The sequence below is a fragment of the Arthrobacter sp. 2RAF22 genome (assembly GCF_052115325.1).
In the GTDB taxonomy this organism is placed as follows: domain Bacteria; phylum Actinomycetota; class Actinomycetes; order Actinomycetales; family Micrococcaceae; genus Arthrobacter.
The window spans coordinates 1-115,058 of sequence record NZ_JBFRGL010000018.1; the positions used below are offsets into that span (position 1 = coordinate 1).

Below are 115,058 nucleotides of genomic sequence, written 5' to 3' on the forward strand. Positions count from 1 at the left end.
CCGTACCAGCGCCTGACCGCAGACCAGACATTCCAGAGATATGCAAGCACCCCAGCCACCCTAAGCTTCCAAAGCTTAGCTACCCCGAAATTCGCCCGCCAACACTGGGAAGCAGGCACAATCCATACACACGTTTTGTCCTATAACCCACCTCTCGACGCGCAAATTTCCCGGCGACACGCCAAATCCCTGTCGACACCGGAATTCCGGTAGCGACAGGGATTTCGCGTGTCGCTGAGCTTTTGCTGTAGCGCTCGGCCTTGGGCTTGGTCATGTCCCTCCCTGGATCGTCTTCGCTCGGATGTCGGATTCTGCTCAATCATTCGAATGGACAAACGCCGGTCCCGCGGAATCACGGGACCGGCAACTTCGGCGAAGGGAATGATCCAGCAGAATCCGACGATGTCGCTGGATCTTTCTGTAACCCTTATTCGCAGGCTATGCCGTCGCCGTCCCTGTCCAGTGCGGGCCGGTAGCCTGGCTGGCCCCGATAGATCGGTGCGGCGCCGGCGGCCCGGGCAGCCGTACAGTTCGCGTAGTAAACGGACGACGGCGCTGGTGGCTGTACCTGCCTGGCCTGGGCTTGATCTTGCTGTGCCTGTGCTGCGGCTGCTTGCGCTGCCTGTGCTGCGGCGGCTTGAGCCGCAGCCGCGTCGGCCGCTGCTTTGTCGGCCGCCGCCTTGTCTGCCGCCGCCTTGTCAGCAGCGGCCTTGTCTGCCGCCGCCTTCGCCGCAGCCGCTGCTGCTGCTGCTGCGCGAGCGTCGGTTACTTTCTTTGACTCTGAGCGTTCCATCCAAACTAAGGTGCCCGCGTCGGATTTTGTGCAGATGTACACCTTGGGCGGGTAGCTCTCGGTTGCGTTCTCCGTTACGCAGGACGCGGATTTCGGCGCGGTCGGTGTGGGCGTGGGAGTTGGGGTGGGCGTCGCCGAGGCGGAAGTTGATGCCGATTGAGTGGCCCCCGCTTGGGAGGTTGTTGGGCTGGCTCCGCCGCAGGCGGCAAGGGAGAGTGCTGCGGCAGTAGACGTGACGATGGCAAAGACCTTGAAGATATTCTTCCGAGATTTCAAGAAGTCGTGCGACGCGTGCTTTATTTCCCCGTTGTTTTCAGGCGCGCGAGTATTCATTTATTGCCCCCATGATTCAGTTTTTGACGCGAATGTCAGCAGATCCTAGCATCTGAAATGCGAGAAAAGAAGAAGTTGTCCACATGGACGAGAAAGCCTCTTGACAGGGTCCCAAGAGGTTGTGGTCCATTCTGCAAATTAGAATTTATATTCGATCTATGAAAACAAGATTCGAATAAATATCCACATGCGCGAGGTTCGATCTAGAGGCGGCCACGAAACCCCCGTAGCGTCGGAAGCAAGAGACCACCACCAGGAGCACCATGGAAAATTCATCGCGAACCCCCACCTCCTTGGACGCCGGGGGAACACTGAGTTTTCTTCGGCGCACACGGAGATGCGGAACAAAACCCCACGTCGGCACACGTAGACGGCTCCCCGCGCACACTGAGTTTTGCCAAAACACCACTTAGATGGCCGTTTCGGACTTTACCGTTTCCCTTGGAACGAGGTTCGTCAGCGCACCCCGGGGGATTCCGTGGGAGTGCTTGGGAGTCCGCCTGCCAACGCCCGGCTTTGGGCAGGAAACAGTTGAATCGTCTGGACCTCGCACCACCTAAGGACCGGAGAGTGCTGGATCAGCGCGTCAGAGAAAGTTGGATCGCGAGTGTTCGATCAGGAAGTTCGGCGAACGCTGGACTACGTTGCTCGCGGAATGATAGTTCGAATTGTCGGCGCGCCTGGCAGCGGCCGCACGAGTGTGGTGCAAAAGGCTATCGCCGATCTGGAAAATACCGGAGCAACGGTTTACTCCGTTTCGGGACTCCGCTCACATCGCGAAATACCCTTTGGTGGAATACATAGCCTGAGCCTGGATATTCGAATAGGCCAATTGGGAGTCCTCGGTGTAGCTGACACCCTGGCGAGCCGGCTCTCCAGGCCAGGGGAGCGCGTGCTTGTGGTCGATGACCTCGACTTCGTCGACACGGAGACTGTAGCGGTTCTGGACGCCGTCCGGCGTCGGACGAAACGGCCCATGATCGTTACCATGAGCGAGTCATCCATCTACTCGATGGCGCAGCCAGCGGTGCTCAGCCCCGGACCGGAAGCCAGGGTTCACCTGAATCCGCTTCGCTACGAGCAAGTGAACGAGCTCCTCACCGGGATTCTGGGAGCCCCGGCGGACACCGACACCACTGCCCGGATCCTGACGAAATCGGCAGGGAACCCGCGGCTTGTGGTTTGCATCGCGGAAACTGCTTCCCTCAGTGGCTTGATTGTCCTCCGCCATGGTCAATGGCGCATGACGGGCGACACCCTGTGGAACGAGCACCTTCATGGCACCGTGGAATCCCTCCTCGAAGGACTCGAAGCCGACGAACTCACGGGCCTTCAAGCCATGGCCATCGCCGGGACCACGCCCCTCGACGTACTGCAACAGGTAGTTCATTCCGATGTTCTCGACAGGCTCGAACAGCGCGGCCTCATTTCCGTTGTGGAGGACCTCCACAACACTGTCTCCGCTTCGATCACGCCACCGGTCCTGGCCGACTACTTCCGTGGTCAAAGAGTGCTCACAAGCAGGCGGGTCCTGAAGAGTCGAATCACCCGAGCCCTCAGCGGTTTGCCACAGGAATCCCACGTTGACCTCAACTCGGCTGATTCGCTGATGAGGGTCCTGGCTGCGCTGCGCCTTGAACGGAGCTCGGACGACGCCGCAACGGCACGCCATTTTCATGAGCAAGTATCCGTCCTGGAGCGCAAGCGATACGAGCTGTGGAATGCCGAAAGGTCAGTATCGAATGCGGTGGCACTTCTGAGGGTCTATTGGGGCTCGCCGATTGACGCATCGAGAATTGAGCGGATCCTTGCCCAGACCGTGACCTCGGAAGGCGAATCGTGCGATCTCCTGTTCCTGGCATTTACCAAAGCGCTTTGGGCGATCCATAAAGGCAAAGGACTGGACTCTGCGGCCGGCGCCCTCAGGAGCTTCGGGGAGGAACGTCCCAAATGGTCCGCCGAAGCCGAAGCGGCAGAACTTTTCCTCGTGGCGTCCTACGACAGAATGCCGGAGAACCTCGACGGGATCTTCGCGCGTCTGCACGATCGTCACCCCGAAAGCGGTGTGATAGCCAGCATCCGGGGCATCCTGGAACTCTACCGATTCAACCCTTCCGCCGCGCTCAAAGCCATCGACACTTCAGGCGGCTTAAGAGGCATTCCGGGAATCGAACCGTTCATCCGTGGAATGGCTTTGTTCAGCTCGGGGCGGATCGATGAGTCGATTGTCTTTGCGCTTGACCAACGCGGAGATGCCCGCCGCAAGCTGGACCAGTTCGGGATGGTTTGCAACACCTATGTGGCTGCCCAGGCCCTGATCTACCGCGGCTATTTCGACGACGCCGAGTACCTCATGGGCAGTGTGTTTGCCATGGGGCGGCCAGGCTTCCTGGTGGCTTCCCTTCACGACGCAATGCTTAGGCTCGCCGGGCTCAGGACGGCGACGTCCGCGATCTTGCCCGCAGCGACCCTTGCCACCCAGGCACGGCGCGAAGCTGAAGACATCGGCCCGCTCCCCGGGACAGCGAGAGGCGTGTACGAGCTCGTCGCCGCGCGACCCCTCATTCCCGCTGTATTCGACGGGAAGGCCGCGAAACTCATTCAACGGCAGCTCGAACGTGGCTATGTCCTCGAGGCGATCTATTCCGCGCTCTTCTTCACGTGCCTTCTCCCGGGCCGGAAAGTTCTCGATCTCCTCCGGCAGACCTTGAAAGAGTATGCACCGGCCGCTTCACATGATCAGCTCTTGGCAATTGCCGCGGCCGTGGTGGAGGATGACCACCAAATGCTCGGCGTGCTGCTCGAGCATTACGAGCCCGACGCCGATTTCTACCAGGTCCGGATGCTGCTCCGCGGCGCCTTCAAGCGGTATGCGTTCGTGGACAACACGATCGGTGCGGCTGCGATGGACCGGGCGTACTCCATGTTCGCGGCACGTTTTCCTTCGCCGGATGAGCCCGTCGCGTTTAGTTCCGGAAGCTACTCGCCCCTGACCGTCCGGGAAATCGAGATAGCAGCCCTGGCAGGTCATCGCTCCAACCCGGAGATCGCCGAGCATCTGGGAATCAGTATCAGGACCGTGGAAAGCCACATCTCCAACGCGCTGCGCAAGACAGGAAGCCCTTCCCGCACGGCCCTCTTTGACCTTGTCCGGGATTCGTCTCCGTTCCGCGAAAAGCGGCTTTCCGAGTGAGCCTGCCAGTGGGCTTCGGTCTACGCGATTGCTCCTTCCTCCTTGAAGACGAAGGAATGCCTAACGGTCAGTTGCTCCGGAATTGTGTGCGAAATGAGGACAACCACTTTGTGCTGTGCCCAGTCGCCGAGCTCGTCGATCAGGGCCTCGATGCCTCGAACGTCCATGCCGTTGAAAGGCTCATCGATGGCGACCACAGGGGTGTCGGCCACAGTGCACATGAGCAGCCAGAGCTTCCGGATATTGCCCGTGGACAGCATGGAGACGGGCTGCTCCACCCAGTCCTTCAGTCCATACTTGGCCAGCCGGGCGAGCCCGGCCTCCGGACCGACCTGACGGCTACGTGCCGCCAGGGCCAGATGGTCGTGAACCGTCATGGAGGGGTAGAGCGCCGGCGTCGTACGGCAGACGCTCCGTACGTGGCGCGCGTCCGGTGAGCTGGCGTCGATACCGCAAAGCCGAACGCTTCCGGCCCAAGGTTGGAGGAAACCGCTGATGAGCTCCAGGAGCGTCGATTTCCCGCTGCCATTGCTGCCGGCCACACGGTAAAGCCCGGGCTCGTTCATGCTGAGACTGAGTCCGTCCAGGACAGGGGTGCCTTGCCGGTAGCCGGCGGTTACAGAATCGATTTCGATCGAAGCCTCAAAAGACGTTGATGCAGGCATACGGCGGCTCCCAGGATCAAGAGGATGGAATAGCCCAACAACAGCACGGTGCTGAACTCGGGGCTGACAACAAGAATGAGCGAGCATGGAGAAATCAGGAGGAGTGTGAAGAGGCCGTCCATCACGTCATTGGACTTGGTCCCGTCAGTGGTGGTTGGCGGACGGGAGAGGGATTCCGCGACGACTCCGGACGCCGCGACGATCAAACCCGCGAGGACAGCACCAGGAGCCGGAAGGTCCAGTGCGAGAAATGCCCCTAGGAAAACAAATCCACCGATGGCCGCCCCCGCTATGACGTAGATTCCGACGAGCCGGACAACGATCGCGGTGGCGGAGAAGCCGTTCTCCCACGCGAAGCGGTAGTGGTACAGCTTCGCCGTGGGCCCGATCCGATAGAGCATCGGTTCCGTGACGCCGAGGCTCAGGAGCACGGCAGCACCAATCAAGGATTTGTGCAGCTCTCCGGAGCCGAGAGCCGACTGCAGGGGGAAGACGCCCCTCGCTCCCAAGAGGATGCCAACGACGGCGATCCAGGCAAGGACGATGGTGGCGATCACCGAGCCCTGTTTGCTGCTCAACAGATCAGTGACAACGAATAGCCCGAAGCTTGTCGCCGGCCGTTGGCTGCCGCCCCGCTCCGTATTGAAAGAAATCCTGCGGTAGCTGAGGCGGCGCCAGGCACGGATGCTGAGCAGGATCAATATCCCGGACGCGGCCGCTGCCAGGGAGTACAACGCCGGAAGGAAGCGCGAGGGGTCCACGGCGAGGCCGCCGAGCCGGGAGAGCTGAGGCAGGAGAAATCCCGTGGCAGCCCCGAGCAACAATCCAAGGATGAGCGCCAAGACGCCATACCGCCAATGGAGGCCCATCCTTCGTGCAGGTGTTGAAGCGAAATGGAGGACGCAGTAGACGCACGCACAGGAGGCGAGAGCCAGGACGGAGGCCGAAGCCGCCACGACGCCAAAGTAGCTCGGCGATTCCTCGAAGAAGACCAGGAGGAATACCGCGGCCGAATACCAAAGGATGCCCGTGCGGCGGAACGCCGGGACCAGACCGTATCTCACCACAACCTGCGGGAGGGGAAGTTCCATCGCCCGGAAGAGCTCCAAATGCGGAGTGCCGGATACTGCCAGCCGTCGGCTTGAAACTACCTCGGTGAGAACTGAGGCGACCGCGGAGTAGAGGATCGCGAGGAATCCCCAGTTGAGCACAGCAGCCGTGTCTTGGCGGAGCGGGCCGTCGCGGAGAACAGACATCGTGGATGCGAACACCATTGTTCCGAGCAGGACCAAGGCGATCGATCCGAAGATCGCGAGGGCCCTGAAACCGTCCAGCGTGAGCGGCAAACGCATCGCATTGACGATTTCGAAAGCCCGGAAGTCGCGCAGGATTCGGTAATCGGACCTCCGGACCGACACAGCAGGGACGCTGGCGTTAGAAGCTTGGCCTGCGACGTCGGCGGGTGGGGTTTTGGTCCTCATCGGCGCCTAGAACTTGCTCCGCGGACTCTTCTTGTGGACTGAGTCCATGAAGGCCACAATGGTGAGGACCGCGAGGCCGAGCGCACAGACCGCGGCGATGGCCGACGTCGTGCCCTGGAACGGGACGACTATTACCGGGCTGAGGGCCGCCGCGTTGGCGAAACCGGCGACGGCGAAAACGGCCGCCTTGAGCGGTAGCCATTTCCCGGCATTGCTGAAGGCCGCAATCAAGGGTGCCGCCACTCCGAAGACGAGAAGCACGGTGACCATCGTGTTCTTCACGGCGAGGGGATCTATGTTCTTGAGGCCATCCGGGGCGGGAGAAGCCCACATCAGGCCGACTGAAATGCAGGAGAATGCAGCGACCAGGAGGCCCACGATTCGTAGAAGCAGGCCGAAGAGCTGAGTAATCATTGAGAATTTCTGTCCGTGGGTGGTGGTTGAGGAAGGTCAGCCGATGGCGACTATTGTTGACAGACCCATGGCCGAAAGCACAACGAGGATCTTCCTGCCTGTGGAAAACTCGCGCCAATGTCGGTAGAAGATCACCAGGGCCAGCACGGCCATCGAGGGGAAATAGGCCCAATATCCGGGGATTTCCCGCGGTTGGATGACACCAAAGGCCACGCTGAAGAGATTCACCGGGATCGTGGCGAGAATGGCGATCACAAAGAAGGCCCCGATCTTGAAGCGGCCCGCGAGCACCGATTTTCCCGGGATCACCCGTTTGTCCAAGAACGCGGCCAGCGAGAAGTACAAAGCGATGATCACGGCGTAGACAAGGAAGAACAAAACGGTGCCCACGGTCATGGAGAGGCTCAGGAGGCGATCGTCCCCGATTTCCGAGCGCACGTCCGCCGGAACGTTCGCGTTGAGATACTTTCTGGTCAGGGGAAGCCGCAGAGCCACCAAAGCCATGAGCAGGATGTAGCCCGCGATCCACAGACCCCGGGACGTCGAGACCCATTCCCTGGCTGAGGACGGCTCGGGACGCAACTTTCCGACCTTTGCGACGCTGATGACGGTTTCGGACTTCCGTCCGTCTTCCGTGCTGGTCATGAATTCCTCCTCAGGTCTTGAGCTGAATCACGATGGCCTCGATGACGGCACCGAGGACTATCAGGGCGATGGCAATGAGCAAAGTGCCGAGGGAACGGGCCATGTCGTCGATGAACGACCTCAGGGTTGGAGGCTCGTTCTTCATCAGCAGCCTCCGAGCCAGGCCCGCGGCGGGCTGGAATCCGGCGGTCGCCGCCATCACCAGGCCGAAGAACTCGAACGGGACGTACCACATCACGTCCGCAACCAGGCCCGCACCGCCGACGGAATGCACCCCGAGGGATACCGTCGCCCCGACATACAGCGCCAGGATTCCGGCTCCGAGAAGCGTGGTCAGCCCGAGGGTCGCGACCCCCGAATAGAGCACCAAGGCCGCGCCGACGTTTCGCCCAAGGATCTGGAGGAAGTCTTTGCTGTAGAGCGGACTCCCACCCATGTCCCTGGCGTCCCGGATCCAGGACAGGTCCACCGACGAGTAGCCGAAGATGGCTATGGCTGCCATGGCGAGGCCCGTGCTTGGGAGCAACCATCCAGGGATGCCCCCAAGCACGCGTGCTGTCTTAGCAAGCATCGATTTAGGCGACTGCTTGCGCCCGGCCGATGCGGAAGAGGATGCCTCGAGCCGTTGCGATCAAGGCACCCGTGATTCCTGCCCCGAAAATTGTGCCGATGACAACGAGAGCCCAGCCTCCGACCTCAATGGCGTGCATGATCTGGGACGCCGCCGCGGCAGAGATCCCAAGGGACCCCGCGATCCATGAAACGGCCAAGCTCGCGCCGAAGATGCCAACCACGGCCAGCGCAGCCGCGGCCGCAGCCTGAAGGCCGGTCCTTTTCGTCATTGTTGATTCCACTACAACCCCATTTCTCGAGTAGAACGGCCAACGGTTTCGCTGGCCTTGAAGAGTGGTGACCCTCCCCAAAGGAAGGCCATCCACGATTCAGATTCTCTCGGTGAAATTGGCGTCTCCGTATAAAAAACGGAAAAATCCGTGTGCAAAAGGCCGTTTCTCAGTGTGAATAAGCCGGATCTCCGTGTGCGCGGTGGCCCGTCTACGTGTAATCCGGGCAAAAACACTGAGAGCCGTTCTCGGCCTGGGAACGCTAAGGAACTTAGACGTGGCCGGTCTGGTCGTGGACCGTCAATGTCCCGGCGAGGTCGAGGTCTGCGCCGGTGCCGTGCGCCCCGGCGTGTGCGAGAAGTGCGGCACCAAGTGCGGCGCTCCAGAATGTCCTGGCTTCGACGTCGACGGGTCGCTTGAGGCTCCAACCCCGGCTGCCGACAAGCTGGGTCACGAAGCGCTCCGATTGGCGGAACAGCAGTTGGAGGTGCTCGTCGACCACGGGGGCGAGCTCGGCCTTGGCGATTCCGGTCGCGAGTGCTCCCGCGACCGAAGGGAGCGAGGGCAGGGCGAGGACCGCACGGGCGATGTTGCGCCGGAAGGTCGCAGCGTCGGGGGCCTGGCGGCCGATCCGCTCGATCCGCCGGGTGTCGTGAAGCAGACCAAGGAATGCGGCGTGCACGAGTAATGAGTCCTTGGAACCGAAGTAGTAGGTGATCTGGTTGGGGAACACTCCTGCCGCGTCTGCGATCTCCGCGACGCTCAGCTGGGCTCCGTGGCGCTCCTTGCCGAGTCGCGCCGTGGTCTCGATGAGTCGCCTCCGGGTCGCGCGTCCGCGCTCGAGCGTCGAGGTCTGCGCCTCGGGTTCGGTTCGCTTCTGAATCACATCTCGATTGTATGTGATACAAAAGTACGGTTAGTTGTATGACATACAAGAGAGGAACTTGAAGGTTATGGGATGGAATGAGGTTGTAGTGACCGGGCTTGGCGCGATCACGCCACTCGGAGGCGACGTCAGATCGACTTGGGAAGCCCTGCTGGCTGGTGAGTCCGGCATCCGAGGAAACGTTCTACCCGGCCATAAGGACGGCGAACTGGCCGGCACCGTGGCCGGGACAATGGCGATCGACCCGGCCACGTACTTGTCGCCGGTGCAAGCCAGACGCCTGGACCGCTCGCAGCAGGCAGCTCTTGTCGCGGCGGCCGAGGCTTGGGCTGACGCCGGCGCCCCTGAGGTCGACCCGGAGCGACTTGCCTCGGCGATCGGCACCGGAATCGGCGGCGTGCAGACCCTGTTGGAGCAAGACGACGTTCTTGAACTGTCGGGTGCCCGCCGTGTCTCGCCACGAACCGTACCCATGCTCATGCCCAACGCCGCTGCCGCGCTGATCAGCATCGCCTACGGTGCGCGCGCCGGAGTATACACGCCGGTCTCCGCCTGCTCATCCGGCGCCGAGGCGATTGCGCTAGGGGCCAGGCTCATCCGTGCCGGCGAAGCAGACGTGGTCATCGCGGGCGGAACGGAGGCGGCGATTACCCCGGTCACAGTCGCCGGTTTCAAGCAGACCCGGGCGCTGTCGCGCCACACCGCGGAGCCAGCCTCAGCGTCTCGACCGTTTGCCGCGGACCGCAGCGGATTTGTCCTGGCAGAAGGAGCCGCGGTCTTGGTGCTAGAGAGTGCGGAACACGCCGCCGCCCGTGGTGCACGGGTCCACGCAGTGCTCGCCGGAGCCGGCATCGCGGCCGACGCCCACCACATCACCGCCCCCGCTCCCGGAGGCAGCGGTCAGATATCGGCAATGCGGAAGGCTCTCGCGCAAGCTGGACTTGCTCCCGAGCAGATCGGGCACATCAATGCCCATGCTACTGGGACGCCGGTGGGAGATGCTGCCGAGTCCCGTGCCATCAGGGAGGTTTTCGGGCACGCGACCGTGACGGCGCCCAAGGCGGCGCTCGGCCATCTCTTCGGGGCTGCAGGGGCGATCGAGGCTCTCATAGCGGTCCTCAGCGTGAAGCACGACGTCATTCCGCCGACCCGCAACCTCACCCCGACCGACGTCGATCCCGACATCAACCTCGACGTCGCCATCCAACGACGGAACGTCCCTCAGCAGGCTGTGCTCAGCAACTCCTTCGGTTTCGGTGGGCAGAACGTCTCCCTCGTCATCACCGATGCACTGCACCCCAAAGCCCCGAATACACGATGAACCACGCGACTACCGTCGCGTGGAGGGTGCCTTGGCCGGCGAACCGACAATGAACGGGCGTGTGTTGAGCGGTTCGACGGGAACGACGGGAGGTTTGGCTTCGGTAAGCGGCTCCGAAGTCTCATCGTAGGAGCCGGTTCCGAGCCCGCGAACCGTCCAGCCTTGCGCCCGCCATGCTCGAGCATCCAGGACGTTCCGCGCGTCCAGGACCATCCGGCGTCGTACGAGCGAGCCGACGGCGGCGGGCGAGAGGGCACGGTATTCGTCCCATTCGGTGAGCAGCAGCACCAACTCGGCGCCTTCGAGAGCGCGCGTGGTGGACGCTTCGAAGCGGAGCTGCGGATAGCGCATCCAGGCATTGTTGATCGCCTTGGGATCCGTCACCGTAACGTGGGCGCCGGCCGCGGCGAGTTGGAGTGCGACGTCGAGGGAGGGCGAGTCACGGATGTCGTCGGTGTCCGGTTTGAACGCCGCGCCCAGCACGGTGACGGTGCGGCCGGACAGGAAGCCCTTGCACATGTCACGGGCGACGTCCACGGCGCGGGCGCGCTGGCCCAGGTTGATGGAATCGACCACACCCATCCACTCGTCGAGGGAAGGCACGGACAGCGCTTGTGCCTGTGCGCGGAACGAGCGGATGTCCTTCGGCAAGCAGCCGCCGCCGAAACCCAGTCCAGCGTGGAGGTACCGGTTGCCGATGCGCGGATCCAGCCCCATCGCCTCACTGAGCTCGGTAACGTCGGCCCCTGAAGCGTCGCAAAGCTCGGCGATGGCGTTGATGAAGCTGAGCTTCGTGGCGAGGTACGCATTGGAGGCGGACTTGATGAGCTCGGCGGTCGCGAAGTTGCAGACCAGCCGCGGGATCCCGGCCGAAATCAGAGGTTCGTAGACGGCGTCGAGCGCAGCCGTGACAGGGGCGCCCGCGGCAGAGTCCTTGCCGCCCGGCACGCCGTATACCAAACGATCCGGGACCAATGAGTCCTTCACTGCCGTACCTTGGCGCAGGAATTCGGGGTTCCAGCCGAGCAGGACATCCGGCCTGCGGGCAAGGATGCCGCGGAGCATGTCCACCGTTCCCACGGGAACGGTGGATTTGCCGACGACGGCGGCGCCCCTCGCCAGGTGCGGAAGCAGGCTCTTCGTGGCTGCGATCACGTAGGAGAGGTCCGCCGTATCGGAGGTCTTGGACTGCGGAGTGCCCACGCAGAGGAAGTGCGTCTGGGCGCCGGCGGCGTCGGCGAAGTCGGTGGAGAACGTGAGCCGCTTGGTAGCGAAGCCGTCGCGGAGAAGTTCGTCGAGGCCGGGTTCGTGGAAAGGTGCGAAACCCTTGTTCAAGTGGGCCACCTTCTGGGCGTCGACGTCGATGCCCACCACGGTGTGGCCCATCGACGCGAGCGTGGCGGCGTGTACTGCGCCAAGATAGCCGCAGCCTACAACGGAGATTTTCATGCTGGGAGTCCTTTGCTGGAAGTCACGGAAATGGTGGCAGGCTTTGCCGCGTGAAGTTCGGCCGCGTGAAGTTCGGCCGCGTGAAGTTCGGACGCCTGAAGTTCGGCTGCTTGAACCGGGTGGCTGGGAGCGGCGGCCGGTTCTACGAGCGCTTCCCCCGCGATTACCGCCTCGTAATGCTCGACGAGTTGGGCACTCAGCACCGGCCAGGTCCGGCCTTGGACCGAAGCGAGTGCCGCCGTTCCGAACGCACGGCGCTTGGCGTCGTCGCCCACCAAGTCCTGCACGTAGGCCCGCAACTGCGCGAGGTCTCCTGGCTCGTAAAGCCAGCCGGTGCGCGAGTTTTCCACGAGATCGAGGGGACCGCCCCGGCCGGTGGCCACGACGGGAACGCCGGAGGCCATGGCCTCCTGGATGGTCTGGCAAAACGTTTCGAACTCTCCGGGATGGACGAAGAGGTCGAAGCCCGCCACGACTTGGGCCAATTCGTCGCCGCCGAGGAACCCGGTGAAGAAGGCATTCGGCAGAGCTGCTTCCAGGGCGGCGCGTTGCGGACCGTCGCCCACAATGACAAGCCTGGTTCCCGGCAGGTCCGCCAGCACGGCGAGGTCCTCCACTTGTTTCTCGATCGCGAGGCGGCCGACGTAGCCGATGATGCGCTCGCCGTGGGGCGCAACGGAGGTGCGCCACGCCGTCGAGCGCTTGGTGGGGGAGAAGCGCGCGGTATCCACACCGCGCCGCCACATTCCCACCCTGAGGATCCCGCGGCCGCGCAACTGGTTGAGCGCGAACGTGGACGGGACCAGTGTCCGGTCTGCACGAAGATGGATGTTGTCCACCCGGTTCCATGCCCAGTTCTCCAGCATGGGGAGCCCATAGCGGGCAGCGTAGCTGGGGACCTCGGTTTGGTAGATGGCAACCGTCGGAATGCCGAGCTGGTGCGCAGCTTGCACAGCCCGCCACCCGAGGACGAAGGGCGATGCGAGGTGGACAACGTCCGGTGCGTAGTCGGCAAGGATTCTCTTGACCCGGCTCACACCGCCCAACGCCACCCGCACATTGGTGTATCCGGCCAAGGGCACGGACGGGAGGCGGTGGACAAAAGCGCCGTTCACGACGTCCGAGACAGCAGTGTCGGACGTCGACGGCGCAATCACCATCACTTCGTCGCCGCGCTCTTGCAGATGCTCGAGCACCCGCAGGATGGAGTGCGTGACCCCGTTCATGAGCGGCAGGAATGATTCGGCAACGATAGCGATCCTCACCCCTCCACGGTGTGCGCGGCGGTTGGCGAAGCGGGGGAATGGGCGTGACCGCAAGGGGAAGGTTTGGTTAACAAATTGACGTTGCTTCCCCGAGTGGAGGATCCGTAGCGACCGAACATGCGCAAATCTAGGTAATTACGCAACTCAAAGACGGGTAGGACTTACTCTTATTCCCCCATGTCGGCCCGCCTTACGGTGACAACGGTAGTGAACCTCGTGGCCATGACTGGGGCTTGTCCCGGGCACCGGGGTATTTCGGCAAGCGGGCGATGACTGGGCGGCGCGCCCTCACATGCTGAACAACGTTGGGTGATTCACCCTGCGCCGCCCGTATGTCCGGCCAGGCCGTTGTCTAGAATCGAGCCAGACCCTATGAAACTCTTCAACCGTACTGACCAGGTTGACCAGCACCGGACGTTTAAAGGGACGATCCCCGGTAAATGGTTTACGTGGTTCTCCACCGTTGTGGTGGTATTTGCTTTCACCGGCGTCACCGCCGGCATCACCGCACCCGCAGCCCAAGCCGCTAATCCAACCGTCGTCACCTTGACCTTTGACGACGCAAATGCCGACCAACTCAACGCCGCGCAGACCATGCAGAGCCTGGGCCTGGTGGGTACTTTCTTCACGCCGTCCGGATTCATCAACAACCCCAATTACCTGACGACAAGCGACATGCAGGGCCTTGTGGCAAACGGCAATGAGATTGCCGGCCATACTGTTACCCACCCGGACCTGACCACCGTGACGTTGGATGAGGCAACACGCCAGATTTGCAACGACAGGGTCAACCTCACAAACCTTGGATTCACGATCACTGACTTCGCGTATCCGTTCGCTGCCGAGAACGCATCCCTCGAAACCGTCGTCAAGAACTGCGGGCTCAATAGCGCCCGCAACCTTGGTGACATCAAGACGCGGTTCAGCTGCGCGGGGTGCCCGCTCGCGGAGACCATCCCTCCTGCCAACCCGTACAACACGGCGGCCCCGGATGAAGTGGACAACACCTGGACCCTGGCGGACCTGCAAAAGTCGGTCACCCAGGCGGAGCCCGCAGGCGGGTGGGTCCAGCTCACCTTCCACCATATTTCAGCTACAAGCACGGATCCGCTGAACATCACCCCGACCCTGTTCAACCAGTTCGCCACGTGGCTCAAGTCCAGGCCCGCAACCACCACGGTCAAGACGGTGGCCCAAGTGATCGGCGGAACCGTCAAGCCGCTTGTCTCGGGACCGCCGGCACCACCGGAGGGCACGGGCAACCTGATCAAGAACCCAAGCCTTGAAACCTTGGTCAGCGGGGCTCCGCAGTGCTGGGCCGCAGCAGGCTATGGCACTAACACGGCAGCTTTTTCCACCGTCAGGCAGGCACACACCGGAAAAGTCGCCGAACAGCTCGTGGTCACCAACTATGTCGACGGCGACGCCAAGCTGCTGCCGACCCTTGACCTAGGAGGGTGCTCGCCTACAGCCACACCCGGGAACTCCTATTCAATCGGTGCCTGGTATAAATCGACCACAAGCACCCAATTCGAGCTCTACTACCGGATCGGCGTAGGCTCCTGGAAGTATTGGACATCAAGCCCCTGGTTCTCAGCGGCCACGACCTTCCAAAAGGCCACCTGGACAACGCCTCCACTGCCCACGGGCGCCAGCGGCATCAGCTTCGGGTTGAACCTGTTCAGCAACGGCACGCTCACCACCGACGACTACGAGATGTTCGACGTCGGCACCCCGCCACCGCCTCCTCCGCCGCCACCAGCCGGCGGCAACCTGGTACAGAACCCCAGCCTTGAAACGGCCGGTACGGGCTCGTTCCCGCAGTGCTGGCAGGCCGGCGGATACGGCACCAACACCGCGACGTTCAGCACGGTTGCTACCGCGCACACCGGTACCAAAGCGGAGAAACTCACCATCACGGGATACTCCAGTGGTGACGCGAAACTGCTTCCAACAATGGACACCAGTACCTGCCCACCTGCGGCCGTCGCCGGACACACCTATTCGGTGCGTGTTTGGTACACCTCTACAGCCGTCACACAGTTCGCCTTGTATTACCGTGACGCCTCAAACAACTGGGTGTACTGGACCTCCGGACCGTGGCTGAATACCGCGACTACCTACACACAGGCAAGCTTCACGACGCCGGCACTACCCGCCGGGGCCACGGCCATCAGTTTCGGGTTGAGCTTGTTCAGCAACGGATCGGTCACCACCGACGATTACGCGATGTACGACAGCGTAGGAGCTCCGCCGCTGGGCTGAGCAATCGATCAGTGACAAAAAGCTGAGGGCGGCTGACTAGCCGCCCTCAGCTTTTTGTCGGGTTCTCTATTGCGCCGGCTGGCGGTCGCGCTATCTGGCAGCCTTCAGGACGTCCGGCAACTCGTCAACGAATACGGTCCCGGGCGGCTCATAGTAGATGACAAGCACCTCGTCACCCACGTTGAAAACACTGCTCTTGTCGAATGGATGCGCGTGGAAGGCGCTCGTACCGCCGTGGAACGGCAGCATCACTTCCCCCACAGTGCCTGGCCCGATACGACCCGTGACCCTGCCGATTTTGCCCGTCAGGCTCCGATCAACCTCTTTGTGCATCGGTGTCCCTATGCATCAGGGGTTTTGGTGGGCCGCTTGGGCGGTTCCTTGCCGTTCTTGAGCGCAGCTGTGATCGATGGCAGGTAGTTGCCCACTTGGGACAGGATCCCACCCACCATGCTGTTGAGGCCCTCGCCGCCGTTGAGGACGGTCAGGTTGCCCACGTGGGCAAAGGGTTCAGCCGCGGCTGCCACGATCGCCGGCATGTTCTCCGCGAGCTGTTGGGAGATGACGGCCTCTTGGTTGGTTCCGAGAGCCTCGGCGCGGGCCTTGATGCCGTCCGCTTCCGCCAAGGATTTGGCCTTGATGGCCGAGGCTGCCGCGTCGCCGCGGGCCCGGGTGGCCGCGGCTTCGGCTTCACCCGTGATCTTCGTGGCTCCCGCGATGGCGGCGGCCGCCGTGGCGTTGGCCTGGGCTTCGACTTCCACCTTGCGGGCGTTCGCTTGAGCCTCGAGTTCCGTCCGCCGTGCCCGCGCCTCGGACGCACTGATGTCGGCGGCCTTTTGGGCTTCCGCCTCGGTGCGTTGGGCGTACGCCTTTGCATCGGCGGGCTTCCGGATGGACGTCTGGAGCTTTTGCTCTTCGCGGTCCGCTTCCAGCTTGGCCACCTCGGTTTCCTGGACCACCACTTGCTGGCGCGCTGTGGCGTCTGCCAACGGACCGGCCTGCGCGGCGTTGGCCCTCGCGGTTTCGGCATTGGCTTGGGCCGCTGATTGCTTGATCGCCGAAATGCTCTGGGCATCCGCGATCTGGGCGGCTGCCTCGGCCTCCTTCTCCGCGGCCTCGCGGTTCCTGGTGGCTTCGGCGATGCGGGCCTCCATTTTGACCTGTGCAATGTGCGGTTTGGCCAGGTTCTGGATGTAGCCCGTGGGGTCCTGGAGGTCCTTGATTTGGAGGGAATCAACTACCAAGCCAAGCTTTTCCATTTCGATGCCGCTTGCGCTGCGGACCAACGAGGCGAGCTTGTCACGCTCGCGGATGATTTCTTCCATGGTCATGCTGCCAATGATCGAGCGCAAATGCCCTTCAAAAACGTTGTAGACCTGGCTTTCCATTTTGGGCTGTTGGCCGAGAAACCTCCTCGCGGCGTTCGCAATAAACGGCGCAGCGTCACCGATTTTGTAGATCACCACGCCCTCCACGATCACCTGGATGCCTTGCGAGGTCACGCAGTTGACCTGGAGCTCTGTTTCATTCAGCGTCAGGGACAACGTCCTCACGGTTTGGAGCCCGGGAACCACTAAGGCGCCCTTTCCCGTGACGATTTTGAAATCCATTCCGTCCCTGGTGTCCAAACTTCCCCGAGTCAGGCCGGAAATGATCAATGCCTCGTTTGGTTCAGCCACCTTCCACATCAATTTGATGAGAAGCCTTATAACGGTAACGGCGACAACTACCCCCAATACGGTGACGAGAATCGGGAGATAAGCAACGAGGTCGAACATGACTGTCCTTTCAACGGCAAGCACCCAAGCGGCTCGTGTAGTCAGTCTGCTTCGGTCTGCTCCAGGAGTCCAGCAATTTGTTTACCTACAATTGACACAACGGATTCTGCTAGGCGTGCGTTCCCGCGAGCGATACTGTCCTCATCTCGCCGGTGCCGTCGGCTGGGACCGCCGGAACGCCGTCGTCCTCTTGGCCGTAGAGCCAGTCGTTGTACTGGAAGTCGCCGTCCTTGCGGCTCTTGAACAGCAGGTTCCGCAAGACGCGTGCGACGCCGGACACGTGCCACGACTCTCCCCAGACGCGCGCCGTGCGTTGGACGCGGGCCGTCCGCGCTGCGCGGGCTGAGTTGAAATCGCTGATGGCGCGATCCCAAGCAGCGGTGTCCACGCCGTCGTCGTTGAACACGGAGCCGACGGTGGAGTCCTGGAGGACCGCGGCGTCTTCAAGCGCCTGGCAGGCTCCCTGGGCCAAGTACTGGAGCATGGGGTGTGCGGCATCGCCCATCAGGACCAGGCGGCCGTGGATCCAGTTCTCGATGGGATCGCGATCGTACATGGGCCAGCGGATGCCTGTCGCAAGGTTCCGCAGCGCAAGCTGTACCGCCGGAATGCAGTCCTTGTAAGCCGCCTCGAGTTCGTCGACGCCGCCATACTGCTCCTCACCGCGCTCGAACGAGGGCGACTTGAAAACAGCCACGGTGTTGAGCAGCTCGCCTTTGCGCAGCGGGTACTGCACGAGGTGGCAGTCCGGACCGAGGTAGACGACGACGTCCTCGAGATCGGCGGCCGGGGTCTCCGGCGTGATGGGCACCGTTCCGCGATACGCGACGTACGACGACGACACCGGCCCGTCCTGCGCGACGGCGGCGCGGAGCGTGGACTTGAGGCCGTCGGCGCCGATCACGACGTCGGCCTCGTAAACATCGCCGCTGGACGTGTGCGCCACGCCGCGGTGGTTCACGGTCTCGACTTTCTCGACGACGACGTCGTTCACGAGGCGCACGCCGGCATCCTGGCAGGCCTCCAACAGGATCCGGTGCAGGTCGCTGCGGTGGATCACCACGTACGGGGCGCCGTAGCGCTCTTCGAACTCGCCACCGAGGGTCTGCCGGGTGAGTTCCTCACCGGTGAGGGCGTCGCGGAACACCAAGTGCTTGGGGCGGACGCCGATCTCGAGCGCCTTCCCGAGGAGGCCCCAACGCTTCAGGACGCGGGAGGCGTTGGGGGCCATCTGCAGTCCCGCCCCGACCTCGCCGAATTCGGGCGCCCGCTCAACCAATGTCACCTCGGCGCCGTTTGCGCGCAGGGCCAGGGCGCCGGCAAGGCCGGCCATCCCTCCGCCGACGACGAGGACTTCGGTGGACGTTTTGCGGTCAGACATTGCTAGCTCCTACAGAGGTGGTGTTTGTGGGTTGGTTTTTGGCGGCCGTGATCTTCGCGGTCTTGATCTTGGTGCCGATGGCGCCGAGCAGGATGGCCGCGACGGCGGCGGCCCCGGCAAATGCCAGGAAGTTCGAGTTGACGCCCAGGCCGGCCGCGAGCAGCAGCCCGCCTACCTGGGGTGCCGCGACCGCGCCGATGCGCCCGACGCCGAGGGCCCAGCCAAGCGCTGTGCCCCGCAAATGCGCCGGGTAATGGCTGGCCACCGCCGCGATGATGAGGCATTGGGTTCCGTGGGTGCCGACCCCCGCCAGCACCAACATGACGTAGACAAGCCCCACAGGCGGACCCGCCACCAGTACGGCCAGCGCGACGGCGGCGACGGCGGCTGCCGCGATCGCCGTCGGGATCGGACCGAATCGGGTTCCCGCCCACGCAGTGGCCACCGAGCCGACGACGGCACCGAGGTTGAGTGCCAGCGCGAAGGTCAGGGCTGACCCGAGGTTGTAGCCGGCCAGTTGCATCAGGTTCGGCAGCCAGGTGCCCAGGCCGTACCAAGCAAAGAGCGTGACGAGGGTGGAGACCGCGAACAGGAGACTCATGCCGAGGTACGGGGCACGGAGTAGGGACTTGAAGCCGCCTGTTTGGTTCGCGTTCTTGGCGGCCGGGAGGGGTTCCTCGAGTGTCGCTGGGAGCGTCTCCGGGAGGAAGCGCATGCCCAGCGGAACCACCACGAGGAGCGCCACGGCGGCCACCAGGAACATGACCGGCCAGCCGAAAGCGGGAATGAGCGGAATGCCGGCCACCGCGGCGATCGAGCCGCCGATCGGCACTCCGGACATCATTAGCGTGGCGATGGTGGACCGCCATTTGGCGGGGACCAGTTCCGCGACCAAGGCATTGGCCGAGGGAACAAGTCCGCCCAGGCCGATGCCCGCCAGCAAGCGCAGACCCCCGAAGACGAACGCGTCCGGGGAGAACGCACACAAGATGGTGAAGAGTGAAAACAGTGCGGCGCAGGCGATGATGGTCCGGCGGCGCCCCCAGCTGTCCGACATCCTCCCGGCGAAGATGGCCCCGATCATCATGCCGAGGAACGCCATCGAGCCGACCGTGCCGGCGGTGGCTTTCGTGAGCCCCCAGCCGGTGTCGGTGATGAGGGCGCTCTGGACGGTGCCGTAGACGATGAGGTCGTAGCCGTCGAAAACCACCAGCAACCAGCAGACCAGGACAGCGGCGGCGGAACGCTTGGAGAACCGGGCGGAGGCCCTGGGGAGGTGGTGAACGCCGTCTTGGGTCCGCTCCGGCGCTGCAGCGGATGGTGTGTGATTCATCCCACCACTGTGTGGCTGTTTGGTTATGCAGCCCAATAGAATTCTGTCTTGCAGAATCTTCCAGCCCGCAAAAAACCGGCCTATTCCATTGAAGCCGTGGACAACGCCCTGCATCTCCTTCAGCTCCTGCGCGACGGCGGCAGCCTGCGCCTCAAGGACGCCGCCGCGGAGCTGGGTGTTGCTCCCTCCACAGCCCACCGGCTGTTGGCCATGCTGGTCTACCGGGGGTTCGCGGTCCAGGACGAGACCCGCCGCTACGTGCCCGGGCCGGCCATGGGGGTTGGACCGGCAGGACTCAGTTGGAGCCGGCTGCTTCGCACGGTGGCGCAGCCGCACATGGAACTCCTGAGTGGGCGGATCAATGAGACCGTCAATCTCATGGTTCGCGTGGGAACCAAGGTGAGGTTCCTGGCCACGGTGGAGGGGACCAATGCCCTACGGGTCGGCGACAGGCAGGGAACCGTCCTGCCCGCGAACAAAGCCTCGGGCGGCAAGGCGCTGTTGGCAGAGCTGGAGCCCGCCATGATCGAGCAATTGTTCCGCAGCCACAACGCGGAGATCGGCGGCGACAACATTCCCGACGCCGAATATCCGGCTTTCCTGCGCGAGCTTGAGACGATCCGGAGCAACGGATTCGCGGCGAATTTCGAAGGCACCGAGGAAGGGATCAGCGCCTTGGGGGTGGCTCTCCACAACGGGCGGGGCGTCGCCGTGGGCGCGCTGAGCGTAGCTACTCCCGTGGCACGGTTCCGCAGGCTCTTCGATGCTGGTCTTGTGGGTATCATGCGGGAAACCCAGCGCCAATTGGAGATCGATATCGCGGCCAATCCGGCCGAGTCCCAGCCTTAACCCACCCAAGCCGTGACCCACCCAAGCCGTGACCCACCCAACTGACTCGCAGTTGATGTCGTTTTGAGGGCCCATAACGACATCTATTGCTAGTCAGTTGGGTCGGCGGGTCCGTCAGGTGGGCCAGAAGATTCTGTCTATCAGAATATGCTGGAGATCACTTGGGGGCTTCCCTAGGGTCTGGAGTACGCCAAAACTGTCCCGTACCCCCGAGGAGGCCTCTGTGTCCATCAGCGCCGATAGCACAACCCACGAATCAGTTGCCGCCGAGAACGCTGTTCCGGAACCGACTCCCGAGGAAGCCGCCCAGCTGGAGCAGCTGTATCAGGATTTCGAGGCCGGGAACCTGATTCCGCTCTGGACCGAGATCGCGGACCTGATGCCGATGGTGCCGTCCCCGAAGGCCGTGCCTTACGTGTGGCGCTGGAACGATTTGTACCCATTGGCGGCCCGTGCCGGGGACCTGGTGCCTGTTGGCCGTGGCGGGGAACGCCGTGCCATCGCCCTGGCAAACCCGGGCCTCGCCGGTACTCCGTATGCCACACCCACCCTGTGGGCTGCCATCCAGTATCTGGGCGCGCACGAAACAGCTCCGGAGCACCGCCACTCGCAGAACGCCTTCCGCTTCGTCGTCGAAGGTGAGGGCGTCTGGACGGTCGTCAACGGGGATCCGGTGGCGATGCGCCGCGGGGACTTCCTGCTGACGCCGGGCTGGAACTTCCATGGCCACCACAACGACACGGACCAGCCGATGGCGTGGATCGACGGATTGGACATCCCGTTCGTGCACTACGCGGACGCCGGGTTCTTCGAATTCGGCACCGAACGTGTCACTGACGAGGCCACCCCGGACGTTTCGCGCTCCGAGCGGCTCTGGGCCCACCCGGGCCTCCGTCCCCTCTCCGGGCTGCAGGACACGGTGAATTCCCCGATCGCGGCCTACCGTTGGGAACACACCGACGCCGCCCTGCGCGAACAATTGCTTCTCGAGGACGAGGGCCACCCGGCCACGGTGTCCCAGGGCCACGCCGCCGTGCGTTACACCAACCCGACCACCGGCGGGGACGTCATGCCCACCATCCGCGCCGAGTTCCACCGCCTGCGGGCCGGCGCTTCCACCGAGGCCGTGCGCGAAGTCGGTTCCAGTGTCTGGCAGGTCTTCGAAGGCCGCGGCACCGTAGTGCTGAACGGGGAGTCCAAGGTCCTGGAAAAGGGCGACCTCTTTGTCGTGCCGTCCTGGCAGGAATGGTCGCTCCACGCCGAGAGTGAGTTCGATCTGTTCCGCTTCAGCGACGCCCCCATTTTCGAACGACTGAATTTCAACCGCACGTACATCGAAGGACGCAACAAATGAGACTCCTCACCCTCCGCATTTCTGACGGGACCGGCACCGGCACCGTGGCCGTCCGCCAGGACGGCGACACCCTGACCGAGATCGACGGGTTCTCCGACGTGGGCGCCCTCCTGCAGGACCCCGCCTGGGCGACTATCGCTGAGGCGGCCAACGGCGCAACTCACGCGTACGACGGCGCCGACCTCGCCGCCGTCGTGCCCTCACCGGGGAAGATCATCTGCGTCGGGCACAACTACCGCAACCACATCAAGGAGATGGGCCGGGAAATCCCCGAGTACCCCACCCTGTTCGCGAAGTACCAGGAATCGCTAATCGGTCCCAACGACGACCTGGCGTTGCCGCAGGAATCGGACACGGTCGACTGGGAGGCCGAGCTCGCCGTCGTGATCGGCAAGAAGGGGCGCCGCATCAGCGAAGCCGACGCGGCCGACCACATAGCCGGGTACTCGGTGCTGAACGACATCAGCATGCGCGACTACCAGTTCCGCACCATCCAATGGCTGCAAGGCAAGACCTGGGAGAAGTCCACCCCGTTCGGGCCCGCCCTGGTCACCAAGGACGAGTTCGAGGCCGGGCCGCTCATGACCTCCGCGGTGGACGGCGAGATCCAGCAGCAGACCCCCACCGGGGACCTCGTGTTCACCCCCGAATTCCTGGTGTCCTACATCTCCACCATCATCACGCTGAACCCGGGCGACGTCATCGCCACCGGCACCCCCGGCGGAGTGGGCCATGCCCAGAACCCGAAGCGGTACCTCCAGGAGGGCCAGCTCCTGGTCACCACCATCGAGGGACTGGGCCAGCTGAACAACCGCGTGGTCAAGGAAGCCTGATGGTCGCCCGCCACGACCTCACCACCGATCCGGGCCTGCAGGAACAGCTCCTGCAGGCCCGGCGGGGGACCGCGTTCTTCGCCCGCAAGCTCAACGAACTCACCGATGCCGGGCTCGACGGCGATTCGCTGCTTCCCGGCTGGACCCGCCGCCACGTTGTAGCACACGTGGGCTACAACGCCCGGGCCATCGCCCGCCTCGTGGAGTGGGCGTCGACCGGCGTGGAGACTCCGATGTATCCCTCAATTGCAGTGCGGGATGAGGAGATCAACTTCGGCGCCACCCTGTCTCCCATCGCGTTGCGGAACCTCTTCGACCACTCCGCAGTGCACCTGAGCGTCGAATGGCGCGACCTGCCCGAAGACGCCTGGCACCACACGGTCCGGACCATCCAGGGCAGGGAAGTCCCGGCGTCGGAAACGGCCTGGATGCGCACCCGCGAAGTCTGGGTGCACGCCGTCGACCTCTACAACGGAGCATCGTTCGGTGACATCCCGGCGTCGGTACTGGAACGGCTGCTGCGCGACATCACCGGTTCGTGGGCCGCCCGGGGCACCGACGCCGGGTTGTTGGTCAGCGTCGCTGGCACGGACCTCACGTTCGGCGATCCGGACGCCGCCGTCGTGGTCGCCGGGCCTCTCGCCGGCGTCGTGCAATGGGCCACCGGACGCGGGGCCGGCGGGGTGACCGCGGGCGCTGGGCCCGTGCCGGCGGCACCAAAGTGGATCTGACGGCGTCGGGCACAAAGAAGGTTGGCACAGCTCCCGGCTTCTTCACCGCAGGAACTGCACCAACCGCTTGTATGACTATTCAGATTTAGCTGTAGATCCTACCCATCGGCGGCTCCTGTAATCCCGGGCTAACTCAATCCGGGCTTTGAATAGGGCTACTTTGCGTCGTCGGCCAGATGCCGTGAAAACATCCAGCCAGCGGCAATCATCAGGATGCCCAAGACCATGAACGTCCAGTTGTCGAGCGTGTTCAGCGACAGGAAGTTGGCCGCCGAATCAACCCCGACACTCAGTCCGTACACACTGAACACGATGTACAAGGCGCCGAAGCTCATCAGGATATTGCGTGCGCTATGGCCGCCCGAGCGGGACATCGCCCAGCTGGTTCCACCGATGAGGAGCTGCACAATGTTGAGCAGCAGCGACACTTGGAACACACCCAGGAGCATTGCGTGCGAATTTGGCCCGAAGAACTGCAATTCCCCGTACCGCATGGTGATTCCCGGAATGAATCCGAGAAGGCCCACCAGCGCCATCAGAATACCTACACCCATGCCGATGTTCTGGATGTCCGTCCGTCCAAAGTGAACACCATGTGCATGTGGGGTTGCGGTAGTCATTTATGCCCTCCATCCACCTATTGCGAACAATCCAATTTTACGTCTGACTTATGCAAAAAGCGCTTGGAGCGGCGGCGTCCGGCCGGCCTGGCGGCGGCGTGCCCGGCGGCCCCAACAGGCACTGCGCGCCCCGGACGCTCGCTCACCTACGGTGGGTTTTCCCCGACGCTCGCTCACGTATGTCGGGTTTCCTGCCAACGCTCGCACACATATACGACGACAGCGGTGCGGCCGGAGTGAGCGCGCGTTGGCCCGGCGTGCCTCATTGGTGAGCGGGCGTTGGCCCGGAAAGCCTCATTGGTGAGCGAGCGTCCGCCCGGAAAGCCTCATTGGTGAGCGAGCGTCCGCCCGGAACGCCTCATAAGTGAGCGGGCGTTGGGGGATTGGCGGGCCGTGCGGGCGCCTGCCGGGGGAGCGGGGCACGCCGTGGCACGATAGAACACGATGAAACTGCGCGCTGATCAGACTGGTAACCATGGCCTGCCCATGCCTTTGTGGCTGCAGGGCGCCCTTGAGTCGGCCCAGGCCGCCATCATCTCCGCGCTCGTGGTGGTCCTGCCGCTGATCGCTGTCTGGGCAACTGACGGATTCCAGAACCACACCGTCGATTTCCTGGCACGCCTGGCTGGCCAAGCCTGGTTGCTGGTCCACGGCGTTCCGCTGCAACTTGCCACTGTGAACATGGGAACCGCGGGTCTACCGGGTTCCGGGATGTTGTCCCTTATCCCGCTCGGACTGACGCTGGTCCCCTTCCTTTTGGCGTGGCGCGCGGGCCGCCGGCTGGCCAGGGCTTCCTACACGGACCAGCTGTGGCAGGCCTTCTTCGGAGCGTTGCTTGTCTACGGGGCGTTCGGCGCGGCCACCGGATTCGTGTGCCGGACGCAGGACGTCGTCATCAACATCTGGTTCGCTGCCTTACTTCCGCTAATCCCGTTCGGTCTCGGCATGGTGGTGGGTGCCCGGCGTGAGTCGGGCTCGTGGAGCAGGCTCATTGGGGTCGACGCCGTCGATTGGCTTGCACGCACAAGCCAACATTCCCGCTGGGCCGGTTCCTACTTCGGCTCCGCCATCAAGGCCGGATTCGTCGCGATCATGGCAGCCCTGACACTCTCGGCGACGCTGCTCGCCGTCGACCTTGTCATCCACTGGACGGACATCATCGCCGTCTACGAAGGCCTGAAAGCCGGCGCCCTCGGCGGTGGCGTCCTGACCATCGCCCAGCTCGGCTACCTCCCCAATCTGGCGGTATTCGCTTTGGCTTGGTCCTCTGGCGCAGGGTTCTCCCTCGGCATCGGCTCACACGTCGGGCCGCTGGGCACCGCCGTCGGGCCGCTGCCCGCGATCCCCGTCTTCGGCGCACTGCCCACCGGGCAGCTCGACTTCGGCGCCGCGGCCCTCGCCCTGCCGGTGATCGCCGGTGTGTTGGCGGGCTGGTGGTTCCTGCGGGCGGGGGAGAACCACTTCGACGAATGGCTCTCCATCAAGATCAAGGCGCGCTGGTTCACGGCTCCTGTTTCCACGCTGATCCTCGGCGCGCTCATCGGGGCCGTCGCAGGGGCTTTGGCCGGAGGCCTCGCCTGGCTGGCGCGCGGTTCCGCCGGGATCGGGCGTCTCACCGAGATCGGCCCGGACCCGCGGTGGACGGCAGTCTGGATCGCCGCGGAGGTGGGGATCGGCGTCGTGATCGGTTATTGGGTGGGGCCCTGGCTCGAGAGGCGGCAGAAGCTCCGCGAAGCGGATCTCGACGATTCCGTGTACGACGGCGACCGCCGCTAAGGTGCCTGCCTCACCTGGCTTGCGCCCCGGCTAGCGCAATCCGGAGGGAAGGGAATTCTGGAAATCCACCTGGCACGAGTTCTGGGCGTGGAGCGTCAGTGCGCCTCGTGCACAGTTCTCCAAGGTGGTGACCTGTTGGAAGAAGACGACTGCGGTGAGCACCAGCAGGCACATGATGGCCGTGACCACGAGCCCGGAAATGGTGCCGAACAGAACGATGCGCGGCTGCTTGAACCGGATCGCCCGCACGAGGACCACCACTCCAAGCACCGCGGCGATGACGGTGAGGATTCCACTGAGCCAGACGTAGCTGATGTTCAGGATATAGACGAACAGGGCGCCAAGCACGGTCAGCAGGAAAGTCCTGAACAGCGTGTGGGTAACGGCAAGCGCTGATTTGGCAGCCTCGCTCTGAGGCTGATGCTGCGGGGTGGGTCCAACGCCGGAATTCATGTTTTCCAGCCTACGCGAGCCAGCCATAAGCTAGTGCAATGCGTATTGTTGTCCTCGTCTCCGGCACCGGTTCCAACCTCCAAGCAGTAATCGACGCCGTGAAGGCGGGCGAGCTGGACATTGAGATCGCAGCCGTGGGAGCCGACCGGCCGGGTACCTACGGCGTGGAACGCTCTGCCGAAGCCGGACTGGACACCTTCGTGGTGGACTTCAAGGACTACGCGGACAGGGCCGATTGGAACGCGGCACTTACCAAAGCCGTTGCCTCGTACGATCCGGACGTGGTGGTCTCGTCCGGGTTCATGCGGATTGTGAGTCCGGAGTTCATCGATGCCTTCGAAGGCAAGTACCTCAACACCCACCCCGCGCTGCTTCCCGCTTTCCCGGGAGCCCATGGAGTCCGCGATGCCATGGCCTATGGTGTKAAAGTGACAGGCTGCACTGTCCACTGGGCCGACGCCGGCGTGGACACCGGGCCCATCATCGCCCAGGAAGCGGTGGACATCGCCCCGGACGACACCGAGGACACCCTGCACGAACGCATCAAGGTGGTGGAGCGTAGGCTCCTGGTCCGGACGCTCGCAGAGCTCGCGGCGGGAAAGCACGCCTAAGTCCAGGGCGCCCGACCCAACTAGCTCGCATTAGATGTCGTTTTGGCGGCTCATAACGACAACAAATGCGAGTCAGTTGGGCACCCCCGTGGGGCATGCTCAGCCGAGCTCGAGCTGCTTGGTCTCCGGCGCAAACAACGCCATCCACAGCACCGCCACAACGATCAGCCCGCCAGCCAAGGCGAAAGACGTGGCCAGGCCAAGCTCGGGCCAGAAATACGAAGCGAACACGAGCGGCCCGATCCCGGCACCAACGCGTGAGAAGGTCGAGGCCCAGCCGAAGCCGGAACCCCGAAGCTCCGTGGGGTAGAGCTCCGAGACGTAGGTGTAGAGCACCGGGATGGCCACCTGGATGACGAAGCCGAACGCCAGGAGCCAGAACACCGCGGCGTCCGGAATGTCCACCACCAATGACACGATCACCAGGGCCAACGCGGACAGCGGCCCGGTGATGGCCAGGATCCACTTGCGGCCCACCCGCTCCACCAGCACTGCCGCGACCGCCACGCCCAGGAGCCCGACGCCGGCCATCCCGGCTGTCGTCACGAAGGCCTTGTACTCCTCGAACCCGGCGCCGATCAGAATCCGCGGCATCCACGTCAAGCTCAAGTAGTAGACCAGAAGGATGCTGAAAAACAGGGCCCAGGCCGCCGTCGTGATCTTCCAGTTGAACTGCCAGATCCGTCGCAGTTGCTGCCATGCGCTGCCGGCGAAGAGGGGCGGCGCATCTTGTGGTGCGGGCAGGCTGTAGGCGCGCGGCTCGGCTCCCGTGGCCAGGACGAGGTTGTCGATGACGTCGGCGGCTTCTTGGCGCCGGCCCCTGCGGATGAGGAAGAGCGGGGATTCGGGCACGCTCCGCCTGACCCAGAACACCAGAAGGGCAGGCAACACCATCAGGAGCATGGTGAGGCGCCAATCGGCAAAGGCCGCAACAAGTCCGGCCGAAATGAAGCCGCACAGGGCGGCCCCTACGGGCCACCAAGCATCCATAGCGGTAAGCACCTTGCCGCGATGCTTCCGCGGGGTGAATTCACCGACGAGTGCGTAATCCACGGGAATGCAGCCGCCCAGCCCGAAGCCGGCCATGAAGCGGAAGATGCAGAACCACACGATGTCCGGCGCGAAAGCTCCCAACACAGTAAAGATGGAGAAGATCAGCAGGGTGGCCGTGAAGGCCCGTTTCCGGCCGATGGTGTCCGCGATGGTACCCCAGGCGAAGGCGCCCAAGGCCATGCCGATTAGGTTTGCGGTCCCGATCCATCCGGCGTCGGCGGGCTGGAGGGACCAATGCTTGGAAAGCAGCGGAATGAGGATGCCGTTGAGGGTGACGTCCCAGGCATCGAACATGAAGCCGAGGCCCCCGATCAGGAAGATCCTGCCCTGGACCTTCCACCGCCACGGCAGCTCCTGGACAACCTGTTCGCCGCTCGGGACGGTCGTGTAAGTATTCATTTCCCCTCCTGGGGAAAACTCTATCCGTGCTTCTCGATCGCCTTTCGCAGGAAGCCGCCGGCCTCGTCCAAAGCGCTCTTGGCCTGCCCCGGATCGATCCCCGTCAGCACTACCAGGATGGCTGCCTTGACCGATCCGCCCACGGAATCCAGCGCGCGAATCGCCGTCTCTGCGTCCACTCCGGTGGCGTGTTGGATGGTCCGTTGGGACCTTGCGAGGAGCTTGTTGTTGGTTGCCCGCAGATCGACCATCAGGTTTCCGTAGGTCTTCCCGAGCTTGACCATCGCGAGCGTGCTGATCATGTTGAGGACGAGTTTCTGCGCCGTGCCGGCCTTCAGCCGCGTTGAACCGGCAACGAACTCGGGACCAACCACGACGTCGATCGCCACGTCCGCCAGTTTGCTGATGGGCGAAGCGTGGTTGCAAGCGATCGAGGCGGTGAAAGCGCCTCGGCTGCGGGCCTCCTCAAGGGCGCCGATCACGTACGGTGTGCGTCCCGAAGCCGAGATTCCGACGACGGCGTCCGCCTCGGTCACGCTGATGTCGTGCAGGTCCCGGGCTCCGGCAGTGGCGTTGTCCTCGGCGTACTCCACTGGCTTCTGGATGGCTTGGGTGCCGCCCGCGATGATCCCGACGACGAGCCCCGGGGGAGTGCCGAACGTGGGCGGGCATTCGCTCGCGTCCAAAACCCCGAGCCGCCCGGCCGTTCCGGCGCCGACGTAGAGCAACCGGCCGCCGCGGGCGAGGCGCTCCGCAACGGCGTCGACCACTGCGGCGATTTCCCCGCTGGCTTGTTCGACGGCGGCCGGGACGCCGCGGTTCTGCTCATTCATGGCCGCGACGAGTTCGGGCGTGCCCATGGTGTCCAACTCACTGAGCGCGGGCAACGCGGCTTCGGTTTGCAGGCCCGCGAGCTCCGAACGGAGTTCCTCGAGCCCGTCGGGGGAGTCCGGGGTACCGGGGGAAGAAGCGTCAGGCTGTTCCGTCACGGTGAATGTACCTTTCCTGGAGGAGCCCGCGGCGGTTCGCTGCGAGGGCGGCCCCGTCCATGCCATCGCCGAGAGCCGCAACCACCTCAATCCCAGCCGAAGCGAGGGCGTTGTGCAAGAGCCCGCCGAAGAACTCCGATTTCACGACGCCGCCAAGGAGCGCCACCTGCTTCGTGTCGCCCGCGGCAAGGGCCACGGTGTTCACGAGAAGCCTGCAGGCTTCGTCCACAATGCCGCGTGCGACGGCGTCCCCCGCCTCCGCTTCTTTCAGCACCGCGGGCGTGAAACGCGCCATCGTCCGTGCCGGGTTGTCGGATTCGGCGAGCCACGCCGGAAGTTGCGCGGGCGAGCCTACAAGCGCGGCAGCCGAGCCGAGCAACGACGTGGCAGGGCCGCCGTCGTGAGCTTGTAGTGCGGCCTGAAGGCCCTGCTGGCCGATCCAGCGGCCGCTTCCGCGATCGCCCAAGAGCGGTCCCCAACCGTCGGCACGGTGGAGGGTTCCGGCGTCGTCGAAGCGGAAGGCAACAGCCCCGGTGCCAACAATCAGCACCGTTCCGGGTGCGCCGTGCAGGGCGCCGAGCTGGGCCGCGGTGGCGTCCGAGAGAACCGCGGCCGGGACCTTGAAGCGCTCGGAAAGGAGGACGGCGAGTTCGTGGGAGTTCGCCGCTGAGGCCTCGACCCCGGCCACAGCGGCGCCGATTCCAAGCAAGGAACCTTCCGGGAATGCTGCCGGAAGCCCCCGCGGCAGCATGGCCGCGGTGTCCGCGAGCAGCTCGAAGGCGAGCCGGGCGCCGTCGTCCATGCCGAGGCCGGGGAAGCCCTGCTGGTCCGCCGAGCCCACCACCTCATCGCCTCGCCTGAGTTCAACCCGGCATCGGCTCTTGCCGACGTCGGCTACCAAAATCACATCCGCGGAATCCATGGCCCAACCATATGTTGCGGACGCGGCCACGTCTCGAAAAACGAAGAGGAGCCACAACACGATAAACTCGTCCATATCCCCAGCAACCGCGGAATCCCGCGATATAAGACGGAGACTTTTGTGAGCTTGACGCAGCTTGACCGTGTTCCCATCCGCCGTGCACTGATCTCGGTTTACGACAAGACGGGGCTGGAGGAGCTCGCGAAGGGCCTGCATGCAGCAGGAGTCGCCATCGTCTCCACCGGTTCCACCGCGAAGAAGATCGCCGCAGCCGGTATTCCGGTCAAGGAAGTCGAAGAAGTCACCGGTTCCCCGGAGATGCTCGACGGCCGGGTCAAGACCCTGCACCCGCGCGTGCACGGCGGTATCCTGGCCGACCGCCGCGTTCCTGCCCACATGGAAACGCTGGCCAAGATGGAGATCGAGCCTTTCGACCTCGTTGTGGTCAACCTCTACCCCTTCGTGGAGACCGTCCGCTCCGGCGCTGCGCAGGACGACGTCGTCGAGCAGATCGACATCGGAGGCCCCGCCATGGTGCGTTCGGCCGCCAAGAACCATGCCGCCGTCGCGATCGTTGTTGACCCGAACTTCTACGGCGCCGTCGTGGAAGCCGCCGCCGCGGGTGGCTTCGACCTGAAGACGCGCCGCCGCCTCGCCGCGAAGGCATTCGCCCACACCGCAACGTACGACACCGCCGTTGCCACCTGGACCGCCAGCCAGTTCCTCGACGAAGACGGTGACGGCGTCATCGATTGGCCCGCCTACGCCGGCCTCGCCCTTGAGCGCTCCGAGGTGCTGCGCTACGGCGAAAACCCGCACCAGCAGGCCGCGCTGTACGTGGACAAGGCGGCCCCCGCCGGCATCGCCCAGGCAGACCAGTTGCACGGCAAGGCCATGAGCTACAACAACTTCGTCGACGCCGACGCCGCCCTCCGCGCCGCGTTCGACTTCTCCGAGCCGGCCGTCGCCATCATCAAGCACGCCAACCCGTGCGGTGTGGCCGTGGGTTCGGACGATGCCGCCGACCCCATCGCCGACGCCCACGCCAAGGCCCACGCTTGCGATCCGGTATCCGCTTTCGGAGGCGTCATCGCGGCCAACAGCATTGTCACGGCCGGTATGGCCAAGACCGTGGCCGGGATCTTCACCGAGGTTGTCATCGCCCCGGGCTTCGAGCCGGAAGCCGTTGACATCCTGTCCAAGAAGAAGAACATCCGCCTTCTGGCGCTGCCGGACGGTTACGGCCGCTACCCGACGGAACTCCGCCAGGTCTCGGGCGGCGTCCTCGTCCAGCAGGCCGACAAGGTGGACGCCGACGGCGACAACCCCGCCAACTGGACCCTCGCCGCAGGCGTTGCCGCCGACGACGCCACGCTGGCCGACCTCGCGTTCGCGTGGACTGCTTGCCGCGCCGCCAAATCCAACGCGATCCTCCTCGCCAACAACGGGGCGGCAGTCGGCATCGGCATGGGCCAAGTCAACCGCCTCGACTCGTGCAAACTGGCCGTTGAGCGCGCCAACACCCTGGGCGTCCAGGTGGAGTCCGACGTCGACGGTGCCGGCGGTGCCTCCAACGCCGTCGCGACTGGCGCACCCGAGCGCGCCCGCGGTGCCGTGGCCGCTTCCGACGCGTTCTTCCCGTTCGCCGATGGCCTCCAGATCCTGATCGACGCTGGTGTCCGCGCCGTCGTCCAGCCTGGCGGTTCGGTGCGCGACGAGGAAGTCATTGCTGCGGCCAACGCCGCCGGCATCACGATGTACTTCACCGGCGCAAGGCACTTCTTCCACTAGGTCCTTTCCCTAGGTCCGGGCGCTCGCACCGGGTCCACTCGCGGCACCAAAAAATGGACATGTCCTCCCGGGAGGACATGTCCATTTTTGGTGGTCGGCGCTGGGCATATTCGCAATATGTCCAACCCTGGGAGCGAACAGGGGGCATGTCCCTGCTGCGCCGGGGAGGTTACGGGGCTGTGGACGCTGTCTGGTACGTGCCTTGGATGACCGTGCCCCAGTACGGGCCGTACATCGTGGTGGAGTTGCTTCCGTAGCCGTAGCTGTTCACCGAGTTCTGGTATCCGCTGGCGCTGCTTCCAAGGAACCATGGGCCACCGGAGGAGCCACCCGTCATGTTGCAGGGGATCCCCTGGGTTTTGAACTGGGGGTTGTTGGGATCGTTTGTGGCAGTGCCTGAGCAGCTCTTGAGCGATTCCCCGGTGAAGGGCGATGCCGCGGGGTAGCCGAACGACTTGTACGCCAGTCCTCGGGCAGCGTTGAACTGGACGCCTGAGGCGCCCACCACGGCTGCGAGCTTTTGGCCATTGAGGGTGTTCATGACGGCAAATCCGGTGTCGTACTGGATGTTTCCACTTGAGGACCACTGGCTGGTTGTGTAGAGCGCCTTGGCCGTCCACTTTCCGTAGGGCGCGGCGCCGTCCTGGTAGGCGGGAACGAACGTGAAGTTGCCCGCGAACGCCCCGGGGCCTTCGTTGAGGCAGTGGCCGGCGGTGGACACGGTGCTCTGGTTGGCGGAGGTGACGGAGTTGCCGGAGCAGACATAGTTCACCCCGCCGAGTGTGAAGAACACTTTTCCGATGTGTGAAACGGGAGACTCACCTGCGTTGGCTTTACGATCCACGGCGGGGGACGGCGCTGCAGTGCTGGTGGCATTCTTGCCTTCGATTGTCAGTGCGCGGCCAAGCCCGGGAAAAACCTGATCGGGAGAAGTTGGTATGTCCGAAAGGCCAACCGCGGCCTGTGTCCGGGTCAGCGCCTTGGTGACCAGAAGGTCACCGGAGACGGCGTTCTTCATCCGTTCAGGAGTCCAATAGTCAGCGGTGTTCGCGTCCGACGCCGAATTGCTGCTCACGGTCGACGCATCGGTGCCATCGCTTATGGACGGGGCCGCGGTGGCCCCGCTGCCGGCGCCCAGCGCGAGTAAGGCGGCGGCAGTGAGGCCGAGCAGGCTTGTGGCCAAGGTCTTGGTTCTCGTCACAGTTGTCCTAGATATCGAGCGGACGGCGGCCGGTTTGTGGAGGCCGCCGACTGACGGAACCGAAACTACCGAAGCCGTGACAAGCATGTAAAGAAATTGTTCAAGTTTTGTGAGATTTTACTTTCGTTTGACAAGATGCGAATTCTGCCTAGTTTCCAACTGGCCGAAAGACCTAGGATGTGGACGCCGTATCGTAGGCATCCCGGATGACGGAGCCCCAATAAGGGCCGTAGATCACAGCCGGGCCACCAGGGTAGCCGTAGCTCGTAATGGAGTTTTGGTAGGAATCCCGGCCCGAGTCGACCATCCAGGGTCCGCCCGATGACCCACCGGTCATATCGCAGGGAATGCCCTGCGCCTTGAACTGTGGATTGATGGGGTCCTTGGTGGCGTCACCCGAACAGCTCTTCAGCGATTGTCCGTCGAACGGCGGGGCGGCAGGGTAGCCAAAGGCTTGGTAGCTCAGTCCCCGGTCCTGGTTGAATTCCACGCCGGACGCGCCAACGACGTCGGCCAAGTGCTTGCCTTTCACCGTGGCGGTAACTGCGAAACCGGTGTCATAGCGGATGTCGCCGGCGGTGCGCCACTGGGGCGTGGTGTAGAGGGCCTTGGCGGGCCAGATGCCGTAAGGAGCATTGCCGTTGAGATAGGCCGGAACGAACACGAAGTTCTGGACAAAGGCTCCGGGACCCTCGTTGACACAGTGGCCCGCGGTCGCCACTGTGCTGTCGTTGTCCGACACGACGACGTTGCCGGAGCAGACGTAAGCGAAGGCGCCCATGGTGAAGAAGACCTTGCCGACGTGGTCAATAGGGTCTTCGTCTTGGTGCAGGCTCGAGCTGCTGCCCTTGGCGCTGGCGATTTTCACTGGCGGGCCGGTTTCGACCGTGCCGCTGGCGGTGGCGCCACCTCGTGCGAGGGCTTTGCGGGCGAGGACATCGCCCGGGATGGCTGCTTGCATCCGTTCGGGAGTCCAGTACCCCGTGGGGTCGGTGTTTGTTGTCGCCAGGCTGACGAGCTGCTGCGTCCCAGGCGCTGCGAAGCTCGAAACCGCAGTAGGCGTTGCGGCTGCCGCCCCTCCAGCGGCACAGAGGGTCAAAACGGCGGAGGTAATGAGGCTCAGGAGACCAGTGATGGGGAGTGATTTCTTTGTCATGATTGTCCTGCCAATCGTTTGGCGGCCACGTGTTGTCGGCCACAGTTTGACCCAATGAACCTACTCCGATTTGGTGCGGAGGTACATAAGGTTCGGCGCGGTATGACGTTGCACAGCGCGCTTGAGGCCGTCCCGGTACGCGCCAATCCGGCCCCCTCAGGTAAGTTAGAGATGTTGAAATCTGCAGACTTTCAGGGAGATGCCCCGCCAATGGCAAAGATTATCTATACCCACACTGACGAAGCGCCGATGCTGGCGACGTACTCGTTCCTGCCGATTGTGGAAGCTTTCGCCTCAACGGCCGGCGTGGAGGTCGAGACCCGCGACATTTCGCTGGCCGGCCGAATCATCGCCGTCTTCGGTGACTACCTGACTGAAGAGCAGCGGATCAGTGACGCACTGGCTGAACTGGGCGAACTGGCAAAGAAGCCCGAAGCGAACATCATCAAGCTTCCCAACATCAGCGCGTCCGTCCCTCAGCTGAAGGCAGCCATTGCCGAACTGCAGGGTCAGGGCTACGCGCTTCCGGACTACCCGGACAACCCCTCCTCCGACGAAGAGACGGACATCCGCTCGCGTTACGACAAGATCAAGGGCTCGGCCGTGAACCCGGTCCTGCGTGAAGGCAACTCGGACCGCCGCGCGCCCCTGTCGGTGAAGAACTACGCCCGCCAGAATCCGCACTCCATGGGTGCCTGGAGCGCCGACTCCAAGACCAACGTTGCGCACATGACGGAGAACGACTTCCGCTCCAACGAGAAGTCCGTGGTCATCCCGGCCGACGACACCATCAAGATCCAGATCGTCCGCGAAGACGGCACCGTCAAGGTCCTCAAGCCGGCCTTCCCCGTCCTCGCCGGTGAAGTAGTGGACGGCACCGTGCTGCGCGCCGCTGCCCTGGACGAGTTCCTGGCTGCCCAGGTGGTCCGCGCCAAGGAAGAAGGCGTGCTGTTCTCGGCACACCTGAAGGCCACCATGATGAAGATCTCCGATCCGATCATCTTCGGCCACGTTGTCAAGGCGTATTTCTCTGAGCTTTTCGACACCTACGGCAAGCAGATCGCTGCTGCCGGCCTGAGCGCCAACAACGGCCTCGCCTCCATCCTGAACGGCCTCGATGAACTCCCGGAAGACGTCCGCGAAGGCATCAAGGCGGCCATCAAGAAGGGCCTGGAAGACGGACCGGCGCTGGCCATGGTCGATTCGGACAAGGGAATCACCAACCTCCACGTTCCCAGTGACATCATTGTTGACGCTTCGATGCCGGCGATGATCCGCAGCTCCGGCCACATGTGGGGACCGGACGGCAAGGAAGCCGACACTCTCGCGGTCATCCCGGACAGCTGCTATGCAGATGTCTACCAGGTGGTCATCGATGACTGCCGTGCCCACGGCGCCTTCGATCCCACCACCATGGGTACGGTTCCGAACGTCGGCCTGATGGCACAAGCGGCTGAGGAATACGGCAGCCACAACAAGACCTTCGAGGTTGAGTACGCCGGAACCATCCAGGTTGTGGATTCTTCCGGAACCGTGTTGATCGAACACCAGGTCTCCCCGGGCGACATCTGGCGCGCCTGCCAGACCAAGGACGTGCCGATCCGCGACTGGGTCAAGCTGGCCGTCACCCGTGCCCGCGCCTCCAAGATGCCGGCTGTCTTCTGGCTCGACGAAACCCGCGCCCACGACGCCCAGCTGATCGCCAAGGTCAAGGAATACCTGAAGGACCACGACACCGAGGGCCTGCAGATCGAGATCATGTCCCCGGAGAAGGCCACCGCGTTCACGCTGGAGCGGATCCGCAAGGGCGAAGACACCATCTCGGTGACCGGCAACGTGTTGCGTGACTACCTCACCGACCTGTTCCCGATCCTCGAGCTTGGCACCAGCGCCAAGATGCTCTCCGTGGTCCCGCTGATCAACGGCGGCGGCCTTTTCGAGACCGGTGCCGGCGGCTCGGCTCCGAAGCACGTCCAGCAGCTCCTGCAGGAAAACCACCTGCGCTGGGACAGCCTGGGCGAATTCCTTGCCCTGGCCGTCAGTTTCGAGCACCTCGCCACCACCACCGGCAACGCCCGGGCACAGGTCCTCGCGGACACGCTCGACCGCGCCACCGGCACGTTCCTGCTCGACAACAAGTCCCCGAAGCGCAGGGTGGGCGAACTCGACAACCGAGGCAGCCACTACTACCTCGCGAAGTACTGGGCACAGGAACTGGCCCAGCAGAGCGACGATACGGAGCTCGCCGCCGCGTTCTCCGCCGTCGCCGAGGCCCTGACGGCCAACGAGGACACCATCATTGCCGAGATGCTCGGAGTCCAGGGTTCGCCTGCCGACATCGGCGGCTACTACCGCCCCGACGCCGCCAAGGCGGAGGCCGTGATGCGACCTTCAGCAAAGCTCAACGAGGTTGTCGCCACCCTGAACTAGGCGCCCCGCCCACCCAACTCGCAGTTGTTGTCGTTTTGAGCGCTCAGAACGACAACAACTGCGAGCTAGTTGCATTTAAGCGCGGCGGAAGCGGCGCGGCGCGTCAATCCCGTCGACAAGATCGGCAAGTACGCGGCCAATAGCCGGGGTGAACTTGAATCCGTGGCCTGAGAACCCCGCGCCGACCACCAGCGGTCCAAAACGGTCGAGCAGGAAATCTTCGTTGGCCGTGCTCGTGTAAGTGCAGCTGATGGGAACCGCCGATTCGGCGTCGACCCCGGGCAGCCACTCACGAGCGTAGCGGCGGAGGGCCTCCAGCTGAACCGGTTCGGGTTCGAATGTGCGGGCATCCGGATCGGTGACAGGCCCTACGCCATGCCACCCCGCCTTGACCCCCTCGCCTGGAGTGAGCATCCCATAGACGGGGCTGTACCAATAGTCGTCACGGGGATCTCCCGGGTCCGGCGCGTGGTTGAAGCTCGGCCAGGACGGGGAATCATCGATGGGCGTGAAATGGGCAGGTTGCTCTTGGGTGACCACCAAACGGGGGAGTGGGACTTGCGTCCCGACAAGCTTGCTGGTCCAGGCGCCCGCCGCGATGACAATCCGGCGCGCCGTGATTTCCAGCGAATCGGTCACGACGACGGCGCGATCCTCGCCGAGCACGCGGATCTCGCGAACAGGGGTCGAATACTCGAAGCGGGCACCGTGTGCCTCGGCCGATGTGCGCAGCGCCTTGAGGGCCTCGGCCGCCCGGACCCGGCCCGATTCCGGCACGAAGAGGACATCGCTTCGGAACACCATGCCCCGCCAACGCTCTGACGCCTCCTTGGCGGAGATGAACTGGCTTGCGATGCCCCGCTCAGCGTGCGCGGTCCGAACTTCCCGGAGCCGGGCAACATTTCCGTGGTTGGCCAGACCCACAAGATCCAACAACTGCGTTTCGGTTTCCTCCGCGAGCCTGTCCCAGAGGTTCCTCGCTTCGCTGACCAAGGCGAGGTAGTCACCCTCTGCGTAGGCCGTGTTGAAGTTGCGCGTCGCACCATGGGAAGCCCCTACATGGTGCCCCTCCTCAAACTGCTCAAGGAGAACCACCGATCGCCCCTTGAGTGCGAGCTGCCAGGCCGCAGCTGATCCCATCGCGCCTCCGCCGACTACAACGACGTCAACATCCATCCCGGCTTCATCCATCCTGTCCTGCGGCCCTCCCACCGAGGTCCGCTGCGGTTTCCATTCTGCCGTGGACGGAGCGGCTGTTTTGAGCTGTGCCCTCCGCATGGAAGATTGGATCGGGTGAAATTCCTCCTTCCTTCGCAGACCTCGTCTTCGCGCGGCATCGCGTTTCTAAGGATCGTGTTCGGCGGCCTTTTGCTGGTGCACGGAGTCCAGAAGCTGCTCGCGGGGCAGCCTGCGTTTGAGGCAACCATCGCCGCGATGGGTGTTCAAAAAGCGGAGCTGATGTCCTGGCTGGTCATCTGGGGTGAAACCGGGCTGGGCGCACTTTTGGTGCTCGGCGCCCTGACGCGGGTGGCTGGCTTCCTGGCGGCCCTCATGTACGCAGGGATCTGGTTTGTCACCGAATCGGGCAAACCGTTGTTGAGCGATAGCCCCGGAATCAACGCCGAACTGCTCATCCTGTATATCGCGTTGGCGTTGGCGTTCGCCTTCATCGGTTCCGGGGCGGTTTCGCTGGACCGGAGACTGTTTGCCGGGAAGCCAGCCCGGAAATCGCGGCGCTAGCTTTCCTAGCGCCGACCCGCCTGGAGACCCGCGCGGGCCATGGCGTCCGCGTAGGAGCGGCCCATTTCGATCAGCCATTCGGTCTGGCGTTCCTTGGAACCGGCGAAGGCGCGCCCGTGCAGCGAACGGGCCTTGTAGACCTTCAGGCCGCGGCGCCAGATCAGCTGGTTGTCAGTCTTGAGGAGCATCTGCGCCAGGCGGTTGGCTTCCGTTCCGTGCGCGACGATCGCCGATGCGCGCGGGACGAGTTTGAGGAACGCGATGAGCGGCTTGAGCCCGGCACTGACCTGCTCGGGGGTCAGTTTTCCGTTCGCCTCGCCCGGAGTAAACCACGGGTGGGTGTTCCACGGCATCATCCATTCCGGGCGCAGGCCGAGCTGGAACTGCAGACCCAATAGCCGGGTGGCGGCGGCGTCGTCTCCGGCCCACACAACGCCCCGCGGGGATGCCTCGCTGGTGTTGGAGAACAGGCTGACAATCCGGCAATCCTCCACCGAGTGCATCGGATCCACGTAGGGGACTTCGAAGCCAGGGCGGAGCTTGCGGAGGAACTCCACATGCTGGTTGACCGGAGCGATGTGCGGGGCGAAGAAAGGGCTGTCCGGAACCGCGGGAGTCACCGATTCTTCCGCGGGAGCCGCTTCGGAGCTTGCGGGTTCGACGACGGCGGGTTCGACGACGGCGGCGACCGGTTCGACGACGGCGGGTTCGACGACGGTGGCGACCGGTTCGGCGGCGGGTTCGACGACGGTGGCGACCGGTTCGGCGGCGGGTTCGACGACGGGAGCGGCCGCAGGGACCACCCTGCGGGTAATGACCGGGCTGGCCTTGGGCACCGAATTTGTGGGCGCCTTCTTCGGCGTGGCCGTCTTTGCGGCAGCAGCCTTCGGAGCGTCCTTCTTGGCCGGAACCTTCTTTTCGGCCTTGGCCGGGGCGTCCAGGTCATCCTCGTCGTCAAACAGACCATCGAAGAGCTTGTCGAGTTCGTCGTAGCCGGTGCCGTAGTCGTCGTCGAGCTCGGGGCCGCGCCCGAAACCTTCCTCGTACCGCGAGTCCAGTTCGGTGCGGTAATCCTCGTCGTGGACCTCGAAATAGTCCGGTTCGGCCAATGCGGTCATGAGAGCAGGGGTCTCCTGGGGTCGGGCAGGGGCCAGTATCGGGCGCGAAGGGGCGCGTCCGTTTCCGGGCCAGTTGATGGGGGCTCTCCGGGGGACCGGTTGAGCCTTTAGATCTTAGCAAGCCATAGATGGTCTGGAGTCCTTCAGCCGTTCATCTGACTCGGTATGTCGCGCGGCTCCGGGGATCAAGGAACCGCGATGCGTCGAACATCACCCGTGGGCGCCGCCGAGGGCGGGCGGAGACACGAGCGGGCGGTGGAATGGACGAAAGAGTCCATTCCACCGCCCTTGTTCGGCGTCAGTCGTCCGGCGTCAGCCCTCAGATGTGGATGACGAATTGTGCAAGTGCCGCGGCCGCTATGAAACTTGCGGAGAACGTGATGGTCGCCACAATGACCGTGCGCCAGTTGAGTGTCTTCAGCGCGTTGATGTCGCGTCCAACGTTCATGCCGAGCAGGGCGATCGAGCCAAGGCCCACGTAGAGCGGGTCAAGGTTGTGGGTGAAGGAGACGATCAAGCCGCTGAAAGGCAGAATCGGAGCTGTTGCCAACGTGGCGAGCGCAAGGACCCATACGCTCGACGGCACGGCGGGAACGTACTTGGCCAGTACGAATGCCAGCGCGGTAAGGAGGCCAAGGATCACCACGCCAATGACGTCGTTGATACTGGTGGACTTGGTGCCCAAGGCGTTGAGGACCACGCCCGCGGCGATGCTTGCACCGAAAGCGATAATCCACGTTGAGGGCTTCGTGCGCACTTCGGGGTCCTGGAGCACGGCTGAAACGTCCACTTTGGATCGGTCCTGTGGCCGGCGCAGCTTCGCGGCAACGGGGTTCCCGTTGCGGTCAAGGCGCTTGCCTTCGTCATCGCGGCGGAAGCGGCGCGACCAGAACTTGTAGAGCCGCAAAGACATCGGCAACGAAAGGAAGGCTCCGGCGTAGAAGCCCACAAGGTTCGTCACCAGGTTCGACAGGGCTGCAAGCGCCATGATCTCCGGTGCTTGCCCGGGATACAGGATGGACAGGGCCGCGACGCCGCCAAGCATCATGGATCCCGAGCCGAGGCCCAGGCCCAACGCGAGTGCAAGCGGGTCGAAGATGCCCATTCCGCCGAGCAAGCCGGCCAGGAGGGAGATGAAGACGGCGCCGAATACACTGCCCAGCAGCCACACGGAGAACACGCCGCGGTAGACCGGGGACTTCACACCGAAACGCTGCAGTGCGTAGGCCAAATAGGATTCCCGGTCAATTGCCCAGGTGGCCCCGATGGCCGTGCGGCCCATGCCCAGCGCGACGCCGACCGGCAGGGCAATGATGACGGTTCCGAAGATGTGGCCGACTTCCTGGAGCAGGATGGCCGGACCGAGGGAAGTCAGTTTGGCGAAGGAGGGTCCCACCTGGGTGCCGAGGGCTCCGAGGAACATGACGATGCTGACGTTGAGCAATACCGAGGCCACGGCACGGCTCTGGCCGGACATGGGGCGCACCTTCTGGACGCCGATGACGGCGCCCATCAGCACGGCCCACAAGACGGGCATGAGTACGATAGCGGCGTTGCCGAGGGGAATCTTGTGTGTTCCGGCCAGGATGGCGACGGCGCAGACGGCTGTGGACAGCAGGATCATCGATCCCCATTGCCGTGCGGTCGGGGTGAAGAGGCGGGCCCGTCCGTGATCGACGTTGACTACGGGCGTATCCACCTCCGGAGTGGTTGTGGATTGGTTCTTCATTGTTGTGCACCCTTCGTGTGCTGCAGTGGCGAGGGACGGATACATCCATGCCATTTGGTATACCAAAGATGGTAAGGTGGATCACATCGCAATGCAAGACATGTCACAAAAGCTGCTCGGATTCCCCAAACCTAGGGCATTCGCGCGATCGTCCGATGCCGGACTCGGTCTGCAGCTTTTTGACCTTGGGATACCAAATTTGGAGGGTTTATGATCACTCAGCTTTCTGCCCGGTACGTCCTTGGCTATGACGGGACCGGGCACGTCATGCACACGGATGGGCACGTGGTGATGAGGGATGACGAGATCATCTACGTGGGTACCGACTACGCCGGTCCCGTTGACGAACGCCGGGACTTTGGACAGAGCCTCATCTCCCCTGGCCTCATCGATCTCGACGCCTTGGCGGACATTGATCACATGATCTTCGACTCCTGGCCCACCGAGGAAATCGCTCCGGGCTTGCAATGGTCCGAAGACTACTTCCATAACCGCCGCCGCGATGTCTTCACCGCGGCGCAGCGCCAGAGCGTACGCAAGTTTGCGCTGGCGCAGCTGGCCTTGCACGGCGTGACCACCTACATGCCGATTGCCTCGGAGATCCACAGCTCCTGGGCGGAAACCTTCGAGGAACTCAAAGGGATGGCACAGTCCAGCATCGAGCTCGGCCTGCGCGGCTTCCTGGGCTCCGCGTACCGTTCGGGGATCAACGTCACTGACCACGACGGCCAGCGCGTGATCCTTTTCGACGAGGAGGAGGGACGCACAGGGTTCGCCGACGCCGCACGGTTCCTCGACTACGCCGACGAGCTAGGACACCCGTTGCTTACCGGTGTCCTGCTGCCATGCCGGATCGAGACACTCTCGGACGAACTGATGCGCCGGACTGCCGAACTGGCCACCGAACGCAACGCGCTGGTCCGCCTCCATTGCCTCCAGGGGACCAATGAAGACGGTTTCCTCGTCAAGCTCACGGGGCGTACAGTCCTTGAGCAGCTTGCGGATTCAGGCCTGCTGGACACGCGGCTCCTCATCCCGCACGGGGTTGTCATCGACGGCACCGACCCGTCCTCCAGCGCAGAAGGCGGGCCGTTGGATGTGCTGGCCCGGCATGACGTCAGCATCATTCACTGCCCCCTGACGTCGTTCCACTACTCAGGCATGCTCAAATCCTTTGACGCCTTCGCAGCCGCCGGGGTCAACATGTGCCTGGGAACGGATTCATTCCCACCGGACCTGATCAAGGGCATCGACGTCGGCACGCACCTGGCCCGCATCGCAGAGGGCCGCCGGGACGCTGGTACGGTCTCGGCGTTCTTCGACGCTGCCACCCTGGGTGGTGCCAGGGCACTGGGTCGCGACGACCTGGGGCGCCTGTGTCCGGGCGCCCAAGCCGACATTATGGTCGCCTCACTGGAGGACTTCCGTGACGGAGTCGTGGAAGATCCATTGCGCACGCTCATCCTCAACGGTTCGGCACGCAATGTCACCGACACGTACGTTGCGGGCCGCCCCGTGGTTGTTGACGGCTCGCTCCCAGGCATCGACCTGGATGGACTGCGCGCTGAGGGTCAGCAGCTCTTTGGACAGATGGTGGACGCCTACGGCGAACGCGACTACCTGCGGCGCGATGCCTCCGAGCTGTTTCCACCGGTCTATGCCCCGGCAGCAGCTCTGACACATGACGCGACGGCGTACGCACCTTAAGGGTTAAGGGTCAGAAGTCCCTATGTTCACGCGTGAGCTCCTCCGCGGGGCTGTTTGCCCTGCGGAGGAGCTGCAAGCGGGCTACATCCGATGCGGTGGAGAAGCCCGAGCCGGTGACTATGCGGGAATTGTTGCCCGGATCTTCCGGCTGCCCACCATCACGATGAGGCCAAGCAACAGCAGCGCTGCCGCGAACAACAACCACAGGCCATTGAAGCCGGTGCTTGCGAGAACAGCCGTTCCGGTCCCAACAGCACCCGCTGCAGTTACAGAGGCCGCATTGGCTTGTGCTGCAGTTCCGGATGCAAGGGCCGCCGGTGTCTCAACCGAAGGAGCGGCTGCAGCCGGATCGACGAAGCCCTGAGATCCGACCGGCCCGTTCACGACGGGCAGGTTCACGACCGGCAGGGTGACGGCGGGCAGGGTGACAACGGGCAGGGTGACAACGGGTTGGCTGATAGAGGGCAATCCCAAACCCACCGATGCGGTGCCGATAGTGTTCGGCAGGCCCAAGGGTGCCGTCAGTCCTGCACTCAAGAGCGATCCGACGCCTCCATTGGTGCCCGTCGACGCGGTGCCGAGTAGGCTCGCCGAGGTGTCACCCAAGGAGGCCAGTCCGTTCACCGACCCAGCGACGCCAGTGCCTCCGCCGGTGCCTCCGCTGGTGCCCGTCGGTGTCGTGCTGAGGACGTTGACCGAGGTGTCGCCCACGGTGACTGGAGCGGTGACAGGCGCGCTGACGCCGGTGCCTCCGCTGGTGCCCGTCGGTGTCGTGCTGAGGACGTTGACCGAGGTGTCACCCACGGTGACAGGAGCGGTGACAGGCGCGCTGACGCCGGTGCCTCCGGTGGTGCCAGTCGGTGTCGTGCTGAGGACGTTGACCGAGGTGTCACCGACGGTGACTGGAGCGGTGACAGGCGCGCTGACGCCAGTGCCTCCGCTGGTGCCGGTCGGCGTCGTGCTGAGGACGTTGACCGAGGTGTCACCCACGGTGACAGGAGCGGTGACAGGCGCGCTGACGCCGGTGCCTCCGCTGGTGCCGGTCGGCGTCGTGCTGAGGACGTTGACCGAGGTGTCACCCACGGTGACTGGAGCGGTGACAGGCGCGCTGACGGGAGCCGTCGCCTGGGTGCCAGAGGCTGTTCCAGGGGCGGAGTTGCTCAGAACTGCCAGTGAGGTGGCTCCGATATTAACAGGGACCGATATCGGAGCCACCACCTGGGTTCCGGACGGGACGGCTGCTCCGCCGGAATTGGTCGCCGGGGCCGGAACCGGGGCGAGTGCAGGGGCGGTGGTCGCGGCGCCCGAAAGGATTGAGAGCGACGTCGACCCGACGTTCACCGGAATGGACACCGGTGCAACGACTTGGGTGCCTGAGGCATTGCCCAGCGCACTTGTAGTGGTGTCTGCCGCGTTCGCGGCAGTTGCGCCGAGGGCTATCAACCCACCGGCAAAGAGGGTGCCAAGCAGCCCCTTGCGAATCATGCTGTGCATTATGTTGTTCTCCTGAACGAGTAGTTCCGAAAGGCGCATTGGAGCGCCTGGATTGGCCATTTGCCGCGGTCCGGAATTGGCTTCCGGGAAAGCGGCGGGGCGCGGAACTAGTCAGGGGATGAACCCGGGTCAAACGACACCGGAGCCGGAACTCTGCCGGCCGCAGCTGTTGACACGATGGTCCCAGCCAAGGGGTAAAACAGCTTGGTGCCTTGGAGCCAAGCGGCAGAAGCACCCGAGGGATTGCTGGAAAGGACCGCAGAGCCGCTTACGGTGTCGCTGCCGCCTGGCGCACCGGGCGGGAATGTCCCGTCGGAGGGCGCTGAAGGTTCGTTTGAACCGCTAGCCCGGACAGTCGACTTCGAAGGCGTTGCCATCAGGCCCGGAAGGCCACTGGAGCCAGCGAGGCTGAGCAACGGGGTCGCGACGTCCTGAGCCGACGTCAAGGGGACACTGCCAGCGGGCCCTGCAACAGCGGATCCCGCTTCAAGGGCTTCGCCGATTCCGGCGGCATCGGGGATGTGGATTGAAGGGACGGTTACGTCCGGGACAGTGACCGGAAGGCTGCCAACCAAGGAACCAACGCCTGACCCGACCCCGTCAACCGCGCGCGCTGCCGGCGATACGAGGCTTGCAGTCGCGGCACTAACTGCGCCATCAGGGAGGACTGTGCTCACCATGGGCGTGTTGGCCAGAAGTTGATCGACGCTCGCAGTCAGCTGCGGAAGCTCGTTGACCACCGCAGGGGGCACCTGTACCGCGGGTAGCCGGACCTCGGGGACTGGAACGGATGCCACGGCCGGGGCCGGCACGGACGCGACACTTGCCGCAACCGCGTCGCTGACAGTTCCGGAAAGCCCCTTTGGCGTATTGTGCACCACGTTGGACACCGTAGAGCTCGCGCCGCCCAGAAGGGTGTGGTTGTTGGTGTTTCCGGAATCAGCGCTGGCTGCCGTGGAAGAGAGGGCGATCCAAACAACGGCCCCCGCGCCGGCAAGCATGACGGAGCGGAGAACATGAAGAACGCGCGACTTACTTTGCTCAGCTTCCATCTCGACACCCCCCAGCGTCAGCTTGGATCGACGATCGCTCCCATCCTAGGCCTCACTAGTTAACTAGTCCAGACGTTGGAGGGCGGATTCGCCCATTCAGTTCAGCGGGCGTCGTTGGCGTATCGGACTCCGAGCTGGGATCGCACCCCGTCGAAGAGGCGCATTGTGTTCAGCGAATCGTCCAAGGGCATCACGGGACTTTCGGTCAGTCCTTGCTGGACACAGCGGGTAACCTCACGCAGTTCGTAGGTGTAGCCGATCCCGACCGCGTCAAAACGTTCGGTCCGGGGTTCATCCCAGCCCGTTCGAATCAGCAGCTCGCGCGGATTGTTAATGGAACCCTGCGTCTGGAGGAAGCCCTTGGAGCCTGCAACGGATGCCGAGCGCGGCCCATGGGCCAGCAACGAGGATGTCAGCTGGGCGATAGCACCGCCGTCGTAACCCAGCGTGAGCGCATTCTGGGAGTCGACGCCGTCGTCCGTCAAAGTGCCGATTGCGCTGACAGACTGCGGGAAACCGAGGGTGCCCAAGGGCCACAGCAGGGCGTACACCGTGAGGTCCAAAAGGGCTCCACCGCCGTCCGCCGGGGCCCAAATGCGGGCGGTGGGATCGTAAGGGGCAGGGAATCCAAGGTCGGCGCTGACCCACTTGATGTCGCCCAGCTCGCCGGACGCGGCAATGGCGAATGCCCTCTGCATGCTGGGCAGGAATCGACTCCACACGGCTTCCATGAGGAACAGTTTCCGTTCCCGGGCCAGAGCGACGAGCTCCGCCGCTTCACGGCCGTTAATGGTCAAAGATTTCTCGCACAGGACGTGCTTCCCGGCGTTGAGGGCATCCCTGACGATCTCGAAGTGTTGGGCATGCGGGGTGGCCACGTAGACGACATCGACGGCGTCATCGGCTAGCAGCCGCTGGTAGCCGGGTACACCGCCGTCGTCGCCATAGGACTTCGTGACCCCCTGCGCGGCGGCAAAGGCATCCGCGGATTCCTGGCGCCGTGAACTCACTGCATGGAGGTTTGCGTCCTCGAGCTGGGCGAGGTCGCCGCTCACGGTCTTGGCGATTCCTCCCGTGGCGATGATGCCCCAGTTCAAGGCCTTGCCAGTGGCCGCGCGGGGATCCTGGTTCGGCTGGCTGAACAACCACGGTTTGGCGATATGCAGACTCATGCGGCCAATCCTCTCATTGCACAAGCCGCGTTTACAGGACGCATTCGGGCCAACGGGCCGGGAACCTTGCGATTCCCGGCCCTCCGTCTGTAGCACTGAAGAGGCGATCAGGCCCCGGCGGCGACCCGCGGACGAACGGCTTCCTCGCTCAGTTTGCCCTGCTGCAACCTGAAGCGGCGCTCGGTCTTCTGAGCCAGGCTCCGGTCGTGCGTCACCACCAGAATGGTGGTGTCATGGTCCCGGCTCAAGGAACTGAGCAGTTCGATGATGTGCTCACCGGTCTGCTCATCCAGGTTGCCGGTGGGCTCGTCGGCCAGGATGAGCTTGGGCTCGTTGGCCAGCGCCCGGGCAATGGCAACGCGCTGCTGCTCGCCGCCCGAGAGCTTGTTGATGCGGCGGGACTGTTTCTCCGGATCCAGCTGCACCTGCTCCAGGAGGGACCTGGCCCGCTCCAAGCGGGCACCCTTCCGCATTCCGGCGAACTCCATGGGCAGCATCACGTTATCCACTGCCGAAAGGTTGGGGATGAGGTTGAACTGCTGGAAAACGAACCCGATGTCCCGGCGCCGGTATTCGGTGAGTTTGCCGGCGGGGAGCCCGGCCAGGCTGACTCCGTCCACGACGACGTCCCCGCTGGTGGGCTTGTCGAGGGCACCGAGCAGGGAGAGCAGGGTGCTCTTGCCGCTTCCGCTCTTTCCCACGATCGAGGCGAGGGTGCCCTTTTCGAGCTCGAAGCTCACGCCGTTGACGGGCTTGATGGTGCGGTCGCCGGACTTGAACTGGCGGACCAGGTCTTTGACTTCAATCATGGCTATTCTCCTCGGAGGACTTCGATGGGGCGGATGCGGGCGGTGAGCAGCGCTGGTACCAAGGCGCCCACGACGGCGACGCCGAAGACCGCGGCAACGCCTGCAGCAATGACGCCGGGGGAGGCGCTCGCCGTGACCGAGGTCAGCAACTGGGAGGCTCCGCCGAAGGGGTTTCCACCTGGACCACCAAACCCTCCGCCGCCGGGACCGCGCTGGCTCGTGGCCGTCGTCGAGCTGTTGGAACTGATCAGCGCCGACGCGATGCCGCCGCTGGCGAAGGAGGCGATGGCAGCGCCAACGACGCTGCCAAGCGCCACGAGGACGAGGGCTTCGAGCACGAACTGCAAGCCGATGGTCCGGTTGCGGGCGCCGATGGCCTTGAGGACTCCGATCTCACGGCGGCGCTCGCGGACCAACATGACCATGATGAGCAGGATGATCAAGCCGGCGGTGCCGAGTGCCGCGATGAAGGCCACGAGTGAAATGTTCTTGACGCTGTCCAGCGAACTGACCGCGGTTTCGAGGTTCCGCTGGCCCTGTGTGACGTCAGCCTTGCCGGAGCCGAGGGCGGCTTGAAGCGCCGTCTTGGCGGCGTCCACATTCGCCATGCTGTTGACGGTGACCACCATGCTGGAGAGCTCGCCCGGAGTCGCCGCGAGGGCCTGGGCCTCGGCGAGTGTCGTGTACACGGCGTTGTTGCCGAAAGTGGTGCCGGCGTCGAAGATGCCTGCCACCGTGAACGTCTTGCCGGCGATGGTGAACGTCGAGCCGGCCTTGAGGTTGTTCTTCGTCGCGAGAGTCGTTCCGACGAGGGCCTTGGTGCTGGCGACGGTGTAGTCGCCCAGGCCTGTGCCGCTTGTGATGTTCAGGGCCTTGCCGGCGGTGTCCACCTCGGCCCCGATACCTGTAGCAGTGATGGGCAGCGAGAACGTGGGCGCCGTTCCGGTGCTACCCGAGCCCGTGCTGCCGCTTGTGTTGTTGCGGTTGCCGAGCGTGCCGGCGTCGATGGCTGCCTGAAGGTTCGTGGTGACGCTCGTGCCACCGCCGGGACCGCCACCGGGTCCGGCTTGCTGCGCCGTGGTGCCGGTGGTCGAGGTGGAGGCCGTCGTCGCGGTCTCCAGCCGCAGCGCCTTGGTGCCCACCACGGAAACGACGTTCGGTACCGCTGCCGCCGTCGCGGTCTGGGCCGCGGTGAGCGGCTCGCCGCCGCCGTCGAATCCCTGCGCGCCGGCCGGATTCACGGTCAGGACCGTGCCCACGGAGGCGTTCAACTCCTGGACCTTGCCGCCAACGGCTTGGTTGGCCACGAGCATGGCAAGCGCCAGCCCGATCGCGACGGCCAGGACTGCCACTACAGCCGCGGTTCTTATCTTGTTGCGGAAGGCATTGCCTACACTCCGGGCGAGGACGCTCACGATTCTCCTTCTGGACCTGGCCCGCCCCAGCGGCGCGCCTGCTCACCTAACAGTGCTCACGGCGGCTGTGCGGCTGTGCTGCTGAAGCTATGCGGGGCCTGTGAAGAGTTGCGCGAYGGCGGATGGAGCCGGACACACCGACGGCGGCCACCCCCTGGAGTGGGGATGGCCGCCGTCGGTGGTGCCTAGAGGAGTGCTACTACTTGGTGATCGGGCCGAGGACCGGATCGTCCACGTAGGCCGTCTTCACGTTGGCGAGGGTCACGATGACCGGAGGCAGCAGGTACGCCGGCACGGTCTTGACGCCGTTGTTGTAGGACTTGGTGTCGTTGATTTCCGGGGTCTTGCCGGACTGGATGTCGTTGACCATGGTGATGGAGTGCTCAACGAGCTTGCGGGTGTCCTTGTTGATGGTGGAGTACTGCTCGCCCGCAAGGATGGACTTGACCGACTCAACCTCGGAGTCCTGGCCGGTCACGACCGGAAGCGGCTTGCCTGCCGCCTTGACCGAGGTCAGGATGGCGCGGGCCAGGGTGTCGTTCGGGGACAGCACGCCGTCCAGCGAAGCGCTCGTGTAGGTACCTGCGAGCAGGGTGTCCATGCGCTTCTGGGCGTTCTCTGCCTTCCAACCCTGGGTGACGGCCTGCTCGAAGGACTTCTGGCCGGAAACCACCTTGAGGGTTCCGTCATCGATCTTCGGCTGCAGGATGCTCATGGCGCCGTCGAAGAAGACCTTCGCGTTGGCGTCATCGGGGGAACCTGCAAACAGCTCGATGTTGTACGGGCCGCTCGGCATCTTGGCCTTGAGTCCGTCCAGCAGGGCCTGGCCCTGCAGCACACCGACCTTGAAGTTGTCGTAGGCCACGTAGTAGTCCACGTTGGAGGTGTTCAGGAGCAGGCGGTCGTAGGCAATGACCGTAGCGCCGGCGTCCTTGGCCTGCTTGAGCTGCGTGCCCAGCTGGGCGCCGTCGATGGCACCGACGATGATGAGCTTGTCGCCCTTGGTGATCATCGCGCTGATCTGGTTCTGCTGCTCCGAAACGCCACCGTTTGCGAACTGCACATCCGGCTTGAAGCCTGCGCTTGTGAGCCCGTCGTTGAAGAGCTTCTCTGCCAGGACCCAGTTCTCACTGGTCTTCTGCGGGAGCGCGACGCCGATCGAGGAACCCTTGGGGAATGCCTCGCTGCCGCTTGACGAGCCACCGGAGCTGCCGCTGTCCGTACGGCCGCAGGCCGTCAGCGCCAGTGCCGCGATCGCAGCTACTGCTGCTGCCTTTCCTGCTTTACCAAACATTCGCATATCTTGGTTCGCTTTCTTTGTTGTGGATGGAACAAGCCGTCTTGAAGCCGATCAGGCTTCCTTGGAGATGACTTCCTTGGTTGAGGTCGTCTCGTCCGGGGCACTTTCGCTGCTCCGGCCGAAGTTCTTCATCATCAATCCGATGATCGATTTCTTGCCCTGCGTCTTGTTGTAGACGTCGAAGGCAACTGCCGCCAGCAGCACGAGGCCCTTGATGATCTGGGTGAGGTCCGCGCCGACGCCGAGCAGTTGGAGGCCGTTGTTGAGGACAGCCATGACCAGGCCACCAACGATGGAGCCGATCACCGTGCCCACGCCGCCGGTGACCGCTGCGCCACCGATGAATACGGCCGCGATCGCATCCAGTTCCCAGCCGACGCCGTCGAACGGACCCGAAGCCGTGGAGCGGCCCACGAAGATCATGCCGGCGAGGCCGGCAAGGATGGACATGTTCATCATGACCATGAAATTGACCTTCTTGGACTGGACTCCGGAGAGTTCGGCCGCGTGGCGGTTGCCGCCGACTGCGTAGATGTGGCGGCCAATGACCGTCTTGGCGGAAATGAAACCGTAGATCAGGACCAGCACGGCCAGAATAAGGCCCGGGATGGGGAACGAGGTGCCTGGGCGGCCAGTCGCGAACAGGTACGTGGCGTAGAGGATGGCTGCATTGACGAGCACGAGCTTGGTGACCATCACCCAGCCTTCTTGCACTTCGGCGCCCAGTGCCTGGGCGGTGCGGCGGGAACGGATCGCACTGACAATCACGAAGGCGACGGCGATAAGGCCCAGCAGGATTGTCAGGTTGTTATACCCCGTCTTCGGCCCTATCTCGGGCAGGTACCCGGAGCCCAGGTACTGGAAGTCTTCCGGGACCGGAACGGTGTTGGACTTGCCCACGAACTGGTTGAAACCGCGGAAGAGCAGCATGCCGGCAAGGGTCACGATGAAGGCCGGGATACCGACGTATGCCGTCCAGAATCCTTGCCAGGCTCCGATCAGGGCGCCGAGCAGGAGCCCGAACAGGACGGCTACGTACCAGGGCAGGTGCCAGTCCCTGATGGCCAGGGCCACCGAGATGCCGACGAAGGCCGCTACCGAACCTACGGAGAGGTCGATGTGGCCGGCGATGATGACCAGGACCATGCCGATGGCCAGGATCAGGATGTAGGAGTTGCCGTTGAAGAGGTTGATGACGTTGCCCGGGGTGAGCGTGCGGCCCGAGGTGAAGATCTGGAAGAAGATGACGAGTGCAACCAGGGCGAAGATCATGCCGAATTGGCGGGTGTTGCCACCGAATAGCTTCTTGAGCGCGTTCATTGTTTTGGGTCCTTGTGTCCGTGTGGTTCTGGAGATGACCGGGGTCAGGCAGCTTTGCGGCTGGATGTCATGAGCTTCATGAGGCTTTCCTGGCTGGCTTCGTCCTTGTTGAGTACGCCAGTGATGGAGCCCTCGAAGATGGTGTAGATACGGTCGGAGAGGCCCAGCAGTTCGGGAAGTTCGGAGGAGATCACAATCACGCCCTTCCCTTGGTTTGCCAGCTGCTGGATGATTCCGTAGATCTCGTACTTGGCCCCGACGTCGATTCCGCGGGTGGGTTCATCCAGGATGAGAAGGTCCGGATCAGTGAACATCCATTTGGCGAGAACAACCTTTTGTTGGTTTCCGCCGGAAAGCTTCGATACGCCTTCCTCCACCGACGGCGTTTTGGTGCGCAGCGACTTCCGGTATTGCTCGGCCACCATGAATTCCTTGTTGGTGTCCACAACGATTCCCCGGCTGATCTTCTTCAAGTTGGCAGACACCGTGGTGGTCTTGATGTCGTCCAGGAGGTTCAGTCCCAGGCTCTTGCGGTCCTCCGTGACGTAGCCGAGACCGGCGTCGATCGCTTGGCGGACGCTGCGCATGGTGATCGGTTTGCCGTCCTTGTACACCTGCCCCGAGATGAACCGGCCGTAGGAGTGGCCGAAGACGGAGCGGGCAAGCTCGGTGCGCCCGGCGCCCATCAGGCCGGCAAAGCCGACGATTTCACCCCGGCGCACATGGAAGCTGGAGTTCTTGCAGACCAGGCGGTCCTGGATCTGGGGATGCCCGACCGTCCAATCCTTGACTTCGAAGAACACCTCGCCGATCTTCGGCGTGTGGTCCGGGAAGCGGGACTCGAGCGTCCGCCCGACCATGCCCTTGATGATCCGGTCCTCGTCGACACCGTCTTCCACGACGTTGAGCGTCTCGATGGACTTGCCATCGCGGATGATGGTGATCTCGTCCGCGATCTGCTCGATCTCGTTGAGCTTGTGGGAAATGATGATGGACGTGATGCCCCGGCCCTTGAGGCCAAGGATCAGGTCCAGCAAGTGCTGGGAGTCCGATTCGTTCAGGGCTGCCGTGGGCTCGTCGAGAATGAGCAGCTTGACGGACTTGTTCAGCGCCTTGGCGATTTCCACCAGTTGCTGCTTGCCGACGCCGATTTCCTTGATAGGGGTATCCGGGTCCTCGCGCAAGCCGACCCGTGCGAGGAGTTCGATTGACCGCTTGCGGGCCTCGGCCCAGTCGATGATGCCGCGACGGACGGGTTCGTTGCCGAGGAAGATGTTTTCCATGATGGACAGCTCGGGGATCAGTGCCAGTTCCTGGTGGATGATCACGATTCCCGCATGTTCGCTGGCCCGGATGTCCTTGAACTGCTGGACTTCCGCCTGGTACACGATGTCGCCGTCGTAGCTGCCGTAGGGGTAAACCCCGGAGAGCACCTTCATCAACGTGGACTTTCCTGCACCGTTTTCGCCGCAGATCGCATGGATTTCGCCCACCTTGACCCGGAGGCTCACGTCCGAGAGCGCCTTCACGCCGGGGAATTCCTTGGTGATGGACCGCATCTCGAGGAGAACCGGATCCTGGTGCGTTATGGGGGTCGACATACCCTCGCGCCTCCAATGTTTGACGTCGTTGTCGGCTCGGGGATGGCGAGCCTATCTGATGAGAAAGTAAACTGGATCACACCGCTTGTCGTCAAGACTTTAACGCAAGACGGCGATAACAGCGTGGTAACGAAATGTTTAGGACTGCTTAATTCCGGCGTGCTGGAACACCAAAGCGGCCGCCCCCAGGGCCTCCGCCCGGGCGCCGAGCGAAGACATCGCGAGGTGCGTTGTCTCGCCGATTACGGGCACTGCATGGCGGACGAGGCCCCGCCGGATCGGGTCCAGGAGGATGTCGCCGAGGCCGGCCAGAGGGCCGCCCACCACGATGACTTCCGGGTTTATGAGATTCGCCACATTGCCGAGCGCGCGCCCCACCGCGAGTCCGGCGTCGTCCACTACGCGAAGGGTCGCCGGATCCCTCGCCAGGGCGTTGCGGACAATGTCCTCGGGTTCGAGATGGAGCCCTGAGCCCTTCCCGAGCAACTCGATCATGGTGGTGGTGGAAGCCATCGTTTCCAGGCAGCCCCGGTTGCCGCAGCGGCAGATCGCGCCGTATTCGTGGATGGTCGCATGGCCGATTTCTCCTGTGATTCCCACTGCCCCGTAGTAGGGCGCACCGTTGATGATGAGGCCCGCTCCGATGCCGGAGCCGATCTTGAGGAACATAAGGTTGCTGATCCCGCTGTGGGGCCCCCAGGTGACCTCGGAGAGGGCGCCCAGATTGGCGTCGTTGTCAACGTATACGGGAAGATCGAGGGCTTCCTCCAGCCGTTCGAGAATCTGGATCCCCACCCATTCGGGCAGGATGGCGCCCTGCGCCACGGTACCGGAACGGCGGTCGATGGGGCCCGCTATGCCGGCCCCCGCGCCAACCACCGCGCTTCGGTCCACGCCGCTCTCGAGCAGGAGCTTGTTGAGGAGTGCGACGGCGGCGCTGATGCCCTGTTCGGCGTGGTGGCCAAGGGGGAGCGTGACCGTTTCCTCGACGATGATGTGATAGCCCAGCGAGGCCAGGACCACCCGCAGGTGGCGCCGGCCAAAATCGATCCCGACGGCCACCGCGCCGTTGCTGTTGAGCCTGACGTTCAGTGCCCGTCGTCCGGAGCTTGTGATCGGTTCGGTGGAGACGAGCCCCGCGTCCTGCATGATCTTGACGATGTTGGACACCGTTGCCGTGGAAAGGCCGGTCTGCCGGGCGAGTTCGGCCTGGGTGGAGGGGCCGCTCAGCAGGCATTCGATGAGCCGCTGCTGGTTCAGGTGGCGCAGCGCTGATTGCGAGCCGGGGTTCTTGCGGTGGCTCTTCGTCGAGCTGGATGTTGCGGGCATGAAATGAAGCGTGCCTCAAATCACAGTTGCAGTCAAGAAGTTAACGCAATGGAGTGAACTTGCATCGTCATCATGAACTATGCCCCGGTTTTGTACGAACCATCCCCGGCGGGCTGCCCACAGGTCCTTTTGTCCCGGGTGGTGAGCCTTCTGCTGGCTAGGCTGGAAGGACGAGTGATCCCGGGCGTGTCTCCCATGAACGCCTGACGGGGATGCAAGGTGCTATTGAGGTGGTAATGATGCTGCTGTCCGTTCTGCAGGCCAACGCTGTTGTCCTGGACATCGACGCCAATCTGAAGACGGTCGATGCGGCGGCACAACGCGCTGCCGCGGCCGGGGCCGCCTTGTTGCTGACCCCCGAGCTCTTCCCGGTGGGGTACGCGCCGCTGCGGCTCCACGCGGAGCTCGATCCTGCAGTGCTTCCGGGCATCCGGGGGCGCCTTGCGGACATCGCCCGCACGCACGGCATCGGACTGGTCTACAGCCTTCCGGCACCAGCTGCCAATGGCGGCTGGCATATCTCCGCAACTCTTCTGGACGCGCACGGAACCGTGCTCCTGGACTACAGCAAAGTGCACCTCTTCGGCGAGGAGGAGCGAAAGGCGTTCTCAGCCGCCCAAGCAGCCCCCGGCGTCGTGGACTTCAACGGGATCAAAACCTCGCTGCTGATTTGCTACGACGTCGAGTTCCCCGAAACGGTCCGCGCCTCGGCCACGCGAGGCGCTGACCTAGTGCTTGTTCCCACCGCCCTGTCGGCCGGATTCGACGCCGTGCCCCAGATCCTGATTCGGGCCCGGGCACTGGAGAGCCAACTCAACGTGGCCTACGCGAACCACAGCGGCCACGAGGACGGCTGCGACTTCCTCGGCGGGAGCGTGGTCGCGGGTCCGGACGGTTCGTTGCTCGCTGCGGCCGGGGATGGCGCCGAATTGCTCTTCGCCGAGATCTCCACTGAAAGCGTCAGGGCGGCACGGGAACAGGTGCCCTACCTGCGCGAACGCCGCCCGGAGCTGTACCGGGAGTGGGAAGGTTCTGCTCCGAAAGGTTGAGGCCGCGAATGCATGGGGTGGATGAGTAGCTCAGCGGTTGACTACGGGCGCGCGTAAGCCAACCGGCCGAGCCCAAGCACGGATTCCGAGAATGAGGCTGCGTCCGTCGCCAAAGAATGGCAGAAGAAAGACTGCATGCAACAGGAACCAGTGCTGCAGGAATGAACCGGGTGCCAGTAGTGCAACCAGCGCCCCCACCAAGCATGATCCACCCGGACCGAGTATCGCCACGATTGCGATCTGCCATCCGTAGAGATGCCCGACGGGAATGACGGAGAAGCGAAGGATGCCGGAAGAAACTACGACGTCGGAAATCCCGTGAAACAGCCTCATGCCCGCAACGTGAGACCACTCATGCACCAGAAATCCGCACAGCAGGCACAGCACATGCACAAGAAGCCACAGGCCAGCCCGGAAAAGTATCGGGTCAGTGGTCATGGCGGCCAGGAAGGTGCACGCCGTGAAGCCGAGAGCCGCGGCGGCAAAAGGCAATCTACATGACCATATGAGTTGCTTGGCTATCAGCCCGGCAGTGACATCCCGGAGGGCGAACTTTCGAACAGTCAATCCTGGTTCGCTTGTAGGAGTCGCTTCTTGTGGAGCTTTAGCCGTTCCAGGACTGATGCAACGGCAACATAAAAGACAAGCGATGCCGCGAAGACAAAAGCGATGGGCGCGCCGTTCGACACCCCGATTTCCAACGCGGTCGCCCCGTCGGGCTTTGCATGGGGCTCGAAGAAGAGCGCGCCGAACAGGCCAGATTTCCTGACTCCTATTTCTGACGCCGAGAACATCGTGGTGATGAAACTTGCGACAACGACGATCATGGTGACAACAAAAGAGACTGTCATCCCGACGATGGATCTAAGCAACCACTTCATGGCGTGCAATCCTTTCCATTCTCCGCATACCCAGGATGCTGTAAAAGACGACGAGCATGTTAAGCGCGGTGAAAATTCCCGCACTGATCATTGGATCAAAGTTAAAGACGTTCAAGCCGAGCGCCACAATCATGACGACTATCACCGTGAGCAGGACCCCCATGATGACAGTGAATGGGTTTCCCTTCTCAGGAGGGAAAGCGATGCCAACTAGGGTTGATATGAGAATGTTGCTCAAACACAATCCAAGCACCGGCAGGCACGCTTCGAAGGTAATTCCTTGCGACAAGGAAATCGTGATGACTGGAATGCCCACAACCATCAGGAGGACGCCTTGCGAGCCGACGAGGCGTAAGTAGTTCGCAACGGTGCGGCCCGGATAAGTGACCATGCGCCGCAGGGGCTCCGAGTTTGAAAATGCATAGACTCCCTGAAATGTTATGAGGGCGAGGACGTAGGGTGGGAACACCAAATGCTCGAGCCAGGCGAAGACTGAATAAATGATGATAAAAGAGATAGCCACCATCGTTTCGAAACTTCGAAACAAGACCAGAATGTAAACGCCGAACTTACGATCTGCCAAGCGTGAAGGCAGAAAGACGAAGAAGCGACGCATCGGGACGTAGTTCCTGGGTGCGATGGCGACGATTGCCGGAATTACTGCCGCCGATATCGCAAGGAGGATTAAAATGGATAACCAGAGCCCAACGGCTTCCTGCAGTTTCGCGTAGAGCAATGCAGGTGTAAAGTAGTCGCGCCCCAATACGTAGCTTTCGGCGATCTGGCTGCTCTGCTCGTTGGTTTGAGGAAACGCCACCGCCAGCCCGAAAGCCAGCACCATCGGGACTATCAGACCGCGAAGTCGGGCGATCCGGAGGGCCTGCAGAGCACGCTCAAGCAGGTAGTAGCCGAGGCTCAGAAGCAAGTAGGTTGAAATAGCGGGGAACCAGATGGATGCCAGAACCCTCGGAATGTAATCAGGACCCTCGATCAACACGGTTGAAATGGAGAAAGCACCGAAAACGAACACGGTCATAAGGAGAACGAGGGATGACTCAAAGAGCGCAAACGCCATCGTCCTTTCCTTATTGGTCACGGGCAGATTGAAGGAGAGCTTCAGAAGCCCATCTGCCTTCATGAACAGCACCCGGATCAGTGTGTACGCAATAAGTACCCAAAATCCGACCGATGCGTTGGCCACTTGAAGAACCGGCTCAAGCAGGCCGGTTCCACCGAGATACTGACGGATGACCACATAGCTCAACACGTTGAATCCCGCGAACGCGAGAACGAGCAGGAATATGGTAGAAAGCCGAGCAGCCGGGCTGGCCAACAGGCCTCGTCCCAAGACGCGCCTCACGATGAAGAGCCAGAACAATCGAGACAGGAGAACTACGCTCTTGAAGCGCATTTAGGATGGCTCCATTGCCTGGATGAATTCGTTGGCAAGGTCAGCTATCGTTCCGTGATCTTCGATAATTTTCCGGACGGGAGCCTGAACCACCAGGGCCCCTTGGATGAGAAGCGCCAGCTCGTCAGCGACGTGCTCCAACATGGTGAAGTCATGACTGCACAGCAGAACCGATCGGCCTTCTGTGGCTAGTTGTCGGATATCTCGCTCGAAGAGGTTGATGGCGTCGATGTCGACGCCATTGAGGGTCTCATCGATGACGGTAAACCTTCGCCGGAGCATGAACGCCGCGATAAGTTGCAGCTTCTTCCTCATGCCGTGTGAGTAGTCCTCGATCAAGTCGCGGTGCCTGTCGCGCATGGAGTACCTGGCGAATTGCGTCCTCAGTGCCGCGTGATCCATGGATTCTCCATAGAGCCCGTGCATGAAACGCACGTATTCCTCCCCCGTGAGGAACTCAGGGAGGTAATCATTGCTCGACAAGTAGATCGAAGACATCTTGGCGCTGCGGCTCTGACTGCTGTCAGGTCCGATGCGGACGCGGCCGCTTTGAAGTTGGAGCAGATCCAGGATGACCTTTATCAGGGTGGACTTCCCGGATCCGTTGGGACCGATGAGGCCCATGATCTGGTCCCCGGCGATCGTGAACGAGACATCATGAAGCACTTGGGTTCTGGAGTTATAGGCGTAGTTGACGTTGGCAACACTGAGAGTCATGAGGCGTGATTCCGATGCTCTGGTCGTGGTGGCACGTTGTCAGTGCCACCACGAAGGCAGGCTTGCGAGCATTGCAAAAGCAAGCACCATCAGGACGGCGAGAACCACCAGAAACCAGCCATCGTAGCGAACAATCATTTCGTCAATCTTGGTTCGTGCCGTTGCCATGGTGCTGCTTGCATTCAAGGCGGTCGTAGTGAGCATTTCGTTCCTCCACTTCGATTTGAGCTACTGGCGGATCCCGTGTAGCCGGCACTCGAATGCTAGGCCGCGAAAACCGCGTCTCAGTGGTCAAACGGCGAAATTAAGTGGTGAAACCCGGCAAAATACGTGCAAAATCGACGTTTCTCCGTGTGCCGGCGGCTCCGTCTACGTGTTTTAAGCAGCACGACACGTAGACGGTGCCGCAGTCAGAAAGTGCCCGGGACTAGGCATCCCCTCCGCCCGCCAAACCGTCCGCGTACTGCAGCGCGATCCAAAGCTCCGCGCGCACTTGGGCCTGGTTCAGGTCCGTATCGAGCAGTTCGGCGAGCAGCCCGATCTGGCGGCGCACGCTGTTGCGGTGCAACCCCAGCAGCTTGGCAGAGGCGTCCCAGCTGCCGTTTTCGCTTAGCCAGCCCCGGAGCACTGCCAAGAGGGGATCGCGCTTGTCGGCTTCCAAGGCAAGCACCGGTTCAAGAAGCCTCGCGGCCAGCATCGACCCGGCCTCGCGGCCGAGGAGCCCGGTGACCGACCACGTCACCTCGTCGACGCGGGCGCTCCGTCCGCTGGACTGGACCCGTGAACGTAGCGAGGTCACCCGCTGGTGCGCTGCGGCGAGGCCTGTCAGTTCCGTCGGGTCTCCGATGACGAGCCGCCAGCCCAGCTTTTCTACGTCCGCCAGGAGCGCGTCGTCCACCTTCAAGCGAGTGATCGCGGCGAATCCGTACTCGGTGATTTCCACCAGTTTGGTGTCGAAAAGGCGCCGCCACTGCAAGAGCTCACGCACCGGGCTGTCGCCGGCGGGCCATTCGGGGGAGTCCACCTTGATGCCCTGGACCACGCGCAGGGGAGCGGATCTGGTGGAAGACAGGCTCTGGGCGAGGAGGTCCTTGAGCCCGTTGACGTGCCGGGTCCCGCCGCTGGCGAGGCTTTCGGGGTGCAGCAGCAACGCCGTCGCCAATTGGCTCGGGGCGAGCGAGCCGCTGGTCCGTTGGCGGACCAGCAACTCCAGCAACCCCACCACCGACTGCACCACGCTGTTCTGGGCGGGAGTCAGCGCAGCGTCCGAGCCCAGGATCAGGGCGCCGAGGTTGGCGTCCTTGGTGCTCCGCAGCGGGTGGCCAAAGACCCTCTCCGATCCCGGCTGCTCAAAGCCGTCCATCTCGACTCGCGGCCCGCTGCCCGAAAGGAGCCGTTCCAGCATGGGCTCCAGCAGTGAATGCTCGACGCCGCTGCTGCCGCCGGCCGCGTGGGCGCGCGCACGTACCCGCCCGTCCGCTCCGACCAGAAGTGCCCAGACGGGCACCTTCTGGACCAAAGCGGCGAGCAGCTCGTGTTCAGGCCGAGGGGAGAGGACCGCCCGCATGAGTTGCCGGTTGGTGTCCGCGAGCTGGCGGAAGACCTTCGCATTGTCCGACTCCAGGAGCTGGGAGAACTCTAAGCCGATCGCTGCGAACGGGATGGACTCGGGAATCTCGATCAAGGTGAGCTTGTGCCGGCGGCACGCTTTCAGCAGCTCGGACGGGACGGCGTCAAAATACGGCCTGATCCCGAAGCCCAGCGCCGGCACCTTGGCCCCCACCAGCCGCTTCACGTAAGCATCGACGTTCTCGCTGGACCCGCCGTCCCCCAGGAAAGGGAGCCCCGCGGTCAGCAGGAACTCCCCGTCCGGCAGGTACGGGGTGGGGTCGTCCAGTTCGCTGGGTTCAACCCAGCGCAGGAGCTCCCCGCCGCTGCCGCCGTCGTGGAGTATCTCCAACTCCGGCGGCAGCTGCTTCAGGAACTGCTCAAGGGTGACGAAACTCAGGCGGCCGGCGGCTGGCTCAGGCGACATCGCTCGGTGCCTCCTGGTAATCGGGGCACTCGTAGGCGCTGGACTCATACACGCGGGGGAGTCGCGGTGCGATCCGGTTGATGATCTCGTCGCCGTGGCTTCCGATGGCGGCGCCCCAATCGTCGGCACTCGCGGCCCCTCCTGCGGGATCGCCGAACAAAACCGCTGTGTCTCCGACCTCGATTCCGGACGCGTCCGGGCCGAGGTCCACCATGAACTGGTCCATGCACACCTTGCCGATCACCGGGACCCTCCGGCCGGCGATATGGACCAGGCTCCGGCCGCTGATGCCCTTGGGGATACCATCGGCGTAGCCGAGGGGGATGAGTCCGAGGTAGCGCGGCTCATGCGTGATGGCCTGGTGTTCGTAGCTGACGCCAGTCCCCGCCGGGACTTTCTTGACCATGACGAGCGGCGCGGTGACGCCCAAAGCGGGGCGGAGTCCGAAGTCGGCGGGATCCAGATGGTCCGCTGGGGCCAAGCCGTAAATCGCCAGTCCGGCGCGGACCATGTCGAAGTGGAATTCGGGCCGGTCCAGGATGTTGGCCGAGCTCGACACGTGCCGCAGCTGCGGGTCCAGTCCGGCAGCGCGGGCTTCGCCAACTGCGTCTTCGAACTCCGCGACGGCCGCGGCGTTGCCGGGGTGGGCGGGAACGTCGGCCCAGGCCAAGTGGGTCCAGATGCCGCGGACAAGCACCGTGCCGTCCTGCTCCGCCTTGCGTGCCCGGGCCACGAGTTCGGGCCAGTCTTCCTTCCGCGCGCCGCCGCGGCTGAGGCCGCTGTCCAGCTCCAAGTGCACGACGGCGGGGCGGCCCAATTGCTCCGCGATCCCGGCCAGCACCTCAAGTTGACCGACGCTCCCAAGCGAAACGTCGACGTCGTACTCGAGCGCCTCACGGATGGTCGCGCTGGTCTGGGATGCCAGATACAGCCACGACAGGACCGGCACGGTGATGCCCGCCTGACGCAAGGTGATGGCTTCGCTCAATTGGGCCGTTCCGAGCCAATCAGCCCCTGCCCCCACCGCCGTGCGGGCCACGTCGACGAGGCCGTGACCGTAGCCGTTCCCCTTGACCACGGCCATGAAATGCGGCGCGGCTGTGCGCTTCTTGAGGGCCTTGATGTTGTCTGAAATCGCAGACAGATCAACGCTGACCTGCCCGGAAAGCGCCGCTCCGGGCGCCGTTTCTGATTGTGCAATACGTCTCATGGTTGATCACTATAGGTCATTTTGCACCGCCGTGAGAGCTGGCTCACAGGCTTACGGTTGTCAGGGGAAACCGCCAACTACTCTGAAGGGACGTCAACGGTGACTGTGCCTACCTCCACCCAGACCAAGCCAACGCACGCCACGAATACGGATGCAGGCAATGCCGTCCGCCGCCCGGGGCTCGGTTCGCAGCTCCTGCGCCGCAAGCCGATCGGGCAAATGGTCAGCGAAGCAGGAAGCAGCGAAAGCGGTACGCCGCTGGTCCGCAGCTTCGGCGTCCTCCAGCTGACGATGATCAGCGTCGGCGCGACCCTGGGAACCGGCATCCTGGTGATCCTGGGTGAATCCGTGCCGCTGGCCGGACCCGCGGTCTGGATTTCCTTCGTGGTCGCTGGGCTGGCCGCCCTGTTCTCGGCCGTGTCCTACGCCGAAATGGCAGGCCTTGTGCCCGTCGCCGGGTCCAGCTATTCCTACTCCTATGCCACGATGGGCGAGGGCATGGCCTGGATCTGTGGTTGGTGCCTCGTCCTCGAATACGCGGTCTCCGTGGCTGCCGTGGCCGTCGGCGCAGGGCAATACGTGAACGAAACGCTCGCCGCGTTCGGGCAGTTCCTGCCGGACGCGATGTCCCAGCCGCCGGGCAGCGGCGGCGTGGTCAACGTGCCGGCCATGCTGATCGTGGTCCTCGCCATGGTCCTGCTGGTGCGCGGCGCCAAGGAAAGCGCCTGGATCAACACTGCGATCGTGACCATCAAGATTGTCATCCTGCTGTTCTTCTGCGCCGTTGCGTTCACCGCGTTCAACGCCGGCAACTTCGAACCTCTCATGCCGATGGGTGCCGCAGGCGTTTCGGCCGCAGCATCCCGGGTGTTCTTCTCCTACATCGGTTTCGACGCCGCTTCCACCGCAGGCGAGGAAGCCCGCAACCCCAAGCGAGACCTGCCCCGGGCCATCCTGCTCTCCATGGTGATCGTGACCAGCATCTACGTCCTGGTTGCCGTGGCCGCTATCGGGGCCCGCCCCTGGGAATGGTTCGGCGGCACAGAGGCAGCCCTGGTCCAGATCCTCGAGGAAACCACCCACCAACCCTGGATCGCGCTCGTCTTCTCCATCGGTGCCGTGCTCGCCATCGCCAGCATCGTCCTGACCGTGCTCTACGGCCAGACCCGCATCCTGCTCTCCATGTCCCGCGACGGGCTGGTCCCTGAGGTCTTCGGACGGATCTCCCCCCGCACCGGCACTCCGGTGGCCGGAACGCTCATCGTGGGCACCGCCGTCGCACTCACCGCTGGGCTTGTCCCGCTCGGCGCGCTGGCCGACGCCACCAGCATCGGCACCCTCTTCGCGTTCGCGCTGGTCAACGTCGCCGTCATCTACCTGCGGCGCAACCGCCCGGAGCTCAAGCGCAGCTTCCGCGTACCGCTCTACCCGATCACCCCCGTCCTCGGCACCCTCATGTGTGCCTACCTCATGGCCAACCTGGGTGCCGACACCTGGGTGGTGTTCGGTGGCTGGATGCTCGTGGGGATCGCCCTCTACTTCGGCTATGGACGCCGGAACTCCAAGGTAGCGGCCCTGACCGAACAGGAATACCGTGAACTATCCGCCAGGGTCGCCGACCCGGAAACTGTGAAGGCAGAACTTTCATGACCATCGCCACCGAATTGCCCACGGAACCCACACCCCGCGCGGGGGATGCCGGAATTTCCCAAGCAACGCCGGCCGACGCTCCCATCACCATGCTGAACCCGGACTTCCCGTTCAGCTACGACCACTACCTGGCCCACCCCGACGGGCTGGCGGTCATTCCGCCGGAACTGTACGGCACAGAGGTCGCGGTGATCGGTGCGGGCCTTTCGGGACTCGTGACGGCCTACGAGCTCATGAAGCTCGGGCTGCGCCCCGTTGTCTACGAGGCCGACCAAATCGGCGGGCGGTTGCGCACCGCGAGCTTCCCGTCCGCTCCCGGAGTGGTGGCAGACCTCGGTGGCATGCGCTTCCCGGTGTCCGGAAAGGCGTTCTACCACTACGTGGAACTCCTCGGCTTGGACACCCAGGAATTCCCCAACCCGCTTGCCCCGGCAACATCGAGCACCGTGATCGAGTTGGCCGGACAGAAGCACTACGCCGCCACGTCGGCTGAGCTGCCGGAGTTCTTCCACGAGGTTGCCGCAGCCTGGAAGGCCGCAGTGAATGACGGCGCCGCGTTCCAGGAAATGCAGGAGGCGATCCGGGTCCGCGACACCAAGCGCATCAAGGAGCTATGGAACGGGCTGCTCCCGCTGCTCGACGAACAGACCTTCTACGGATTCATCGCCGCAAGCACGTCCTTCAAGGACGCCGGATTCGCGCACCGCGAGGCCTTCGGCCAAGTAGGTTTCGGCACGGGTGGCTGGGACACCGACTTCCCCAACTCCATCCTCGAAATCCTGCGCGTCGTCTACACCGACGCCGATGACCAGCACCGCCTCATCACCGGGGGAGCGCAACGGCTCCCCGAGGCACTCTGGCACCACGCGCCGTCGGGCATGGCCCACTGGCCCGAGGGCACCTCGCTCGCATCGTTGCATTCCGGTTCCCCGCGCGGAGCCGTGGACCGCATCGAGCGCGGAGCGGACGGCGACCTCATGGTGCGCGAGCGTTGGGGCCGCGAAACCGGGTACTCCGCCGTCGTGACCACCTGCCAGTCCTGGCTGCTGTCCACGCGCATCCACACCCAGGAATCGTTGTTCCCATCGGAACTGTGGACCGCGATCGAACGCTCGCACTACATGCAGTCGTCCAAGACCTTCGTCATGGTGGACCGACCGTTCTGGAAGGACATCGACCCCGAAACGGGCCGCGAAGTGTTGTCCATGACGCTGACCGACCGGCTCAACCGGGCGACGTACCTGCTCGACGACGGCCCGGACAAGCCTGCCGTCATCCTGCTCTCCTATACGTGGAACGACGACGCCCTGAAGTGGCTCTCGCTCAGCGCCGAGGAACGCGTCAAGCTCATGCTGCACTCGCTCGAGCAGATCTATCCGGGTGTGGACATCGCGAGCCACATCGTGGGCCAGCCCATCACCGTTTCCTGGGAGGCCGACCCCAACTTCATGGGTGCCTTCAAGGCCAACCTGCCAGGGCACTACCGCTACCAGCAGCGCCTGTTCACGCACTTCAAGCAGGACAAGCTGCCGGAGAGCCAGCGAGGCATCTTCCTTGCGGGCGACGACGTCTCGTTCACCGCAGGCTGGGCCGAAGGCGCCGTCACCACAGGGCTGAACGCTGTGTGGGGCGTGGTGAACCACCTCGGTGGTTCGTCCGCGGCAGGCAACCCCGGTCCCGGTGACCTGTTGGACGAGCTGGGGCCGATCAGCCTGGACTAACCCTGCGCGTGCATCCCGCGGTGCGCCGCCGCTAGCTCCCGGTAGTGCGCTGCGTTGCGCTTCACGCCGTCGAGCTCTTCTTCGCTCAGTTCGCGTCGCACCTTGGCAGGCACGCCCGCAACCAAGGAACGCGGCGGGATGACAGTTCCCTCAAGCACGACGGCGCCCGCGGCCACCAGCGAACCCGTACCGATCACGGCTCCGTTCAGGATGGTGGCGCTCATGCCAATGAGGCAGTCGTCCTCAACGGTGCATCCGTGGACGACGGCGCTGTGGCCGACACTGACGCGCTCGCCGACGGTGCAGGGGAAGCCGGGGTCGGCGTGCAGGACCACATTGTCCTGGAGGTTCGAGCCGGCACCGACGCTGATGGCCGCGGTGTCGGCACGGACTGACACACCATAGAAGGCGCTCGAGTCCTGGCCGAGGGTTGCCTTGCCGATGATGGAAGCCGTGGGTGCCACGAAGGCGGTGTCATGGATGGCCGGGGTATCCCCGGCGAACGTGTAAATGGGAGCCATGGGGCAAGCCTAGATGACGGCGCCTGCCTAACCTCGCTTCGCTCGGCCAGGGAACCCTGGCGGCGTGGGCCCAAGCGAAGGAGTCCGGAGGACCAGGAACTGGTAATGCTGCGTCCAGTTCCCGGCGCCGGGTCCCGACTCGACTCCTGTGCCCTCGGGCCAGGTCTCAAAGCGCTCGACGTCGCCGTGCGCGCCAAAGATGCGGCGCACGGTGTCGTCGCTCCGCCGGCTGAAGAACCGCCGCGGCTCGTCTTCGTCCTCGGGGTTGAGGACTTCCTCATCGTCACCGGACCAGAGTCCGACGGCGATTGGCGCGCCAGCCGCGCTGACCCGCACGAGTTCACTGACGACGTCGTGGATTACCACGTTGGGCACGTGCAGGAGGGTGCTCATAGTCCACACGGCCGGGAAAGTAGCATCGGCGAACGGCAGGGACCGGCCGCTGGCAACGCTGGCGTCGAGCCCTTTGGCACGGGCAACGTGGATGCTCTCCTCGGACAGGTCGACGCCGGTGTAGTGCAGTCCCGCCCGCACGAATTCCAAGCCTTCGACGCCTGTGCCGCAGCCTAGTTCGAACAGCGAGTGCCTGTGTTCTTCCTTGAGCAGGCGGATAAACCAGTCGCGGCATTCCGTCCGACGCGGGGTCATGGCGCGGGTGTTCTGAATGCCGGCCTGCCGGTCGTAGTAAACGGCCAGGTTCGCCTCGTGATAGTCGGCTTCGTCGCTGAAGGCCCTTCGGGTCCCGTCCATGGACCCAGCGTAGAACACCCAACTAACTAGCAGTAGGTGTCGTTATGAGGCCTCTAAACGACAACAAATGCGAGTCAGTTGGGTGGGGGGCTGGTTGGGTGGGGCGCCTAGTTGAACACCACTGTGCGGGTGCCGTCGAGCAGGACGCGGTGCTCTGCGTGCCACTGCACAGCCTGTGCCAGCGTGCGGCCCTCGACGTCGCGGCCCATCTGCACGAATTGCTCGGCCGTGCGTGCGTGGTCCACCCGGATGACTTCCTGCTCGATGATCGGACCCTCGTCGAGGTCCGCCGTGACGTAGTGCGCAGTGGCCCCGATGATCTTCACGCCCCGGGCATGCGCCTGGTGGTAGGGCTTGGCGCCCTTGAAGGACGGCAGGAAGGAGTGATGGATGTTGATGGCCTTGCCGTTGAGCTCGGAGCAGAGCTCGTTGGAGAGTACTTGCATGTAGCGCGCCAGGACGGTCAGCTCGATGCCGTGCTCATGGATGAGTGCGAGCAGCTTCGCCTCGGCCTGCGGCTTGGTGTCCGGGGTGACCGGGATGTGGTGGAAGGGGATCCCATAGAACTCCGCCAGGCCTTCGAGGTCCCGGTGGTTGGAGACGATGGCCGGCACCTCGATGGGGAGGGTTCCTGAGCGTTGCTGGAAGAGCAGGTCGTTGAGGCAGTGTGCGTCCTTTGAACCCAGGATCAGGGTACGGACCTTCTGGCCCACCGGGTTGATTTGCCACTTCATGCCGAATTCTTCGGCCACCGGGGCCAGCGCCGCACTCAGTTCAGCCTGGCTCGAAGACGTTGTGGCTTCCACCCGCATGAAGAAGTTTCCCGTGCTGGGGCTGCCGTATTGCTGGGAATCTGCGATGTTGCAGCCGGCCTCCAACAAAGCCCCCGCAACGGCGTGCACAATTCCGGGCCGGTCCGGGCAGGACAGGGTTACAACAAAAGACGTAGGCAGGGTGGAGTCAGTCACAGCTAAAGCCTACCGTTGCGCACCTGTTGTACTGTTTAAGTCGTCGCGACTGGCGTTGGGTGGTGCACCACCAGGGAGCGGCATTTTGAAGACCACGGATCGTACGCCTGGGCCGAGGGTCACGTTTTACTGTCGCTGTGCCATGCCCCGTAATCAAAGGCATGGAAAAAACCCAGCCGGTAGCCTGACCTGTAGAAATACCCGTTGCCTATCCAGGAGATCTTCGTGACCACCACCACCATCACCTCCGCGACCATCAGCAACCAGCCGCTTGCCGAGCTCGACCCCGAGATCGCAGCAGTTCTGGAACAGGAACTCGGCCGCCAGCGCGGCACCCTGGAAATGATCGCTTCCGAGAACTTTGCGCCCCGCGCCGTCATGGAAGCCCAGGGCTCGGTCCTGACCAACAAGTACGCCGAAGGCTACCCGGGCCGCCGCTACTACGGTGGTTGCGAATACGTGGACGTCGCCGAGCAACTGGCCATCGACCGCGTGAAGGCGCTCTTCGGCGCCGAGTACGCCAACGTCCAGCCGCACTCCGGTGCGCAGGCCAACGCCGCAGCCCTGTCCGCCATGATCACTCCAGGTGACAAGATCCTCGGCCTTTCCCTTGCCCACGGCGGCCACCTGACCCACGGCATGAAGCTCAACTTCTCCGGGAAGCTCTACAACGTGGCTGCCTACCAGGTTGAAGAAGACACCTTCCGCGTGGACATGGACAAGCTCCGCGAACAAGCCATTGCCGAGAAGCCCCAGGTCATCATCGCCGGCTGGTCCGCTTACCCGCGCCACCTCGATTTCGCAGCCTTCCGTTCCATCGCCGACGAGGTTGGCGCGCTCCTCTGGACGGACATGGCCCACTTCGCGGGCCTCGTCGCAGCCGGCCTGCACCCGAGCCCGGTGCCGCATTCCGACGTCGTGACCTCCACGGTGCACAAGACGCTGGCCGGCCCCCGTTCCGGCGTGATCCTCGCCAAGCAGGAATGGGCCAAGAAGCTCAACTCCAACGTGTTCCCGGGCCAGCAGGGCGGCCCGCTCATGCACGTGATCGCCGCCAAGGCCGTTGCCTTCAAGATCGCCGCCGGCGAGGAGTTCAAGGAGYGGCAGGAGCGCGTCCTCGAAGGCGCCAAGATCATCGCCGATCGCCTCAACCAGGCCGACGTCGCTGAAGCTGGTGTTTCCGTTCTGACCGGCGGCACCGACGTGCACCTGGTCCTCGTGGACCTGCGCAACTCGCAGCTGGACGGCCAGCAGGCCGAAGACCTCCTTCACTCCGTGGGCATCACCGTCAACCGCAACGCCGTTCCGTTCGACCCCCGCCCGCCGATGGTCACCTCGGGCCTGCGCATCGGTACCCCGGCCCTGGCTACCCGCGGCTTCGGAGCCACCGAGTTCGCCGAGGTTGCCGAGATCATCGCTTCGGCGTTGAAGGCCGGTTCCGCTACCGACGTCGAAGCATTGCAGGCCCGCGTCGACAAGCTCGCCGCTGACTTCCCGCTGTACCCGCAGCACGAGCAGTGGTGAACCCGTCCATGGCGCAGACCGCGAAGATCCTTGACGGCAAGGCCGCCGCTGCCGCCATCAAGTCTGAGCTGACTGAGCGTGTAGCTGCACTGAGGGCCCGCGGCGTAACTCCGGGCATTGCCACTGTGCTCGTCGGTGCGGACCCTGCTTCGCAGCTTTACGTGTCCATGAAGCACAAGCAGTCCGTGGAGATCGGGATGAACTCGATCCAGCGTGAGCTTCCGGCGGACGCCACCCAGGCGCAGGTCGAGGACCTCATCGACGAACTCAATGCGGACCCCGCCTGCCACGGTTACATCGTGCAGCTGCCACTGCCCAAGCACCTGGACACCGACGCCATCCTCGAGCGGATCGACCCCGCCAAGGATGCCGACGGCCTGCACCCGACCAACCTGGGCCGGCTGGTGCTCAACGTCTACGGAGAGATCACCTCGCCGCTGCCGTGCACACCCCGCGGCGTCATCGAGCTCCTGGAGCGCAACGGCTACAGCCTCGCCGGCAAGCACGTCGTGGTGGTCGGCCGCGGGGTCACCATCGGCCGCTCGATCGGACTGCTGCTCACGCGGCGGGCCGTGAACGCCACCGTGACGCTCACGCACACCGGCACCAAGAACCTCTCGGAGCTGCTGCGGCAGGCGGACGTGATTGTCGGCGCGGCGGGTGCCAAGCACATCGTCAAGCCTGGGGACGTGAAGCCGGGCGCGGCCGTGCTCGACGTCGGTGTCACCCGTGAAACCGACCCCGAGACGGGCAAGAGCAAGGTCCACGGGGACATCGATCCCGCGGTTGCCGAGGTAGCCGGCTGGATTTCGCCGAACCCCGGCGGCGTGGGTCCCATGACCGTGGCGCTGCTCATGACCAACGTGGTCGAAGCCGCCGAACGCCAACTGGCGGGAAGCGTCTCCGGCGTCGCCTGATTGTGCTCCCCACCACCGTGTAGGGCGCCTACTCCCGCGGGAGTAGGCGCCCTACACCGTTAACCCGCCGGCCGTCATGCTCCCGATCACCCTCCCGGCCGCGTCCGTCTATCTGCTCCTCGGTTACGCCTGGGGTCCGATAGTGCTGTCCCTGGCTCTCTCGATCATCCTCACTGCTGCCGCGGGGCTGCGCTGGCAGGCCTGGCTCGGGGCCGGGATTTCCGCCGCGGCCGTCGTTCTGATGGCTGTCCTCGCCGGAGATGAGACGGGGCTGGTCCGGGCCTCTGCCGGTGTCGCCTGGGCCGCGATCCTTGTCCTGATCGGTGAAGGCTTCCGACGCCGGGGCGAACGGATGGCCGAATACCGGCGACGGCGGGAGGCCGCGAAACAGGCCGAACGGGACGAGTACCGCCTCACGCTCGCCCGCGATATCCACGATGTGGTGGCGCACTCCCTGTCGATGATCAACGTCCAAGCCTCTGTGGCGCTCCATCTGGGAACGAACGATCCCGAGAAGCTCCGCCCGGCGCTGGAGGCCATCAAGGCCGCGAGCAAGGAGTCCTTGGCCGAAGTCCGCCAGCTCCTCGGTGTGCTGCGCGACGACGCCCCGCTGAGTCCCTCGGCTCCGCCAAGCCTGGGGCGGATCCCGGAACTCGTCGACGACGCGCGGCGAGGCGGCCTAGAGGTGCGGTTCGAAAACTCCGTCGACCCTGAAGGCGTGGGCCCAGGCCAGCAGGAAGCGGCCTACCGGACCGTCCAGGAAGGGCTGAGCAATGTCCGCAGGCACTCAGGCGCGGCGTCCGCCGTCGTACTTCTCGAATTGTCCGGGAACGCGCTGAGGGTGCGGATCGACGACGACGGCGGAGGCCTCCGCGGAGCGCCCGCCGGGAACGGGCTGAGGGGCATGCGGGAGCGCGTCGAGGCGCTGGGCGGCACGCTTGGCCTGACGCCGCTGGAGCCCGGGCTGCGCGTGGAAGCGAACCTTCCGCTGAACCCCCACGAGGGAGGACACCAACGATGATCCGCTTGCTGCTCGCCGACGACCAGAACCTTATCCGGGCGGGATTCCGGGCCCTCCTGGACGCCGAACCGGACATGGAGGTGGTGGCCGAAGCCGGTACCGGCCGGGACGCCGTCAGGCTGGCCGAGCGTGAGGCACCCGACGTCGTGCTCATGGACATCCGCATGCCGGATGGCGACGGGCTGGCCGCAACCCGGCAAATCCTGGCCAACCCACAACTCGCGCACACGCGCATTATCATCCTCACGACCTTCGAGCTGGACGAATACATCGCCGAAGCCGTGCGCGCGGGCGCCGCGGGCTTCCTCGTCAAGGACACCGAACCGGAGGAACTGATCCGGGCCGTGCGGGTAGTGCACGACGGCGACGCCCTCCTTTCGCCGTCGGTGACACGCCGCATCATGGCCCAGCTTGCCCTGCACAGCAAGGCGGCGTCGAAGACAGTGCCGCTGGAGCAAATTACCGAGCGCGAACGGGAAGTTCTGGCGTTGGTTGGCGAGGGCCTGAACAACGCAGAGATCGCCGAGCGGCTGTTCATCACCCCGCTCACGGCAAAGACGCACGTTTCACGGATCATGACCAAACTGCTGGTGCGTGACCGTGCGCAATTGGTGGTGCTCGCGTACGAGTCCGGCCTGGTGCGGCCGGGTTGGAGCAGCTAGCCCTGGCCTGCAGTCTCCCGGGGGAGTAGGCAGCTGGCCGCAAGTGACTCCCGGTGGCCGACGCGTCTCGACGGGCCAAAAACAAGACTGGAAACAGAGCCGAGATACGGCCTGTTGAGAGTTTGGACTGGACATGTTGACATCACTGAGCACCACCATCGGCGCCGCGGCCGCGCAGCTGCCCGCCGACGTCGTTCACGGACCGGGGGACGGATTCGTCTTCTGGCCGTTTTTCCTCCTGATCCCGCTGTTTTGGTTCCTCGTGATCGGATTCTTCATCTTTTTCGGCCGCCGGATGTGGCGCCGGAACCATTACTGGGCAGCAACACAGGGCGCCGAAAGCGTGCTGAGGGAGCGCTACGCACGGGGCGAAATCGACGAGACCGAGTACCGCCAACGCCTGGAAGTGCTGCGGGCACATCCCACGAAGTGACGAACCGGCGGATTCTGCTGGATCATTCGTCTGGATAAACCATCAGGCCCTGGAACCACGCGGTTCCAGGGCCTGAGGTGCGGAATGATCCAGCAGAATGTCGCGAAGGGTCCAGCAGGTTAGTCCAGAAAATTGCGGAATACCTCTTTCACGTATTCCTTGGCTCTACTAGTCTGCTGGGGTGCACAATGAAGCCACCCGATCTTCCTCCACGTCAGCCAGCTTCCAGATGAACCCACCCGCAGTCATCACCGCCGAAAACCTCACCAAGAGCTACGGCGAGCTCATCGCCGTCGACGGAATCTCGTTCGAGGTCCCGGCAGGGGAGTCCTTCGGCCTGCTTGGCCCCAACGGTGCCGGCAAATCGACCACCATGAAAATGATCGGCGGAGTCTCCCAGCGCACGTCCGGGAAGCTCAGCATCATGGGCCTGGACCCGGAAACCCACGGGCCGGAAGTCCGCGCGCACCTCGGAGTGGTACCGCAACAGGACAACCTGGACGAGGAACTGAAGGTCCGCGAAAACCTGATTGTCTATGGCCGCTACTTCGGCTTGCCCTTGAGCTACTTGCGCCCCAAGGCTGATGAACTGCTCGAGTTCGCCCAGCTGACGGACAAGGCCAAGTCGAGGGTCGATGCCCTGTCGGGCGGCATGAAACGGCGCCTCACGATTGCCCGCTCGCTGATCAACGAGCCGAAGATCCTGCTCCTGGACGAGCCCACTACGGGACTGGACCCGCAGGCGCGCCACATCCTTTGGGACCGGCTGTTCAGGCTCAAGGAGCAAGGTGTCACGCTGATCCTCACTACGCACTACATGGACGAGGCCGAACAGCTTTGCGACCGGCTGATCGTGGTGGACAAGGGCCGGATCATGGCCGAAGGTTCGCCTGCCAGCCTGATCCGCGAATATTCCACGCGCGAGGTGCTGGAACTGCGCTTCGGTTCGGAACGCAACGCCACTATCGGCGCCGAACTCGCGGGCATCGGCGAACGCGTCGAGACGCTCCCGGACCGGGTGCTCATCTACGCGAACGACGGCGAATCGGCCCTGGAGCAAGTCTCCGCACGCCGGCTCCGTCCCCTGACGTCGCTGGTGCGGCGTTCTTCGCTGGAGGACGTCTTCCTCCGGCTGACCGGACGGAGCCTCGTTGACTAGCGCCCACTCGCCTGCCGTCTCAGCCAGCCGGGCGAAGCGCTGGGGATCTTTCTTCTACGCCGAGCAGGTCCTCCGAGTGATGCGTGGCTACGGCTGGTCCGTGTTCCTGTACAGCGTGGGGCAGCCGGTGGCCTACCTGTTCGCCATGGGAGTCGGGCTGGCGAGCCTCGTGGATGCGAACAGCGCAGCGGTGTTCGGTGGAGTGAACTATTTGACCTTCATCGCGCCGGCATTGTTGGTCTCATCCGCGGTCATGACGGCGTCGGGAGACTTTTCCTACCCGATCATGGACGGCTTCAAGTGGCGCCGCGTGTTCTATGGCCCGCACGCCTCCCCGCTGGTACCGCAGCAGATCGCCGCGGGCCACATCATGGCGAGTGCCTTGAAGTTCCTGGTGCAATCGGTGGTGTACTTCGCCATCGTGGCCATGTTCGGTGCCTCGCCGAGTCCGTGGGGTTGGGTGTCGGCGATAGTTGCCACGGTGGCCGGACTGTCCTTCGGGCTGCCGCTCATGGCCTATGCCTCGACCATCACCAAAGACTCCGGCCAGTTCGCGCTGGTGCAGCGCTTCATCGTGGTGCCACTGTTCCTGTTTTCGGGCACCTTCTTCCCGCTGGATTCGCTGCCGCTGGGAGTGCGCTGGATCGGTTGGATCTCGCCGGTGTGGCACGGAACGCAACTCGGCCGCGTCTTCACCTATGGACTCGAGGAGAATCCCTTGTTGACCCTGGCCCACGTCCTGTTCCTTGTGGGCGCCGCCGCCGCAGGCTGGACGCTGACGAGGCGCCAGTTCGTCAGGAGGATGGAAGCATGAGCGTTCTTACCGGAGGCCACAGCGCCACCGACGCCGCCCGTGAACGTACCTTCGGCCCGCTGTACTCCCGCAACGCGCTTGCTGTTGTGTCCCGGGGCCTCATGGCAGCGAAAAGCAGCACGTGGTTGATCCTGGTATCCGGATTCTTCGAGCCGGTGCTTTACCTGATTTCCATGGGCGTGGGACTCGGCCCGATTGTGGGTACCGTGGCGGGACCGGGCGGCCAGGAAATCAGTTATGCGGCCTACATCGCGCCCGCGCTCCTTGCCGTGTCCGCCATGAACGGCGCCGTCTACGACTCCACCTGGAACGTCTTCTTCAAGATGAACTTCGCCAAGCTGTACCAGGGAATGCTCTACACCTCCCTCGGGCCGTTGGATGTAGCCATCGGGGAGATCTTCCTGGCCCTGCTGCGCGGACTCCTGTATGCCACGGGGTTCACGGCCGTCATGGCCGTCATGGGCCTCATCACCACGCCATGGGCCGTCCTCGTCATCCCCGCCTCAGTGCTGATCGCTTTCGGCTTTGCGAGTTTCGGCATGGGCATCACCAGCTTCATGAAGACGTTCCAGCAGATGGACTGGATCAACTTCTTCATGCTGCCCATGTTCCTTTTCAGCGCTACCTTCTACCCGCTGAGCGTCTATCCGCAATACATCCAGTGGCTCATCCAAGCAATGCCCCTCTGGCATGGCGTGGAACTCCTGCGGCAGATCAGCATCGGCTCCTTCAGCCCGGCCACGGCAGTCCATATCGCCTACTACCTCGTGATGATCGGACTCGGCATCACGCTCACTACCGGAAGGTTGCGCAAGCTCTTCCTGAAATAGCGGCGCGGGCTGTTCGCCGGGGGTGGAAGCGGGCGGTTCGCCGCGCGGAGTTTGCGACAATGGGTGCATGCGATCCCTCGGCGACTCCCCGTCATCTGTTCCCTCGTCCGCTTCCGCCAGGAGCCCTTTCAAAGGCTTCCGCATCGGTGGACTGGGCATGACCGTGGTGCTCATCGCTTTCCTGGTGGCCGTGATCTTCGCCGCCAACCACAACGACGTCGTCGGTTGGATCGTTGCGGTTGTCTCCTTCGGCTGGCTCGCGCTCGCCGCTTTCGTGGTCTTCAGCATCCAGAAGGCCGCCAGGAGGGCCGGTGAAAAACTCACCGAGGCCCAGAACGCCTTCAACGCGGCAACCGGCCGGGCGCCGTCGTCGTCGAGCGCCGACCACGGTGGCACACGGGTGGTCTCGGAACGGAGCGAAGCTGACGAAATGCGGGACCTCAAACTGGACCACTCTTTCAAGATTGTCCAGGTGCAGGTCCGCGTGGTGGAGGACGAACGCGCCAAGGGCGACGCCGCCGATCAGGACACGATCAACCGCGCCTTGGAAACCATCGCCATCACGTCAAGCAATGCCCGGGACATGATCAAGTCATCCGGCGGCGGCGACGAGCCCGTCTCGGGCACCATCATCGACTAGAGTGGACGGGGTGAGCTCGGCATTGAAGAAGGACTTCCTTCGCATCGCAACGGTCAACGTCAACGGCATTCGCGCCGCCTACAAGAAGGGCATGGCGGAGTGGCTGGAACCGCGCGACGTCGACATCCTGTGTCTGCAGGAAGTCCGCGCGCCCGATGAGGTGGTCCACCAGCTCATCGGCGAAGGCTGGTACATCCTGCACGCCGAAGCCGAGGCAAAGGGCCGCGCCGGCGTTGCGATTGCCTCCCGGCAGGAACCCGTCGCCACCCGCGTGGGTATCGGCGACGACTACTTCGCCACGACTGGGCGCTGGGTCGAGGCGGACTACGTCGTTCGGGACGGCGGCGGCAAGGACACTACCCTGACGGTCGTCAGCGCCTATGTGCACTCCGGCGAAGTGGACACACCCAAGCAGGTGGACAAGTACCGCTTCCTGGACATTATGACCACGAGGCTTCCGGAACTTGCCAAGCACAGCGAGCATGCCTTGGTGGTCGGCGACCTGAACGTGGGCCATACGGAGCTGGACATCAAGAATTGGAAGGGCAACACCAAGCGTGCCGGTTTCCTTCCTGAGGAGCGCGCGTACTTCGACCGCTTCTTCGGCGACGAGATCGGATGGAGGGATGTCCACAGGGGCCTGGCAGGAAATGTCGATGGCCCCTACACCTGGTGGTCTCAGCGCGGTAAGGCCTTTGACACTGACACAGGCTGGCGCATCGACTACCACATGGCCACTCCCGGACTCGCGGCAGCCGCACTTTCGGCCGTCGTCGACCGGGCGCCGTCATGGGACACCCGTTTCTCCGACCACGCACCGCTGGTAGTCGACTACCAGCTCTAGGCTTTCGAAAGTTTCCTCATGACCAGTTCCACCACGACTGAACCCGCTGCAGCCGCAGCCAAGGCAACATCAACCAAACTGGCCGCCGGGGCGAAGCACCGCGTGCTGTCCGGCATGCAGCCCTCTGCTGACTCCCTCCACCTGGGCAACTACCTCGGTGCCCTGGTCAACTGGGTCCGCATGCAGGACGAGTACGACGCCATCTTCTTCATCCCGGACCTGCATGCCATTACGGTGCCGCAGGATCCCGCCGAGCTGGCTCGCCGTACGCGCGTCACCGCTGCGCAGTACATCGCCGGCGGTGTAGACGTCAACAAGTGCACCCTGTTCGTCCAGTCCCAGGTGCCTGAACATGCCCAGCTGGCGTGGGTCCTGGGCTGTATCACGGGCTTCGGCGAAGCATCGCGCATGATCCAGTTCAAGGACAAGTCGCTGCAACACGGCTCGGACCACGCGAGCGTCGGGCTCTTCACCTACCCGATCCTGCAGGCGGCCGACATCCTGCTGTACCAGCCACACGGGGTGCCCGTAGGCGAAGACCAGCGGCAACACATTGAGCTCAGCCGCGACCTCGCCCAGCGTTTCAACAGCCGCTACGGCGAGACATTCCAGGTGCCGCAGGCCTTTATCCAGAAGGAAACGGCCAAGATCTACGATCTCCAGAACCCCACGGCCAAGATGTCCAAGTCCGCGGAGTCGCCGGCCGGCCTGATCAACCTGCTCGATGACCCGAAGGTCACGGCCAAACGCATCAAGTCGGCAGTCACGGATAACGGCACGGAAATCCGCTTCGATCGCGAAGCGAAGCCCGGAGTGTCCAACCTGCTGAGCATCTACTCGTCCATCAGCGGCCAGACGGTGGAGAAAATCGTCGCGGACTATGAAGGCAAGATGTACGGCCACCTGAAGGTCGACCTCGCTGAACTCGTTGCGGCCCACCTCGGGCCGATCCGGGACCGCGCCAACGAGTTGCTCGCCGATCCGGCAGAACTCGACCGGCTCCTGGCTCACGGAGCGGACAAAGCCCGCGAGATCGCCTCGGCCACGCTCGCCGACGTCTACGCCAAGGTGGGCTTCCTGCCGTACGGCGGAGCACAAGGAATCCGCTAAAGCCATGTGCGCGGCTGGCAAGCTCAGCGTCCAGGTCGGCTCCCGTTCACGGGGAGCCGGCCGGGACACTGATGCCCGCCCGGGCACGGGCGCACACCAGTCTGCCAGCGCGTGCGGGGACAACCTGTGCGTAGGGGTCATTCTGGGTTTCCCCCGGGAAGTCGCCCAGGAACTGCAGCAATGGCGTGCATCCTTTGGCGATCCGATGGCGGAAGTGATCCCGGCCCACATCACCCTCGTGACCACTACCCCTGCCCAGGACTGGGAAGCAACCCTTGAGCATGTCCGCGACGTCGCGCGGCGCCAGGCACCATTCAGGATCACGATTTCCGGCACGGGCTCCTTCCGGCCGGTATCCCCGGTGGTGTTCCTGAAGGTCGCAGACGGTTTCGAGGAGTGCGTAGGCCTGCACGAACAACTACAGACCGGCCCCCTGGAACGCGATCTTCCCTTCCCCTACCACCCGCATGTGACGGTAGCGCACGACGTCGCTCCCGAGAGTCTTGACGAGGCCGAAACGGTGCTCAAGAACTACAGCGCCACCTTCCCTGTGGTTAGCATGGGACTTTACGAGCACGACGACAACGGCATTTGGCAGCTACGGGAAGAGCTCGACTTTGGCGGCGACGCAGACCAATCACGGAAAAGCACAGCGCAACGACCGGCAGCAGGCGGAGAAGCCACCGCTGCCGACTGAAGGGGCGCAGCTGAAGCTGCAGCTCATCCATCGTCAGGTCGAATGGGGTAAAGCCCGGCGCTCGGGCAACAGAGGCGCCACCATACCGGCGTTCATCAACCTGGCCCTCGCCCGGCTCAGCAACTTCCGGCCGATGCGCGCCTTCAACCTCTACAACCTGCGCCACGGTCCGTTGTTGAGCGCCGGCATAGGCTTCACCATGTTCTTCTCCATCACAGGCCTGCTGGCCACGGGATTCGCCGTGACCGGCTTGGTCCTCAACGGGCAACCCCAACTAGTTGATTCAATCGTCTCGAGCGTCGCCACAGCGGCCCCGGGACTCCTGAAAACCAGCGGGGGCAACGGCCTGGTGGATCCGCATGATCTCCTGAATCCCACAGGCCTTGGCTGGACGGCCGTCATAGCCGCCGTCGTCACGGTCTTTACTGCTCTCGGCTGGATCGCGGGGATCCGGGAGGGTCTCCGCGGGGTGTGCGGTCTGGAGCCCGTGCAGGAAAACCCTCTGCTGATGAAGGCCCGCGACGCCGGTACCCTCCTGCTGCTCGGCGCAGCCTTGGTGGTCAGCGCCGGTGTTTCGCTCGTGTTCGGGACAGCAGCCGGATGGATCATCGAGCGGCTCGGTTTGGCCGACGCCGTCGCTGGCCCGGTCACCTGGCTCGTTCGCACGGCCGTACCCCTGGTCCTCAACTGGGCGACGGCGGTGATCATGTTCCGCTTCGCAGGCCGCTTGAAGCTTCGCCGGCAAGCCTTCGTGGAAGGAACGGTGCTGGCCGGCATCGGAACCACCATCCTCCAGATCTTCAGCACGGAGTTGCTGGCGAATGCCGGACGGAATCCCATTCTGGCCTCATTTGCCATCATCATCGGGCTTCTCATCTGGTTCAACCTGGTCAGCCAGGTCTACTTGGTCTCCGGGGCGTGGGCGGCCGTCAGGGAAGCGGACACCAGCGCCCACGGGCACCCCAAGCCGGCCCTCGGATCGCGGCACCCTTCGCCCCGCACGTTCCACGCAAAGGACTCCTGAGGGAGCCAGCGCCCCAACTAGCTAGCAGTTGTTGTCGTTTTGAGCCCTCATAACGACAACAATTGCTAGTCAGTTGGGCTGGGGCCCGCGCTAGTCGCCGAGGTACTGCCCGGCCCAGGCGGAGATGATCCCTGCAACCCGGGCAGCTTGTCCTTTGCCCGTCAACAGGTGGTCACTGCCTTCGAGCGAAATGAAGCTCCGAGGGTGCCGTGCAGTCTGGAAGATCTCGCTGGCGTTGTCGATGCCCACGGTGTTGTCCGTGGGGGAGTGCAGCACCATGAGGGGCCTGTGCAGGGTACGGATGCAGTCCCTGAGGTCGGCCTTCTCGACATCCTCCACAAAGTGCCGGCGGACCTCCATGCGCCTGCCGCCCAGGTTGACCTCGGCGCTGCCTTCGCTGAGGATCGTGCTGACTTCGGCGTCGAACATGTGCTCCACGTGCCTGGGCTGGAACGGGGCGCCGACCGTGGCAACGGCACGTACCTCGGGGAGGCTGAGGGCGGCAGCCAACACGGCCGCCCCTCCGAAGGAGTGGCCAACAAGCAGGGAGATTTCCTTGCCTTCGGCGCGCATGAACCCGGCGGCGCGGATGGTGTCAGCCACCTTCACACTGAACGATCCAGCGGACCAATCGCCGGCGGAGTCGCCCAGTCCAAGGTTGTCGAAGCGAAGCATGCCGACGCCGAGATCCGCCAAACCCTTGCAGATACGCGATGCTGACGGGCTGTCCTTGCCGAGGGTCAAACCATGGGAGAACACACCCCAGCCCCGGACCGGACCCTCAGGAACATCCACGATCCCTGCCAGGAGATCTCCGGTGCTGCCTTCGAAGCTGATCTTCATGGATTTGGACACCTGTCCGCCTTTCGTTTTGCGAGGAAGTCTTAAACAGCGACGACGGCGGACCCCGCCAAGGGGACGCCGTCGTCGTCGTATTCTGAATTTTGGACTAGATCTTGCGTGCCAGGATGGCCTGCTTGACCTCGGCGATGGCCTGGGTCACCTGGATGCCACGCGGGCAAGCTTCCGAACAGTTGAAGGTGGTGCGGCAGCGCCACACGCCTTCCTTGTCGTTGAGGATCTCCAAGCGCATGTCACCGGCATCGTCGCGGGAATCGAAGATGAAGCGGTGTGCGTTCACGATGGCGGCCGGGCCGAAGTACTGGCCGTCCGTCCAGAACACGGGGCAGGACGACGTGCAGGCGGCGCACAGGATGCACTTGGTGGTGTCGTCGAACCGTTCACGGTCCTCGACCGACTGCAAGCGTTCCTTGGTGGGCTCGTGGCCCTTGTTGATCAGGAACGGCATGACTTCGCGGAAGGACTGGAAGAACGGCTCCATGTCCACGATCAGGTCCTTCTCCACCGGGAGGCCCTTGATCGGTTCAACGGTGATGGGCTTGGAGGTGTCCAGGTCCTTCAGCAGGGTCTTGCACGCGAGGCGGTTGCGGCCGTTGATGCGCATGGCGTCGGAACCGCAAACGCCGTGGGCACAGGAACGGCGGAACGACAGCGAGCCGTCGATTTCCCACTTGATCTTGTGCAGGGCGTCCAGCACGCGGTCGGTGCCGTACATCGTCAGCTGGTGGTCTTCCCATGCGGCCTCTTCCGAGACCTCGGGGTTGTAGCGTCGCACCCGCAGTGTGATGTTGAAGGTGGGAATTTCCCCGCCTCCACCAATGTGCGCGGGCAGCTCGATCTTGGATGCTGGCTCAGCAAGTTCAGCAGACATCTTAGTACTTCCTCACCATCGGCTCGTAGCGCGTAAAGACAACAGGCTTGGTGCCGAGTCGGATGCCCGCGATTGCTTCCGCAGATCCGTCCGCCGGAGCGTGCTCATCTTTATATGCCATGGAGTGCTTCATGAATTTCTCGTCGTCGCGCTCCGGGAAGTCCTCCCGGAAGTGGCCTCCACGGGACTCCTCGCGGTGCAGGGCAGCAACTGTCATGACCTTGGCCAGTTCCAGCAGGAAGCCCAGTTCCACGGCTTCGAGCAGGTCAAGGTTGAAGCGCTTTCCCTTGTCCTGGACGCTGATGCGCTGGTACCGCTCTTCGAGGGCCGCGATGTCCTTGAGCACCTGGTTCAGGGTTTCCGCCGTACGGAACACCTGCATGTTGGCGTCCATGGTGTCCTGCAGTTCCTTGCGGATCGCGGCAACCCTCTCGCCGCCGTCGGAAGTGCGGACGTGGTTCAGCAGATCCAGCGTGTATGCCTCCGGGTCTTCCGGGAGCTCCACGAAGTCAGCGGTCTTGGCGTATTCGGCCGCAGCAATGCCCGCACGCTTGCCAAAGACGTTGATGTCCAGCAGGGAGTTGGTACCCAGGCGGTTGGAGCCGTGCACGGAAACACAAGCCACTTCGCCGGCTGCGTACAGGCCCGGAACGATCGTGTCGTTGTCCTGCAGGACCTCGGTGGTGATGTTCGTGGGGATGCCGCCCATGGCGTAGTGCGCCGTCGGGAACACGGGAACCGGTTCAGTGTACGGCTCGACACCGAGGTAGGTGCGGGCGAATTCGGTGATGTCCGGGAGCTTCGCGTCGATGTGGGCCGGCTCGAGGTGGGTCAGGTCCAGGAGGACGTAGTCCTTGTTCGGGCCGCACCCGCGTCCTTCACGCACTTCGTTTGCCATGGAGCGGGCCACGATGTCGCGGGGAGCGAGGTCCTTGATAGTGGGAGCGTAGCGTTCCATGAAACGCTCACCCTCGGAGTTACGCAGGATCGCGCCTTCGCCGCGGGCAGCTTCCGAGAGGAGGATGCCCAAGCCGGCAAGACCGGTCGGGTGGAACTGGAAGAACTCCATGTCCTCCAGCGGGATTCCGCGGCGGAACGCGATTCCCATGCCGTCACCGGTCAGGGTGTGGGCGTTGGAGGTGGTCTTGAAAACCTTGCCCGCGCCGCCCGAGGCGAACACCACGGACTTGGCCTGGAAAACGTGCAACTCACCGGAGGCGAGGTCGTAGGACACGACGCCGGCAACGCGCTTCTGCTTGTACGGCGTCCCGTCTTCGCGGACGGCGTCTTCCTCGACGGTCAGCAGGTCCAGGACGTAGTACTCGTTGTAGAACTCGACGTTGTGCTTGACGCAGTTTTGGTACAGCGTCTGCAGGATCATGTGGCCCGTGCGGTCTGCTGCATAGCAGGCGCGGCGGACCGGAGCCTTGCCGTGGTCACGGGTGTGGCCACCGAAACGGCGCTGGTCAATGCGGCCTTCGGGCGTGCGGTTGAACGGCAAGCCCATCTTCTCCAGGTCCAGCACGGCGTCGATGGCTTCCTTCGCCATGACCTCGGCTGCGTCCTGGTCAACCAGGTAGTCGCCACCCTTGATGGTGTCGAACGTGTGCCACTCCCAGTTGTCCTCTTCGACGTTGGCCAGGGCTGCACACATGCCGCCCTGGGCTGCGCCGGTGTGGGAACGGGTGGGGTAGAGCTTGGTCAGTACTGCGGTGCGTGCGCGCTGACCGGATTCGATCGCGGCGCGCATGCCGGCGCCGCCGGCACCGACAATAACGACGTCGTACTTATGGACCTGCATACCAGATGCTCTTTCTCTCTAAGTCAGATGGTCGGCGGAGCCTGCTCCGCGTGTTGTGCACCGCCGGACAAGCCGGTGGTGCAGCGGAGCGCTACGGCGCCGGGCAGAACCCGCCGGGCAGCTGAACGCCGTTGACGACGGGGCACGGGTTGAACGTGAAGATCACCAGTGTGCCAAGAACGACGATGACGACCGTGGCCGCGTAAAGGACTACCTTGAGCCAAAGGCGCGTGGCGTCCTTCTCGGCGTAGTCGTTGATGATGGTGCGGACGCCGTTGGTGCCGTGCAGCATGGCGAGCCACAGCATGGCCAGGTCCCAGAACTGCCAGAACGGGTCGGCCCACTTGCCGGCCACGAAGCCGAAGTCGATGCCGTGGATGCCTTCGCCCACCATGAGGTTCACGAAAAGGTGGCCGAAGATCAGAACCACGAGCACGACGCCGGAGAGCCGCATGAACAGCCACGCGAGCATCTCGAAGTTCCCCTTGGAACCGGTGCCGCGACGGTACTGCGGAGCAATCTTCCCGCTGCCGATTTTTCCACTGCGCGGGCTTTGAATGTCAGTACTCATGGCTTAGTGGCCTCCCAGTGCGAGGGACAGGTGGCGGATGGCGAAGGCCCCGAAGGTGACCAGCCACAATACCAGGACGGTCCACAGCATCTGGCGCTGGTATTTCGCGCCCTTCTTCCAGAAGTCAATGGCGATAACGCGCAGGCCATTGAAGGCGTGGAAAACGATCGCTGCGACGAGGCCCGTTTCGCCCAGGGCCATGAGGGGGTTCTTGTAGGCGCCGATAACGGCCGTGTAGGCCTCCGGGGACACACGCACCAGTGAGGTGTCCAGCACATGGACCAACAAGAAGAAAAAGATCACAACACCGGTAATGCGGTGTCCAACCCAGGACCACATGCCTTCACGGCCGCGGTACAAGGTGCCAGCTGGTTTTGTCGGCACTGAATAAACCTTCCTGCAACACAGCGGCGCTGGCACGGGATCCATGCGGGGGAAACGCCAGCTGCGAGAGCACTCGTAGCTCAGCCTAAATCTAGGCTTCGCTCACAGCTTATTCAATTTAGGCACCCCTTCTTGTAACGAGAGCGCGGGGTTTCGCCTGAATTCCGGCGTTTTCGCCACGATGGTGAGACGAAGACCACAAAGCGGGACTTGAGCGGGTGTCGGATAAGGTGTTGCGGTGAGTATAGAAAACGCTGCAAGCCTCGAATCGCCATTGCGTCACTTCCATGCGGTTATTCCGGCCGGCGGAGTGGGCACGCGCCTGTGGCCGCTTTCGCGTGCTGCCGCGCCCAAGTTCCTCCACGACCTCACGGGTTCGGGCAGCACCCTCCTGCGGGCTACGTACGACCGTCTCGAACCGTTGGCCGGCAACCGGGTTCTGGTGGTTACGGGTGTGGCGCACCGGGTTGCCGTCTGCCGCCAGCTTCCCGAAGTGGGCGAAAACGAGTTGGTCCTCGAAAGCGAACCGAAGGACTCGGGAGCGGCGATTGGCCTCGCCGCCGCCATCCTGCACCGTCGCGACCCCGACACCATCATGGGTTCCTTCGCCGCCGACCACGTCATCAGCCCGGACCACCTTTTCCAGGAAACTGTGCGCGAGGCTATCCACACTGCGGCTGCCGGAAAAATCGTCACCATCGGCATCAAGCCCACGCACCCCTCGACCGGGTTCGGTTACATCCGCACCGGGGACTTGCTCAATATCGACGACGCGCCGAATGCGCACGCCGTGGTCGAGTTCGTCGAGAAGCCGAGTGAGGACATTGCCAAGAAGTACCTCGAGACTGGCGACTACGTCTGGAATGCCGGCATGTTCGTCGCGCCCGTCGCTCTCATGCTCAAGCACCTGGAGGCAAACCAACCGGTCCTGTTTGCCGGGCTGCAGGAGATTGCCGACGCCTGGGACACGCCGGAACGCGATGAAGTGACCGCCCGGGTGTGGCCCACGCTGCCGAAGATCGCCATTGACTACGCCGTGGCCGAACCCGCCGCGGCGGCGGGGGATGTCGCCGTCGTGCCCGGTACTTTCCGCTGGGACGACGTCGGAGACTTCGCCGCGATCGGCCGCCTCAACAATGCCGGCGACGTCGATGAGGTGACGGTCCTCGGTGAAGGCGCCCGCGTCTTCACGGAGAACGCCAGCGGTGTGGTTGTCTCCGATACGAAGCGTGTGATCGCCCTTATCGGGATCAAGGACGTCGTGATCGTCGATACGCCGGACGCGCTGCTTGTCACCACGAAGGAGCACGCCCAGCGGGTCAAGGGTGCGGTGGACGCGCTCAAGGCAAGTGGAGACACCGACGTTCTATAGCGCCCTCTTGCGGCGCTGTCCGTAACCAAGAGACCCCTTTCGCTATTCGGGGGGTGTGGATGGCTAGAGTTGTGAGGTGCGCAATTTCACTACCGAAACCGAGCCGACCCCTGTGGTGAAGCCATGGCTTGACGATCTCTTGCCGGAACTCCTTGAATTCCGGAGGGACCTGCATGCGCACCCCGAACTTTCCTTCAAGGAATTTCGCACTACGGACAAGCTGGTTGAACGGCTCGAGGCGGCGGGACTCGAACCCCGCCGGCTGGAAGGCTCGGGGCTGACGGTCGACGTCGGCGACGGGCCCATCGCCACGGCCCTGCGCGGAGACATCGACGCCCTCCCCATCATCGAGGAGACCGGGCTTCCGTTCGCGTCGAAGAACCATGGCGTCACCCACGCGTGCGGGCATGACGTCCACACCACGAGCATGCTTGGCATTGCCCTGGTGCTGCACGCCATGCACCAGGAATCCCCCTTGGGCGGAACGGTGCGCATCATCTTCCAGCCGGCAGAAGAAACCATGCCCGGCGGTGCGTTGTCCTGCATCGAGCAGGGCGTGCTCCAAGGCGTTCCGCGTATTCTTGCGCTGCACTGCGATCCGCGTATCAACGTCGGCAAGATCGGCACGCGCATCGGCGCCATCACCTCGGCGTCGGACACCATCAAAATCGAATTGACCGGACGTGGCGGCCATACTTCCCGTCCGCATTTGACCGAAGACCTGGTCTTCGCGCTGGCCCAAATCGCCGTCAACGTGCCGGCCGTCCTGTCCCGTCGGGTCGATGTGCGCAGCGGCGTTTCGGTGGTGTGGGGCCAGATCGCGGCAGGTTCGGCACCCAACGCCATCCCCGCCAACGGCTACATGGCCGGCACCATGCGTTGCCTCGACAGGGACGCCTGGCACAGCGCAGGGGAGTTGCTCGACGACGTCGTCCAGCAAGTTGCCGCGCCGTACGGGGTGGACGTGCACCTTGAGCACACCCGCGGCGTCCCTCCCGTGGTCAACTCGGAACACGAAACTGCCATCATCGAGGCCGCTGCCCGTGCGGAACTCGGCGAGCACGCCGTCGTCCTGACACCGCAGTCCATGGGTGGCGAGGACTTCGCCTGGTTCCTGGCCGACCTGCCGGGTGCCATGATGCGGCTCGGAACCCACACGCCCGGCGGCGAGGAATACGATCTCCACCGCGGTGACTTCATTGTGGACGAGCGTGCCCTCGGCTTCGCAATCCAAGTCCTTGCCGCCGCCGCGCTGCGAACCATCCGGGATCTCTGAACCTCGACGCTCGCTCACTTATGCCGGGTTTTGGCCGGACGCTCGCTCACTTATGCCGGGTTTTGGCCGGACGCTCGCTCACTTATGCCGGGTTTTGGCCGGACGCTCGCTCACTCTTGGTTTAAAGGCCGGGGATCCTCCTGCGGATTATCTGCAGGAGGATCCTTTCGTTTGGGCTTGTTTGTGAGCGGGCGTTGCCGGGGGACGGCTTGTTTGTGAGCGGGCGTCGCCCGAAGCGATTAAGTTGTGCACAATTTAATTGTGAGCTATCGTTATTCCCATGAGTGAAGCCCCCCGCCTCGACCGCCAGGTCTGTTTCGCGCTGTATTCCGCTTCGAAGGCGGCCACGGCGGTCTACCGGCCGGTGCTGGACGAGCTTGGACTGACGTATCCGCAGTACCTCGTGATGCTGGTGCTCTGGGAGAACGAGCCTCGAAGCGTCCGGGAACTGGGTACCGAGCTGGGACTCGACTCGGGCACCCTGTCTCCGCTGCTCAAGAGGCTTGAAGCCATGGGCCTCGTGGAGCGCCGGCGTTCAGTAGAGGACGAGCGTCGCGTCGAGATCCACCTGAGCGACGCCGGGCGGGCGCTGAGTGCCCGGGCGGGGGCTGTTCCGCAGCGGCTCGCCGACGCCGCCGGCTTGAGCGCAGCCGAGCTCGCGCAGCTTCACGACACCCTGGGCCGGCTTACCGCCGCCCTCCATTCAGCCATCTGATCGTCCACCCCAGCACCTCCATCCCATCGAAGGAAAAGGAACCACAGTGAAGACTTTGTACGTAGCAGAGGCGCTTGCCTCCGGTGAAGGCCGCGAAGGCAACGCACGCACCAATGACGGCAAGTTGGACGTCACCCTCGCCAGCCCGGTGGAACTGGGCGGAAACGGCCAGGGCACTAATCCCGAGCAGCTCTTCGCCGCCGGATACGCGGCATGCTTCCACTCGGCACTCAGGCTGGTGGGACGCAAGGCCCGGGTGGATCTGACTGATTCCGCCGTGGCTGCCAAGATCCATTTCGGTGCCTTGGAGGGCAGCGAGGGATATGGCCTCGCCGCGGAGCTTGAGATCGCCCTGCCTGCCCTGGACCGCGAAACCGCCGAGCAGCTCGTGGCCAAGGCCCACCAGATCTGCCCCTACTCCAACGCGACCCGCGGGAACATCGCCGTCGACATCAAGCTTGTGGAGGTGGCCGCATGAGCGCCGCCGTTCCCACGAGCACCCGCGAAATCCAGCTGGCGTCCCGCCCGCAGGGACGCCCCGTCCAGGAGAACTTCCGGCTGGCAGAGACCGATCTGCCGGAGCTGCAGGACGGCCAGATCCTGGTCCGCAACGAGTTCATGTCGGTCGATCCCTACATGCGCGGCCGCATGAATGACACAAAGTCCTATTCGGCGCCTTTCCGGCTCGACGCAGCGCTCGACGGCGGTGCGGTGGGCGAGGTGATCGCGTCCCGTTCCGAGGCACTCAAGGTGGGTGACGTCGTCGTGCACCAGCTCGGCTGGCGCGAATATTCGGTGGTGGATGCGGCAAGCGCGACGCCGGTCCCGGCCGGACTGGCGCCGACGTCGGCGTTCCTCGGGGCGCTGGGCATGACGGGCCTGACGGCGTATGCCGGACTGCTCAAAGTGGCCGAGTTCAAAGCCGGGGACGTGGTCTTCGTTTCCGGTGCCGCCGGCGCGGTTGGTTCGATTGTCGGGCAGGTCGCCAAGGCCATGGGGGCCTCCAAGGTGATCGGCAGCGCCGGTTCCCCGGAGAAGGTGGCGCGTTTGCTGGAACTCGGCTTCGACGCGGCGTTCGACTACCACGACGGTCCGGTGGCGAAGCAACTGCGTGAAGCAGCGGGGGAGCGCGGCATTGACGTCTACTTCGACAACGTGGGCGGCGAACACCTCGAGGCTGCCCTCGCGGTCCTCACCGTGGGTGGCCGGGTGGCAATGTGCGGTGCCATTTCGCAGTACAACTCCACAGAGCCCACGCCGGGCCCGCGGAACCTGGCCTTGGCCATCGGAAAGCAATTGACCCTGCGTGGCTTCCTCGTGGGCGGCCAGCGCCAGCACGCCGCGGAGTTCGCCGGGAAGATGGCCGGATGGCTGGCCGATGGAACGGTCCGCTACGACGAGACGATCGTTGACGGACTGGAAAACGCGCCGAAGGCCTTCATCGACCTCCTGGATGGGGCCAATACCGGCAAGATGCTGGTCCGGCTGCACTGAGGGATTCCCGGCGCGAACTGGCGGCAGATGCCCGCAAAACGCGATTTTTGGGTCATCTGCTGCCWGTTCGCGCGCTTGGGAACGGGCATCCTAGGACCGTTCGCTGGGAGTTCCGCTACTGCTTGGTAACAAAAGCTCAACAATCTTCGGGTTGTTGGGCTTTTGTGTTACCCGGGTGTGTTCAATCCCACTAAAGTTGTGCCATCAGTGCGCCCCAGGCGCAGTGCTGCGAAGCATCAGTGAAAACAGAATTTCAGACTCGAGTTTTCGAAACGGACACTCATTGACCAACTGTCGTAGCATCAATCACTTTCTTCCTGGAGGAAAATTGAAGCAATCACTGCGTGCCACACTAAAGCGCGGTTCATTTGCGGGCGTCGCAACTGCGGGCGCCGCTGCACTTTTGCTGGCAGGCTGCGGTAGCGCACCGTCTGCTTCGAGCTCGGGCAGCGCCACCAAGTCGGACTACACCGCATGCATGGTGTCCGACTCCGGCGGCTTCGATGACAAGTCGTTCAACCAGTCAGGCTTCGAGGGCCTTCAGGCAGCAGCCAAGGACCTGAGCATCCAGGAGAAGCACGTCCAGTCCAAGGCCGACACGGACTACGACCCCAACCTTCGTTCCATGGTCCAACAAGGCTGCAAGCTGACGGTTACGGTCGGCTTCCTGCTTGGCGACGCCACGAAGAACATCGCGACGGCGAACCCCAACAGCCACTTCGCCATCATCGACTACTCGGACCCCACCTTCCCGAAGAACGTCAAGCCGATTGTCTATAACACTGCCCAGGCCGCGTTCCTGGCCGGGTACCTCGCCGCCGGCACGTCCAAAACGGGCAAGGTTGCGACCTTCGGTGGCCTCAACATCCCCACCGTGAGCATCTTCATGGATGGCTTCTCTGACGGCGTGAAGTACTACAACCAGAAGAAGGGCAAGTCCGTCCAGCTGCTTGGCTGGGACAAGGACAAGCAGGACGGAACGTTCGTCGGCGACTTCAAGCAGGTCGACAAGGGCAAGGTCCTCACCCAGGGATTCCTTGACCAGGGGGCGGACGTGGTCCTTCCCGTCGCTGGACCTGTTGGAGCGGGCGCCGGAAGCGCGATCCTTGACGCCAAGGCAAAGGGCACGGACGCAAAGCTGATCTGGGTCGACTCGGACGGCTACCTGACCGCACCCGCCTACAAGTCGGTCATCCTGACGTCGGTCCAGAAAACCATGGCGACGGCCGTGGAGACGGTCATCAAGGCCGACAAGGAAGGCAAGTTCGACCCCAGCCCGTATGTCGGCACCCTCGACAACGGGGGCGTGGCGCTTGCCCCGTTCCACGATCTCGACTCCGCTGTTCCGGCAGACATGAAGAGCGATCTTGACCAGTTGAAGAAGGACATCATCTCCGGCGCAGTCAAGGTCGAATCGAAGTCCAGCCCCAAGTAAAAATCCGGGCTAAACCGCATCGCGCTGCCCTTCAGCCGAGTTTTGGCAGAAGGGCAGCGCGTTCTGCGTTGCCTTCAATTTGCTCTTCGACACTCCTTTGCCGAGCACTATGCTGGGAGCACGGTGATGACGAGGAGCCATCCTTTATAGATGGGTTGGAGTTTTGAAACTCGAACTGAAAGGGATCACGAAACGCTTCGGGTCCCTTGTAGCCAATGACCACATCGATCTGGTGGTTGAACCCGGCCAAGTCCATTGCCTCCTGGGCGAAAACGGTGCCGGTAAATCCACCCTGATGAATGTCCTTTACGGACTCTACGACCCCAGCGACGGCGAAATCCTGGTCGACGGCAAGCCGGTCGTTTTCAAGGGTCCCGGCGATGCCATGGCGGCCGGGATCGGAATGGTCCACCAGCACTTCATGCTGATTCCGGTATTCACCGTCGCCGAAAACGTCGCGTTGGGAAACGAAGCCACCAAGGCAGCCGGTTTCCTGAACTTGGATGAAACCCGCCGGAGAATCTCCGAGATTTCCAAGCAATACGGGTTCCATGTCGACCCCGATGCCCTCGTGGAAGACCTGCCCGTGGGCGTCCAGCAACGGGTCGAGATCATCAAGGCACTCGTGCGCGACGCCGAAGTCCTGATTCTCGATGAACCGACCGCGGTTCTCACTCCGCAGGAAACCGATGAGCTCCTGGACATCATCCGCCAGCTCAAAGCAGCCGGAAAGTCAATTGTCTTCATTTCGCACAAATTGCGTGAGGTCAAGGAAATTTCGGACATCATCACGGTGATCCGGCGGGGGAAAGTGGTGGGCTCGGCCGATCCTTCGGCGTCCCCTACGGAACTCGCCTCGGCGATGGTTGGCCGCGCGGTCAGTCTGACCCTGGAAAAGAAACCCGCCCAACCGGGTGAAGCGACCTTCAAGGTCCGGGACCTTACGGTTGTGGACCACAATGGCCAGCACGTCGTGGACGGGCTGAGCTTCGACATCGCCAAGGGTGAAGTGCTCGCTATCGCCGGTGTCCAGGGCAACGGCCAGACGGAGCTCACGGAAGCCATCCTCGGCGTCCAGCAGCACGTCACGGGGTCCATCGTCCTCGACGGCGTCGAACTTCTCGGCAAGAGCGTCAAGCAGGTCTTGTCCGCCGGCGTCGGGTTCGTCCCTGAGGACCGCAAGATCGACGGCCTGGTGGGAACGTTCTCCATTTCCGAGAACATGATCCTGGACCTTTACGACAAGGCGCCTTTCGCCCAAGGCATCGGCATGAAACCGGCCTTGATTGCTTCGCACGCGGAGAAGAAGGTCGAGGAGTTCGATGTGCGGACGCCGTCGATCGATGTCGCCGTGGGTACGCTCTCCGGAGGCAACCAGCAAAAGGTGGTTCTGGCCCGGGAGCTCTCCAGGCCGTTGAGGCTCTTCATCGCATCGCAGCCCACCCGAGGGCTCGACGTCGGCTCCATCGAATTCGTGCACAAGCGGGTCATTGCCGAACGGGACAACGGAACTCCCGTGATGATCGTGTCCACCGAGCTCGATGAAGTGCTCGAACTCGCTGACAGGATCGCCGTCCTCTACCGGGGAAAGCTGGTCGGGATTGTTCCGGCCGGTACGTCCCGCGATGTGCTGGGCTTGATGATGGCCGGCGTTCCGGAACATGAGGCAGAACTGACTGCCCACAAGACCCTCGAGGGAGGAACCCATGTCTGAGTCCAATACCCCTCGACAGGAAAACGAGGCCGAGCCTGAGCGCCCGGAGACTCTGGACGACGAGGTCGTCCTGGATGTCGCGCTGGACACGGCCGACGGCGCAATGGCCCCGTCAGTCATCCCGGCTACCAGCCAAGGCGGACAGATCCCGCACGCCGCCGGTGGTTCGGTCTTCCGGCAGATCGTGACCGGAAACGCCATGGTCTCGGTGTTGTCCGTGCTCCTCGCGATTGTGCTCGGCGGAATCCTGATGGCCGTGACCAACCCCAAAGTCGCCGAGACAGCAGGTTACTTCTTCGCGCAGCCGGGGGACATGCTTACCGAGGTCTTCAGGCCCTACGTGGCGTTGGTCCAGGGCGCCATATTCAACTGGGCCGGGGCCGACGCCGCTGCCCAGCTGTACCCGATCACTGAGACCCTGACGGTGTCCACCCCCCTGATCCTGGCTGGACTCGGCGTGGCCCTGGCCTTCCGTGCCGGGCTGTTCAATATCGGTGCGCAAGGCCAGATCATCTTCGGTGCCCTGTTCGGCGCCTACGTGGGATTCACCTGGCACCTGCCCTTCCTGGTTCACCTGTTGCTTGTCATCGTTGCCGGATTCATCGGCGGCGCGGTGTGGGGCGGCGTCGTCGGGCTGCTCAAGGCCCGGACCGGTGCCCATGAGGTCATCGTGACCATCATGCTGAACTACATCGCGAACTTCCTGCTCCTGTTCCTGCTGACCACTCCCGCTTTCCAGCGCAAGGGCTCCACCAACCCGATCTCCCCCTTCCTTGACCAATCGGCACTGTTTCCGGAGTTGCTCGGACCCCAGTTCAGGCTCCATGCCGGATTCCTCTTGGCAGTGCTGGCAACGGTATTCGTCTGGTGGCTCCTGAAGCGCTCCACGCTCGGCTTTGAATTCCGGGCCGTGGGCGCCAACCAGAGCGCGGCACGCACCGCTGGAATCAACGTTCCCCGCGCCGTGATCCTGGTGATGGCGATTGCGGGTGCGCTTGCAGGCCTGGCCGGCATTGCGCAGGTATCCGGGACGGAGAAATACCTCTCGGGGGGCGTCGCGGCTTCCATTGGCTTCGATGCCATTACGGTCGCATTGCTCGGACGTTCGACGCCGTGGGGAACCTTCTTCGCCGGGCTCCTGTTCGGCGCGTTCCGCGCAGGAGGCGTCGCGATGCAGGCCGAAACCCAGACCCCCATCGACATCGTCCTGGTCATCCAGTCCTTGATCGTCCTGTTCATTGCGGCACCGCCGCTCGTGCGCGCGATCTTCGGACTGAACCCGCGCAAAAAGAAGAAGGCCACCGGCGGCCCCGGCTCCGGAACCATCCCCTCCGGAAAAATCGAGAGCGGAGCTGCAACAGCATGAGCACCACAACAACTCAGCCCGGCGGTGGCACACCCGCCGGCAACGCCCCGGCGAGCCCGGGAAAGACGGGCGCCACGGAGCTGGTGAGCTGGAAGGCCGGCATCGGATTGTCCCTCCTCGCAATCCTGGGAACCGTGCTGTTCGGTTTCATGTCCAATTCGAAATCGGCAGGCTTCGGCATTGCCGAGGCGGCCAATGAAGCGGCCTCAAGTGTCGCCGCTTTGGTCACGTTCGTCCTGGCCCTTCTGCTTTCGGCTGGACTCGGATATCTGTGGTTCGTCCGCCGTCGTTCAGGCCGCGCGTCGGGTTCAGGCCGCGCGTCAGTTTCCGGCACGGTACCCGGTTGGCTGCCCGCCTCCACCGTCGCCGCCGTCGTGGTCCTCGGCCTCGCCGCGCTCGGCGTGGCAAAGGTTTCAAAGGTCACGCTCTCTTCCGCGGCCATCGGCTGGATCGCCGCCGTGATTCTCCTGGGCCTGGCGGGCTACACGGTGTACCTCACCCAGGCGAAGAGGGCCGTACCCCGCTGGGTGGGCGGCACCTTTGCCGCCGTGTTCCTCATCGGGTTCATGGTCTGGATCGTGGCTGGCGGAAATGGCGATGAGCCGTCGATCTCCCTCGCCGGACTGATCGCAGGGTCCGTCACCTTGGCTGTGCCGCTGGTCTTCGGATCCCTTTCCGGCGTCCTGTGCGAACGCGTCGGCGTGGTCAACATTGCCATTGAGGGCCAGCTCCTGCTGGGCGCATTCTCGGCGGCCGTCGTTGCCACGGTGACGCACAACGTCTACGCCGGGCTGGTCGCGGCGGCCGTCGCCGGAACGCTTGTCTCCTTGGTCCTGGCCGTGGTCAGCATCAAGTACCTCGTCAACCAGATCATCGTCGGCGTCGTCCTCAACGTCCTCATCAGCGGACTGACGAGCTTCCTCTTTTCGACGCTGCTGACGGCGGACCCGGATGGACTCAACAAGCCGGGGCGCTTGCCTCCGGTGGACATTCCCTTCCTGTCCGATATCCCCATCATCGGCCCCATCCTGTTCCACCAGTCCCTCGTGGGCTATTTGATGTACATCGCAGTGATCGTCGTTTACCTCGGCCTCTTCCACACGAAGTGGGGGCTGCGCGTGCGGGCCGTCGGCGAGCATCCGCAGGCGGCCGACACCGTGGGCATCAACGTCAACCGGACCCGATTCTGGAACGTGCTCATGGGCGGTGCGATCGCGGGCATTGGCGGCTCGTTCTTCACGCTCGTATCCGTGGATGCGTTCAGCAAGGACATGTCCGGTGGCCGTGGGTATATCGCGTTGGCGGCATTGATCTTCGGGCGCTGGAACCCGATCGGCGCCTTCCTGGCGGCGTTGCTGTTCGGCTTCGCGGACAACCTGCAGAGCGTCATCACCATCATCGGATCGCCTGTGCCGAGCCAGTTCATGGCCATGTTGCCTTACGCCTTGACGGTCTTCGCCGTCGCTGGATTGGTGGGCAGGTCCCGGCCGCCGGCGGCGAGCGGCATACCGTACGTCAAGGGCTGACCGTGGCGCTCAAGGGTACCGAGGTGGACTGGGCGGCCCTCGAAGCCGCCGCGGTCGCCGCCATGGGGAAGGCCTACGCTCCGTATTCGAAGTTCCCGGTGGGGGCGGCTGCCCTCACCGAGAACGGGCGGATCGTCAGCGGATGCAATGTCGAGAACGCCAGCTATGGACTCACGCTGTGCGCCGAGTGCGCCCTGGTGGGGGACCTCCACATGGGTGGCGGCGGCAGATTGCGGGCGTTCTATTGCGTCGACGGCAAAGGCAATGTCCTCATGCCGTGCGGCCGTTGCAGGCAATTGCTGTATGAATTCCGGGCACCCGGCATGCAACTCATGACAACGCAGGGCATCAAGACCATGGACCAAGTGCTGCCAGATGCCTTCGGTCCCGACAACCTGGAGGAGAACCGGTGACACAGACTGAAGCTTTTGATGCCGTACAGATCATCAGCATCAAGCGGGACAAAGGAACCCTAAGCCCGGAGCAGATCGACTGGACGATCGATGCCTATACCCGCGGCGTCATTGCCGACGAGCAAATGGCAGCCCTGAACATGGCGATCCTGCTCAACGGGATGGACCGTGCCGAGATCTCGCGCTGGACCGAGGCGATGATCGCCTCGGGCGAGCGGATGGACTTCTCCAGCCTCCGGCGTCCCGACGGCGGCGTGAAAGCCACCACGGACAAACACTCCACCGGGGGTGTCGGGGACAAAATCACCCTTCCGCTGGCGCCGTTGGTGGCGGTCTTCGGGGTGGCGGTTCCCCAGCTTTCCGGGAGGGGACTGGGCCACACGGGTGGCACGCTCGACAAGCTCGAGGCGATCCCCGGATGGCGGGCGAACCTGAGCAACGAGGAAATCCTGGCCCAGCTGCAGGACGTGGGTGCGGTCATTTGCGCCGCCGGCACGGGTTTGGCTCCGGCGGACAAGAAGCTCTATGCCCTGCGCGACGTCACGGGCACCGTGGAAGCCATCCCCCTGATTGCCTCGTCCATCATGAGCAAGAAGATCGCCGAAGGCACGGGCTCCCTGGTGCTCGACGTGAAGGTGGGTTCCGGGGCATTCATGAAGGACGAAGCCCGTGCCCGGGAGCTTGCCGAAACCATGGTGGCCCTGGGCAAGGATGCGGGCGTCAATACGGTGGCCCTCCTGACCAACATGGGGACCCCGCTGGGCCTGACTGCGGGCAATGCCATCGAGGTGGAGGAATCGGTGGAGGTGCTTGCGGGCGGCGGTCCGGAAGACGTCGTCGAGCTGACCGTCAGGCTCGCCGAAGAGATGCTCGCCTGCGCCGGAGTGCACGACGCCGATCCCGCGGCCGCCCTCAGGGATGGCCGCGCGATGGATGTCTGGAACCGCATGATCGAAGCCCAGGGCGGCGATCCGCGCGCGGCCCTGCCCGTGGCCAGGGAATCCGAGGTCATCCCGGCTCCGGCCGACGGCGTCCTGGTGGAGCTCGACGCCTTGGCGGTGGGCGTGGCTGCGTGGCGCCTCGGCGCTGGACGCGCCCGGAAGGAAGACATCGTCCAGGCCGGCGCAGGGGTGCGGATGCACGCCAAACCGGGCGCCTTGGTCCGGGCGGGGGAGCCACTCATGACCCTCCTCACCGACACCCCGGAAAAGTTCGACAGGGCCAAGGAAGCCTTGGACGGGGCTGTGCTCATCGCGCCGGAAGGCTCACGGCCGGCGCAACGGCTCATCATCGACCGGATCTCCTAGGCTGATCTCCCGGGCATTCCGGAATGCCCGGGAGACATTCCCTGCGGCCATTCGTTAGGAAGACCGTGCAAGCCATCAACGACTTCATCCTCGCCGCGGCCGGGCAGCCTTGGGTCTTGCTCCTGGTTTTTGCCTGCTGCGTGATCGACGGTTTCTTCCCGCCCATTCCCAGCGAGTCGATGGTGGTGGGACTCGCGGCAGTCTCCGTGACCGCAGGGATGCCCAACACGTGGCTGCTGATCCTGGTGGGAGCCCTTGGGGCCTTCACAGGTGACAACATCGCCTACTTGATTGGGCGCAAAGTAGGTGTACGCCGATGGCGGTGGATGCGTTCCCAAAGGATGCAGGGTGCCTTCCGCTGGGCCGGGAGGGAACTACGACGGCGGGCCGCATCACTGATCATGGTGGCCCGGTTCATCCCCATCGGCCGGGTGGCCGTCAACCTCACAGCCGGAGCAACCCACTTCCCGCACGGCATGTTTGTGGCGCTCACGGCTATGTCCGCCGTCCTGTGGGCCAGTTATTCGGTGGCCATCGGTGTGTTCTTCGGCCAATGGTTCGAGCACAACCACCTGCTCGGGGCGGTCATCGCGATCGTCGCTGCCGTCATCCTGGGAATCATCGTGGACCGGATCATCAGCAAAGTCCGCGGGGCCACGCCCGCCACCGTAGAGGACGAAGAAACCGGGGAGCCCGAAGAGGAATCGGTCGTGTAGCAGGCACGGCAGGGGGGAGCCATCTCCTCCCTTGGTATGACGTGCCTGGCACCGGAAGATCCCTCCATGGGGGGATGCTTCCATTTCGACTTTCGAGCTAGCCTTAAATTGTGTTCCACCCGGCCGGGGCGTAGCGAACGACGCCCGGGCCGTGGGACACTGGATAGCGATCTATGTCACGCGACCGTGTGACTTTCCTTGAGGAGCAATGCCTGCGTGGACTTCATGAACCACATGCTCGAGCATGCCGCCGGGCAACCGTGGATCTACCCGGTGCTCCTGGTTTTCTTTTTCATCGACGGCTTTGCCACGATCCTTCCCAGTGAGACCGCGATCGTCGGGCTCTCGGCCCTTGCGATGCACCGGGGTGAGCCCAACCTGTGGCTCCTTGGCGCCACCGCGCTTGTCGGGGCCATGGCCGGCGACAACATGGCCTATATGCTGGGCCGCAAGATCGGCCTGGACCGCTGGAAATGGATGCGCAAGCCGAAGGTCCAGAAGATGTTCGCGTGGGCGCACTACGAGTTGGACAAGCGCGGCGCCGTGCTGATCTTCACCGCCCGGTATATCCCCTGGGGCCGGGTGGCGGTGAACTACGTCGCCGGACAGACCGGCTTCCGCCACAAGACCTTCTTCTTCCTGGACGCCTTCGCCTGCCTCACCTGGGTAGGCTATTCGATCGGCATTGGATCGCTGGCCGGCCACTGGGTGCACAACAACCCGCTCCTCGGCGTGGGGATTGCGGTGGCATTCGCCGTGGTACTCGGCGTCATCGTGGACCACAGCCTGCGTTGGTGGCACAAGCATCTCGAAAAGAAAGACGGCGAGAAGAAGGAAGCGGCCTCCGCGGAAGCAGCCGCAGCAGACGCGGGAACCGCGGTTAACGCGACGGCCGGCGTCGACCGCTCAAACCCTGCTGGCTAAGCTTCTTCCGTCCCCCTAGAGTTGAGACGTGACTGAGCCTATTGTTGATGCCGCCCCTGCCCTTGACTTCGACCTGAAGAGCCTGCCGAAAGTTTCCCTTCACGACCATCTGGACGGGGGACTGCGCCCGGCCACCATCATCGAGCTGGCGGAGGCCGTCGGCCACACTCTGCCTTCCACGGATCCCGTAGCGCTGGGCCAGTGGTTCCGTGAGTCCGCAGACTCCGGTTCTTTGGTCCGCTACCTCGAAACCTTTGACCACACGATTGCCGTCATGCAGACCAAGGAAGGCCTGGCGCGCGTCGCCAAGGAATTCGTCGAAGACCTGGCTGACGACGGCGTCGTGTACGGCGAGATCCGTTGGGCACCTGAGCAGCACCTGCAGAAGGGCCTCACCCTGGACGAGGTTGTGGACGCTGTCCAGGAAGGGCTCGACGCCGGCGTCGACGCCGTCGAGGAGTCAGGCCGCCAGATCCAGGTGGGCCAGCTCATCACGGCGATGCGCCACGCGGACCGCGGCCAGGAGATTGCCGAGCTCGCAGTGCGCCACCGCTACAACGGAGCTGTCGGCTTTGACATCGCCGGAGCCGAAGACGGTTTCCTGCCTTCCCGCTTCAAGGACGCGTTCACCTACCTGGCCGAGCACAACTTCCCGGCCACGGTCCACGCCGGCGAAGCCGCGGGCCTGGAAAGCATCCAGTCCGCCCTTGTGGACGGCCGCGCCCTGAGATTGGGTCACGGCGTGCGCATCGCGGAGGACATCACCGTTGAGTTCGAAGACGCCGAGGGCGAAGAAGCCGACGACGACGCCGAGGACACCGTCGGCATGGTCACCTTGGGTGAAGTGGCCGGCTGGGTCCGTGACCGTGGAATCGCGCTGGAAATCTGCCCTTCCTCCAACCTGCAGACCGGCGCGATCGCGAACTTCGGCGAAGGCATCGAGAACCACCCGCTGGACATGCTCTACCAGCTGGGCTTCAACGTCACGATCAACACGGACAACCGCCTTATGAGCGGTGTGACGCTCACGGACGAGTTCGAGCTTCTCGTGGAGACCTTCGACTACGATCTCGATGACCTCCTCGAACTGACCCTCAACGCCGCCGAGTCGTCGTTCCTGCCGTTGGACGAAAAAGAAGCGTTGGTGGAGTACATCAACGACGCCTACGCCAACCTTGGCTGAACAAACTCCTTCGGGTGCCAGTTCTCCTGAAAGTCCTGTCGTGGAGCTGCTGGGGACGATTGCCTCTTTGCGCGAGCACTGTCCTTGGATGGGGGCGCTGACCCACGAGTCCTTGGTCGAGTACCTGATCGAGGAAGCGTATGAGGTTGTCGATTCGATCGAGGCCGGCGCGTCCGGTTCCGATACATCCGACGAACTCCGCGGCGAGCTGGGCGACGTGCTGCTCCAAGTGGTGCTGCACGCCCGGCTCGCCGAGGAGCAAGGACAATTCACCTTCGACGACGTCGCGCGCGCCATCAYGGACAAGATGGTGCGGCGCAATCCCCACGTGTTCAAACCGGACGGGTCCTTGCAGGAATCCTTCCCGGCCACCGTGGAGGAGATCGTCGAAAAGTGGGACGCCGTGAAGAAGGCCGAGAAGCCCGGGCGTTCGGATCCCTTCGAAGGCATTCCACCGCACCTTCCCGCCCTCGCCTTGGCGCAAAAGTCGCTTGACCGCGCAGCCCGCTCAGAGCGCTCGGGCAGTCCTGAACGCGGCGGCCGTCCAGTCGCGGCGGTGGAGGTTCCCGACTCCGAAGCTGCGCTTGGAGACTTGCTGCTCGCCGTCGTCGCGGGCTCGCGGGAGAAGGGCTTCGACGCCGAACGGGCCCTGCGCGGTGCCGTCCGCCGATACCAGGGCCGCGACGGCGAAGCCACAAAACGTGAGGGTTCCGACGCTGTTCCGTAACCTTGGCCGGTCTCGACTAGGCTAGTGGCGACGAGGACGTCGAGAATTTCCCTCAAGATTCCCAGTAAATCGCTTCACCATAAGGAGCAGTCCATGGCGCTTATCGATGCCATCCACGCCCGCGAGATCCTTGATTCCCGCGGAAACCCGACAGTAGAAGTTGAAGTTCTGCTTTCCGATGGCCAGATCGGCCGCGCGGCAGTTCCCTCCGGTGCTTCCACCGGCGAGCACGAAGCCGTCGAACTGCGCGACGGCGACAAGGGCCGTTACCTCGGCAAGGGCGTCCAGAAGGCCGTTGACGCGGTCATCGACGAAATCGCCCCGGCCCTGATCGGCTTCGACGCCACGGACCAGCGCAGCATCGACCAGGCCATGATCGACCTCGACGGCACCCCGAACAAGGGCAAGCTCGGCGCGAACGCCATCCTCGGCGTTTCCCTCGCCGTGGCAAACGCGGCCGCCGCCTCCGCGGACCTGCCCCTGTACAAGTACCTGGGCGGCCCGAACGCCCACGTCCTGCCCGTCCCGCTGATGAACATCCTCAACGGTGGCTCCCACGCCGACTCGGACGTCGACATCCAGGAATTCATGATCGCCCCGATCGGCGCCGAGACCTTCTCCGAAGGCCTGCGCTGGGGCGTTGAGGTCTACCACAACCTCAAGTCGGTCCTGCAGGCCAAGGGCCTCTCCACCGGCCTCGGCGACGAAGGCGGCTTCGCTCCGAACCTGCCGTCCAACCGTGCCGCACTGGACCTGATCCAGGAAGCCATCAAGAACGCCGGCTACACCCCGGGCAAGGACATCGCCCTCGCGCTGGACGTCGCCTCCTCCGAGTTCTACAAGGACGGCGCCTACCAGTTCGAAGGCAAGGCACTCTCAGCCACCGAGATGAGCGCCTACTATGCCGAACTCGTTGCCGATTACCCGCTCGTCTCCATCGAGGACCCGCTGGACGAAAATGACTGGGAAGGCTGGAAGACCCTTACCGACACCATCGGTGACAAGGTCCAGCTAGTTGGCGACGACCTCTTCGTCACCAACCCGATCCGCCTGCAGCAGGGCATCGACTCCGCCACGGCCAACTCCCTGCTCGTCAAGGTCAACCAGATCGGTTCCCTGACGGAAACCCTGGACGCCGTTTCCCTGGCCCAGCGCTCCGGTTACACCACCATCACCTCGCACCGCTCCGGCGAAACCGAGGACACCACCATTGCTGACATCGCCGTTGCCACCAACGCGGGCCAGATCAAGACCGGTGCCCCGGCCCGCTCCGAGCGCGTCGCCAAGTACAACCAGCTGCTGCGCATCGAAGAAGAACTCGACGACGCCGCCCGCTACGCCGGCCGCAGCGCTTTCCCGCGTTTCAAGGGCTAGTATCCGCTGAAACAGCTGACCGGTGGCTATGGTGGAAAGACCATAGCCACCGGTTCTGTTTAACGAAATGTGCGAGCACTTCGGCAAACCGCAGGCTCCGTGAGGAACGCAACGCGCAGCAACCCGCCAGGCAAGCACCAGGCATTACAGGAGTGTCATGGCCACCCGCCGCCCCAAGGTCCCCCGGGCAGATGCCCTCGGCCGCTCGCCCCAAAAGAACCCCGACGGCGGCCATGTCATCCGTGCCGACTTCGGCGAGTCCCGCAAGGCATCCGCCGCCCAGCAAGAGGCACCGGTTCATGCAGGGTCCAGGACGCCGTCCAATGCCAAAGCCGAAGGCGGCACCCAAAGCAAAGCCTCTTCCGGATCCAAGGTTGGTGGTGCTGCGAAACCGGGACGTTCGGGAAACACCCCGGTTGTCGGCAAGGCATCCAGCAAGGCGTCCGGTGCCGGATCCTCGCACTCCGACAAGGACCACGGCGCGCGCCCTGTGCCCGCGAAGGCGTTCTCCGGCCGTATGCTTGCCCTCGCTGTGGTGATGATAGCGATCACTATCATGCTCGCTCCCACAGTGAAGATCTGGTTGGAGAAAAAGGCCGAAATCTCCGGCCTGGAAGCCGACATTGCCAGCAAACAGGCCGAGCAGGCCAGCCTCCAGAAGCAGATCACGCGGTGGCAGGACCCCAACTACGTGAAACAACAAGCCCGGGACCGCATTAACATGGTTATGCCGGGTGAAGCTGGCTACTGGGTGTTTGGTGGAGACGTTCCCGCCGGCACACCGGGTGGGAGCACCAGTTCAGGAGCTTCCGGAAGCCCGTCCAACCTGCCATGGGTGGACGGCCTGTGGGAATCCATCAGGCGCTCGGCAACAGACTAGACGCGGTGCCCGCCGCCGTCGCGCCCTGATGGGCGCGGCCAAAAAGGGCAGGAAGGATGGCAGCGCCAGTGGAAGACAACTCGGCACCTGCATCGCAGGAGTCCCGCAAGCCATCAGCACACGATCTCGAAATCCTCAGCCGCCAGCTCGGACGGCCGGTGCGCGACGTCGTCGAAATCCCGGCGCGCTGCGTCTGCGGCAACCCGCTGGTCGCTGCAACCGCTCCGCGCTTGAGCAATGGAACCCCGTTTCCCACGACGTTCTACTTGACGCACCCCGTCATCACCGCCGCCGTGTCGCGGCTGGAAGCCGGCGGGCTCATGAATGAGATGAACGAACGGCTCACCGCGGACGAGCCTTTGGCTGCGGCTTACAGGAGCGCCCACGAAGCCTATCTCCAGGCGCGTGACGAGATTGCCGGACGTGCCGGCACGGGAGACGTTCCGGAAATCGCAGGGGTCTCGGCCGGCGGCATGCCTACCCGCGTCAAGTGCCTGCACGTGCTGGTCGGCCACTCCCTGGCCGCCGGTCCCGGCGTCAATCCGCTCGGCGACGAGGCCATCGGGGCGATTAGCGAATGGTGGACCGCGGACCGCTGCTATTGCGACGGCGCATGGGACAGTGCGGGGGAGGCCCCGTCCAAGGACCTCAGCCGCCACGGACCGCAGGGCCTGCCGGACATCGTGGGCCGTCCCGCCCCCGTCCGCAAATCCAAGTCCTCCCACGCGACAGAGCCATCAGGGGAACCATCCGCAGGGGGGCTCAACGTATGAACCGCGTAGCTGCGATTGACTGCGGGACCAATTCGATTCGCCTCCTGATCGCGGATTCCAACGGCACGGACTCCGGGTCTCCCTTGCGGGACGTTGTCCGCGAGATGCGCGTGGTGCGCCTCGGCCAAGGGGTTGACGCCACCGGCGAACTCGCCCCTGAGGCGCTTGAGCGCACCTTCGCGGCGACCGCCGACTACGCCGAGCTGATCCGCCATCACGGAGCCCGGGGCATCCGTTTCGTGGCGACCTCTGCCAGCCGGGACGCCCGTAACCGGGACGTCTTTGTTGACGGGATACGGGGGCTGCTGGGCGTCGAACCCGAGGTCATCTCCGGTGACGAAGAAGCCTCGCTGTCCTTCGCCGGCGCAAGCAGCGTGCTGCCTTCGCGCGGCAAGGACCCTGTGCTTGTGGTGGACCTTGGCGGTGGAAGCACCGAATTCGTCCTCGGAGACTCCGACGGCGTCATTGCCGCCAAATCCGTCGACATCGGCTGCGTGCGGCTGACCGAGCGGCACCTTCGCAGCGACCCTCCGACGCCGGAGCAGATCGCCGCCGCGGAAGCCGACGTCGACGCAGCCATGGACCTCGTGGCCCGCACGGTCCCGCTGGACCGGGCCACCGCCGTCGTGGGCGTAGCCGGTACCGTCACCACCATCACCGCGCACGCGTTGGGCCTGGACGAGTACGATCCCGCACTCATCCACGGTGCCAGCCTGGACCTGGAGACCATCAGCGACGCGGCCACAAGTTTGTTGGAAATGAGCCGCGAGGAACGTGCCCGGCTACCCTACATGCACCCCGGCCGCGTCGACGTCATCGGTGCCGGAGCCCTTGTTTGGCGCCGCATCCTCCAACGCTTGGCTGAGCTCGGAGAGGGCTCCATCACTGCGGCTACCTCCAGCGAACATGACATCCTCGACGGCATCGCGCTGAGTATTCTGAGCATGCCGAGTACTCGGTAAGAGTGGGTATTCGCTGATGACGTTGCCACACGGTTGGCGCCGCCGGACAGCATCGGCCGCACTGGCGGCCATGTTGGCCGGGGGAAGCCTTGCAGGGGCCCTGCTCACTGCCCCTTCGGCGTTCGCCGACTCTTGGCGGGACAAGGAATACTGGCTCAACGAGTACGGCATTTCCGCAGCCTGGCAGGTATCAAAGGGCGCCGGGGTGAAAGTGGCCATCATCGACAGCGGAGTGGACGGGCAACACCCCGACCTCAACGGCGCGGTGGTCGGAGGAACCGACGCTTCCGGTGCGGGCGACCCCAACGGACAGAAAAGCATCGGGGCCAAACCTGAGCACGGGACCCTCGTCGCCACGCTGCTGGCAGGGCGTGGACACGCTCCGGCCAGCCCATCGGCGTCTCCGTCGCCGGGGCCGTCCCCTTCGCCCGGTTCCGGCGTCGGTCCGGACGGAATCGTCGGCGTCGCGCCCGAGGCCCAGATCCTCTCCGTTTCCGCCTGGCTCGGTTCGCCGAATCCGGCGGGCAAGACGGACCAGGAACAGATTCCCGAAGCTGTCCGATGGGCGGTGGACAACGGCGCCAAGGTCATCAACATTTCCCTCGGCAGCACCTCGCCTGATTGGCCACAAAGCTGGGATGCGGCGTTCCTCTATGCCGAACAAAAGGACGTGGTGATCGTGGCCGCGGCGGGCAACCGGATCGGCGGAAACGTCCAGGTGGGCGCGCCGGCCACGATTCCGGGTGTACTGACCGTGGCGGGACTCGACCGGAACCGTACGGCCAGCGTCGACGCTTCTTCGCAGGGAATCAGCATCGGCGTCTCGGCGCCCGCGGAGAAGCTGGTGGGCGGACTGCCCGGTGGGAGCTATGAAGATTGGGCCGGCACGTCCGGCTCCGCGCCGATTGTCTCCGGCGTCGCGGCACTTATCCGCTCGAAATGGCCTGATATGAGCGCCAAGCAGGTCATCAACAGGATTGTGTCGACGGCCGAGGATGCAGGCGCGCCCGGCAAGGACCCCATCTATGGCTACGGCATCCTCAATGCCGAGGCGGCCCTGAAAGCCGATGTACCCGAGGTAGCGAGCAATCCCGTGGGATCCATTGCGGACTGGATCCGGGTCCATCGACGTGGCGACCTCAGCAGCCCGACGCCTCCGTCAACGTCGAAACCAAGCATTCCCGCGGCCACCTTGGCGGATCCCACAGTTCCCGCGGCCAAGGCGCCATCGCAGTCCGACACTGCGGTTCCGGCCGCGGTGGTCATCGGCTTTGGTTCGCTTTTCGTGGCGATCGTCGCGGGCGCCACCGTCCAATTGAGGCGCGCCTACCGGACCTCCCCGGAACTGCCCGACGAGACCTCGACCGGCGTGGTGGACGTCGTGGATCCGAGCCCCCCGAAATAGCCTCCGGCGCCGATCCGTAGCGTCGGGAAATAGTTAGTGAAGATTTTCACAAGGTGCTGTACTCTATTCTTATGGCAACCACCCCTGAGCTCATTGACCGTCCCCGTGTTCTCGTTGTCGGCGGCGGATACGTCGGCCTGTACGTAGCACTCAAGCTGCAGAAGAAGATCGCGAACGCCGGCGGCATCGTCACCGTCGTTGATCCCCTTCCCTACATGACCTACCAGCCCTTCCTCCCCGAAGTGGCCGGCGGCAACATCGAGGCACGCCACGCCGTCGTCTCGCACCGCCAGCACCTCAAGCAGACGGAACTCATCCAGGGCCGCGTCACCAGCATCGACCACAAGAACCGCACCGCCGTTGTTGCTCCGGCCGACGGTGGAGAGCCTTTCGAGATCCCGTACTTCGACGTCGTGGTTGCCGCCGGCGCCATCACCCGGACGTTCCCCATCAAGGGCCTCGCTGACGAAGGCATTGGCCTGAAGACCATCGAAGAAGCGGTCGCCCTGCGCAACAAGGTCCTTGAGCGCATCGAGGTTGCCTCCACCATGACGGACGCCGCCGAACGCGCCAAGGCCCTGACCTTCGTGGTCGTGGGTGGCGGTTTCGCAGGTATCGAGTGCATCACCGAGATGGAAGACCTCGCCCGCGCTGCCGTCAAGAACAACGCGCGCATCCGCCAGGAAGAGGTCCGCTTCGTTCTCGTCGAAGCCATGGGCCGCATCATGCCCGAGGTCACCGCAGCCCAGGCAGAGTGGGTTGTCGAACACCTGCGCAGCCGCGGCATCGAGGTCCTGCTCAACACCTCCCTCGACAACGCAGAGGGAAGCCTCAAGCTCATCAACCTGCCGGACAAGACGCCTGCCCAGGAGTTCGAAGCCGACACCCTCGTGTGGACTGCAGGCGTGCAGGCCAACCCGATGATCCGTTCCACCGACTTCCCGCTCGAGCCGCGCGGACGTGTCCGTGTCCTCCCGGACCTGCGCATTGCGGGCGACGAAGGCATCATCGACAACGCCTGGGCAGCCGGCGACATCGCTGCCGTCCCGGACCTCACGGGCAGCGGCCTGCCGGACGGCACCTGCGTTCCGAACGCCCAGCACGCGCTGCGTCAGGCCAAGCGCCTCGCCAAGAACCTGTGGGCCTCCCGCTGGGACAAGCCCATGGGCGACTACAAGCACAAGAACCTCGGTGCGGTTGCCGGCTTCGGCGAATGGAAGGGCGTTGCCAACATCAACATCCTGGGCCGTATCGGCCTCAAGGGTGGACTCGCCTGGCTGGCCCACCGCGGCTACCACGGCCTGGCCATCCCCACCGGTGAGCGCAAGGTCCGCGTGATCTTCAACTGGATCCTGGGCATGACGATGGGCCGCGACACCACCCAGCTGCTGGACCTCGACAACCCGCGTGGAGCCTTCGTGGCCGCGGCCACCCCGGCTCCCAAGCCGGCCGCCGCACCTGCGCCGGCCGCTGAGCCCGCCGAAGCCAAGGCTCCGGTCACGGCTGACTCCAAGTAGCGAACCCCAAGCAGTCCCGCCGACGGCGGTCGTTCCCACGCGGGAGCGGCCGCCGTCGTCGTTTAACTCGCGGCCCGTCCGCGACGGCGGTGCAGGCATGGCCGGCGACGGCGGGTCCTAGACTTGCAGCATGGCAGGCGAAAGCGATCTGACGACCCTCCTGGGATCAATGCACCCCGTCCTTCGGGACGGCGACTACGTGTACGCGTTGTGGCCGCACGGCAAAGCGCTTGAGGGCAATATCGAAGCCGCTGTCCGCGAAGCGGAGGGCCTCACGGTGGTCCTGCGCCGTGAAGAAGCCGGACGCCTGGGACTGTCCTACGACTTTGTGGCGGCGTGGATCACTCTTCAAATCCACTCTGCCTTGGACGCCGTGGGGCTCACAGCGGCCGTCAGCTCCGCCCTCACGGCCGCTGGTATCAGTTGCAACGTCCTGGCAGGGTTCCATCACGACCACCTGTTGGTTCCATCCGCCGAGCGCGGGCGCGCCATGGAAGTCCTTAAGCTGCTGGGCCAAGGCGTGGTGCTGCGAACGGAGCGGCAGGATGACCGCGAGTCCGTGCTGGCGCTCACGGCTGCCGCCTTTTCCACCAGTCCGGTCACCGGGCTGCCCGTCGACGGGGTCCCGGCCGAAGTGAAGCTCCTGCGTGAACTCTTCGAGTGCGATGAGTACCTGCCGGAGTTCAGCATCGTGGCCGAGATTGCCGGTGAGATCGTGGGCCACGTCATCAGTACCCGCGGCTGGATAGGGGAGCTCCGGCTTTTGGGGCTTGGCCCCATCAGCGTCGAACCGCACCTGCAGCGGCGCGGCATCGGATCTGCCCTCTTGCGGGAAACCGCTCGACGGGCCGACGAAGCGGGCGAACCGGGCATCGCCCTGCTGGGCAGCCCCGAGTACTATCCGCGCTTTGGATTCCTGCCCGCGCGCACGCTGGGCGTGGTGGCCCCCGACGCCGGGTGGGGAGACCATTTCCAACTGTTGCCCCTCAAAGCATGGCCCGACGGCGTCAGTGGAACCTTCCGTTATGCCGCGCCGTTTGAACGGCTCTAGGAGACGAAAGAGGGGGGTGCACTGGGTTACCATTATCCGGGCGCCCCAGTAGCCCAATTGGCAGAGGCAGCGGACTTAAAATCCGCGTGTTGTGGGTTCGAGTCCCACCTGGGGCACGCATGCGAAATGCGAACCCCGCGGCCCTACTTGTTGCGCCAAGCTGTGCCGTGACAGGAATTTAACCCCGCGTTCATGTGAAGGGCCGTCCGGACTGGACAGCGACACACCGTTATTAGATCCTGACCTGCGTATATGTGTTCTAGGACACATATTTGGTAGTACTCTCATGGAACATGTTCGAAGTGAAAGTGACTTCGGGCGAATGACCACGAATCAGACGCACCGCGGAGGCTATTTATGTACAGGAAGAAAGTCATTTCGGCGATTGCAGCAGCAGCCACCCTCGGCATGCTGGTGGCGGGCTGTGCGAATCAGACTGCCCCTAGCGGCACCGAAACCTCGGGTGGCGGCGGCAGGATCAATATCCCTGCGATTTCCAAAGTCGACGTTCCTGCCGGAGCTGTTTTGCCTGCAGGCGATGGCAAGGCAAATTGCCCGTCAACCACCACCCTTGCCTATGCCGGTGCCGAGACAGGACCCAACGCCCAGCTGGGTATCAACATCTTCAACGGCATCCAACTGGCCATCAACCAGCACAACACCGCGAACCCCGGCTGCCAGGTCCAGTTCAAGAAATTCGATACTGAAGGCGATCCGAACAAGGCCACTGGCCCGGTAACGCAGATCGTGTCCGAGCCGGACATCATCGGAGTGGTGGGCTTGCCCTTCTCGGGAGAATCCAAGGCCACCGGCAACATCTTCGAGCAGAAGGGCTTGGTGCACATCACGCCCTCCGCAACCAACCCGAGCCTGACGAAGAACGGCTGGACCACTTTCTTCCGGGCCCTCGGCAATGACGCCGTCCAGGGTCCGGCCGCAGCGAAGTTCCTCACGGACAAGCTGCAGGCCAAGAAGGTCTACCTCGTCCAGGACGACTCTGACTACGGCATCGGTTTGGGAACCACAACCTCCGCGGCCCTGGGCTCCGCGATGGTGGGGTCCGACAAGGTTGTCACAGGCCAGAAGGACTTCTCGGCCGTGATCTCCAAGATCATGAACGCCAAGGCAGACACCGTCTACTACGCGGGCTACTACGCAGAAGGCGCTCCCTTCGACCAGCAGCTGGTTGGAAAGGGATTCACCGGCTCCTTCGTGGGCCCGGATGGCGTGAAGGATGACCAGTTCATCAAGCAGGCCGGCGACGCGTCGTCGAACTCGTACTTCACCTGCCCGTGCATCCCCGGCGAGCTGATCCCGAGCTTCGAGTCCGAGTACAAGAAGCTTGCCAACGCTGAGCCCGGAACCTACTCCATTGAAGGTTACGACGCAGCCACGGTCCTGCTCTCCGGTATCGACAAGGGCAAGCAGTCCCGCGCGGACCTTCTTTCCTGGGTCAAGTCCTACGATGCAGACGGCCTGTCGAAGCACTACAAGTGGGATTCAACCGGCGAACTGGCAACGCCTGATGTTTACGGCTACAAAGTTGAGAACGGCAAGATCGTTCCCATCGGCGTCATCGGAAAATAACACCGAGCCCAGATGAATGCTGGGGGTTAGCATCCATGCCGACCCCCAGCATTTCTTTTGATTACATCAGGAAGTGCCATGATCAGTGAAGTAATTCCCAACCTGCTCCACTCGGTTCCCATGGACGATACGTGGATCACCTTCGACGTAAACTCCTTTACCGAAAATTTCTGGAGTTCTACCTTTGACGGGTTGACCTTCGGGGCAATTTACGCGTTGGTAGCCCTCGGCTATACCCTCGTCTACGGCGTTCTCAACCTCATCAACTTTGCCCACTCCGAAGTGTTCATCACGGGCTGTTACGGGGTGTTCTTTACCCTCAGCGCGCTGAATTTCGGGCCCTCTGCTCCGAGGCTGGCCTTTTGGGCCATCGTGGGAAATCTTGTCCTCGCCCTCGTTGTCGCCATCATCGCCTCAGCCTTGATGGCAGTGATCGTGGAACGGGTGGCCTATAAACCTTTGCGGCAGCGCAAGGCGCCCCGCCTGGCATTCTTGATTACCGCCATCGGTGTTTCCTTCGCCATTCAGTACACCATCTACTGGTGGCGCGGACCGAGCCCGGAGGCTGCGCTGACGATGTTCAGGCCGCTCCCGATTTTCGACGTCTTCGGGACGATCGTCGATTCGCAGCAGGTGGTGATCGTGGTCGCAGCGATTATCCTCATGATCGCCACCGACCAGTTCATCAGGCGGTCCCGGACCGGCCGGGGCATCCGTGCCGTTGCGCAGGACCCGGATACCGCAACTTTGATGGGTGTCAACAAGGAAAAGATCATCGTGACCACCTTCATCATCGGAGGGATCCTGGCCGGCGCAGCCGCCTTGTTCTACGTGATGAAAATCCCGTCCGGCGTGCAATACAACGGCGGATTCATCCTCGGCGTCAAGGCCTTCGCGGCCGCTGTCCTCGGAGGCATCGGCAATGTGCGCGGCGCTTTGCTGGGCGGCCTGCTGATCGGTTTGATCGGCAACTACGGCCAGGTGCTCCTGGGCAGTTCCCAATGGACCGACGTGGTCGCGTTCGTGGTCCTGGTGTTGGTATTGATTGTGCGACCCGAAGGTGTCTTGGGTAGCTCGCTAGGAAAGAGTAAGGCATGAGCACAACAGACGGCCCCACACTTATTCCCGATGATGCTTCGGCACAGGAAATTGCGGACCGCGAAGCCAAAATGCGGCGCCGCAAAGGCTGGTTCCCGGGACTCAGCGACAAATGGAACGCGCTCCCGCGCCAAACCCAATGGCTGATCCTCATCGTCGTCGTGGTCATTGCGTACTTGCTCCCCATCCTCAACCCGCCGTTGATCACGACGGAACCAGGCAACAATTGGCAAATCGCGCTCGCGCAAATGTCTGTTTATGCCCTGGTGGCTGTGGGCTTGAACGTGGTGGTCGGCTATGCGGGCCTCCTCGACTTGGGCTATGTGGCATTTTTCGCCCTGGGTTCCTACACGGCGGCAATGTTTACCAGCCCGGATTCGCCGTATGTGCACATTCCCTACTTGTGGACGCTCCCGCTGGCGATGGCAGTCGCCATGTTCTTCGGAGTGGTCCTCGGTGTGCCTACGCTTCGCCTTCGCGGCGACTACCTGGCTATCGTCACGCTCGGCTTCGGTGAAATCGTGCGCATTTTGGCCACGATTATTCCGGCGATGAAAGGCCAGGTTGGCTTCCAGAACGTTGGCCACCCTCCGGGAACGGATTCAAGCGGGCAAACAATTTTCCAGAACTCGAACGGAACCCCGTGGTACTGGCTGACGCTGTCCATCATCATCGTGGTGCTTTTGGCCGCGGGAAACCTGGAGCGCAGCCGCGTGGGACGCGCCTGGATTGCCATCCGCGAGGATGAAGATGCCGCGGAAATCATGGGCGTCCCGACCTTCAAGTACAAGGTGTGGGCTTTTGCCATCGGCGCTTCCGTTGGCGGGCTGTCGGGTGCCTTGTTTGCCGGGCAAGTGGGCTTTGTGAACAACCAGAAGTTCGATATCGCCACGTCCATCCTGTTCGTCGCTGCCGTTGTCATGGGCGGCACGGGGAACAAGGTCGGTGCGATTCTCGGCGGCGCGTTGGTGGCATATATTCCACTCCGTTTCACCGCGATTGCCGAGTTCAAGTATCTGATCTTTGGCGCGGCGCTGGTGGTCATCATGATCTTCCGCCCCGGTGGCCTTCTGCCCGCACGCCAAAGCCTCCTCGCCTACGGCCGCCTGGCGTACAACAAACTCAAGGGTGCCATGGGCGACATTCCTGCTTCGGGCAAAGTCGTCCTGGAACCGGGAAAGGGGGCTGACAAATGAGTGAAGCGATCGAACCGGATATTGATGTAGAGGCACTCAAGGAACAGGGTGTGGACCTCGAAGTCGCCGAGAAGGTGGCCCCTGAGAGGGACATCGTCACCAAAGTGGGCGAAGCCTTGGTGCAGGTCCAAGACCTCACCATCAAATTCGGCGGCCTGACGGCTCTGGACAATGTCACGTTTGATATCAACAGAGGCGAAATCCTCGGTCTCATCGGCCCCAACGGTGCCGGTAAGACCACTTGTTTCAATGCCATGACAGGTGTCTATAAGCCGACGTCCGGAAAGGTCCTGCTCGAAGGACAATTGCTCAACGGACTGCCGCAGCACCGGATCACCAGGCGTGGCCTGGCGAGGACCTTCCAGAACATCCGCCTTTTTGGTGAGATGACCGCTTTGGAAAACGTGGTTGTCGGCCTCGATGCACGCCACCGCACGAGTGTCGGCGGAGCGCTCTTCCGTCTGCCCACCCATGTCCGGGAAGAGAAAACCGCCATTGAACGCGGCATGGCATTGCTTGAGTTCGTGGGCATCGCCGATCATGCCCACTTCTTGTCACGGCACTTGCCTTACGGTTACCAGCGCCGCCTGGAAATCGCGCGCGCACTTGCGACTGATCCCAAAGTCCTGTGCTTGGACGAGCCCGCAGCAGGGTTCAATCCGGCGGAAAAAGAAGAGCTCATGGCCCTGATCCGGACCATTCGTGACGACGGCTACACGGTCCTGCTCATTGAGCACGACATGAAGTTGGTCATGGGGGTGACCGACCGGATCGTGGTCCTGGAGTTCGGGAAAAAGATCGCGGATGCGGTGCCGAAGATTATCCGCGATGACCCGAAAGTTATTTCCGCCTATCTCGGGGAGCCTGAAGATGACCTTGCTTGAGCTGAAGAACATATCCGTCCACTATGGCCGGATCCAAGCCATTTCCGACATGTCATTCAGCGTGGAGGAAGGCGAAATCGTCTCGCTCATCGGGGCAAATGGTGCCGGCAAGACCACCACCATGAGGACCATCTCCGGATTGCTGGCTCCGTCGGCCGGCTCCATCACGTTCGCCGGCAAGGACATCACCAGGATGAAAGCGCACATCCGCGTCGTCCAGGGCATTTCGCAGGCGCCTGAGGGTCGGGGAATTTTCCCCGGCATGACGGTGGAGGAGAACCTTGACATGGGTTCCTACGGCCGCAAGGACCGGACCAAGGTTGCAGACGATTTGGAGCGAGTCTTCGACCTGTTTCCGCGGTTGAAGGAACGTATCAAGCAGTTTGGCGGCACCATGAGCGGTGGCGAACAACAGATGCTCGCGATTGGCCGGGCCCTGATGTCCAACCCCAAGCTGTTGCTCCTGGATGAACCTTCCATGGGGCTGGCTCCGCAGTTCATCCGCCAGATCTTCAAGATTGTCACCGAGATCAACAACCAGGGCACCACGGTGCTTCTGGTGGAGCAAAACGCCAACCAGGCCCTGGCCCGTGCACACCGTGCTTTTGTCCTGGAAACCGGGTCAATTACGCACAGGGGCACCGGCAAGGAACTGCTCGCCAACCCGGCGGTCAAGGAAGCGTACCTCGGCGTCGGATAGCCCCGTGTGCCGGCACCCTCGCAACGCGGAGGGTGCCGGCATCGGCGGCGGTGGAACTTTCGGTGCGGACCAAGCGTGGGAATTGGTAGCGTGAACTATCACTTCGCACCCACAGCAAGAAGGACATCCACCATGGCACTCGGCGGCAACCCGATCTTCAACGGAAAGAATTTCCGTGGAGCCACACAGGCTCCGCCCGTTCCCAGCTACACCCACGGCCAGCCCCAATACGGCCAGCCCCAGTACGGCCAGCCCCAATACGGCCAGCCCCAGTATGGCCAGCCCCAGTATGGCCAGCCCCAGTACGGCCAGCCTGCCTGGGCGGCACAGCCGCCCATGACGAGCGATCAGCTGCAGGAGATGTACAACCAGCCCGCAGCCGGTCCGGCCGAGACCGGCCGTATGACTTTCGACGACGTCATCGTCAAGACTGCAGCGTGCCTTGCGGTGCTGCTGCTTGGCGCGGCGGTCACGTTGTTCGTTGCTCCGGGAACCGCGAATCTCCTGATGATTGTCGGCGCCTTGGGCGGCTTCGCGTTGGGCATGGTCAACTCCTTCAAGAAGCAGCCGTCCCCGGCACTGATCCTGACGTATGCCGGACTTGAGGGTCTGTTCCTCGGAGGCCTGACCCGCCTCCTGGACGGAATGTTCCCGGGCGTCGGCCTGCAAGCTGTCATTGGCACCCTTGCGGTGTTCGGCGTGACCTTGGCTCTCTTCAAGAGCGGCAAGGTGCGTGCCACCCCCAAGGCTGTTCGCTTCTTCATGATCGCCATGCTCGGCTACCTCGTCTTCGCAGTGATCAATATGGTCCTGGTGTGGACGGGCGCAGTCCAGTCGCCGTTCGGCCTGAGCAGCAGCGTGCACATCTTCGGCATCCCGTTGGGCGTTTTCATCGGCATCCTGGCTATCGGCCTGGCCGCGTTCTCACTGGTCATGGACTTCACGAGCATCGAACAGGGTGTCCGGCAGGGCGCTCCGGAGAAATACTCCTGGACGGCCGCTTTCGGCCTGACCGTGACGCTCGTGTGGCTGTACGTGGAGATCATCCGCCTGCTGGCGATCCTGCGCGGCGACGACTAAGCTCCCAGGATTTGTTGAGCGTAGTGCCCCTGAAGATCCGTCTTCAGAGGCACTACGTGTCTTTCCGGTGCGGTTAAGACAGACGCTCGAAGACCACCGCCATGCCCTGCCCGCCACCGACACACAGGGTCGCCAGTCCCAAGGTGCAGTCCCGTTCCCGGAGGCCATTGAGCAAAGTGGTGGTCATCCGGGCGCCTGTCATGCCAAAGGGATGGCCAAGGGCGATGGCTCCGCCGTGGACGTTAAGTTTCTCCGGATCGATGCCGAGTTCGCGGGCGCTCGCTACCACCTGGACGGCGAAGGCTTCGT

106 protein-coding genes, 1 tRNA gene and 1 riboswitch (1 of these 108 running past the window's edge) are annotated in these 115,058 nt (G+C 63.7%); of the genes, 58 read left to right on the forward strand and 49 right to left on the reverse strand.

Features of this window, described 5'->3' with window-relative positions:
* Positions 1-427: 427 nt before the first annotated feature.
* Positions 428-793 (reverse strand): excalibur calcium-binding domain-containing protein, encoded by a 366-nt coding sequence (locus AB4068_RS13185; protein WP_441433620.1) that lies wholly within the window; start codon positions 791-793, stop codon positions 428-430.
* Between the two features lie 1,165 nt (positions 794-1,958).
* On the opposite strand from AB4068_RS13185, the gene AB4068_RS13190 reads away from it, so the two are divergent.
* Positions 1,959-4,319 carry a LuxR C-terminal-related transcriptional regulator gene (locus tag AB4068_RS13190; RefSeq protein WP_441433621.1) on the forward strand — a complete coding sequence of 787 codons (2,361 nt, stop codon included), beginning with the start codon at positions 1,959-1,961 and terminating at the stop codon, positions 4,317-4,319.
* Positions 4,320-4,339: 20 nt separating this feature from the next.
* On the opposite strand, the gene AB4068_RS13195 is transcribed toward AB4068_RS13190, so the two are convergent.
* The 7 genes from AB4068_RS13195 to AB4068_RS13225 all read right to left on the reverse strand — a co-directional run bounded on the left by AB4068_RS13195 (position 4,340) and on the right by AB4068_RS13225 (position 9,252).
* Complete coding sequence (locus tag AB4068_RS13195) at positions 4,340-4,984, reverse strand: ABC transporter ATP-binding protein (protein ID WP_172465515.1); 645 nt, start codon at positions 4,982-4,984, stop codon at positions 4,340-4,342.
* On the reverse strand, positions 4,936-6,465 hold the full coding sequence (locus AB4068_RS13200) for a hypothetical protein (protein WP_441433622.1): 1,530 nt from the start codon (positions 6,463-6,465) through the stop codon (positions 4,936-4,938). Before AB4068_RS13200 ends, AB4068_RS13195 begins: the two co-directional genes overlap by 49 nt.
* 6 nt (positions 6,466-6,471) lie before the next feature.
* On the reverse strand, positions 6,472-6,879 hold the full coding sequence (locus tag AB4068_RS13205; RefSeq protein WP_441433623.1) for a hypothetical protein: 408 nt from the start codon (positions 6,877-6,879) through the stop codon (positions 6,472-6,474).
* A gap of 36 nt (positions 6,880-6,915) precedes the next feature.
* The gene (locus tag AB4068_RS13210; protein WP_059388035.1) at positions 6,916-7,524 is read right to left on the reverse strand and encodes a hypothetical protein; all 609 of its coding nucleotides are present in this window, start codon (positions 7,522-7,524) and stop codon (positions 6,916-6,918) included.
* A 10-nt stretch (positions 7,525-7,534) separates the two neighbouring features.
* Positions 7,535-8,095, reverse strand: a complete 561-nt coding sequence (locus AB4068_RS13215; protein ID WP_441433624.1) for a hypothetical protein — start codon at positions 8,093-8,095, stop codon at positions 7,535-7,537.
* A 4-nt stretch (positions 8,096-8,099) separates the two neighbouring features.
* Positions 8,100-8,366: an uberolysin/carnocyclin family circular bacteriocin gene (locus AB4068_RS13220; RefSeq protein ID WP_059388033.1), complete on the reverse strand. Its 267-nt coding sequence runs from the start codon at positions 8,364-8,366 to the stop codon at positions 8,100-8,102.
* A gap of 271 nt (positions 8,367-8,637) precedes the next feature.
* Positions 8,638-9,252, reverse strand: coding sequence for a TetR/AcrR family transcriptional regulator C-terminal domain-containing protein (locus AB4068_RS13225; protein ID WP_284991746.1), 615 nt, complete (start codon positions 9,250-9,252; stop codon positions 8,638-8,640).
* A gap of 67 nt (positions 9,253-9,319) precedes the next feature.
* On the opposite strand from AB4068_RS13225, the gene AB4068_RS13230 reads away from it, so the two are divergent.
* Positions 9,320-10,573, forward strand: a complete 1,254-nt coding sequence (locus tag AB4068_RS13230) for a beta-ketoacyl-[acyl-carrier-protein] synthase family protein (protein ID WP_441433625.1) — start codon at positions 9,320-9,322, stop codon at positions 10,571-10,573.
* 9 nt (positions 10,574-10,582) lie between these two features.
* Here AB4068_RS13230 and AB4068_RS13235 read toward each other — a convergent pair whose 3' ends face one another.
* On the reverse strand, positions 10,583-12,022 hold the full coding sequence (locus AB4068_RS13235) for a UDP-glucose dehydrogenase family protein (RefSeq protein WP_441433626.1): 1,440 nt from the start codon (positions 12,020-12,022) through the stop codon (positions 10,583-10,585).
* Positions 12,019-13,287 carry a glycosyltransferase family 4 protein gene (locus AB4068_RS13240; protein ID WP_441433627.1) on the reverse strand — a complete coding sequence of 423 codons (1,269 nt, stop codon included), beginning with the start codon at positions 13,285-13,287 and terminating at the stop codon, positions 12,019-12,021. Before AB4068_RS13240 ends, AB4068_RS13235 begins: the two co-directional genes overlap by 4 nt.
* Positions 13,288-13,659: 372 nt before the next feature.
* On the opposite strand from AB4068_RS13240, the gene AB4068_RS13245 reads away from it, so the two are divergent.
* Positions 13,660-15,552: a polysaccharide deacetylase family protein gene (locus AB4068_RS13245; RefSeq protein ID WP_284991742.1), complete on the forward strand. Its 1,893-nt coding sequence runs from the start codon at positions 13,660-13,662 to the stop codon at positions 15,550-15,552.
* Positions 15,553-15,642: 90 nt separating this feature from the next.
* On the opposite strand, the gene AB4068_RS13250 is transcribed toward AB4068_RS13245, so the two are convergent.
* From AB4068_RS13250 to AB4068_RS13265, 4 genes are all read right to left on the reverse strand, one after another.
* A complete protein-coding gene (locus AB4068_RS13250; protein ID WP_284991741.1) occupies positions 15,643-15,885 on the reverse strand; it encodes a hypothetical protein in 243 nt (80 codons plus the stop codon).
* A gap of 8 nt (positions 15,886-15,893) precedes the next feature.
* Positions 15,894-17,330, reverse strand: a complete 1,437-nt coding sequence (locus tag AB4068_RS13255; RefSeq protein ID WP_284991740.1) for a flotillin family protein — start codon at positions 17,328-17,330, stop codon at positions 15,894-15,896.
* A 109-nt stretch (positions 17,331-17,439) separates the two neighbouring features.
* Positions 17,440-18,711 (reverse strand): FAD-dependent oxidoreductase, encoded by a 1,272-nt coding sequence (locus AB4068_RS13260; protein ID WP_441433628.1) that lies wholly within the window; start codon positions 18,709-18,711, stop codon positions 17,440-17,442.
* Positions 18,704-20,044: an MFS transporter gene (locus AB4068_RS13265; RefSeq protein WP_441433629.1), complete on the reverse strand. Its 1,341-nt coding sequence runs from the start codon at positions 20,042-20,044 to the stop codon at positions 18,704-18,706. Before AB4068_RS13265 ends, AB4068_RS13260 begins: the two co-directional genes overlap by 8 nt.
* A gap of 48 nt (positions 20,045-20,092) precedes the next feature.
* Between AB4068_RS13265 and AB4068_RS13270 the strand changes: the two genes are divergently transcribed.
* The 4 genes from AB4068_RS13270 (at position 20,093) to AB4068_RS13285 (ending at position 23,811) form a co-directional block, all read left to right on the forward strand.
* Positions 20,093-20,893 carry an IclR family transcriptional regulator gene (locus AB4068_RS13270; protein ID WP_059388029.1) on the forward strand — a complete coding sequence of 267 codons (801 nt, stop codon included), beginning with the start codon at positions 20,093-20,095 and terminating at the stop codon, positions 20,891-20,893.
* A gap of 223 nt (positions 20,894-21,116) precedes the next feature.
* Positions 21,117-22,247, forward strand: coding sequence for a cupin domain-containing protein (locus AB4068_RS13275; RefSeq protein ID WP_284991737.1), 1,131 nt, complete (start codon positions 21,117-21,119; stop codon positions 22,245-22,247).
* Entirely contained in the window at positions 22,244-23,080 is an 837-nt protein-coding gene (locus AB4068_RS13280; RefSeq protein WP_441433630.1) for a fumarylacetoacetate hydrolase family protein, read from the forward strand. Before AB4068_RS13275 ends, AB4068_RS13280 begins: the two co-directional genes overlap by 4 nt.
* Positions 23,080-23,811, forward strand: a complete 732-nt coding sequence (locus AB4068_RS13285; protein WP_441433631.1) for a maleylpyruvate isomerase family mycothiol-dependent enzyme — start codon at positions 23,080-23,082, stop codon at positions 23,809-23,811. The genes AB4068_RS13280 and AB4068_RS13285 overlap by 1 nt, the downstream gene beginning before the upstream one ends.
* Positions 23,812-23,966: 155 nt before the next feature.
* On the opposite strand, the gene AB4068_RS13290 is transcribed toward AB4068_RS13285, so the two are convergent.
* A complete protein-coding gene (locus AB4068_RS13290; RefSeq protein WP_284991734.1) occupies positions 23,967-24,431 on the reverse strand; it encodes a DUF4383 domain-containing protein in 465 nt (154 codons plus the stop codon).
* Between the two features lie 444 nt (positions 24,432-24,875).
* On the opposite strand from AB4068_RS13290, the gene AB4068_RS13295 reads away from it, so the two are divergent.
* Positions 24,876-26,207: a cell division protein PerM gene (locus AB4068_RS13295; protein ID WP_441433632.1), complete on the forward strand. Its 1,332-nt coding sequence runs from the start codon at positions 24,876-24,878 to the stop codon at positions 26,205-26,207.
* Between the two features lie 30 nt (positions 26,208-26,237).
* Here the strand turns inward: AB4068_RS13295 and AB4068_RS13300 are convergent, their stop codons facing one another.
* Positions 26,238-26,660 carry a hypothetical protein gene (locus AB4068_RS13300; protein WP_253257189.1) on the reverse strand — a complete coding sequence of 141 codons (423 nt, stop codon included), beginning with the start codon at positions 26,658-26,660 and terminating at the stop codon, positions 26,238-26,240.
* A 38-nt stretch (positions 26,661-26,698) separates the two neighbouring features.
* Between AB4068_RS13300 and purN the strand changes: the two genes are divergently transcribed.
* Positions 26,699-27,271 (forward strand): phosphoribosylglycinamide formyltransferase, encoded by a 573-nt coding sequence (purN, locus tag AB4068_RS13305; protein WP_284991732.1) that lies wholly within the window; start codon positions 26,699-26,701, stop codon positions 27,269-27,271.
* A gap of 99 nt (positions 27,272-27,370) precedes the next feature.
* On the opposite strand, the gene AB4068_RS13310 is transcribed toward purN, so the two are convergent.
* Genes AB4068_RS13310 through AB4068_RS13320 form a run of 3 tightly spaced genes read right to left on the reverse strand, consistent with a single transcriptional unit; the run spans position 27,371 to position 30,634 of the window.
* Complete coding sequence (locus tag AB4068_RS13310) at positions 27,371-28,723, reverse strand: MFS transporter (RefSeq protein ID WP_441433633.1); 1,353 nt, start codon at positions 28,721-28,723, stop codon at positions 27,371-27,373.
* A gap of 20 nt (positions 28,724-28,743) precedes the next feature.
* Positions 28,744-29,712, reverse strand: a complete 969-nt coding sequence (murQ, locus tag AB4068_RS13315; RefSeq protein WP_441433634.1) for an N-acetylmuramic acid 6-phosphate etherase — start codon at positions 29,710-29,712, stop codon at positions 28,744-28,746.
* Positions 29,696-30,634 carry an N-acetylglucosamine kinase gene (locus tag AB4068_RS13320; RefSeq protein ID WP_441433635.1) on the reverse strand — a complete coding sequence of 313 codons (939 nt, stop codon included), beginning with the start codon at positions 30,632-30,634 and terminating at the stop codon, positions 29,696-29,698. The genes murQ and AB4068_RS13320 overlap by 17 nt, the downstream gene beginning before the upstream one ends.
* 120 nt (positions 30,635-30,754) lie before the next feature.
* Here AB4068_RS13320 and purH point away from each other — a divergent pair, with 120 nt between their 5' ends.
* A complete protein-coding gene (purH, locus tag AB4068_RS13325) occupies positions 30,755-32,425 on the forward strand; it encodes a bifunctional phosphoribosylaminoimidazolecarboxamide formyltransferase/IMP cyclohydrolase (RefSeq protein WP_441433636.1) in 1,671 nt (556 codons plus the stop codon).
* Positions 32,426-32,594: 169 nt separating this feature from the next.
* Here purH and AB4068_RS13330 read toward each other — a convergent pair whose 3' ends face one another.
* On the reverse strand, positions 32,595-33,626 hold the full coding sequence (locus tag AB4068_RS13330; protein ID WP_441433637.1) for a trypsin-like serine peptidase: 1,032 nt from the start codon (positions 33,624-33,626) through the stop codon (positions 32,595-32,597).
* 172 nt (positions 33,627-33,798) lie between these two features.
* Positions 33,799-34,782: a trypsin-like serine peptidase gene (locus tag AB4068_RS13335; protein WP_059388023.1), complete on the reverse strand. Its 984-nt coding sequence runs from the start codon at positions 34,780-34,782 to the stop codon at positions 33,799-33,801.
* A gap of 210 nt (positions 34,783-34,992) precedes the next feature.
* Here AB4068_RS13335 and AB4068_RS13340 point away from each other — a divergent pair, with 210 nt between their 5' ends.
* A complete protein-coding gene (locus AB4068_RS13340) occupies positions 34,993-37,212 on the forward strand; it encodes an NADP-dependent isocitrate dehydrogenase (protein WP_441433638.1) in 2,220 nt (739 codons plus the stop codon).
* A 75-nt stretch (positions 37,213-37,287) separates the two neighbouring features.
* Here the strand turns inward: AB4068_RS13340 and AB4068_RS13345 are convergent, their stop codons facing one another.
* Positions 37,288-38,388 carry an FAD-dependent oxidoreductase gene (locus AB4068_RS13345; RefSeq protein ID WP_441433639.1) on the reverse strand — a complete coding sequence of 367 codons (1,101 nt, stop codon included), beginning with the start codon at positions 38,386-38,388 and terminating at the stop codon, positions 37,288-37,290.
* A gap of 117 nt (positions 38,389-38,505) precedes the next feature.
* On the opposite strand from AB4068_RS13345, the gene AB4068_RS13350 reads away from it, so the two are divergent.
* Entirely contained in the window at positions 38,506-38,952 is a 447-nt protein-coding gene (locus AB4068_RS13350; protein ID WP_306964029.1) for a DoxX family protein, read from the forward strand.
* A gap of 5 nt (positions 38,953-38,957) precedes the next feature.
* Here the strand turns inward: AB4068_RS13350 and AB4068_RS13355 are convergent, their stop codons facing one another.
* The gene (locus tag AB4068_RS13355; RefSeq protein ID WP_441433686.1) at positions 38,958-39,572 is read right to left on the reverse strand and encodes a uracil-DNA glycosylase; all 615 of its coding nucleotides are present in this window, start codon (positions 39,570-39,572) and stop codon (positions 38,958-38,960) included.
* Positions 39,573-40,389: 817 nt separating this feature from the next.
* Entirely contained in the window at positions 40,390-41,799 is a 1,410-nt protein-coding gene (locus tag AB4068_RS13360; protein WP_441433640.1) for a DUF3100 domain-containing protein, read from the reverse strand.
* A gap of 210 nt (positions 41,800-42,009) precedes the next feature.
* On the opposite strand from AB4068_RS13360, the gene AB4068_RS13365 reads away from it, so the two are divergent.
* Positions 42,010-43,506 (forward strand): chlorohydrolase family protein, encoded by a 1,497-nt coding sequence (locus tag AB4068_RS13365; protein WP_441433641.1) that lies wholly within the window; start codon positions 42,010-42,012, stop codon positions 43,504-43,506.
* A gap of 117 nt (positions 43,507-43,623) precedes the next feature.
* On the opposite strand, the gene AB4068_RS13370 is transcribed toward AB4068_RS13365, so the two are convergent.
* The 9 genes from AB4068_RS13370 to AB4068_RS13410 all read right to left on the reverse strand — a co-directional run bounded on the left by AB4068_RS13370 (position 43,624) and on the right by AB4068_RS13410 (position 54,998).
* Positions 43,624-45,000 carry a hypothetical protein gene (locus AB4068_RS13370; protein WP_441433642.1) on the reverse strand — a complete coding sequence of 459 codons (1,377 nt, stop codon included), beginning with the start codon at positions 44,998-45,000 and terminating at the stop codon, positions 43,624-43,626.
* 107 nt (positions 45,001-45,107) lie between these two features.
* Positions 45,108-46,052, reverse strand: a complete 945-nt coding sequence (locus AB4068_RS13375; protein WP_441433643.1) for a hypothetical protein — start codon at positions 46,050-46,052, stop codon at positions 45,108-45,110.
* Positions 46,053-46,153: 101 nt separating this feature from the next.
* The gene (locus AB4068_RS13380) at positions 46,154-47,224 is read right to left on the reverse strand and encodes a Gfo/Idh/MocA family protein (protein WP_059388017.1); all 1,071 of its coding nucleotides are present in this window, start codon (positions 47,222-47,224) and stop codon (positions 46,154-46,156) included.
* A gap of 107 nt (positions 47,225-47,331) precedes the next feature.
* On the reverse strand, positions 47,332-48,033 hold the full coding sequence (locus tag AB4068_RS13385; protein ID WP_441433644.1) for an ABC transporter ATP-binding protein: 702 nt from the start codon (positions 48,031-48,033) through the stop codon (positions 47,332-47,334).
* 2 nt (positions 48,034-48,035) lie between these two features.
* Positions 48,036-49,448: an ABC transporter permease gene (locus AB4068_RS13390; protein WP_441433645.1), complete on the reverse strand. Its 1,413-nt coding sequence runs from the start codon at positions 49,446-49,448 to the stop codon at positions 48,036-48,038.
* A 199-nt stretch (positions 49,449-49,647) separates the two neighbouring features.
* Positions 49,648-50,748, reverse strand: a complete 1,101-nt coding sequence (locus AB4068_RS13395) for a substrate-binding domain-containing protein (RefSeq protein ID WP_441433646.1) — start codon at positions 50,746-50,748, stop codon at positions 49,648-49,650.
* 51 nt (positions 50,749-50,799) lie between these two features.
* Positions 50,800-52,068 (reverse strand): multiple monosaccharide ABC transporter permease, encoded by a 1,269-nt coding sequence (gene mmsB, locus AB4068_RS13400; protein WP_059388014.1) that lies wholly within the window; start codon positions 52,066-52,068, stop codon positions 50,800-50,802.
* A 44-nt stretch (positions 52,069-52,112) separates the two neighbouring features.
* Positions 52,113-53,669 carry a multiple monosaccharide ABC transporter ATP-binding protein gene (gene mmsA / locus AB4068_RS13405; RefSeq protein ID WP_284992025.1) on the reverse strand — a complete coding sequence of 519 codons (1,557 nt, stop codon included), beginning with the start codon at positions 53,667-53,669 and terminating at the stop codon, positions 52,113-52,115.
* A gap of 138 nt (positions 53,670-53,807) precedes the next feature.
* Positions 53,808-54,998 (reverse strand): ROK family transcriptional regulator, encoded by a 1,191-nt coding sequence (locus AB4068_RS13410; RefSeq protein ID WP_284992024.1) that lies wholly within the window; start codon positions 54,996-54,998, stop codon positions 53,808-53,810.
* A gap of 239 nt (positions 54,999-55,237) precedes the next feature.
* Here AB4068_RS13410 and AB4068_RS13415 point away from each other — a divergent pair, with 239 nt between their 5' ends.
* Positions 55,238-56,047: a carbon-nitrogen hydrolase family protein gene (locus AB4068_RS13415; protein ID WP_441433687.1), complete on the forward strand. Its 810-nt coding sequence runs from the start codon at positions 55,238-55,240 to the stop codon at positions 56,045-56,047.
* A gap of 30 nt (positions 56,048-56,077) precedes the next feature.
* Here the strand turns inward: AB4068_RS13415 and AB4068_RS13420 are convergent, their stop codons facing one another.
* The 7 genes from AB4068_RS13420 to alr all read right to left on the reverse strand — a co-directional run bounded on the left by AB4068_RS13420 (position 56,078) and on the right by alr (position 62,301).
* Positions 56,078-56,614 carry a hypothetical protein gene (locus AB4068_RS13420; RefSeq protein WP_332601556.1) on the reverse strand — a complete coding sequence of 179 codons (537 nt, stop codon included), beginning with the start codon at positions 56,612-56,614 and terminating at the stop codon, positions 56,078-56,080.
* Entirely contained in the window at positions 56,611-56,928 is a 318-nt protein-coding gene (locus AB4068_RS13425) for a hypothetical protein (protein WP_307053064.1), read from the reverse strand. The genes AB4068_RS13420 and AB4068_RS13425 overlap by 4 nt, the downstream gene beginning before the upstream one ends.
* Positions 56,912-58,339, reverse strand: coding sequence for a hypothetical protein (locus AB4068_RS13430; protein ID WP_441433647.1), 1,428 nt, complete (start codon positions 58,337-58,339; stop codon positions 56,912-56,914). The genes AB4068_RS13425 and AB4068_RS13430 overlap by 17 nt, the downstream gene beginning before the upstream one ends.
* Positions 58,340-59,056 carry an ATP-binding cassette domain-containing protein gene (locus tag AB4068_RS13435; RefSeq protein WP_441433648.1) on the reverse strand — a complete coding sequence of 239 codons (717 nt, stop codon included), beginning with the start codon at positions 59,054-59,056 and terminating at the stop codon, positions 58,340-58,342.
* 39 nt (positions 59,057-59,095) lie between these two features.
* On the reverse strand, positions 59,096-59,260 hold the full coding sequence (locus AB4068_RS13440) for a hypothetical protein (protein ID WP_441433649.1): 165 nt from the start codon (positions 59,258-59,260) through the stop codon (positions 59,096-59,098).
* 223 nt (positions 59,261-59,483) lie between these two features.
* Entirely contained in the window at positions 59,484-61,091 is a 1,608-nt protein-coding gene (locus AB4068_RS13445; RefSeq protein ID WP_441433650.1) for a PucR family transcriptional regulator, read from the reverse strand.
* Positions 61,081-62,301: an alanine racemase gene (gene alr / locus AB4068_RS13450; protein ID WP_441433651.1), complete on the reverse strand. Its 1,221-nt coding sequence runs from the start codon at positions 62,299-62,301 to the stop codon at positions 61,081-61,083. The genes AB4068_RS13445 and alr overlap by 11 nt, the downstream gene beginning before the upstream one ends.
* 219 nt (positions 62,302-62,520) lie before the next feature.
* On the opposite strand from alr, the gene AB4068_RS13455 reads away from it, so the two are divergent.
* Positions 62,521-63,951 carry an amino acid permease gene (locus AB4068_RS13455; RefSeq protein WP_306964071.1) on the forward strand — a complete coding sequence of 477 codons (1,431 nt, stop codon included), beginning with the start codon at positions 62,521-62,523 and terminating at the stop codon, positions 63,949-63,951.
* On the forward strand, positions 63,948-65,672 hold the full coding sequence (locus tag AB4068_RS13460; RefSeq protein ID WP_441433652.1) for a flavin monoamine oxidase family protein: 1,725 nt from the start codon (positions 63,948-63,950) through the stop codon (positions 65,670-65,672). The genes AB4068_RS13455 and AB4068_RS13460 overlap by 4 nt, the downstream gene beginning before the upstream one ends.
* On the opposite strand, the gene AB4068_RS13465 is transcribed toward AB4068_RS13460, so the two are convergent.
* From AB4068_RS13465 to purU, 3 genes are all read right to left on the reverse strand, one after another.
* Entirely contained in the window at positions 65,669-66,193 is a 525-nt protein-coding gene (locus AB4068_RS13465) for a gamma carbonic anhydrase family protein (RefSeq protein ID WP_306964061.1), read from the reverse strand. The two genes, AB4068_RS13460 and AB4068_RS13465, sit on opposite strands and share 4 nt — an antisense overlap.
* A gap of 27 nt (positions 66,194-66,220) precedes the next feature.
* On the reverse strand, positions 66,221-66,943 hold the full coding sequence (locus AB4068_RS13470) for a class I SAM-dependent methyltransferase (protein WP_441433653.1): 723 nt from the start codon (positions 66,941-66,943) through the stop codon (positions 66,221-66,223).
* A 107-nt stretch (positions 66,944-67,050) separates the two neighbouring features.
* On the reverse strand, positions 67,051-67,911 hold the full coding sequence (gene purU, locus AB4068_RS13475; protein ID WP_284992013.1) for a formyltetrahydrofolate deformylase: 861 nt from the start codon (positions 67,909-67,911) through the stop codon (positions 67,051-67,053).
* Between the two features lie 35 nt (positions 67,912-67,946).
* Positions 67,947-68,031: riboswitch (ZMP/ZTP riboswitch) on the forward strand.
* A gap of 90 nt (positions 68,032-68,121) precedes the next feature.
* On the opposite strand from purU, the gene glyA reads away from it, so the two are divergent.
* From glyA to AB4068_RS13540, 13 genes are all read left to right on the forward strand, one after another.
* Positions 68,122-69,435, forward strand: a complete 1,314-nt coding sequence (gene glyA, locus AB4068_RS13480; RefSeq protein ID WP_441433688.1) for a serine hydroxymethyltransferase — start codon at positions 68,122-68,124, stop codon at positions 69,433-69,435.
* Between the two features lie 8 nt (positions 69,436-69,443).
* On the forward strand, positions 69,444-70,352 hold the full coding sequence (locus tag AB4068_RS13485; protein WP_441433654.1) for a bifunctional methylenetetrahydrofolate dehydrogenase/methenyltetrahydrofolate cyclohydrolase: 909 nt from the start codon (positions 69,444-69,446) through the stop codon (positions 70,350-70,352).
* A gap of 76 nt (positions 70,353-70,428) precedes the next feature.
* The gene (locus tag AB4068_RS13490; protein WP_441433655.1) at positions 70,429-71,373 is read left to right on the forward strand and encodes a sensor histidine kinase; all 945 of its coding nucleotides are present in this window, start codon (positions 70,429-70,431) and stop codon (positions 71,371-71,373) included.
* Entirely contained in the window at positions 71,370-72,035 is a 666-nt protein-coding gene (locus AB4068_RS13495; RefSeq protein ID WP_284992010.1) for a response regulator transcription factor, read from the forward strand. The genes AB4068_RS13490 and AB4068_RS13495 overlap by 4 nt, the downstream gene beginning before the upstream one ends.
* A gap of 133 nt (positions 72,036-72,168) precedes the next feature.
* Positions 72,169-72,468 carry an SHOCT domain-containing protein gene (locus AB4068_RS13500; RefSeq protein ID WP_059388001.1) on the forward strand — a complete coding sequence of 100 codons (300 nt, stop codon included), beginning with the start codon at positions 72,169-72,171 and terminating at the stop codon, positions 72,466-72,468.
* A 229-nt stretch (positions 72,469-72,697) separates the two neighbouring features.
* On the forward strand, positions 72,698-73,627 hold the full coding sequence (locus tag AB4068_RS13505) for an ABC transporter ATP-binding protein (protein WP_059388000.1): 930 nt from the start codon (positions 72,698-72,700) through the stop codon (positions 73,625-73,627).
* Positions 73,620-74,441, forward strand: coding sequence for an ABC transporter permease (locus AB4068_RS13510; RefSeq protein WP_441433656.1), 822 nt, complete (start codon positions 73,620-73,622; stop codon positions 74,439-74,441). The genes AB4068_RS13505 and AB4068_RS13510 overlap by 8 nt, the downstream gene beginning before the upstream one ends.
* Positions 74,438-75,271, forward strand: coding sequence for an ABC transporter permease (locus tag AB4068_RS13515; RefSeq protein ID WP_307052679.1), 834 nt, complete (start codon positions 74,438-74,440; stop codon positions 75,269-75,271). The genes AB4068_RS13510 and AB4068_RS13515 overlap by 4 nt, the downstream gene beginning before the upstream one ends.
* Positions 75,272-75,338: 67 nt before the next feature.
* On the forward strand, positions 75,339-75,911 hold the full coding sequence (locus AB4068_RS13520; RefSeq protein ID WP_307052678.1) for a hypothetical protein: 573 nt from the start codon (positions 75,339-75,341) through the stop codon (positions 75,909-75,911).
* 10 nt (positions 75,912-75,921) lie between these two features.
* Positions 75,922-76,755 carry an exodeoxyribonuclease III gene (locus AB4068_RS13525; protein ID WP_059388003.1) on the forward strand — a complete coding sequence of 278 codons (834 nt, stop codon included), beginning with the start codon at positions 75,922-75,924 and terminating at the stop codon, positions 76,753-76,755.
* 18 nt (positions 76,756-76,773) lie between these two features.
* On the forward strand, positions 76,774-77,865 hold the full coding sequence (gene trpS, locus AB4068_RS13530) for a tryptophan--tRNA ligase (RefSeq protein ID WP_306964660.1): 1,092 nt from the start codon (positions 76,774-76,776) through the stop codon (positions 77,863-77,865).
* 4 nt (positions 77,866-77,869) lie between these two features.
* Complete coding sequence (locus AB4068_RS13535; protein ID WP_306964662.1) at positions 77,870-78,562, forward strand: 2'-5' RNA ligase family protein; 693 nt, start codon at positions 77,870-77,872, stop codon at positions 78,560-78,562.
* Entirely contained in the window at positions 78,483-79,586 is a 1,104-nt protein-coding gene (locus AB4068_RS13540; protein WP_441433657.1) for a YihY/virulence factor BrkB family protein, read from the forward strand. Before AB4068_RS13535 ends, AB4068_RS13540 begins: the two co-directional genes overlap by 80 nt.
* Positions 79,587-79,676: 90 nt before the next feature.
* Here AB4068_RS13540 and AB4068_RS13545 read toward each other — a convergent pair whose 3' ends face one another.
* The 5 genes from AB4068_RS13545 to sdhC form a co-directional block, all read right to left on the reverse strand.
* Entirely contained in the window at positions 79,677-80,441 is a 765-nt protein-coding gene (locus tag AB4068_RS13545; RefSeq protein ID WP_284992006.1) for an alpha/beta hydrolase family protein, read from the reverse strand.
* Positions 80,442-80,535: 94 nt separating this feature from the next.
* The gene (locus tag AB4068_RS13550) at positions 80,536-81,318 is read right to left on the reverse strand and encodes a succinate dehydrogenase iron-sulfur subunit (protein WP_059387992.1); all 783 of its coding nucleotides are present in this window, start codon (positions 81,316-81,318) and stop codon (positions 80,536-80,538) included.
* Between the two features lies 1 nt (position 81,319).
* Positions 81,320-83,119 carry a succinate dehydrogenase flavoprotein subunit gene (sdhA, locus tag AB4068_RS13555; protein ID WP_441433658.1) on the reverse strand — a complete coding sequence of 600 codons (1,800 nt, stop codon included), beginning with the start codon at positions 83,117-83,119 and terminating at the stop codon, positions 81,320-81,322.
* 91 nt (positions 83,120-83,210) lie between these two features.
* A complete protein-coding gene (locus tag AB4068_RS13560) occupies positions 83,211-83,690 on the reverse strand; it encodes a succinate dehydrogenase hydrophobic membrane anchor subunit (RefSeq protein WP_059387990.1) in 480 nt (159 codons plus the stop codon).
* Positions 83,691-83,693: 3 nt separating this feature from the next.
* On the reverse strand, positions 83,694-84,074 hold the full coding sequence (sdhC, locus tag AB4068_RS13565) for a succinate dehydrogenase, cytochrome b556 subunit (RefSeq protein ID WP_084784381.1): 381 nt from the start codon (positions 84,072-84,074) through the stop codon (positions 83,694-83,696).
* Between the two features lie 238 nt (positions 84,075-84,312).
* Between sdhC and AB4068_RS13570 the strand changes: the two genes are divergently transcribed.
* The 29 genes from AB4068_RS13570 to AB4068_RS13710 all read left to right on the forward strand — a co-directional run bounded on the left by AB4068_RS13570 (position 84,313) and on the right by AB4068_RS13710 (position 114,749).
* A complete protein-coding gene (locus AB4068_RS13570) occupies positions 84,313-85,446 on the forward strand; it encodes a mannose-1-phosphate guanylyltransferase (RefSeq protein WP_059387989.1) in 1,134 nt (377 codons plus the stop codon).
* 76 nt (positions 85,447-85,522) lie between these two features.
* Positions 85,523-86,722 carry an amidohydrolase gene (locus tag AB4068_RS13575; RefSeq protein ID WP_059387988.1) on the forward strand — a complete coding sequence of 400 codons (1,200 nt, stop codon included), beginning with the start codon at positions 85,523-85,525 and terminating at the stop codon, positions 86,720-86,722.
* Between the two features lie 280 nt (positions 86,723-87,002).
* Positions 87,003-87,437: a MarR family winged helix-turn-helix transcriptional regulator gene (locus tag AB4068_RS13580; RefSeq protein ID WP_284992005.1), complete on the forward strand. Its 435-nt coding sequence runs from the start codon at positions 87,003-87,005 to the stop codon at positions 87,435-87,437.
* Between the two features lie 46 nt (positions 87,438-87,483).
* Positions 87,484-87,915 carry an organic hydroperoxide resistance protein gene (locus AB4068_RS13585; RefSeq protein ID WP_059387986.1) on the forward strand — a complete coding sequence of 144 codons (432 nt, stop codon included), beginning with the start codon at positions 87,484-87,486 and terminating at the stop codon, positions 87,913-87,915.
* Positions 87,912-88,931 carry an NADP-dependent oxidoreductase gene (locus tag AB4068_RS13590; RefSeq protein ID WP_284992003.1) on the forward strand — a complete coding sequence of 340 codons (1,020 nt, stop codon included), beginning with the start codon at positions 87,912-87,914 and terminating at the stop codon, positions 88,929-88,931. Before AB4068_RS13585 ends, AB4068_RS13590 begins: the two co-directional genes overlap by 4 nt.
* A gap of 328 nt (positions 88,932-89,259) precedes the next feature.
* A complete protein-coding gene (locus AB4068_RS13595) occupies positions 89,260-90,366 on the forward strand; it encodes a BMP family lipoprotein (RefSeq protein WP_172465512.1) in 1,107 nt (368 codons plus the stop codon).
* A gap of 163 nt (positions 90,367-90,529) precedes the next feature.
* Entirely contained in the window at positions 90,530-92,080 is a 1,551-nt protein-coding gene (locus tag AB4068_RS13600) for an ABC transporter ATP-binding protein (protein ID WP_284990383.1), read from the forward strand.
* Positions 92,073-93,446, forward strand: a complete 1,374-nt coding sequence (locus AB4068_RS13605; RefSeq protein WP_059387983.1) for an ABC transporter permease — start codon at positions 92,073-92,075, stop codon at positions 93,444-93,446. Before AB4068_RS13600 ends, AB4068_RS13605 begins: the two co-directional genes overlap by 8 nt.
* On the forward strand, positions 93,443-94,972 hold the full coding sequence (locus tag AB4068_RS13610; RefSeq protein ID WP_441433659.1) for an ABC transporter permease: 1,530 nt from the start codon (positions 93,443-93,445) through the stop codon (positions 94,970-94,972). Before AB4068_RS13605 ends, AB4068_RS13610 begins: the two co-directional genes overlap by 4 nt.
* A 2-nt stretch (positions 94,973-94,974) precedes the next feature.
* Positions 94,975-95,385 carry a cytidine deaminase gene (locus tag AB4068_RS13615; RefSeq protein ID WP_441433660.1) on the forward strand — a complete coding sequence of 137 codons (411 nt, stop codon included), beginning with the start codon at positions 94,975-94,977 and terminating at the stop codon, positions 95,383-95,385.
* Positions 95,382-96,692: a thymidine phosphorylase gene (locus AB4068_RS13620; protein WP_306961126.1), complete on the forward strand. Its 1,311-nt coding sequence runs from the start codon at positions 95,382-95,384 to the stop codon at positions 96,690-96,692. The genes AB4068_RS13615 and AB4068_RS13620 overlap by 4 nt, the downstream gene beginning before the upstream one ends.
* A gap of 65 nt (positions 96,693-96,757) precedes the next feature.
* On the forward strand, positions 96,758-97,408 hold the full coding sequence (locus tag AB4068_RS13625) for a DedA family protein (protein ID WP_059387978.1): 651 nt from the start codon (positions 96,758-96,760) through the stop codon (positions 97,406-97,408).
* 234 nt (positions 97,409-97,642) lie between these two features.
* Positions 97,643-98,332, forward strand: a complete 690-nt coding sequence (locus tag AB4068_RS13630) for a DedA family protein (RefSeq protein ID WP_332601836.1) — start codon at positions 97,643-97,645, stop codon at positions 98,330-98,332.
* Between the two features lie 28 nt (positions 98,333-98,360).
* Positions 98,361-99,515 carry an adenosine deaminase gene (locus tag AB4068_RS13635; RefSeq protein WP_059387977.1) on the forward strand — a complete coding sequence of 385 codons (1,155 nt, stop codon included), beginning with the start codon at positions 98,361-98,363 and terminating at the stop codon, positions 99,513-99,515.
* 88 nt (positions 99,516-99,603) lie between these two features.
* Positions 99,604-100,242, forward strand: coding sequence for a MazG nucleotide pyrophosphohydrolase domain-containing protein (locus AB4068_RS13640; RefSeq protein WP_441433661.1), 639 nt, complete (start codon positions 99,604-99,606; stop codon positions 100,240-100,242).
* A gap of 93 nt (positions 100,243-100,335) precedes the next feature.
* Positions 100,336-101,616, forward strand: coding sequence for a phosphopyruvate hydratase (gene eno, locus AB4068_RS13645; protein ID WP_306961132.1), 1,281 nt, complete (start codon positions 100,336-100,338; stop codon positions 101,614-101,616).
* Between the two features lie 157 nt (positions 101,617-101,773).
* The gene (locus AB4068_RS13650; protein ID WP_441433662.1) at positions 101,774-102,496 is read left to right on the forward strand and encodes an FtsB family cell division protein; all 723 of its coding nucleotides are present in this window, start codon (positions 101,774-101,776) and stop codon (positions 102,494-102,496) included.
* A gap of 56 nt (positions 102,497-102,552) precedes the next feature.
* Complete coding sequence (locus tag AB4068_RS13655) at positions 102,553-103,269, forward strand: DUF501 domain-containing protein (protein WP_441433663.1); 717 nt, start codon at positions 102,553-102,555, stop codon at positions 103,267-103,269.
* Positions 103,266-104,231: a Ppx/GppA phosphatase family protein gene (locus AB4068_RS13660; RefSeq protein ID WP_332601540.1), complete on the forward strand. Its 966-nt coding sequence runs from the start codon at positions 103,266-103,268 to the stop codon at positions 104,229-104,231. Before AB4068_RS13655 ends, AB4068_RS13660 begins: the two co-directional genes overlap by 4 nt.
* A 16-nt stretch (positions 104,232-104,247) precedes the next feature.
* Positions 104,248-105,636 carry a S8 family serine peptidase gene (locus AB4068_RS13665; protein WP_307052667.1) on the forward strand — a complete coding sequence of 463 codons (1,389 nt, stop codon included), beginning with the start codon at positions 104,248-104,250 and terminating at the stop codon, positions 105,634-105,636.
* 71 nt (positions 105,637-105,707) lie between these two features.
* The gene (locus tag AB4068_RS13670) at positions 105,708-107,153 is read left to right on the forward strand and encodes an NAD(P)/FAD-dependent oxidoreductase (RefSeq protein WP_441433664.1); all 1,446 of its coding nucleotides are present in this window, start codon (positions 105,708-105,710) and stop codon (positions 107,151-107,153) included.
* Positions 107,154-107,283: 130 nt separating this feature from the next.
* Entirely contained in the window at positions 107,284-108,204 is a 921-nt protein-coding gene (locus tag AB4068_RS13675) for an N-acetyltransferase (RefSeq protein ID WP_284990395.1), read from the forward strand.
* A gap of 42 nt (positions 108,205-108,246) precedes the next feature.
* Positions 108,247-108,320, forward strand: a tRNA-Leu gene (locus AB4068_RS13680).
* Positions 108,321-108,561: 241 nt separating this feature from the next.
* Entirely contained in the window at positions 108,562-109,791 is a 1,230-nt protein-coding gene (locus AB4068_RS13685) for a branched-chain amino acid ABC transporter substrate-binding protein (RefSeq protein ID WP_059387974.1), read from the forward strand.
* Between the two features lie 78 nt (positions 109,792-109,869).
* On the forward strand, positions 109,870-110,889 hold the full coding sequence (locus AB4068_RS13690; RefSeq protein ID WP_059387973.1) for a branched-chain amino acid ABC transporter permease: 1,020 nt from the start codon (positions 109,870-109,872) through the stop codon (positions 110,887-110,889).
* Positions 110,886-112,085, forward strand: coding sequence for a branched-chain amino acid ABC transporter permease (locus AB4068_RS13695; protein WP_084784379.1), 1,200 nt, complete (start codon positions 110,886-110,888; stop codon positions 112,083-112,085). Before AB4068_RS13690 ends, AB4068_RS13695 begins: the two co-directional genes overlap by 4 nt.
* Entirely contained in the window at positions 112,082-112,969 is an 888-nt protein-coding gene (locus tag AB4068_RS13700) for an ABC transporter ATP-binding protein (protein WP_059387972.1), read from the forward strand. The genes AB4068_RS13695 and AB4068_RS13700 overlap by 4 nt, the downstream gene beginning before the upstream one ends.
* A complete protein-coding gene (locus AB4068_RS13705) occupies positions 112,956-113,669 on the forward strand; it encodes an ABC transporter ATP-binding protein (RefSeq protein ID WP_284990397.1) in 714 nt (237 codons plus the stop codon). Before AB4068_RS13700 ends, AB4068_RS13705 begins: the two co-directional genes overlap by 14 nt.
* Positions 113,670-113,801: 132 nt before the next feature.
* Positions 113,802-114,749: a Bax inhibitor-1/YccA family membrane protein gene (locus tag AB4068_RS13710; protein ID WP_441433665.1), complete on the forward strand. Its 948-nt coding sequence runs from the start codon at positions 113,802-113,804 to the stop codon at positions 114,747-114,749.
* Between the two features lie 73 nt (positions 114,750-114,822).
* On the opposite strand, the gene AB4068_RS13715 is transcribed toward AB4068_RS13710, so the two are convergent.
* On the reverse strand, positions 114,823-115,058 hold the 3' end of the coding sequence (locus AB4068_RS13715) for an acetyl-CoA C-acetyltransferase (protein ID WP_284990399.1). The gene runs 1,003 nt beyond the window's last position; the window shows 236 of its 1,239 coding nt (coding positions 1,004-1,239); its start codon lies off the right edge, out of view; it ends in the stop codon at positions 114,823-114,825.

Bases quoted from the DNA above. Each gene is read 5' to 3' on its own strand.
- AB4068_RS13185 (WP_441433620.1), bottom strand. From the start codon at position 793: ATGGAACGCTCAGAGTCAAAGAAAGTAACCGACGCTCGCGCAGCAGCA.
- AB4068_RS13195 (WP_172465515.1), bottom strand. From the start codon at position 4,984: ATGCCTGCATCAACGTCTTTTGAGGCTTCGATCGAAATCGATTCTGTA.
- AB4068_RS13200 (WP_441433622.1), bottom strand. From the start codon at position 6,465: ATGAGGACCAAAACCCCACCCGCCGACGTCGCAGGCCAAGCTTCTAAC.
- AB4068_RS13205 (WP_441433623.1), bottom strand. From the start codon at position 6,879: ATGATTACTCAGCTCTTCGGCCTGCTTCTACGAATCGTGGGCCTCCTG.
- AB4068_RS13210 (WP_059388035.1), bottom strand. From the start codon at position 7,524: ATGACCAGCACGGAAGACGGACGGAAGTCCGAAACCGTCATCAGCGTC.
- AB4068_RS13215 (WP_441433624.1), bottom strand. From the start codon at position 8,095: ATGCTTGCTAAGACAGCACGCGTGCTTGGGGGCATCCCTGGATGGTTG.
- AB4068_RS13220 (WP_059388033.1), bottom strand. From the start codon at position 8,366: ATGACGAAAAGGACCGGCCTTCAGGCTGCGGCCGCGGCTGCGCTGGCC.
- AB4068_RS13230 (WP_441433625.1), top strand. From the start codon at position 9,320: ATGGGATGGAATGAGGTTGTAGTGACCGGGCTTGGCGCGATCACGCCA.
- AB4068_RS13235 (WP_441433626.1), bottom strand. From the start codon at position 12,022: ATGAAAATCTCCGTTGTAGGCTGCGGCTATCTTGGCGCAGTACACGCC.
- AB4068_RS13245 (WP_284991742.1), top strand. From the start codon at position 13,660: ATGAAACTCTTCAACCGTACTGACCAGGTTGACCAGCACCGGACGTTT.
- AB4068_RS13250 (WP_284991741.1), bottom strand. From the start codon at position 15,885: ATGCACAAAGAGGTTGATCGGAGCCTGACGGGCAAAATCGGCAGGGTC.
- AB4068_RS13255 (WP_284991740.1), bottom strand. From the start codon at position 17,330: ATGTTCGACCTCGTTGCTTATCTCCCGATTCTCGTCACCGTATTGGGG.
- AB4068_RS13260 (WP_441433628.1), bottom strand. From the start codon at position 18,711: ATGTCTGACCGCAAAACGTCCACCGAAGTCCTCGTCGTCGGCGGAGGG.
- AB4068_RS13265 (WP_441433629.1), bottom strand. From the start codon at position 20,044: ATGAATCACACACCATCCGCTGCAGCGCCGGAGCGGACCCAAGACGGC.
- AB4068_RS13280 (WP_441433630.1), top strand. From the start codon at position 22,244: ATGAGACTCCTCACCCTCCGCATTTCTGACGGGACCGGCACCGGCACC.
- AB4068_RS13285 (WP_441433631.1), top strand. From the start codon at position 23,080: ATGGTCGCCCGCCACGACCTCACCACCGATCCGGGCCTGCAGGAACAG.
- AB4068_RS13290 (WP_284991734.1), bottom strand. From the start codon at position 24,431: ATGACTACCGCAACCCCACATGCACATGGTGTTCACTTTGGACGGACG.
- AB4068_RS13295 (WP_441433632.1), top strand. From the start codon at position 24,876: ATGAAACTGCGCGCTGATCAGACTGGTAACCATGGCCTGCCCATGCCT.
- AB4068_RS13300 (WP_253257189.1), bottom strand. From the start codon at position 26,660: ATGAATTCCGGCGTTGGACCCACCCCGCAGCATCAGCCTCAGAGCGAG.
- AB4068_RS13310 (WP_441433633.1), bottom strand. From the start codon at position 28,723: ATGAATACTTACACGACCGTCCCGAGCGGCGAACAGGTTGTCCAGGAG.
- AB4068_RS13320 (WP_441433635.1), bottom strand. From the start codon at position 30,634: ATGGATTCCGCGGATGTGATTTTGGTAGCCGACGTCGGCAAGAGCCGA.
- AB4068_RS13335 (WP_059388023.1), bottom strand. From the start codon at position 34,782: ATGACAAAGAAATCACTCCCCATCACTGGTCTCCTGAGCCTCATTACC.
- AB4068_RS13340 (WP_441433638.1), top strand. From the start codon at position 34,993: ATGGCAAAGATTATCTATACCCACACTGACGAAGCGCCGATGCTGGCG.
- AB4068_RS13345 (WP_441433639.1), bottom strand. From the start codon at position 38,388: ATGGATGTTGACGTCGTTGTAGTCGGCGGAGGCGCGATGGGATCAGCT.
- AB4068_RS13360 (WP_441433640.1), bottom strand. From the start codon at position 41,799: ATGAAGAACCAATCCACAACCACTCCGGAGGTGGATACGCCCGTAGTC.
- AB4068_RS13365 (WP_441433641.1), top strand. From the start codon at position 42,010: ATGATCACTCAGCTTTCTGCCCGGTACGTCCTTGGCTATGACGGGACC.
- AB4068_RS13370 (WP_441433642.1), bottom strand. From the start codon at position 45,000: ATGCACAGCATGATTCGCAAGGGGCTGCTTGGCACCCTCTTTGCCGGT.
- AB4068_RS13375 (WP_441433643.1), bottom strand. From the start codon at position 46,052: ATGGAAGCTGAGCAAAGTAAGTCGCGCGTTCTTCATGTTCTCCGCTCC.
- AB4068_RS13380 (WP_059388017.1), bottom strand. From the start codon at position 47,224: ATGAGTCTGCATATCGCCAAACCGTGGTTGTTCAGCCAGCCGAACCAG.
- AB4068_RS13385 (WP_441433644.1), bottom strand. From the start codon at position 48,033: ATGATTGAAGTCAAAGACCTGGTCCGCCAGTTCAAGTCCGGCGACCGC.
- AB4068_RS13395 (WP_441433646.1), bottom strand. From the start codon at position 50,748: ATGCGAATGTTTGGTAAAGCAGGAAAGGCAGCAGCAGTAGCTGCGATC.
- mmsB (WP_059388014.1), bottom strand. From the start codon at position 52,068: ATGAACGCGCTCAAGAAGCTATTCGGTGGCAACACCCGCCAATTCGGC.
- mmsA (WP_284992025.1), bottom strand. From the start codon at position 53,669: ATGTCGACCCCCATAACGCACCAGGATCCGGTTCTCCTCGAGATGCGG.
- AB4068_RS13410 (WP_284992024.1), bottom strand. From the start codon at position 54,998: ATGCCCGCAACATCCAGCTCGACGAAGAGCCACCGCAAGAACCCCGGC.
- AB4068_RS13415 (WP_441433687.1), top strand. From the start codon at position 55,238: ATGCTGCTGTCCGTTCTGCAGGCCAACGCTGTTGTCCTGGACATCGAC.
- AB4068_RS13425 (WP_307053064.1), bottom strand. From the start codon at position 56,928: ATGAAGTGGTTGCTTAGATCCATCGTCGGGATGACAGTCTCTTTTGTT.
- AB4068_RS13430 (WP_441433647.1), bottom strand. From the start codon at position 58,339: ATGCGCTTCAAGAGCGTAGTTCTCCTGTCTCGATTGTTCTGGCTCTTC.
- AB4068_RS13435 (WP_441433648.1), bottom strand. From the start codon at position 59,056: ATGACTCTCAGTGTTGCCAACGTCAACTACGCCTATAACTCCAGAACC.
- AB4068_RS13440 (WP_441433649.1), bottom strand. From the start codon at position 59,260: ATGCTCACTACGACCGCCTTGAATGCAAGCAGCACCATGGCAACGGCA.
- AB4068_RS13445 (WP_441433650.1), bottom strand. From the start codon at position 61,091: ATGTCGCCTGAGCCAGCCGCCGGCCGCCTGAGTTTCGTCACCCTTGAG.
- alr (WP_441433651.1), bottom strand. From the start codon at position 62,301: ATGAGACGTATTGCACAATCAGAAACGGCGCCCGGAGCGGCGCTTTCC.
- AB4068_RS13455 (WP_306964071.1), top strand. From the start codon at position 62,521: ATGGTCAGCGAAGCAGGAAGCAGCGAAAGCGGTACGCCGCTGGTCCGC.
- AB4068_RS13460 (WP_441433652.1), top strand. From the start codon at position 63,948: ATGACCATCGCCACCGAATTGCCCACGGAACCCACACCCCGCGCGGGG.
- AB4068_RS13465 (WP_306964061.1), bottom strand. From the start codon at position 66,193: ATGGCTCCCATTTACACGTTCGCCGGGGATACCCCGGCCATCCATGAC.
- AB4068_RS13470 (WP_441433653.1), bottom strand. From the start codon at position 66,943: ATGGACGGGACCCGAAGGGCCTTCAGCGACGAAGCCGACTATCACGAG.
- AB4068_RS13485 (WP_441433654.1), top strand. From the start codon at position 69,444: ATGGCGCAGACCGCGAAGATCCTTGACGGCAAGGCCGCCGCTGCCGCC.
- AB4068_RS13490 (WP_441433655.1), top strand. From the start codon at position 70,429: ATGCTCCCGATCACCCTCCCGGCCGCGTCCGTCTATCTGCTCCTCGGT.
- AB4068_RS13495 (WP_284992010.1), top strand. From the start codon at position 71,370: ATGATCCGCTTGCTGCTCGCCGACGACCAGAACCTTATCCGGGCGGGA.
- AB4068_RS13500 (WP_059388001.1), top strand. From the start codon at position 72,169: ATGTTGACATCACTGAGCACCACCATCGGCGCCGCGGCCGCGCAGCTG.
- AB4068_RS13505 (WP_059388000.1), top strand. From the start codon at position 72,698: ATGAACCCACCCGCAGTCATCACCGCCGAAAACCTCACCAAGAGCTAC.
- AB4068_RS13515 (WP_307052679.1), top strand. From the start codon at position 74,438: ATGAGCGTTCTTACCGGAGGCCACAGCGCCACCGACGCCGCCCGTGAA.
- AB4068_RS13520 (WP_307052678.1), top strand. From the start codon at position 75,339: ATGCGATCCCTCGGCGACTCCCCGTCATCTGTTCCCTCGTCCGCTTCC.
- trpS (WP_306964660.1), top strand. From the start codon at position 76,774: ATGACCAGTTCCACCACGACTGAACCCGCTGCAGCCGCAGCCAAGGCA.
- AB4068_RS13535 (WP_306964662.1), top strand. From the start codon at position 77,870: ATGTGCGCGGCTGGCAAGCTCAGCGTCCAGGTCGGCTCCCGTTCACGG.
- AB4068_RS13550 (WP_059387992.1), bottom strand. From the start codon at position 81,318: ATGTCTGCTGAACTTGCTGAGCCAGCATCCAAGATCGAGCTGCCCGCG.
- sdhA (WP_441433658.1), bottom strand. From the start codon at position 83,119: ATGCAGGTCCATAAGTACGACGTCGTTATTGTCGGTGCCGGCGGCGCC.
- AB4068_RS13560 (WP_059387990.1), bottom strand. From the start codon at position 83,690: ATGAGTACTGACATTCAAAGCCCGCGCAGTGGAAAAATCGGCAGCGGG.
- AB4068_RS13580 (WP_284992005.1), top strand. From the start codon at position 87,003: ATGAGTGAAGCCCCCCGCCTCGACCGCCAGGTCTGTTTCGCGCTGTAT.
- AB4068_RS13590 (WP_284992003.1), top strand. From the start codon at position 87,912: ATGAGCGCCGCCGTTCCCACGAGCACCCGCGAAATCCAGCTGGCGTCC.
- AB4068_RS13605 (WP_059387983.1), top strand. From the start codon at position 92,073: ATGTCTGAGTCCAATACCCCTCGACAGGAAAACGAGGCCGAGCCTGAG.
- AB4068_RS13610 (WP_441433659.1), top strand. From the start codon at position 93,443: ATGAGCACCACAACAACTCAGCCCGGCGGTGGCACACCCGCCGGCAAC.
- AB4068_RS13630 (WP_332601836.1), top strand. From the start codon at position 97,643: ATGCTCGAGCATGCCGCCGGGCAACCGTGGATCTACCCGGTGCTCCTG.
- eno (WP_306961132.1), top strand. From the start codon at position 100,336: ATGGCGCTTATCGATGCCATCCACGCCCGCGAGATCCTTGATTCCCGC.
- AB4068_RS13650 (WP_441433662.1), top strand. From the start codon at position 101,774: ATGGCCACCCGCCGCCCCAAGGTCCCCCGGGCAGATGCCCTCGGCCGC.
- AB4068_RS13655 (WP_441433663.1), top strand. From the start codon at position 102,553: ATGGCAGCGCCAGTGGAAGACAACTCGGCACCTGCATCGCAGGAGTCC.
- AB4068_RS13660 (WP_332601540.1), top strand. From the start codon at position 103,266: ATGAACCGCGTAGCTGCGATTGACTGCGGGACCAATTCGATTCGCCTC.
- AB4068_RS13665 (WP_307052667.1), top strand. From the start codon at position 104,248: ATGACGTTGCCACACGGTTGGCGCCGCCGGACAGCATCGGCCGCACTG.
- AB4068_RS13670 (WP_441433664.1), top strand. From the start codon at position 105,708: ATGGCAACCACCCCTGAGCTCATTGACCGTCCCCGTGTTCTCGTTGTC.
- AB4068_RS13675 (WP_284990395.1), top strand. From the start codon at position 107,284: ATGGCAGGCGAAAGCGATCTGACGACCCTCCTGGGATCAATGCACCCC.
- AB4068_RS13685 (WP_059387974.1), top strand. From the start codon at position 108,562: ATGTACAGGAAGAAAGTCATTTCGGCGATTGCAGCAGCAGCCACCCTC.
- AB4068_RS13690 (WP_059387973.1), top strand. From the start codon at position 109,870: ATGATCAGTGAAGTAATTCCCAACCTGCTCCACTCGGTTCCCATGGAC.
- AB4068_RS13695 (WP_084784379.1), top strand. From the start codon at position 110,886: ATGAGCACAACAGACGGCCCCACACTTATTCCCGATGATGCTTCGGCA.
- AB4068_RS13700 (WP_059387972.1), top strand. From the start codon at position 112,082: ATGAGTGAAGCGATCGAACCGGATATTGATGTAGAGGCACTCAAGGAA.
- AB4068_RS13705 (WP_284990397.1), top strand. From the start codon at position 112,956: ATGACCTTGCTTGAGCTGAAGAACATATCCGTCCACTATGGCCGGATC.
- AB4068_RS13710 (WP_441433665.1), top strand. From the start codon at position 113,802: ATGGCACTCGGCGGCAACCCGATCTTCAACGGAAAGAATTTCCGTGGA.